Annotated in this window: 112 protein-coding genes and 1 pseudogene (2 of these 113 cut by a window edge); 64 read left to right on the top strand and 49 right to left on the bottom strand. The window is 67.4% G+C overall.

Annotated features, from left to right (window positions below):
• The 5 genes from SLQ31_RS11285 to SLQ31_RS11305 all read left to right on the top strand — a co-directional run.
• A protein-coding gene (locus tag SLQ31_RS11285; protein ID WP_319432300.1) for a pitrilysin family protein crosses the window boundary here: on the top strand, nt 1–650 show its 3' portion. Its footprint begins 697 nt before the window's first position; 650 of the gene's 1,347 nt are visible here — the last part of the coding sequence; its start codon lies beyond the left edge, outside the window; it ends in the stop codon at nt 648–650.
• A gap of 3 nt (nt 651–653) precedes the next feature.
• Complete coding sequence (locus tag SLQ31_RS11290; RefSeq protein ID WP_319432301.1) at nt 654–1,676, top strand: nitronate monooxygenase; 1,023 nt, start codon at nt 654–656, stop codon at nt 1,674–1,676.
• Nucleotides 1,673–2,587, top strand: a complete 915-nt coding sequence (bla, locus tag SLQ31_RS11295; RefSeq protein ID WP_319432302.1) for a class A beta-lactamase — start codon at nt 1,673–1,675, stop codon at nt 2,585–2,587. Before SLQ31_RS11290 ends, bla begins: the two co-directional genes overlap by 4 nt.
• A gap of 6 nt (nt 2,588–2,593) precedes the next feature.
• A complete protein-coding gene (locus SLQ31_RS11300) occupies nt 2,594–2,983 on the top strand; it encodes a YchJ family protein (protein WP_319432303.1) in 390 nt (129 codons plus the stop codon).
• An 80-nt stretch (nt 2,984–3,063) separates the two neighbouring features.
• The gene (locus SLQ31_RS11305; protein ID WP_319432304.1) at nt 3,064–3,861 is read left to right on the top strand and encodes a VOC family protein; all 798 of its coding nucleotides are present in this window, start codon (nt 3,064–3,066) and stop codon (nt 3,859–3,861) included.
• An 83-nt stretch (nt 3,862–3,944) separates the two neighbouring features.
• Here the strand turns inward: SLQ31_RS11305 and ald are convergent, their stop codons facing one another.
• Nucleotides 3,945–5,060: an alanine dehydrogenase gene (gene ald / locus SLQ31_RS11310; protein WP_319432305.1), complete on the bottom strand. Its 1,116-nt coding sequence runs from the start codon at nt 5,058–5,060 to the stop codon at nt 3,945–3,947.
• Nucleotides 5,061–5,154: 94 nt separating this feature from the next.
• Between ald and SLQ31_RS11315 the strand changes: the two genes are divergently transcribed.
• Nucleotides 5,155–5,670 (top strand): Lrp/AsnC family transcriptional regulator, encoded by a 516-nt coding sequence (locus tag SLQ31_RS11315; protein ID WP_319432306.1) that lies wholly within the window; start codon nt 5,155–5,157, stop codon nt 5,668–5,670.
• 67 nt (nt 5,671–5,737) lie between these two features.
• Here the strand turns inward: SLQ31_RS11315 and SLQ31_RS11320 are convergent, their stop codons facing one another.
• On the bottom strand, nt 5,738–6,667 hold the full coding sequence (locus SLQ31_RS11320) for a PE-PPE domain-containing protein (protein WP_319432307.1): 930 nt from the start codon (nt 6,665–6,667) through the stop codon (nt 5,738–5,740).
• Nucleotides 6,668–6,803: 136 nt separating this feature from the next.
• Here SLQ31_RS11320 and SLQ31_RS11325 point away from each other — a divergent pair, with 136 nt between their 5' ends.
• The 6 genes from SLQ31_RS11325 to SLQ31_RS11350 are packed head-to-tail and all read left to right on the top strand — an operon-like array spanning nt 6,804 to nt 10,504.
• Nucleotides 6,804–8,225 carry a hypothetical protein gene (locus SLQ31_RS11325; RefSeq protein WP_319432309.1) on the top strand — a complete coding sequence of 474 codons (1,422 nt, stop codon included), beginning with the start codon at nt 6,804–6,806 and terminating at the stop codon, nt 8,223–8,225.
• Nucleotides 8,226–8,241: 16 nt separating this feature from the next.
• Entirely contained in the window at nt 8,242–8,559 is a 318-nt protein-coding gene (locus tag SLQ31_RS11330) for a hypothetical protein (RefSeq protein ID WP_319432311.1), read from the top strand.
• The gene (locus tag SLQ31_RS11335; protein ID WP_319432313.1) at nt 8,547–8,852 is read left to right on the top strand and encodes a hypothetical protein; all 306 of its coding nucleotides are present in this window, start codon (nt 8,547–8,549) and stop codon (nt 8,850–8,852) included. Before SLQ31_RS11330 ends, SLQ31_RS11335 begins: the two co-directional genes overlap by 13 nt.
• A 10-nt stretch (nt 8,853–8,862) precedes the next feature.
• On the top strand, nt 8,863–9,597 hold the full coding sequence (dapB, locus tag SLQ31_RS11340; protein ID WP_319432315.1) for a 4-hydroxy-tetrahydrodipicolinate reductase: 735 nt from the start codon (nt 8,863–8,865) through the stop codon (nt 9,595–9,597).
• A 35-nt stretch (nt 9,598–9,632) separates the two neighbouring features.
• A complete protein-coding gene (locus SLQ31_RS11345; RefSeq protein ID WP_319433050.1) occupies nt 9,633–10,055 on the top strand; it encodes a hypothetical protein in 423 nt (140 codons plus the stop codon).
• Nucleotides 10,052–10,504, top strand: coding sequence for a flavodoxin family protein (locus SLQ31_RS11350; protein ID WP_319432317.1), 453 nt, complete (start codon nt 10,052–10,054; stop codon nt 10,502–10,504). The genes SLQ31_RS11345 and SLQ31_RS11350 overlap by 4 nt, the downstream gene beginning before the upstream one ends.
• 162 nt (nt 10,505–10,666) lie before the next feature.
• On the opposite strand, the gene SLQ31_RS11355 is transcribed toward SLQ31_RS11350, so the two are convergent.
• Both SLQ31_RS11355 and SLQ31_RS11360 read right to left on the bottom strand, forming a co-directional pair.
• Nucleotides 10,667–11,308, bottom strand: a complete 642-nt coding sequence (locus SLQ31_RS11355) for a carboxymuconolactone decarboxylase family protein (RefSeq protein ID WP_319432319.1) — start codon at nt 11,306–11,308, stop codon at nt 10,667–10,669.
• A 38-nt stretch (nt 11,309–11,346) separates the two neighbouring features.
• Nucleotides 11,347–11,889: a TetR/AcrR family transcriptional regulator gene (locus SLQ31_RS11360; RefSeq protein ID WP_319432321.1), complete on the bottom strand. Its 543-nt coding sequence runs from the start codon at nt 11,887–11,889 to the stop codon at nt 11,347–11,349.
• Nucleotides 11,890–12,134: 245 nt separating this feature from the next.
• Here SLQ31_RS11360 and SLQ31_RS11365 point away from each other — a divergent pair, with 245 nt between their 5' ends.
• Nucleotides 12,135–12,614: a hypothetical protein gene (locus SLQ31_RS11365; RefSeq protein WP_319432323.1), complete on the top strand. Its 480-nt coding sequence runs from the start codon at nt 12,135–12,137 to the stop codon at nt 12,612–12,614.
• On the opposite strand, the gene SLQ31_RS11370 is transcribed toward SLQ31_RS11365, so the two are convergent.
• Nucleotides 12,599–13,339 (bottom strand): dienelactone hydrolase family protein, encoded by a 741-nt coding sequence (locus SLQ31_RS11370; RefSeq protein ID WP_319432325.1) that lies wholly within the window; start codon nt 13,337–13,339, stop codon nt 12,599–12,601. The genes SLQ31_RS11365 and SLQ31_RS11370 overlap by 16 nt on opposite strands.
• Before the next feature lie 43 nt (nt 13,340–13,382).
• On the opposite strand from SLQ31_RS11370, the gene SLQ31_RS11375 reads away from it, so the two are divergent.
• Genes SLQ31_RS11375 through SLQ31_RS11385 form a run of 3 tightly spaced genes read left to right on the top strand, consistent with a single transcriptional unit; the run spans nt 13,383 to nt 15,864 of the window.
• Nucleotides 13,383–14,183 carry a thymidylate synthase gene (locus SLQ31_RS11375; protein WP_319433052.1) on the top strand — a complete coding sequence of 267 codons (801 nt, stop codon included), beginning with the start codon at nt 13,383–13,385 and terminating at the stop codon, nt 14,181–14,183.
• A complete protein-coding gene (locus tag SLQ31_RS11380; protein WP_319432327.1) occupies nt 14,180–14,659 on the top strand; it encodes a dihydrofolate reductase in 480 nt (159 codons plus the stop codon). The genes SLQ31_RS11375 and SLQ31_RS11380 overlap by 4 nt, the downstream gene beginning before the upstream one ends.
• Entirely contained in the window at nt 14,656–15,864 is a 1,209-nt protein-coding gene (locus tag SLQ31_RS11385; protein WP_319432329.1) for a winged helix-turn-helix domain-containing protein, read from the top strand. Before SLQ31_RS11380 ends, SLQ31_RS11385 begins: the two co-directional genes overlap by 4 nt.
• 7 nt (nt 15,865–15,871) lie before the next feature.
• On the opposite strand, the gene SLQ31_RS11390 is transcribed toward SLQ31_RS11385, so the two are convergent.
• A complete protein-coding gene (locus SLQ31_RS11390) occupies nt 15,872–17,527 on the bottom strand; it encodes a hypothetical protein (protein ID WP_413641761.1) in 1,656 nt (551 codons plus the stop codon).
• Between the two features lie 145 nt (nt 17,528–17,672).
• Entirely contained in the window at nt 17,673–19,235 is a 1,563-nt protein-coding gene (locus tag SLQ31_RS11395) for a class I adenylate-forming enzyme family protein (protein WP_319432330.1), read from the bottom strand.
• Between the two features lie 89 nt (nt 19,236–19,324).
• On the opposite strand from SLQ31_RS11395, the gene thyX reads away from it, so the two are divergent.
• The 3 genes from thyX to SLQ31_RS11410 are packed head-to-tail and all read left to right on the top strand — an operon-like array spanning nt 19,325 to nt 22,680.
• Entirely contained in the window at nt 19,325–20,077 is a 753-nt protein-coding gene (thyX, locus tag SLQ31_RS11400; protein ID WP_319432332.1) for an FAD-dependent thymidylate synthase, read from the top strand.
• A 24-nt stretch (nt 20,078–20,101) separates the two neighbouring features.
• A complete protein-coding gene (gene dapA / locus SLQ31_RS11405) occupies nt 20,102–21,004 on the top strand; it encodes a 4-hydroxy-tetrahydrodipicolinate synthase (protein ID WP_319432334.1) in 903 nt (300 codons plus the stop codon).
• Nucleotides 21,001–22,680, top strand: a complete 1,680-nt coding sequence (locus tag SLQ31_RS11410; RefSeq protein WP_319432336.1) for a ribonuclease J — start codon at nt 21,001–21,003, stop codon at nt 22,678–22,680. Before dapA ends, SLQ31_RS11410 begins: the two co-directional genes overlap by 4 nt.
• Here the strand turns inward: SLQ31_RS11410 and SLQ31_RS11415 are convergent.
• Genes SLQ31_RS11415 through SLQ31_RS11425 form a run of 3 tightly spaced genes read right to left on the bottom strand, consistent with a single transcriptional unit; the run spans nt 22,667 to nt 25,103 of the window.
• Complete coding sequence (locus tag SLQ31_RS11415) at nt 22,667–23,647, bottom strand: heme-dependent oxidative N-demethylase family protein (RefSeq protein ID WP_413641962.1); 981 nt, start codon at nt 23,645–23,647, stop codon at nt 22,667–22,669. The two genes, SLQ31_RS11410 and SLQ31_RS11415, sit on opposite strands and share 14 nt — an antisense overlap.
• Nucleotides 23,648–23,652: 5 nt before the next feature.
• A complete protein-coding gene (locus tag SLQ31_RS11420) occupies nt 23,653–24,576 on the bottom strand; it encodes a PDR/VanB family oxidoreductase (RefSeq protein WP_319432340.1) in 924 nt (307 codons plus the stop codon).
• Nucleotides 24,573–25,103, bottom strand: a complete 531-nt coding sequence (locus SLQ31_RS11425) for a dimethylamine monooxygenase subunit DmmA family protein (protein WP_319432341.1) — start codon at nt 25,101–25,103, stop codon at nt 24,573–24,575. Before SLQ31_RS11425 ends, SLQ31_RS11420 begins: the two co-directional genes overlap by 4 nt.
• Before the next feature lie 41 nt (nt 25,104–25,144).
• Here SLQ31_RS11425 and SLQ31_RS11430 point away from each other — a divergent pair, with 41 nt between their 5' ends.
• Nucleotides 25,145–26,635, top strand: a complete 1,491-nt coding sequence (locus SLQ31_RS11430; RefSeq protein WP_319432343.1) for a hypothetical protein — start codon at nt 25,145–25,147, stop codon at nt 26,633–26,635.
• A 2-nt stretch (nt 26,636–26,637) separates the two neighbouring features.
• Here SLQ31_RS11430 and SLQ31_RS11435 read toward each other — a convergent pair whose 3' ends face one another.
• Both SLQ31_RS11435 and SLQ31_RS11440 read right to left on the bottom strand, forming a co-directional pair.
• Nucleotides 26,638–27,453 carry a mycofactocin-coupled SDR family oxidoreductase gene (locus SLQ31_RS11435; protein WP_319432345.1) on the bottom strand — a complete coding sequence of 272 codons (816 nt, stop codon included), beginning with the start codon at nt 27,451–27,453 and terminating at the stop codon, nt 26,638–26,640.
• Nucleotides 27,454–27,457: 4 nt separating this feature from the next.
• On the bottom strand, nt 27,458–27,772 hold the full coding sequence (locus SLQ31_RS11440; RefSeq protein ID WP_319432346.1) for a putative quinol monooxygenase: 315 nt from the start codon (nt 27,770–27,772) through the stop codon (nt 27,458–27,460).
• A 186-nt stretch (nt 27,773–27,958) separates the two neighbouring features.
• On the opposite strand from SLQ31_RS11440, the gene SLQ31_RS11445 reads away from it, so the two are divergent.
• Nucleotides 27,959–30,475, top strand: a complete 2,517-nt coding sequence (locus tag SLQ31_RS11445; protein ID WP_319432348.1) for a DNA translocase FtsK — start codon at nt 27,959–27,961, stop codon at nt 30,473–30,475.
• A 72-nt stretch (nt 30,476–30,547) separates the two neighbouring features.
• On the opposite strand, the gene SLQ31_RS11450 is transcribed toward SLQ31_RS11445, so the two are convergent.
• On the bottom strand, nt 30,548–31,048 hold the full coding sequence (locus SLQ31_RS11450; RefSeq protein WP_319432350.1) for an amino-acid N-acetyltransferase: 501 nt from the start codon (nt 31,046–31,048) through the stop codon (nt 30,548–30,550).
• Between the two features lie 54 nt (nt 31,049–31,102).
• Between SLQ31_RS11450 and pgsA the strand changes: the two genes are divergently transcribed.
• The 5 genes from pgsA to pspM all read left to right on the top strand — a co-directional run bounded on the left by pgsA (nt 31,103) and on the right by pspM (nt 34,377).
• Nucleotides 31,103–31,708, top strand: coding sequence for a CDP-diacylglycerol--glycerol-3-phosphate 3-phosphatidyltransferase (pgsA, locus tag SLQ31_RS11455; RefSeq protein ID WP_319432351.1), 606 nt, complete (start codon nt 31,103–31,105; stop codon nt 31,706–31,708).
• Complete coding sequence (locus SLQ31_RS11460; protein ID WP_319432352.1) at nt 31,686–32,174, top strand: CinA family protein; 489 nt, start codon at nt 31,686–31,688, stop codon at nt 32,172–32,174. Before pgsA ends, SLQ31_RS11460 begins: the two co-directional genes overlap by 23 nt.
• 72 nt (nt 32,175–32,246) lie before the next feature.
• On the top strand, nt 32,247–32,582 hold the full coding sequence (gene clgR / locus SLQ31_RS11465; protein WP_319432354.1) for a transcriptional regulator ClgR: 336 nt from the start codon (nt 32,247–32,249) through the stop codon (nt 32,580–32,582).
• A gap of 139 nt (nt 32,583–32,721) precedes the next feature.
• Complete coding sequence (pspA, locus tag SLQ31_RS11470; RefSeq protein WP_319432356.1) at nt 32,722–33,531, top strand: phage shock protein PspA; 810 nt, start codon at nt 32,722–32,724, stop codon at nt 33,529–33,531.
• A gap of 15 nt (nt 33,532–33,546) precedes the next feature.
• Entirely contained in the window at nt 33,547–34,377 is an 831-nt protein-coding gene (gene pspM, locus SLQ31_RS11475) for a phage shock envelope stress response protein PspM (RefSeq protein ID WP_319432358.1), read from the top strand.
• Between the two features lie 27 nt (nt 34,378–34,404).
• Here the strand turns inward: pspM and SLQ31_RS11480 are convergent, their stop codons facing one another.
• A complete protein-coding gene (locus SLQ31_RS11480; protein ID WP_319432360.1) occupies nt 34,405–34,848 on the bottom strand; it encodes a limonene-1,2-epoxide hydrolase family protein in 444 nt (147 codons plus the stop codon).
• Between the two features lie 42 nt (nt 34,849–34,890).
• On the opposite strand from SLQ31_RS11480, the gene SLQ31_RS11485 reads away from it, so the two are divergent.
• The 6 genes from SLQ31_RS11485 (at nt 34,891) to SLQ31_RS11510 (ending at nt 40,246) form a co-directional block, all read left to right on the top strand.
• Nucleotides 34,891–36,063 carry a glycosyltransferase gene (locus tag SLQ31_RS11485; protein WP_319432362.1) on the top strand — a complete coding sequence of 391 codons (1,173 nt, stop codon included), beginning with the start codon at nt 34,891–34,893 and terminating at the stop codon, nt 36,061–36,063.
• Nucleotides 36,064–36,072: 9 nt separating this feature from the next.
• A complete protein-coding gene (locus SLQ31_RS11490) occupies nt 36,073–36,267 on the top strand; it encodes a DUF3046 domain-containing protein (protein WP_319432363.1) in 195 nt (64 codons plus the stop codon).
• A gap of 148 nt (nt 36,268–36,415) precedes the next feature.
• Nucleotides 36,416–37,468, top strand: coding sequence for a recombinase RecA (recA, locus tag SLQ31_RS11495; protein WP_319432365.1), 1,053 nt, complete (start codon nt 36,416–36,418; stop codon nt 37,466–37,468).
• A complete protein-coding gene (recX, locus tag SLQ31_RS11500) occupies nt 37,425–37,955 on the top strand; it encodes a recombination regulator RecX (RefSeq protein WP_319432367.1) in 531 nt (176 codons plus the stop codon). The genes recA and recX overlap by 44 nt, the downstream gene beginning before the upstream one ends.
• A gap of 19 nt (nt 37,956–37,974) precedes the next feature.
• Entirely contained in the window at nt 37,975–38,805 is an 831-nt protein-coding gene (locus SLQ31_RS11505) for a TIGR03560 family F420-dependent LLM class oxidoreductase (protein WP_319432369.1), read from the top strand.
• 100 nt (nt 38,806–38,905) lie between these two features.
• The gene (locus SLQ31_RS11510; RefSeq protein WP_319432370.1) at nt 38,906–40,246 is read left to right on the top strand and encodes an HNH endonuclease signature motif containing protein; all 1,341 of its coding nucleotides are present in this window, start codon (nt 38,906–38,908) and stop codon (nt 40,244–40,246) included.
• Here the strand turns inward: SLQ31_RS11510 and SLQ31_RS11515 are convergent.
• Genes SLQ31_RS11515 through SLQ31_RS11530 form a run of 4 tightly spaced genes read right to left on the bottom strand, consistent with a single transcriptional unit; the run spans nt 40,243 to nt 43,385 of the window.
• Nucleotides 40,243–41,106 carry an amino acid ABC transporter permease gene (locus tag SLQ31_RS11515; RefSeq protein WP_319432372.1) on the bottom strand — a complete coding sequence of 288 codons (864 nt, stop codon included), beginning with the start codon at nt 41,104–41,106 and terminating at the stop codon, nt 40,243–40,245. The two genes, SLQ31_RS11510 and SLQ31_RS11515, sit on opposite strands and share 4 nt — an antisense overlap.
• The gene (locus tag SLQ31_RS11520; RefSeq protein ID WP_319432374.1) at nt 41,103–41,783 is read right to left on the bottom strand and encodes an amino acid ABC transporter permease; all 681 of its coding nucleotides are present in this window, start codon (nt 41,781–41,783) and stop codon (nt 41,103–41,105) included. Before SLQ31_RS11520 ends, SLQ31_RS11515 begins: the two co-directional genes overlap by 4 nt.
• Before the next feature lie 12 nt (nt 41,784–41,795).
• Nucleotides 41,796–42,635, bottom strand: a complete 840-nt coding sequence (locus SLQ31_RS11525; RefSeq protein ID WP_319432376.1) for a glutamate ABC transporter substrate-binding protein — start codon at nt 42,633–42,635, stop codon at nt 41,796–41,798.
• Between the two features lie 21 nt (nt 42,636–42,656).
• A complete protein-coding gene (locus tag SLQ31_RS11530) occupies nt 42,657–43,385 on the bottom strand; it encodes an amino acid ABC transporter ATP-binding protein (RefSeq protein WP_319433056.1) in 729 nt (242 codons plus the stop codon).
• Between the two features lie 117 nt (nt 43,386–43,502).
• Here SLQ31_RS11530 and miaB point away from each other — a divergent pair, with 117 nt between their 5' ends.
• Together miaB and SLQ31_RS11540 are read left to right on the top strand one after the other, a co-directional pair.
• Nucleotides 43,503–45,029 carry a tRNA (N6-isopentenyl adenosine(37)-C2)-methylthiotransferase MiaB gene (gene miaB / locus SLQ31_RS11535; RefSeq protein ID WP_319432378.1) on the top strand — a complete coding sequence of 509 codons (1,527 nt, stop codon included), beginning with the start codon at nt 43,503–43,505 and terminating at the stop codon, nt 45,027–45,029.
• The gene (locus SLQ31_RS11540; RefSeq protein ID WP_413641773.1) at nt 45,017–45,661 is read left to right on the top strand and encodes a hypothetical protein; all 645 of its coding nucleotides are present in this window, start codon (nt 45,017–45,019) and stop codon (nt 45,659–45,661) included. Before miaB ends, SLQ31_RS11540 begins: the two co-directional genes overlap by 13 nt.
• Here SLQ31_RS11540 and SLQ31_RS11545 read toward each other — a convergent pair.
• On the bottom strand, nt 45,658–46,977 hold the full coding sequence (locus SLQ31_RS11545; RefSeq protein ID WP_319432381.1) for a DUF349 domain-containing protein: 1,320 nt from the start codon (nt 46,975–46,977) through the stop codon (nt 45,658–45,660). The two genes, SLQ31_RS11540 and SLQ31_RS11545, sit on opposite strands and share 4 nt — an antisense overlap.
• Nucleotides 46,978–47,197: 220 nt before the next feature.
• On the opposite strand from SLQ31_RS11545, the gene SLQ31_RS11550 reads away from it, so the two are divergent.
• The 5 genes from SLQ31_RS11550 to hflX all read left to right on the top strand — a co-directional run bounded on the left by SLQ31_RS11550 (nt 47,198) and on the right by hflX (nt 52,162).
• Nucleotides 47,198–48,121 carry a DMT family transporter gene (locus SLQ31_RS11550; protein WP_319432383.1) on the top strand — a complete coding sequence of 308 codons (924 nt, stop codon included), beginning with the start codon at nt 47,198–47,200 and terminating at the stop codon, nt 48,119–48,121.
• A gap of 20 nt (nt 48,122–48,141) precedes the next feature.
• Nucleotides 48,142–48,864, top strand: a complete 723-nt coding sequence (locus tag SLQ31_RS11555) for a hypothetical protein (RefSeq protein WP_319432385.1) — start codon at nt 48,142–48,144, stop codon at nt 48,862–48,864.
• Nucleotides 48,861–49,775, top strand: coding sequence for a tRNA (adenosine(37)-N6)-dimethylallyltransferase MiaA (gene miaA / locus SLQ31_RS11560; RefSeq protein WP_319432387.1), 915 nt, complete (start codon nt 48,861–48,863; stop codon nt 49,773–49,775). Before SLQ31_RS11555 ends, miaA begins: the two co-directional genes overlap by 4 nt.
• A 4-nt stretch (nt 49,776–49,779) precedes the next feature.
• Nucleotides 49,780–50,649 carry a diaminopimelate epimerase gene (dapF, locus tag SLQ31_RS11565; protein ID WP_319432389.1) on the top strand — a complete coding sequence of 290 codons (870 nt, stop codon included), beginning with the start codon at nt 49,780–49,782 and terminating at the stop codon, nt 50,647–50,649.
• A gap of 112 nt (nt 50,650–50,761) precedes the next feature.
• Nucleotides 50,762–52,162, top strand: coding sequence for a GTPase HflX (hflX, locus tag SLQ31_RS11570; protein WP_319432391.1), 1,401 nt, complete (start codon nt 50,762–50,764; stop codon nt 52,160–52,162).
• Here hflX and SLQ31_RS11575 read toward each other — a convergent pair.
• Both SLQ31_RS11575 and SLQ31_RS11580 read right to left on the bottom strand, forming a co-directional pair.
• Nucleotides 52,159–53,580, bottom strand: a complete 1,422-nt coding sequence (locus tag SLQ31_RS11575; protein WP_319432393.1) for a PE-PPE domain-containing protein — start codon at nt 53,578–53,580, stop codon at nt 52,159–52,161. The genes hflX and SLQ31_RS11575 overlap by 4 nt on opposite strands.
• Before the next feature lie 92 nt (nt 53,581–53,672).
• A complete protein-coding gene (locus tag SLQ31_RS11580) occupies nt 53,673–55,955 on the bottom strand; it encodes a molybdopterin guanine dinucleotide-containing S/N-oxide reductase (RefSeq protein ID WP_319432395.1) in 2,283 nt (760 codons plus the stop codon).
• A gap of 102 nt (nt 55,956–56,057) precedes the next feature.
• Between SLQ31_RS11580 and SLQ31_RS11585 the strand changes: the two genes are divergently transcribed.
• Together SLQ31_RS11585 and SLQ31_RS11590 are read left to right on the top strand one after the other, a co-directional pair.
• Nucleotides 56,058–57,230, top strand: coding sequence for an acyl-CoA dehydrogenase family protein (locus SLQ31_RS11585; protein WP_319432397.1), 1,173 nt, complete (start codon nt 56,058–56,060; stop codon nt 57,228–57,230).
• Nucleotides 57,231–57,478: 248 nt separating this feature from the next.
• The gene (locus tag SLQ31_RS11590; RefSeq protein ID WP_319432399.1) at nt 57,479–59,635 is read left to right on the top strand and encodes a hypothetical protein; all 2,157 of its coding nucleotides are present in this window, start codon (nt 57,479–57,481) and stop codon (nt 59,633–59,635) included.
• Between the two features lie 30 nt (nt 59,636–59,665).
• Here SLQ31_RS11590 and lexA read toward each other — a convergent pair whose 3' ends face one another.
• A complete protein-coding gene (gene lexA, locus SLQ31_RS11595; protein WP_319432401.1) occupies nt 59,666–60,355 on the bottom strand; it encodes a transcriptional repressor LexA in 690 nt (229 codons plus the stop codon).
• A gap of 231 nt (nt 60,356–60,586) precedes the next feature.
• On the opposite strand from lexA, the gene SLQ31_RS11600 reads away from it, so the two are divergent.
• Together SLQ31_RS11600 and nrdR are read left to right on the top strand one after the other, a co-directional pair.
• Nucleotides 60,587–61,081 carry a LysM peptidoglycan-binding domain-containing protein gene (locus tag SLQ31_RS11600; RefSeq protein WP_319432403.1) on the top strand — a complete coding sequence of 165 codons (495 nt, stop codon included), beginning with the start codon at nt 60,587–60,589 and terminating at the stop codon, nt 61,079–61,081.
• 164 nt (nt 61,082–61,245) lie between these two features.
• Complete coding sequence (gene nrdR, locus SLQ31_RS11605; RefSeq protein WP_319432405.1) at nt 61,246–61,710, top strand: transcriptional regulator NrdR; 465 nt, start codon at nt 61,246–61,248, stop codon at nt 61,708–61,710.
• A gap of 7 nt (nt 61,711–61,717) precedes the next feature.
• Here nrdR and SLQ31_RS11610 read toward each other — a convergent pair whose 3' ends face one another.
• Genes SLQ31_RS11610 through SLQ31_RS11620 form a run of 3 tightly spaced genes read right to left on the bottom strand, consistent with a single transcriptional unit; the run spans nt 61,718 to nt 64,480 of the window.
• Nucleotides 61,718–62,404, bottom strand: a complete 687-nt coding sequence (locus SLQ31_RS11610) for a PhzF family phenazine biosynthesis protein (RefSeq protein WP_319432406.1) — start codon at nt 62,402–62,404, stop codon at nt 61,718–61,720.
• 45 nt (nt 62,405–62,449) lie between these two features.
• Nucleotides 62,450–63,472, bottom strand: coding sequence for an alpha/beta hydrolase (locus SLQ31_RS11615; protein ID WP_319432408.1), 1,023 nt, complete (start codon nt 63,470–63,472; stop codon nt 62,450–62,452).
• Between the two features lie 33 nt (nt 63,473–63,505).
• Nucleotides 63,506–64,480, bottom strand: coding sequence for a PAC2 family protein (locus tag SLQ31_RS11620; protein WP_319432409.1), 975 nt, complete (start codon nt 64,478–64,480; stop codon nt 63,506–63,508).
• Between the two features lie 189 nt (nt 64,481–64,669).
• Here SLQ31_RS11620 and SLQ31_RS11625 point away from each other — a divergent pair, with 189 nt between their 5' ends.
• Nucleotides 64,670–65,455 (top strand): trypsin-like serine peptidase, encoded by a 786-nt coding sequence (locus SLQ31_RS11625; protein WP_319432410.1) that lies wholly within the window; start codon nt 64,670–64,672, stop codon nt 65,453–65,455.
• 1 nt (nt 65,456) lies between these two features.
• Here SLQ31_RS11625 and sthA read toward each other — a convergent pair whose 3' ends face one another.
• Nucleotides 65,457–66,869 (bottom strand): Si-specific NAD(P)(+) transhydrogenase, encoded by a 1,413-nt coding sequence (gene sthA, locus SLQ31_RS11630; protein WP_319432411.1) that lies wholly within the window; start codon nt 66,867–66,869, stop codon nt 65,457–65,459.
• Between the two features lie 179 nt (nt 66,870–67,048).
• On the opposite strand from sthA, the gene SLQ31_RS11635 reads away from it, so the two are divergent.
• The gene (locus SLQ31_RS11635; protein WP_319432412.1) at nt 67,049–68,107 is read left to right on the top strand and encodes a DUF4192 domain-containing protein; all 1,059 of its coding nucleotides are present in this window, start codon (nt 67,049–67,051) and stop codon (nt 68,105–68,107) included.
• 7 nt (nt 68,108–68,114) lie between these two features.
• Here SLQ31_RS11635 and SLQ31_RS11640 read toward each other — a convergent pair whose 3' ends face one another.
• From SLQ31_RS11640 to SLQ31_RS11650, 3 genes are all read right to left on the bottom strand, one after another.
• Complete coding sequence (locus SLQ31_RS11640; RefSeq protein ID WP_319432413.1) at nt 68,115–68,804, bottom strand: metal-dependent transcriptional regulator; 690 nt, start codon at nt 68,802–68,804, stop codon at nt 68,115–68,117.
• 123 nt (nt 68,805–68,927) lie between these two features.
• Complete coding sequence (locus SLQ31_RS11645; protein ID WP_319432414.1) at nt 68,928–69,917, bottom strand: sigma-70 family RNA polymerase sigma factor; 990 nt, start codon at nt 69,915–69,917, stop codon at nt 68,928–68,930.
• A gap of 117 nt (nt 69,918–70,034) precedes the next feature.
• A complete protein-coding gene (locus SLQ31_RS11650) occupies nt 70,035–70,448 on the bottom strand; it encodes a DUF3099 domain-containing protein (RefSeq protein ID WP_319432415.1) in 414 nt (137 codons plus the stop codon).
• A gap of 59 nt (nt 70,449–70,507) precedes the next feature.
• On the opposite strand from SLQ31_RS11650, the gene SLQ31_RS11655 reads away from it, so the two are divergent.
• Nucleotides 70,508–70,747, top strand: coding sequence for a DUF3039 domain-containing protein (locus SLQ31_RS11655; RefSeq protein ID WP_319432417.1), 240 nt, complete (start codon nt 70,508–70,510; stop codon nt 70,745–70,747).
• 4 nt (nt 70,748–70,751) lie between these two features.
• On the opposite strand, the gene SLQ31_RS11660 is transcribed toward SLQ31_RS11655, so the two are convergent.
• Both SLQ31_RS11660 and SLQ31_RS11665 read right to left on the bottom strand, forming a co-directional pair.
• Nucleotides 70,752–71,864: a YihY/virulence factor BrkB family protein gene (locus SLQ31_RS11660; protein WP_319432419.1), complete on the bottom strand. Its 1,113-nt coding sequence runs from the start codon at nt 71,862–71,864 to the stop codon at nt 70,752–70,754.
• A gap of 60 nt (nt 71,865–71,924) precedes the next feature.
• Nucleotides 71,925–72,119, bottom strand: a complete 195-nt coding sequence (locus SLQ31_RS11665; RefSeq protein ID WP_319432420.1) for a hypothetical protein — start codon at nt 72,117–72,119, stop codon at nt 71,925–71,927.
• A 161-nt stretch (nt 72,120–72,280) separates the two neighbouring features.
• Here SLQ31_RS11665 and SLQ31_RS11670 point away from each other — a divergent pair, with 161 nt between their 5' ends.
• On the top strand, nt 72,281–72,646 hold the full coding sequence (locus SLQ31_RS11670) for a DUF952 domain-containing protein (RefSeq protein ID WP_319432421.1): 366 nt from the start codon (nt 72,281–72,283) through the stop codon (nt 72,644–72,646).
• Here the strand turns inward: SLQ31_RS11670 and SLQ31_RS11675 are convergent.
• From SLQ31_RS11675 to ppgK, 3 genes are all read right to left on the bottom strand, one after another.
• Complete coding sequence (locus tag SLQ31_RS11675) at nt 72,622–73,002, bottom strand: RidA family protein (protein ID WP_319432423.1); 381 nt, start codon at nt 73,000–73,002, stop codon at nt 72,622–72,624. The two genes, SLQ31_RS11670 and SLQ31_RS11675, sit on opposite strands and share 25 nt — an antisense overlap.
• Before the next feature lie 7 nt (nt 73,003–73,009).
• Nucleotides 73,010–74,494, bottom strand: a complete 1,485-nt coding sequence (locus SLQ31_RS11680; RefSeq protein WP_319432425.1) for an RNA polymerase sigma factor — start codon at nt 74,492–74,494, stop codon at nt 73,010–73,012.
• A 178-nt stretch (nt 74,495–74,672) separates the two neighbouring features.
• The gene (gene ppgK, locus SLQ31_RS11685) at nt 74,673–75,452 is read right to left on the bottom strand and encodes a polyphosphate--glucose phosphotransferase (protein ID WP_319432427.1); all 780 of its coding nucleotides are present in this window, start codon (nt 75,450–75,452) and stop codon (nt 74,673–74,675) included.
• A gap of 84 nt (nt 75,453–75,536) precedes the next feature.
• Between ppgK and SLQ31_RS11690 the strand changes: the two genes are divergently transcribed.
• A complete protein-coding gene (locus tag SLQ31_RS11690) occupies nt 75,537–76,397 on the top strand; it encodes an inositol monophosphatase family protein (protein WP_319432429.1) in 861 nt (286 codons plus the stop codon).
• Between the two features lie 5 nt (nt 76,398–76,402).
• On the opposite strand, the gene cei is transcribed toward SLQ31_RS11690, so the two are convergent.
• The gene (gene cei / locus SLQ31_RS11695) at nt 76,403–77,053 is read right to left on the bottom strand and encodes an envelope integrity protein Cei (RefSeq protein WP_319432431.1); all 651 of its coding nucleotides are present in this window, start codon (nt 77,051–77,053) and stop codon (nt 76,403–76,405) included.
• Between the two features lie 168 nt (nt 77,054–77,221).
• Between cei and SLQ31_RS11700 the strand changes: the two genes are divergently transcribed.
• Nucleotides 77,222–77,524, top strand: coding sequence for a DUF4193 domain-containing protein (locus SLQ31_RS11700; protein ID WP_005145714.1), 303 nt, complete (start codon nt 77,222–77,224; stop codon nt 77,522–77,524).
• A gap of 9 nt (nt 77,525–77,533) precedes the next feature.
• Here the strand turns inward: SLQ31_RS11700 and SLQ31_RS11705 are convergent, their stop codons facing one another.
• Nucleotides 77,534–78,010 (bottom strand): DUF3093 domain-containing protein, encoded by a 477-nt coding sequence (locus SLQ31_RS11705; RefSeq protein ID WP_319432433.1) that lies wholly within the window; start codon nt 78,008–78,010, stop codon nt 77,534–77,536.
• A 25-nt stretch (nt 78,011–78,035) separates the two neighbouring features.
• On the opposite strand from SLQ31_RS11705, the gene dut reads away from it, so the two are divergent.
• Both dut and SLQ31_RS11715 read left to right on the top strand, forming a co-directional pair.
• On the top strand, nt 78,036–78,500 hold the full coding sequence (gene dut, locus SLQ31_RS11710) for a dUTP diphosphatase (RefSeq protein ID WP_319432434.1): 465 nt from the start codon (nt 78,036–78,038) through the stop codon (nt 78,498–78,500).
• Entirely contained in the window at nt 78,497–79,300 is an 804-nt protein-coding gene (locus tag SLQ31_RS11715) for a DUF3710 domain-containing protein (RefSeq protein WP_319432435.1), read from the top strand. Before dut ends, SLQ31_RS11715 begins: the two co-directional genes overlap by 4 nt.
• On the opposite strand, the gene SLQ31_RS11720 is transcribed toward SLQ31_RS11715, so the two are convergent.
• Entirely contained in the window at nt 79,297–80,040 is a 744-nt protein-coding gene (locus tag SLQ31_RS11720; RefSeq protein ID WP_319432436.1) for an alpha/beta hydrolase, read from the bottom strand. The two genes, SLQ31_RS11715 and SLQ31_RS11720, sit on opposite strands and share 4 nt — an antisense overlap.
• Nucleotides 80,041–80,160: 120 nt before the next feature.
• Between SLQ31_RS11720 and SLQ31_RS11725 the strand changes: the two genes are divergently transcribed.
• Both SLQ31_RS11725 and SLQ31_RS11730 read left to right on the top strand, forming a co-directional pair.
• Nucleotides 80,161–80,532, top strand: a complete 372-nt coding sequence (locus SLQ31_RS11725) for an OB-fold nucleic acid binding domain-containing protein (RefSeq protein WP_319432437.1) — start codon at nt 80,161–80,163, stop codon at nt 80,530–80,532.
• Nucleotides 80,529–81,236, top strand: a complete 708-nt coding sequence (locus SLQ31_RS11730) for a DUF3159 domain-containing protein (protein WP_413641786.1) — start codon at nt 80,529–80,531, stop codon at nt 81,234–81,236. Before SLQ31_RS11725 ends, SLQ31_RS11730 begins: the two co-directional genes overlap by 4 nt.
• A gap of 4 nt (nt 81,237–81,240) precedes the next feature.
• On the opposite strand, the gene SLQ31_RS11735 is transcribed toward SLQ31_RS11730, so the two are convergent.
• Together SLQ31_RS11735 and SLQ31_RS11740 are read right to left on the bottom strand one after the other, a co-directional pair.
• On the bottom strand, nt 81,241–81,915 hold the full coding sequence (locus SLQ31_RS11735; protein WP_319432438.1) for a TrkA family potassium uptake protein: 675 nt from the start codon (nt 81,913–81,915) through the stop codon (nt 81,241–81,243).
• A gap of 3 nt (nt 81,916–81,918) precedes the next feature.
• Nucleotides 81,919–82,596, bottom strand: coding sequence for a TrkA family potassium uptake protein (locus SLQ31_RS11740; protein ID WP_319432439.1), 678 nt, complete (start codon nt 82,594–82,596; stop codon nt 81,919–81,921).
• 87 nt (nt 82,597–82,683) lie between these two features.
• On the opposite strand from SLQ31_RS11740, the gene SLQ31_RS11745 reads away from it, so the two are divergent.
• The 4 genes from SLQ31_RS11745 to dxs are packed head-to-tail and all read left to right on the top strand — an operon-like array spanning nt 82,684 to nt 89,121.
• On the top strand, nt 82,684–84,678 hold the full coding sequence (locus SLQ31_RS11745) for an APC family permease (RefSeq protein ID WP_319432440.1): 1,995 nt from the start codon (nt 82,684–82,686) through the stop codon (nt 84,676–84,678).
• Nucleotides 84,623–85,873, top strand: a complete 1,251-nt coding sequence (locus tag SLQ31_RS11750) for a class I SAM-dependent RNA methyltransferase (RefSeq protein ID WP_413641789.1) — start codon at nt 84,623–84,625, stop codon at nt 85,871–85,873. Before SLQ31_RS11745 ends, SLQ31_RS11750 begins: the two co-directional genes overlap by 56 nt.
• 1 nt (nt 85,874) lies before the next feature.
• Complete coding sequence (gene nhaA, locus SLQ31_RS11755; RefSeq protein WP_319432442.1) at nt 85,875–87,176, top strand: Na+/H+ antiporter NhaA; 1,302 nt, start codon at nt 85,875–85,877, stop codon at nt 87,174–87,176.
• A 28-nt stretch (nt 87,177–87,204) separates the two neighbouring features.
• The gene (gene dxs, locus SLQ31_RS11760; RefSeq protein WP_319432444.1) at nt 87,205–89,121 is read left to right on the top strand and encodes a 1-deoxy-D-xylulose-5-phosphate synthase; all 1,917 of its coding nucleotides are present in this window, start codon (nt 87,205–87,207) and stop codon (nt 89,119–89,121) included.
• On the opposite strand, the gene SLQ31_RS11765 is transcribed toward dxs, so the two are convergent.
• Together SLQ31_RS11765 and SLQ31_RS11770 are read right to left on the bottom strand one after the other, a co-directional pair.
• Entirely contained in the window at nt 89,118–90,395 is a 1,278-nt protein-coding gene (locus tag SLQ31_RS11765) for a ribonuclease D (RefSeq protein ID WP_319432446.1), read from the bottom strand. The genes dxs and SLQ31_RS11765 overlap by 4 nt on opposite strands.
• Nucleotide 90,396: 1 nt before the next feature.
• On the bottom strand, nt 90,397–90,933 hold the full coding sequence (locus tag SLQ31_RS11770; RefSeq protein WP_319433063.1) for a DUF3000 domain-containing protein: 537 nt from the start codon (nt 90,931–90,933) through the stop codon (nt 90,397–90,399).
• A 162-nt stretch (nt 90,934–91,095) separates the two neighbouring features.
• Between SLQ31_RS11770 and hemE the strand changes: the two genes are divergently transcribed.
• The 6 genes and pseudogenes from hemE (at nt 91,096) to SLQ31_RS11800 (ending at nt 101,588) form a co-directional block, all read left to right on the top strand.
• A complete protein-coding gene (hemE, locus tag SLQ31_RS11775) occupies nt 91,096–92,145 on the top strand; it encodes a uroporphyrinogen decarboxylase (protein ID WP_319432448.1) in 1,050 nt (349 codons plus the stop codon).
• Nucleotides 92,142–93,531, top strand: a pseudogene (locus SLQ31_RS11780) (protoporphyrinogen oxidase). Before hemE ends, SLQ31_RS11780 begins: the two are co-directional and overlap by 4 nt.
• Nucleotides 93,532–93,560: 29 nt before the next feature.
• Complete coding sequence (hemQ, locus tag SLQ31_RS11785; protein WP_319432450.1) at nt 93,561–94,265, top strand: hydrogen peroxide-dependent heme synthase; 705 nt, start codon at nt 93,561–93,563, stop codon at nt 94,263–94,265.
• A 115-nt stretch (nt 94,266–94,380) separates the two neighbouring features.
• Nucleotides 94,381–96,774: a bifunctional diguanylate cyclase/phosphodiesterase gene (locus SLQ31_RS11790; RefSeq protein WP_319432452.1), complete on the top strand. Its 2,394-nt coding sequence runs from the start codon at nt 94,381–94,383 to the stop codon at nt 96,772–96,774.
• Nucleotides 96,775–96,807: 33 nt separating this feature from the next.
• Nucleotides 96,808–99,129, top strand: a complete 2,322-nt coding sequence (locus SLQ31_RS11795; protein ID WP_319432454.1) for a bifunctional diguanylate cyclase/phosphodiesterase — start codon at nt 96,808–96,810, stop codon at nt 99,127–99,129.
• Nucleotides 99,130–99,248: 119 nt separating this feature from the next.
• Nucleotides 99,249–101,588, top strand: a complete 2,340-nt coding sequence (locus SLQ31_RS11800) for a bifunctional diguanylate cyclase/phosphodiesterase (protein WP_319432455.1) — start codon at nt 99,249–99,251, stop codon at nt 101,586–101,588.
• Here SLQ31_RS11800 and msrB read toward each other — a convergent pair.
• From msrB to SLQ31_RS11820, 4 genes are read right to left on the bottom strand one after another with little or no spacing between them, the layout of a single operon-like run.
• Nucleotides 101,548–101,958 (bottom strand): peptide-methionine (R)-S-oxide reductase MsrB, encoded by a 411-nt coding sequence (gene msrB / locus SLQ31_RS11805; RefSeq protein ID WP_319433065.1) that lies wholly within the window; start codon nt 101,956–101,958, stop codon nt 101,548–101,550. The two genes, SLQ31_RS11800 and msrB, sit on opposite strands and share 41 nt — an antisense overlap.
• 13 nt (nt 101,959–101,971) lie before the next feature.
• Complete coding sequence (gene aftC, locus SLQ31_RS11810) at nt 101,972–103,252, bottom strand: arabinofuranan 3-O-arabinosyltransferase (RefSeq protein ID WP_319432457.1); 1,281 nt, start codon at nt 103,250–103,252, stop codon at nt 101,972–101,974.
• A 35-nt stretch (nt 103,253–103,287) separates the two neighbouring features.
• Nucleotides 103,288–104,862: an alpha/beta fold hydrolase gene (locus SLQ31_RS11815; RefSeq protein WP_319432459.1), complete on the bottom strand. Its 1,575-nt coding sequence runs from the start codon at nt 104,860–104,862 to the stop codon at nt 103,288–103,290.
• A gap of 36 nt (nt 104,863–104,898) precedes the next feature.
• Nucleotides 104,899–105,693, bottom strand: coding sequence for a pyrimidine reductase family protein (locus tag SLQ31_RS11820; protein ID WP_319432461.1), 795 nt, complete (start codon nt 105,691–105,693; stop codon nt 104,899–104,901).
• 35 nt (nt 105,694–105,728) lie between these two features.
• Here SLQ31_RS11820 and zapE point away from each other — a divergent pair, with 35 nt between their 5' ends.
• The gene (gene zapE / locus SLQ31_RS11825; protein ID WP_319432463.1) at nt 105,729–106,745 is read left to right on the top strand and encodes a cell division protein ZapE; all 1,017 of its coding nucleotides are present in this window, start codon (nt 105,729–105,731) and stop codon (nt 106,743–106,745) included.
• 3 nt (nt 106,746–106,748) lie between these two features.
• Here zapE and SLQ31_RS11830 read toward each other — a convergent pair whose 3' ends face one another.
• From SLQ31_RS11830 to SLQ31_RS11845, 4 genes are all read right to left on the bottom strand, one after another.
• Nucleotides 106,749–107,060 carry an STAS domain-containing protein gene (locus SLQ31_RS11830; RefSeq protein ID WP_319432465.1) on the bottom strand — a complete coding sequence of 104 codons (312 nt, stop codon included), beginning with the start codon at nt 107,058–107,060 and terminating at the stop codon, nt 106,749–106,751.
• Nucleotides 107,057–111,166, bottom strand: a complete 4,110-nt coding sequence (locus tag SLQ31_RS11835) for a SpoIIE family protein phosphatase (RefSeq protein WP_319432467.1) — start codon at nt 111,164–111,166, stop codon at nt 107,057–107,059. The genes SLQ31_RS11830 and SLQ31_RS11835 overlap by 4 nt, the downstream gene beginning before the upstream one ends.
• 115 nt (nt 111,167–111,281) lie before the next feature.
• Entirely contained in the window at nt 111,282–111,824 is a 543-nt protein-coding gene (locus tag SLQ31_RS11840) for a GNAT family N-acetyltransferase (protein ID WP_319432468.1), read from the bottom strand.
• A gap of 24 nt (nt 111,825–111,848) precedes the next feature.
• Nucleotides 111,849–112,327, bottom strand: partial view of a N(5)-(carboxyethyl)ornithine synthase gene (locus SLQ31_RS11845; protein ID WP_319432470.1) — the 3' end only. 766 nt of this gene lie beyond the right edge of the window; only the last 479 of its 1,245 coding nucleotides appear in the window; its start codon lies beyond the right edge, outside the window — the gene reads right to left on this strand; the stop codon is at nt 111,849–111,851.

Below are 112,327 nucleotides of genomic sequence, written 5' to 3' on the forward strand. Positions count from 1 at the left end.
TCAAGGGCCGCGTGCCGCAGCCGCCGCGCACGGGCACCAGCCGGCTGACCAGCCAGCCCAGCCTGGCTCTGATCAACCGCGACGCCGAACAGACCCATATGGCGCTGGGCGTGCGGGTGCCTGGCCGGCACTCGTCGCACCGCTGGGCGCTGTCGGTGCTCAACACGGCACTGGGCGGTGGCCTGAGTTCACGGCTTTTCCAACAGATTCGGGAAAGCCGTGGTCTGGCCTACACGGTGTTCTCCTCGGTTGACACGTTCTCCGATACCGGGGCATTGTCGGTGTATGCGGCTTGCCTACCGGAGCGCTTCGACGAGGTGGTGCGGTTGACTGTCGAGGTTCTCGCCGACGTGGCGCGCGACGGCATCACCGAGGCGGAATGCCGGATCGCCAAGGGGTCGATGCGGGGTGGCCTGGTCCTCGGACTTGAGGATTCCGCATCGCGGATGCATCGGCTGGGCCGCAGCGAGCTCAACTACGGCGAATACCGCAGCATCTCCACCACGCTGCAACGCATCGACGACGTGACCCTCGACGAGGTCAACGCAGTCGCCCGCCAGGTTCTGACCAAGCCGTTCGGTGCGGCCATCCTCGGCCCGCACAAATCCAAACGCTCACTGCCCAAGCCACTTCGGACCATCAGGAGCTAGCTCGTGACCTTCAGCCTGCAGGATTTGGCCGTACCCATTCTCGGTGCACCAATGGCAGGAGGTCCGAGTACGCCCGCCCTCGCGGCGGCGGTGTCCAATGCCGGCGGGTTGGGATTCGTGGCGGCCGGCTATCTGAGCGCCGACAAATTCGCCGATACCATCGCCGGCGCGCGGGCGCTGACCTCGGGACCGATCGGCGTGAATATCTTTGTGCCGCAGCCGTCTGCGGCAACCCCCGACGGACTGGACCGCTATCGCGACCTGCTGGCCCCGCTCGCCGAGCACTACGGCGCTGAGGTCGGCCAACCCAAGCCCGACGACGACGCGTGGCAGGCCAAGCTCGATGTGGTCGCCGACACCGCGCCGGAGCTGGCGTCGTTCACCTTCGGGTGCCCGGATGCGGAAATCCTTGGCCGCCTGCGTGACCGAGGTGTGTTGACCGCGGTGACCGTGACAAGCCTGGACGAGGCGGGTGCGGCGGTGGCCGCCGGTGCGGATGCGCTGGTGGTGCAGGGCCCGGAGGCGGGCGGACATCGCGGCACGTTCGATCCCGTCGCTCTGCCGGGCGAGCAGCCGCTTGACGCGCTGCTGGCTGCCATCGTCGCGGCCCACAGCCTGCCGATGATCGCGGCCGGCGGTCTTGCCCGTGCGGTGGACGTGCGGCGGGTCCTGGACGGGGGAGCGGTCGCGGCGCAGGCCGGCACCGCGTTCCTGCTGTGCGACGAGGCCGGGACCAACGGTGCCCACCGATCAGCGCTGACCGACGAGCGGTTCGCCGAAACCGTAGTGACGCGGGCATTTTCGGGCCGCTACGCCCGCGGCCTGGCCAACGACTTCACCGCACGCTATGACGATGTGGCCCCGCTGGGCTATCCGGAAGTCAACCAGATGACGGGCCCGCTGCGCCGCGCCGCGGTCGCCGCCGGCGACCCGCACGGCACCAATCTCTGGGCGGGCACCTCATGGCGCCGTACCAGCGGGGGCAGCGCCGCCGATATCGTCGCGGCACTGGCGGATGTCGGATGAGCCTGTCGCGTCGTCGATTGCTCGTCGTCGGTGCGGCGTTGACCGCGGTCGCGGCCTGCGGCGACAAAGTGTCCCGGGCACACCCGACGCTCAGCGATCCAGCCGAACCGGTGCCGCCGATCGAGCAGCGCATCACCGCACTGGAGAAGCGGCACAACGCATTTGTGGGTCTGTATGGGCAGAACCTGGATTCGACGCAGTCGGTGGCGCACCGCGACGGCGACCTGTTCGCGATGTGCTCGACGTTCAAGGCCTACGCCTCGGCGCGAGTGCTGCAGATGGCCCAGGCGGGGGAGCTGCGGCTCACCGACACCGTGGTGGTCGACCAGGCCTTGCTGAGGGCCAATTCGCCGCGTACCGAGCCGAATGTCGGTAAGCCGATGGCACTTTCGGACCTGTGCGCCGCCGCCCTTCAGGTCAGTGACAACACCGCGGGCAACCTCTTGCTGCGGGTCATCGGCGGTCCGCCGGCGATCACCGCATTCGCCCGGTCGATCGGTGACGACCGCACTCGGCTGGATCGCTGGGAGACCGAGCTGAATACGGCCCTGCCGGGCGATCCGCGCGACACCAGCACGCCGCAGGCCCTCGGCGGCGGCATTCTGTCGGTGCTCACCGGCACGGTGCTCGACGAGCCGCATCGCAAGCAGCTCGAAGACTGGATGCGCGCCAACACCACGTCGAGCGTGCGGGCCGGGTTGCCGCCGGGCTGGACCACCGCCGACAAGACCGGGTCTGGTGATTTCGCCAGCACCAACGATGTCGGCATCGCGTTCGGGCCGCACGGCGAGCGGGTGCTGTTGGCCATCATGACCCGCACGCAATCCAACGACGCGAATTCGCCTGCGCTGCGCGACCTCGTGGCAGAAGTGACCACGCTGGTGCTACCGGCGTTGCTCGGCCACGGTTAGACGAGGATGCGACCGACCGACGCGTGCCCCTGCGGGTCCGGTGAGCCGCTCGGCCGGTGTTGCCTGCCACTGCACCGGGGCGAAAGTCAGGCCGCCACCGCCGAACAGCTGATGCGGGCCCGCTACAGCGCCTATGCCGTCGGCGACCTCGACTACGTCTGGCAGACCTGGCATCCGCGCACCCGGCCCGGGGCGTTGACGCCGGACGGCGGCCTCGCCTGGACCGGTCTGCAGATCCTCGACGCGGTCGACGGCCTCGCGGGGGATCAGACCGGCGAGGTCGAATTCCGCGCGTCCTTCCGTGACGGGCGGCAAAGTGGGACGCTGCATGAGCGGTCCCGGTTCGCCGTGCGAGCCCGCCGCTGGTTTTACCTCGACGGGGATCTGTTCGACTGACCGTCGCCGACGCGGGCGCGATGAGTTTCCACATCCGCGGGAGTCAGTCTGTGAAGACGACATCACCGAAAGGATCAATCGTGACTGAGTACGCCGCCCCGATCGGGGCGCCCATCTGGTTCGACCTGATGAGCAGTGATCCCGCGCGCGCCGCGGAGTTCTATCACCAGATCTTCGGCTGGGACCTCGAGGGGCCTGCGCATCCGGAGTTCGGTGGCTACCAGAACTTCACCCGCAACGGTAAGCGCGTCGCCGGTCTGGTCCCGCAGATGCCCGACGCCGGTCCGGCGAATATCTGGTCGGTGTACCTGCACACCAGTGATGGCGACGCCACCGTCGCGGCAGCGCAGGCCGCGGGGGCGACGGTTATGGTGCCGCCGATGGCCGTCGGCGATCTGGGCTCGATGATGGTGGTCGTCGACCCCGCAGGCGCGGCCATCGGATTCTGGCAGCCCGGCACGCATCCCGGATTCACCGAATGGGGTGAGCACGGCACTCCCTACTGGTTCGAATGTCAGAGCAAGGACTACGACGCATCACTGGCGTTCTATCGAACGGTTCTCGGTGCCCGCATCGAGGAGATCGGAACCGGCGGCGACCCGGATGCTGTCGGACCGGACCGCTACGGGCAGGTCTTCGCCGGCGAGAGCGCCTATTCGGGAATCATGGATTCTGCCAAGCTATTTCCCGCCGAGGTGCCGTCGTTCTGGCAGGTGTACATCACCGTCGATGACGTCGCTGCGACGGTGAAGCAGAGCGAGACGCTGGGTGCGGAGATCCTGATGCCCGGCGAGGAGACGCCCTACGGCACCCTGGCGGCGATCAGGGATCCGCTGGGCGCACTCATCTGCCTTGGCCATCCGCCGGCCGGGATGTAAGGCCCAAACGCCAACGAACCGGGACGCTCAATGAGCTGTCCCGGTCCGCTGTGTGGGGGTGAGCCGTTGGCTCACATAAGGTCTCAGGCCAGCAAGCCGGCGGGATCGGTGAAGGGCAGGCCGAGGTCATGGGCGACCTCGCGGCTGAGCAGTTGGCCCTGATGGGTCGACAAACCCTTGGCCAGCGCCGGGTCGGACAGGCAGGCGTCCTGCCAGCCCTTCTCGGCCAGCTTGATCACGTAGGGCATGGTGGCGTTGGTCAACGCGTACGTCGACGTGCGCGGCACCGCGCCCGGCATGTTCGCGACGCAGTAGAACACCGCGTCATGCACATTGAAGGTCGGGTTGTCGTGTGTGGTGGGCTTCGAATCCTCGAAGCAGCCACCTTGGTCGATGGCGATGTCCACCAGGACCGCGCCCGGCTTCATCTGTGCCACAGTCGCATTGGTGACCAACTTGGGGGCCTTGGCGCCGGGCACCAGGACGGCGCCGATGACCAGGTCCGCCTGCTTGACCGCGTCCTCCAGGTCGAGCTGTGAGGAGTACCGGGTCTCGATGGCGCCGCAGTACTCGGCGTCGATCTTGCGCAGGATGTTGACGTTGAGGTCGAACACGGTGACGTGTGCGCCCATACCCCAGGCGACGGCGGCGGCGTTGTCGCCGGCCATTCCGCCGCCGATCACCACGACCTTGGCCGGTGCGACGCCGGGGACACCGCCCATCAGCACGCCGCGGCCACCCTGGGTACGCATCAGGTGATAGGCACCGACCTGAGCAGCGAGCCGGCCGGCGACCTCACTCATCGGGGCCAGCAGCGGAAGCGCGCCATCGGCCGTCTGGACGGTCTCGTAGGCGATCGACGTCGTGCCCGACGCCAGGAGGGCATCGGTGCACGGGCGCGAGGCGGCCAGGTGCAGGTAAGTGAACAGGGTCTGGCCCTTACGCATGCGGGCGTATTCGGCCTCGATGGGTTCCTTGACCTTCAGCAGCAGGTCGGCCTCGGCCCACACCTGCTCGGCGCTGTTGATGATCTGCGCGCCGGCGGCCTTGAAATCGGCGTCGTGGATGGCTGATCCCTCGCCGGCACCGGCCTGGACGATCACCTCGTGGCCGCGGCGGACCAGCTCGGACACGCCGGCCGGGGTGATGGCGACGCGGTACTCGTTGTTCTTGATCTCGGTCGGGATGCCGACACGCATGATCGCTCCTAGTTCGGGAATTGGCTTAGAAGAATTGTGAAGAACTATCGATATAAAGGCAATCGAGACGACAAAGATTCGTTAGAATCCACACATGCCCGAAGGATCAACGAAAACTGCTGCCCGTTCGGCGGGCGCGCCGAAGGATGTTCGGGCCGCCGAGCTCGACGAGGTCGACCGGCGGATTTTGGCGGCGTTGCACGCCGATGCGCGTATCTCCAACAGTGCGCTGGCCGACGCGGTCGGCATCGCTCCGTCGACCTGTCACGGGCGGGTACGCCGCCTGCAGGACGTCGGTGTGATCCGGGGTTTCTACACCGATATCGATCCCGCCGCGATCGGCCTGTCGCTGCAGGCGATGATCTCTGTGAGCCTGCAAGCCAACGCCCGCGGCAGGATCCGTAACTTCATCCAGCAGATCCGGCGCAAGCCGCAGGTGATGGACGTCTACTTCCTGGCGGGCGGCGACGATTTCATCCTGCACGTCGCGGCGCGCGACACCGAGGATCTGCGATCGTTCGTGGTGGAGAACCTCAACGCCGATGCCGACGTAGCGGGCACGCAGACGTCGCTGATCTTCGAACACCTTCGCGGTGCCGCGCCGCTCTAGGCAGCGGATTCGCTTGGCGCCCAACGTAACGCCATGGTGGGAAATCGTCCCGATCATCGCCGTGGCGTTACGGTCGCCGCGCCGAGGATGCGGCCGAGGCTTTCGCCTTGCGCTGGGCGGTCGGCTTCTTGGCCTGGGTGGCAGCACCTTTGGACGCCGACGCCGACGCCGACGCCGACGCCGATGTCCCCGCCGGTGGAGTGGGATCCGGGATGTCGACGGGCCGGTGGTAGGCCTTTTCGATGATCGGTCGCAGCGCGTTGTCCAACGCCGGCGCCAGCGGCCCGGCCCACGCGACCAGCGGCAGAGTCTTGGTGGGCACCCACACATAGGTGACCTTGCCCGGGTGCCCGGCCACCTCCGGTGTGAAGCGGACGTTGTTCGGGTCGTCGAGATCGACCTGGCGGTAGTCCGAGTGAATCGAGAACATCCCGACGACGGCATTGGCCACCGCGAGCAGATTGCGGGGATCGTCGGGCCAGTCGGCCCACCCGTCGTACTGCCGGATGACCTCGGTGCCCTGATAGGCCGTGTCGGGCGGTAGCCACGGCGCGGTAGCGGTTTCGGTCTTGGGCCGCCGACCGCCGTACGGGTTCTCGGTATTGCCGATCGACACCCAGGTCAGCCGCGATGGATCCGGAGCACTCGACGGGTCGGCGGCAAACCGGCGCAGATCGGCGTAGATGACCTGCCCGCCCTCGCTATGCCCGAACAGAACGATTTGCTCGTCGCTGGGCAGCGCATCGATCGCCTGCACGACCTTCGCCGCGCCCTCGTCGGTAAAGGCGCGACCCGGAAACGCGAAATAGTCGACCGGCTGACAGTGGTTGGGCGACTTGCATAGGTCGCCCTGCAGCTGCTGCGGCACGAAATGCCAGATGTGCTGCATTCCGACGAACCCGCCCTCGAGCGTCAGAACGGTTGCGGCATTACCGATGGGAGCCGTCGCGACGAGTGCGGCACTCATCAGCACGGCCAACCCGGCTCGTTTGATCATCCCCCGACCTCCCCAATCGAATCGTAGGACCCAGGAACCCTCGATGAACTGTGTTTGCGGCATTGATTCGGGGTGACTAGTGCGGCGCTGCCCTATCACCTAGCTTTCTCTCAACGCGGCAAAGGGAGGTGGACGAGTGAGTCTGTCGCTTGCGGACATCGAGAGATGGGATGTCTCGTCGATCAACGCGGTGGCCAGCGCGGCCGACGGGCAAGGCAAGGCCACCCGGGCGATCGCCGACCAACTCGGGATGATCGTCGACGGCATTCGATGGGATGGCAACGCCGCCGACGGCGCCCGTGCTGCGATGGGACGGACCCGTCAGGAGCTGTACTCCCACGCCGACAAATATCAGTCGGTCGCCCAAGCGGCATCGCGATCCGCACCGCAAGTAGCCGACCTCAAGCAGGAGTGGCACGCCATCCAGGACGAGGCGGCGGCCTGGGGCGTCACGATCGACACGGCGTCGGGTGAAGTGTCGTGGCACGTCTATGCGGGGCAGTCGGCGGCCGAGCAGGCGATTGTCGAGGATGTTGTCGAGGAGATCGTCGCGCACATTGTCGGGCTGAGGCGGCGCGCCGAGCAGATTGACGCCGAACTGGCCACTGCCATCGACAGCGCCGACGTTCAGGCCTTGGGGTTCGGGACGAATGGCGATGTGCCGCTGTCTCCGGGATTTGACGAGGTCCGCCGTCGCGGCAACCAGATCGAGGCCTTCCGAAAGGCTTTCGGCCGCGACCCGGTCAGTCCTGCCGACTGGGATACCGCCGCCGCACTCGACCCGACTAGCTACGACCCGAAGAATCACGATGTGCCGGCGAATGTCGTGGTCGGACGCATCAAGCCGGTGCCGGGCCAGGGTGTCGTGCGGACCAATCTGTTCATCCCGGGAGAGACAGCCGCTACCCCCTTTGGTGACAACCTCGGTGATGCACGGGGTTTCGATCCCACTGCGGCACCGGAGGAGTCTCGGGTGACCTTCTACGTGGACTACGAGAACGGCATCGTCGTCGCCAGGCAGAATCCGTCCGTCAAACCCGGCACTGGCGCGGAGGCCGGCACGCCGGACATCAGAGTCAGCCAGAACCCGAACGGTTCGGTGTTGATCGACTACAAGGCCGTCGACCCGTTCTCTCCTGGCGGCGAAGACCTTGGCAAATCCAGTCCATGGAACGTCAACGGCCGACTTGTGATCAAGCCGGCCGACGCCGGGCCGATCGCGGGTGGTGTCATATCCGATTTCCCCGCGATCGAGATCTACAACGACCGCGATGGAGCGACGCGGTTGGTCGACAGGATCATGCCGCTGAATGTCGGACCCTACGGACCATTCTTGGGGCTGCCGCTGTCCCAGCAGATTGGTCCGGGCCTGATGGGCGAATTCCCGGACGATGTCTACCTGCCCCCGCCCGGACTCCCGGTTCACCCACCGTCGGGCTTCCCGGCACCCCATGTGTCCCTGCCGCCCGCGACCCCCACACCGCCGCTTGTCATCCCGTACCCCTCGGTTGAGCTTGGGCCGGTCGATCAACAAGTCAAGGTGCCGGTCGGAAAATGAAAATTAGGGTGGTGTGATGTCGGGACAACAATCTGGAATCCGAGCCAGGCTGGCGGTTTTCTCCGGTGCGGCGCTAGGCGGCGTCTATTGGGGACTGCTGTCGATGCTTGCGGTAGCTCACCAGCGCGGCCAGGTCGACGCTGGCTGGATCACTCCGGGCGATCTCCTCATTGTCATAGCCACGAGCGTCTTGACCTTGCTCGCCGGTGTGGCACTACTTCGGGTTTCGCGGACGGCAGCTCGTACCGCCGGAGTTGCCTTGATCATCTGCGCGTTGTCCGGCTGGGTGCTGTTCGGCACCGTGGCGTTTCAGTCCTCGCTGTGGAGGGCGTGATGTCCTGGGAGTCTGAACGCGCGCGAGATCCCGGCGCGCAGCCGGCGCCCAGACTGGCCCCACTTGTGGTCGGATTTGTCCTCGGTTTGGTGGCAACGGGTGGCACGCCCTTCGTGTACTACTGGCTGTTCGCGCCGATATTTCCGATCATGGCGGGCATCGTCGTGGTCCTTCTAGCCATCAAATTCAAGCAACTCTGGCCCGTCGCCGAGGGCCTGTTCGCGGCGGCATTTTTTGGTGTCGCCTTCGTGCTGGTCGCCTTCGCCGGTCTAGGCACTTTGTTGTCTCGCTAGGCTTGCACCCATGCGAGTTGCGGTCCTGGGAGCCAGAGGCAAAGTCGGAACCACCATGTCCGAGGCGGTGCGGGCGGCTGACGACCTGACGCTGAGCGCCGAAGTCGACGCCGGTGACGCCCTGTCATTGTTGACCGACAGCGACACCGAAGTGGTCATCGACTTCACCCACCCCGATGTGGTGATGGACAACCTGAAGTTCCTCATCGACAACGGAATCCACGCCGTCGTCGGCACCACCGGTTTCACCGACGAGCGCATCGACACGGTTCGTTCGTGGCTGGCCGACAAACCCGGCTCGGCGGTGTTGATCGCCCCCAACTTTGCGATCGGTGCCGTGCTGTCGATGCACTTCGCGCAGAAGGCGGCCCCGTATTTCGAATCGGTGGAAGTCATCGAACTGCACCACCAGCACAAGGCCGACGCCCCGTCGGGCACGGCGACCCGCACGGCCCGGCTGATCGCGGAGGCGCGAAAAGGCTTGCCGCCCAATCCCGATGCCACCAGTACCGGACTAGAAGGGGCGCGCGGCGCCGACGTCGACGGCATTCCGGTCCACTCCATCCGGCTGACCGGCCTGGTCGCGCACCAGGAGGTGCTCTTCGGCACGCTCGGCGAGACGCTGACCATCCGGCACGACAGCCTGGACCGCACGTCGTTCGTTCCCGGCGTCCTGCTCGCCGTCCGCCAGGTCGCGACTCGGCCCGGACTCACCATCGGAATCGAACCGCTGCTCGACCTGTGAACCCCGCACTGCGCATCCAACTGCTGATCGGCTTCATGTGTGCGGCCCTGGTGGTCTACTTCGTGCTGCTGGGCCGCACCGGGATCACACTCATCGGAACGGGCACGCCGGTTGCGGTCGCGCTCGGTATCGGGGTGCTGATCCTGCCGGTCGTCGGGGCGTGGGCGATGGTCGCCACGCTGCGGGCTGGGTTCGCTCATCAGCGTTTGGCCCGACTCGCCGTTGAAAGCGGGATGGAACTCGACGTGAGCGACCTGCCGCGGAATCCGTCGGGACGTATCGACCGCGACGCCGCCGACGCCCTGTTCGATACCGTGCGGGCCGAACTGGAAGCCGACCCGGATAACTGGCAGCGCTGGTATCGGCTGGCCCGGGCTTACGACTATGCCGGCGATCGCGGGCGCGCACGCGAGACAATGCGCAAAGCTGTTGCCCTGCAATTGGAGCAGAAAAGATGAAGCGCTTGCTGATCGTGCATCACACACCGTCTCCGCACTGCCAGGAAATGTTCGAGGCGGTGCTCGCCGGAGCCACCGACCCCGACATCGAGGGTGTCGAGGTCGTGCGCCGCCCCGCACTCACCTGCTCGTCGACCGACATGCTCGAAGCCGACGGTTACCTGCTGGGCACTCCTGCCAACCTCGGCTACATCAGTGGCGCGCTCAAACATGCTTTCGACCAGTCGTACTACCAGCTGCTGGACTCCACCCGCGGCCGACCGTTCGGTGTCTACCTGCACGGCAACGAAGGCACCGAAGGAGCTGAGCGTGCCGTCGACGGCATCACTGCGGGGCTTGGCTGGGTGCGGGCCGCGGAGAACGTTGTGGTGATGGGTAAGCCGACCAAGGCGGACGTGGAGGCGTGTTGGAACCTCGGTGCCACCGTCGCGGCGACCCTAATGCGCTGACTGACAGTGACTGTCACTTACCAGGGGCTACTACGCGCCGGCGCTATCGATCGAGGACGTCCGGGACCACCTCGGTGAGATCCGCGATGAAAGCGACTACACAGTCCCGTCCGGGCCGGCCGATGAAATGGCCGAACTGTTCACAACCATCATGGGCTGACCTCACTCGCCGCCGGAGGTCGCCGCCCCGATGTCCAGGACGCCGCCGCCCTCGGCGTCTTCGACCTCGACCACCGGCTCGTCGCGGTCGTCGAATTCCAGCCGCAGCGCTCGCGACATGATCGCGTGCTGGACGTACATGGTGGTGGTGTAGGTGAACTCGAGGATGTCCTTGTCGCTGAACACTTCTCGAAGTTGGACCATCAACTGCTCGGGGACCCGGCCCTGCTGGCCCGCCAGGCAGTCGGCATACGCCAGCAACAGCCGCTCGGTGTGGTCGAAACAGTCGGCGGTCTGCCACGAGGGGATTGCCGCGATCTGCTCCTCGGACAGGCCCGCCGACCGGGATGCCTTGCAGTGCTGCGAGAACACGAACTGGCTGCCGACCACCCAGCCGGCCCGGATCTGTCCGAGTTCGCGATGGTCGGCACGGATGCCGACCTCCTCGCGGTAGAGCCGGAATCCGCGGACAGCATGCCGCAGCGCGGCGGGGGACTGGGCCATGATCGTCCACCAGTCGCCTGTGGTGCCGCCGACCGTGCCGGGGTCGGCGACCGGGTCGCGATCGCCGAACATGAAGTCGTACATCTTCCGGGTGAAGTCGTCGGTGACCTCGGCGCGAGACACCTGGTCGAGTCGTGGCATGGTCGAGTCCTCTCAGCCGGGTATCTCTCGGCAGGGTATTAGGGGCGCAATCCCGACAGGATCATCTCGGCGAAGACATCGCCGATCTCGGTCAGGGAGCGGCGGCCACCGGGCACGTACCACCGGTAGATCCAGTTGTGCATGCCCAGGACCCCGAGCATCACCATTCGTGGGTCGAGATCGCTGCGGAAGACCTCGGTGGTGATGCCCTCCTCGATGATCGCTAGCAGTGTTCGGCCGTAGTCATCGGCGTTGCTGACGATGCCCTCGGTGCCGGACATGGCGGCGATGTGGTGGCTTTCGCTGAACAGCAGGAACAGTTCGGGGCGGTTCTGAAGGTCCTCGACGTAATGGCGCAGCGCGCGACGCAGTTTGACGTCGGCCCGCCCGTCGGACTCCAACGCTTCACGGCAGTGGCGCGTCATCTCGAGTGCCGGGCCCTCGATGAGCGCGATCAGCAGCTCTTCTTTGGTTCCCACGTAGTAGTAGAGCGAGGCCCGGTTGATCCCCACCTCAGCGGCTACGTCCTCGAGCCGGGCGCGACCGAATCCCTCACGCCCGAAGACCGCCGCCGCTCCCACCAGAATGCTGCGCCAGCGCTCGTTGGACGCCCGCCGATCGGCACTGCGCCGCTGCTCGCGCCGCCGGGCGTTGTCACTCTGCGCGTGTGTGGCTGGGATCGGTCTCGCCCTCCGGTCGTGATCGGCTCGCCTAGCCAAAATACGTCATTTGTCGTGCGGCCTCGCCCATCGCAACGTCGGCGCTGAGCGTCACGATCTGGCGTCCATCCTGGACCGGCAGGTCGGCTGGGCCTACCGTCGGTGCCATGGGGATTGCTGATCTCGCGCTGGGGGCCGCTCCGATCGCCGGGGGTGCGCTGCTCGGTGTCGCCGCAGGCGGCCTGAAGGGGCCCGACGTCCGAGGTGCGATCAAGGCCGACATCGAGCTGCTCGACAAGATCCCGGAGGAGAACGTCGAACTGCGCGCGGCATTGCGCAAGAGCATCGACGAGCGCATCGCCGATCTCATCGCCGCCACCGAGAAGACCCGCGAACTGCGCGAGATCGCCGGTTCCTACAAGGGCAACTGGCGCGACATCGTGGTCTTCCTCTGCGCCGTGCTGTTCACCATCGTCTGGTGGAACGTGCCGCACAGCCGCACCAACTGGCTGATGATGTTCATCTTCCTGATCGTGCTGTCCGGCGTGGTCGCGCTGTATGCCTCACGCGGCATCATTCGCGGCCTGGCCAGCATCCGTAAGCACCGCAAGGAAGACGACGAGGACGACGCTCAAGCCGGCAAGTGAGCCCCGAAGAAGTCCTTCATCGCGTCCCAGTGCCGCTGTGCGGCGGCCTCGTCGTAAGGGGCGTTGTCGGGCACCGCGAAGCCGTGCCCGGCCGAGTACCACTCGATGGTGTGCTCGACGCCGGCAGCCGTCAGCGCCTTATCGAGCGTCTCGGCGGCTTCGGCGGTGAAGGACGCGTCATTCTCGGCGCCCCCGACGTAGACCGCGGCGCGCATCTGGTCGGCGAGCAGGTGTGGGCTGCCGGAGTCGTCGGTCGCCAGGCCGCCGCCGTGGAACGACATCGCGGCCGCAACACGCTCGGGCAGGCGGCCCGCGACGATCAGCGACGTGCGCCCGCCCATGCAATAACCGGTGGTGCCGAACGTCGTACCGCTGACCTCGGGCCGTGATTCCAGATAGTCAAAGAACGCCGTGGCGTCAGACGCCATCTTGTCCGGGGTGATGCCACCCATCATCGTCATCAGCCGCGTGCGCTCGTCGGCGTCGGTGAACGCCGTGTTCAAGTCGAACGGCGCCCAGTCACCGCTGCGGTAGTAGATGTCGGGCACCAGGACCGCGTAGCCATAGCCGGCCAATTGGGCGGCCATCTCGCGGAACACCGGCCGCGGGCCGCCGGCATCGGGGTACATCAGGACGGCGGGCCACGGGCCGGCGCCGTCGGGGGTCGTGAAGGTGACGGGACAGGCGCCATCGGGCGTGGTCACGGTGTCGGTGATGGTCGGCATGGCATCCGTTCTACTCCTCGGGCATGGACGTAAGCTGGGCGGCGTGCCGATCGCCACGCCGTACGAGGATCTGCTGCGACTTGTGCTCGAGCAGGGCACACCGAAATCCGATCGCACCGGCACTGGCACCCGCAGCCTGTTCGGCCATCAGCTGCGCTACGACCTTTCGGCCGGTTTTCCGCTGATCACCACCAAGAAAGTGCATCTGAAGTCGATCGTCTACGAGCTGCTGTGGTTTCTGCGCGGCGACTCGAACGTCGCCTGGCTGCAGCAGCACGGTGTCAGTATCTGGGACGAATGGGCTTCTCCCACTGGGGATCTCGGACCGGTCTACGGCGTTCAGTGGCGGTCCTGGCCGACGCCGTCGGGCGAGCACATCGACCAGATCAGCGCGTCGCTCGAACTGCTGAAGAGCGACCCTGACTCTCGGCGCAACATCGTGTCGGCCTGGAACGTCGGCGAGATCCCGCAGATGGCACTGCCGCCGTGCCACGCGTTCTTCCAGTTCTATGTCGCCGACGGGCGGCTCAGCTGCCAGCTCTACCAGCGCAGCGCCGACCTGTTCCTGGGTGTGCCGTTCAACATCGCCAGCTATGCACTGCTGACCCACATGATGGCCGCTCAGGCCGGGCTGGCCGTCGGGGAGTTCGTCTGGACCGGCGGCGACTGCCACATCTACGACAACCACGTCGACCAAGTTACCGAGCAGCTCAGTCGCGACCCGCGCCCCTACCCGGAACTTGTTCTTGCTCAGCGTGATTCGATCTTCGACTACGAATACTCCGACGTCGAGATCCGCAACTATGAGCCGCACCCGGCGATCAAAGCGCCGGTCGCCGTATGACCTTCGGCCTGATCTGGGCGCAGTCGACCTCCGGGGTCATCGGCCGCGACGGCGGTATCCCGTGGCGCCTGCCCGAGGACCTGGCTCGCTTCAAGGACCTCACGATGGGGCACACCGTCGTGATGGGCCGGCGTACCTGGGAATCGCTGCCCGCGTCGGTACGGCCGCTGCCGGGCCGCAAAAATGTCGTACTCACCCGGCAAGCTGACTACATGGCTGATGGAGCAACCGTGGTCAGCGGACTGGATGACGTGGTTACCGACAACTCGTGGGTCATCGGCGGGGCGGAGATCTATCACCTCGCCCTGCCCTTGGCGACGCACTGCGAGGTGACCGAGGTCGAGATCGACCTGCGACTCGAGGACGACGACGCCCTGGCCCCGCTTCTCGACGAATCCTGGGTCGGCACGTCGGGGGACTGGCAGACCAGCAGCTCTGGGTTGCGCTACCGGTTCCATCGATACCTGCGGGCATGACCCGGCTATCCACCGACCAAGCCCGCCGCGTTGCCGTTTCGGCGCAGGGCCTGGCTGAGCCCAAGCCGCGTGGGGCGGTGACCCGGGCGCACCTGCGCCGGCTGATCAGCCGCATCCAGGTGCTGCAACTCGACTCGGTGTCGGTCGCGGTGCGCGCCCACTACGCCCCGGTGTTCAGCAGGCTGGGACCCTACGACCGGGACGTGCTCGACGGTGCGGCATGGAGCCACAGCGCCCGTGCGCCGCGGCTGCTGGTCGAGTACTGGGCGCATGAGGCGGCACTGATGGCCGTCGAGGATTGGCCGCTGTTGCGTTGGCGGATGCGGGAATACACCCACGGCCGCTGGGGCACCGAGATCGTCAAGAGGAACCCGCAGCTGGCCGAGAACATTCTGGCCGCTGTCGCTGAACTGGGCCCCAGCACCGCGGGTCAGATCGAAGCCCACCTGGAATCCGAACCGCGCGGGCGCAAGGGACCGTGGTGGGACCGCAGCGACACCAAGTGGGCGGCCGAGGCGCTGTGGTCGTCGGGAGCGCTGACCACGGCCACCCGGGTTGGGTTCGCCCGGCACTATGACCTCAGCGAACGGGTGCTGCCGCCCGAGGTTTTCGCACGCGAGGTCGACGATGTCGAGGCCGTCCGGGAGCTGATGCTGCGCGCCGCCGGCGCGCTCGGGGTGGCTACCGAACCCGATCTGCGCGACTACTTCCGGCTGAATCCTAAGCAGAGCAAGCCCGCGGTCGCCGCGTTGGTCGCTGAGGGTGAGCTGGAGGAAGTCGAGGTTGACGGCTGGTCGGCGCCGGCGTACCTGCGCGCGGGGCAGACAGTGCCCCGGGTGGATCGCGGCACCGCGTTGTTGTGCCCGTTCGACCCGCTGATCTTCTTCCGTCCGCGGGTGGAGCGGCTGTTCGAATTCCATTACCGCATCGAGATTTACACGCCGCAGCCCAAGCGTCAGTTCGGGTACTACGTGTGGCCGTTCCTGCTCGACGGACGCCTGGTCGGGCGCGTCGACCTCAAGGCCGAGCGGGCAAGCGATGCGCTGAACGTGGTCGGCGCGTTCGTCGAGCCAGGGCAGGATCCGGCGGTGGTCGCACCGCGGCTGGCCACCGAACTTCAGACCATGGCGACCTGGCTGAGGCTCGGCAGTGTCACCGTCGGCAAGCGGGGGGACCTGGCACCGGCTCTGCGCAAAGCACTTTGAGTCTCGCTCAGTGCGCGGGCAGCACGCACTCTGCTGTCTTGTCAGTGCTCAGGCACAGCGAGCACACGTGCGAGTCGTGGGTGTCGCACGACATCATGTCGGGACGTTCGTACTCGGTGTCGCACACATGGCAGAGCAGGTGCTCGTCGGCCGGATTGCCGTGCTCGTCGTATATCGGCATATCGATACCGTCGTCGGTGCGGCGCAGGTAGTACTTGCCTTTGGTGGCGATCGCGAACACCGGCGGCAACACCAGACCCAACACGATTGCCACCAAAGGCGAGTAGGGCCGCAGCGCCTCGCCGAGACCGCCGAAGAACGCCAGAATCGACAGGCCGGCGGCGAGCAGCATCGAGCCGAAGCCCACCGGGTTGACGGCGTAGAGCATGCCGCGCCGGAATTCGGGCTTCTTGGGCGAGATCTTCAACCAGTACTTGTTGATCGCGATGTCGGATGCAACGACCACCACCCACGCCATGCCGCAGTTGGCGTAGAACCCCAGAATCGTGTTGAGGAAGTCGAACATGTTGGCTTCCATCAGAATCAGCGCGATCAATAGGTTCACGCCCAGGAACACCAACCGGCCCGGATAGTGCTTGGTGATCCGGGTGAACGAGTTGGTCCATGCCAGCGAGCCGGAGTAGGCGTTGGTCACGTTGATCTTGATCTGACTGATCACGACGAGCACCACAGCGAGCGTCATCGCCAGCCACCCCGGCATGAAGTTCTGGTAGATCTCCAGGAATTGGTGCACCGGCTGGTTGGCCACCGCCGCGCCGCCGGCGACGTTCGCGATCAGGTAGACGGCCAGGAACATGCCGACGATCTGTTTGATGGCACCGAAGATCACCCAGCCCGGACCGGCCAGCACCATCCACGTCCACCAGCTGCGGGCGTTGCCGGGGGTGCGCGGCGGCATGAAGCGCAGGTAGTCGATCTGTTCGGCGATCTGCGCGATCAGCGAGAGGCAGACGCCGGCGGCCAGCAGGATCGACCCGAAATTCGTTGTGCCGCTGCCATGTTCGCCTTGGTAGGCGAAGAACTGGCCGACTGATTCCGGATGACTGATCACCAGATAGGCGAACGGGAACACCATCAGGAACAGCCACAGTGGCGTCGTCCACACCTGCAATTTCGACAACACCTTCATGCCGTAGATCACCAGCGGGAAGATGATCAACGTCGACGCCGCATAACCCAACGGCAGCGGCACGCCCAGGCCGAGCTTGAGCCCCTGGGCCATGATCGAGCCTTCCAGGGCGAAGAAGATGAACGTGAAGGTCGCGAAGATGACGTTGGTGACCACCGACCCGTAGTAGCCGAACCCCGCGCCGCGGGTGATCAGATCGAGGTCGATGTTGTAGCGCGCGGCGTAATAGGCCAGCGGAAAGCCGGTGGCGAAGATGACGACGGCGAAGATCGCGATGCCCCACAACGCGTTGGTGGTCCCGTACGACATGCCGATGTTGGCGCCGATCGCGAAGTCGGCGAGATACGCGATGCCGCCGAGCGCCGAGATGCCGACGACACGCGTCGACCATTTGCGGTAGCTGCGGGGCGCGAAGCGCAGCGTGTAATCCTCCAAGGTTTCCTGTGTGGCGGTCATCGACGCCGAAGCAGGCGCAGCGGCGTCCACATCCAGGCGTTCTGCTTCTTGCGTCATGCCGAGCAAACCTAGGCGGCCCGCGTTACCGCGCCATCACACCGATGTTTCGCCGAGCTGTGTATTCGGTTGTGCAGCGCAAATGTCGCTGTCGCCCTGTCCTTTTGCGTCGTGCGCGGTTGACGCTGGAGTAAACGCCGTCGTGTCACGCGAAGCGGTCGGCGAGACTCTTCTTGTCGACCTTTTCGCCGGCGAGCGTCGGGAGAGCGGTAGTGCTGATATGCCAGCGGGTCGGAACGGCGAAGTACGCCAGCGCGTCGGTCACGTGAGCGCGGAGTTCCGCTGCGGTCGGGGCGACCTCGCCCTGGCGATGGACGATCACCGCGGCGAGTTCCTCGCCCAGGTCGGGATGTGGCAGCCCTATCGCGGCGACCTCGACGACTGCCGGATGGCTCGATAGGGCGGCTTCGACCTGTGGGCAACTGATGTTCTCGCCGCCTCGGATGACCATGTCTTTCGCGCGACCGTCGATGAACAGATAGCCGTCCGCGTTCAGATGGCCGAGATCACCCGTGCGGAGCCAGCCCTCGTCGTCGAGGGTTCCGTCATCGACGCCGACGTAGCCGTTCATCACGGTTGGACTGCGCGCCAGGATCTCTCCGACACCGTCGGCGTCGGGACGGTCGATGACCAGCTCCACGACGGGGTAGGGCCGGCCCACCGTGCCGGGATACTGCTGCAAGTCGCTGCCCATCGCGGCGGTCAGGAATCCGCCGGCTTCGGTCATGCCCCACGTGTTTCCGAGGCCCCGGGTGCCGAGTTGCGGAAGCCGGACCCGAAGCCGGTCGAACAGCGCGGTCGGCACGGCTGCTCCGCCGAGTGGGAACGACCGCAGCGTCGACAGATCGAACGTGTCGAATTCGGGATGCTCGAGCACCCTGATCGCCATGGTCGGGACACCGCCCCAGTTGTGCACACCTTCGCGTTCGATCAGTTCGAGTACCTGGCGCGCATCGAAGCGCCCTTCGGGGATCACCACTTTGCCGCCGGTGAGGTAGTTGCTCAACAGATTTGACAGCCCACCCACATGGAACATCGGGGTGCTTGCCAGGGCCACGGATTGCGGCGCATCGGGCTTCTGCTGATGCGGCAGTCTCTTCGTGCGCGCCAACACATTGTGCTGGTTGGCGATGATGGCCCGCCGGGACAGCGCAACCGCCTTCGGTAGGCCCGAACTTCCCGACGTGAAGAGGATGGCCGACGTCGCATCGGGATCCTCGATTTCATCCGATCTGACGGCCTCGGCCACGTGCCGATCCCCGGCGAATCCGCCCAGGTCCCGTGCCATCTGTCGTGCGACGCCGTCCATCGCGGTGTCGGTGAGGATCAGGCGCGGCTCAAGCAGACCCACCGCGTGCTCGAGTTCGGCCTGCCGCCACCAGCGATTGGCGAGCACCGGGATGGCGCCGCTGAGCCAGGTGGACCACAGGGCGACGACCCAGTCCGGGGTGTTGTACGCGTACAGCATGATCCGATCGCCGGCCTGGACACCCTCGTCGCGCAGCGCGGTGACCGCCGCGCTCACCGCGCCGGCGAACGCGGCGAAGGTCATGCGCCGTTCGCCGTGCACCAGAAAGGTGCGCTCGGCCCAGCACTGCGATTCGGCGAAGATGCTCGCGAATGTCGTTGGCCGAGGGGAGTACTGCAGCCCGCGGTGACCGGCATATTCCGAGGAGTCGACATCGATTCCCCACAGCGGGTCGGGCATAGGGCTCCTTGTCGGTGACGATCGGTGGGTTCAGGATCCCATCGTGCTCGGGACCGTTGACCGCCGAGGCGGGCGCTAAGGTGAGCCCCGTGGCCGAGACCGCGCCGCTGCGCGTGCAGCTGATCGCCAAGACCGAGTTCCTGGCGCCTGTCGACGTGCCATGGAGCACCGATGCCGACGGCGGGCAGGCACTTGTCGAGTTCGCCGGACGCGCGTGCTATCAGAGCTGGTCCAAGCCGAATCCCCGGACCGCCACGAACGCGGCGTACCTCAAACACATCATCGACGTGGGCCACTTCTCGGTGCTCGAGCATGCGTCGGTGTCGTTCTACATCACCGGCATCTCCCGGTCCTGCACGCACGAGCTGATCCGGCACCGGCATTTCTCGTACTCGCAGCTGTCCCAGCGCTACGTGCCCGAGAATGACGCCCAGGTCGTCGTGCCGCCCGGGTTGGAGGACGACCCGGAACTGCGCCAGATCCTGCTCGAGGCCGCCGACGCCAGCCGCGCCGCCTACCTGGAGCTGCTGGCCCGGCTGGAAGCCAAGTTCGCCGACCAGCCGAACGCCGTGCTGCGGCGCAAGCAGGCACGTCAGGCCGCGCGCGCCGTGCTGCCGAACGACACCGAGACCCGCATCGTGGTCAGCGGCAACTACCGGGCCTGGCGGCATTTCATCGCGATGCGGGCCAGTGAGCACGCCGACGTGGAGATCCGCCGGCTGGCGATCGCCTGCCTGCGTCAGCTCGCTGACGTCGCCCCCTCGGTCTTCGCCGACTTCGAGGTCAGCGAACTTGCCGACGGCACCGAGGTGGCGACGTCCCCGCTGGCTACGGAGGTCTGAGGCAAGCGGGTAATCTAGGTGTCCGTGAGCACCAGCGGATTCGACGTCAGCGCCCGATTGGGCACGGTTCTGACCGCGATGGTTGCTCCCTTCAAGCCCGACGGCACGCTGGACACCGCCACCGCGGCGCAGGTCGCCACCCATCTGGTCGACTCCGGCTGCGACGGGCTGGTGCTGTCCGGCACCACCGGTGAATCACCGACGACCACCGACGAGGAGAAGCTGGCGCTGCTGCGTGCGGTTCTGGAAGCCGTCGGTGACCGCGCCCGCATCATCGCCGGAGTCGGCACGTACGACACCGCGCACAGCGTGCACCTGGCCAAGACCGCCGCCGCCGAGGGCGCCCACGGCCTGCTGGTCGTGACGCCTTACTACTCGCGCCCGCCGCAAGCGGGCCTGGTCGCACACTTCACCGCGGTGGCGGACGCCACCGATCTGCCGGCGATCCTCTACGACATCCCGCCGCGCTCGGTCATCCCGATCGAGTGGGACACCATGCGCACGTTGTCGGCGCACCCCAACATCGTCGCGGTCAAGGACGCAAAGGCCGATCTGCACGGCGGTCTGGCGATCATGGCTGAGACGGGCCTGGCGTACTACTCCGGTGACGACGCCCTGAACCTGCCGTGGCTGACGATGGGCGCGGTCGGCTTCATCAGTGTGTGGGGGCATGTGGCCGCCAGCCAGCTTCGAGACATGTTGAGCGCCTTCAACTCCGGTGACGTCGCGACCGCGCGCAAGATCGGTGTGTCGCTCGCGCCGCTGAACGACGCGCAAACTCGCCTTGGCGGGGTGACCTTCGCCAAGGAAGGTCTGCGCCTGCAGGGCATCGACGTCGGTGCGCCGCGGTTGCCGCAGGTGCCGGCCACCGCCGAGCAGATCGACGAGTTGGCCGCCGACCTGCGTGCCGCGGGCGTCTTGAGGTGAACGAGGAACTGTCACCTCCCGGGCCACTGGCCCCGGGAGGTCTGCGTGTGACCGCGCTGGGCGGCATCAACGAAATCGGCCGCAACATGACCGTTTTCGAGCATCTCGGCCGATTGCTGATCATCGACTGCGGCGTGTTGTTCCCCAACCACGACGAACCCGGCGTCGACCTGGTCCTGCCGGATCTACGGCTGATCGAGGATCGTCTCGACGACATCGAAGCCCTGGTCCTCACGCACGCCCATGAGGACCACATCGGCGCGATCCCGTACCTGCTGAAGATGCGCGCCGACATCCCGGTGGTGGGCTCGAAGTTCACGCTCGCGCTGGTGGCCGCCAAATGCCGTGAGCACCGGGTCAATCCGGTGTTCATCGAAGTCGCCGAGGGCCAGCGCAGCACGCACGGGGTGTTCGAGTGCCAGTACTTCGCGGTCAACCACTCGATCCCGGACGCGCTGGCGATCGCCATCCACACCGGTGCCGGGACTGTTCTGCATACCGGTGACATCAAGCTCGACCAGCTGCCGCTCGACGGCCGCCCGACCGACCTGCCGGGCATGTCACGGCTCGGCGATGCCGGGGTCGACCTGTTCCTGTGCGACTCGACCAACTCCGAGATCCCCGGCGTGGGGCCCTCCGAGAGCGAAGTCGGGCCCAATCTGCACCGGCTGATGCGCGGCGCGGAGGGGCAGCGGGTCATCGTGGCGTGTTTCGCCTCCAACGTCGACCGGGTGCAGCAGATCGTCGACGCCGCACTCGCGCTGGGCCGGAAAGTGTCGTTCGTCGGCCGGTCCATGCTGCGCAATATGGCGATCGCCCGCGAGCTCGGCTTCCTGCATGTCGAGGATCGCGACGTCGTCGACATCTCAATGGCCGAGGAGATGCCCCCCGAGGGGGTGGTGTTGATCACCACCGGCACACAGGGCGAGCCGATGGCGGCACTGTCGCGGATGTCACGCGGTGAGCATCGCAGCATCACCGTCACCTCCGACGACCTGATCATCCTGTCCTCGTCGCTGATCCCGGGCAATGAAGAAGCGGTCTACGGCGTGATCGACGACCTGGCCAAGATCGGCGCCAGGGTGGTCACCAATCAACAAGTGCGGGTGCATGTTTCGGGTCACGCCTACTCCGGTGAGCTGCTCTTCCTCTACAACGGGGTGCGGCCGCGCAATGTGATGCCGGTGCACGGCACCTGGCGCATGCTGCGCGCCAACGCCAAACTGGCCGCCCGCAGCGGCGTGCCCGAGGAGAACATCGTGGTGGCCGAGAGCGGCGTCAGCGTCGACCTGGTGGGTGGCCGGATCAGCATCGCCGGTGGGGTGCCGGTCGGCAAGATGTTCGTTGACGGACTGATCACCGGCGACGTGGGCGAGGCGACGCTGGGCGAAAGGCTCATCCTGAGTTCGGGTTTCATCGCGGCGACGATCGTGGTGAAACGGGAAACGGGGCGGCTGGCCGCGCCGCCGCATCTGTACTCGCGTGGCTTCTCCGAGGACCCCAAAGCGCTGGAGCCCGCGGCGCGCAAAGTGCAGACCGAGCTGGAAGCCCTTGCCGCCAACAACGTCACCGATCCGGCCCGCATCGCGCAGGTGGTGCGGCGCACGGTTGGCAAATGGGTGGGGGAGACCTACCGGCGCCAGCCGATGATCGTGCCGACGGTCATCGAGATCTAGCCTGCAACCAGGTGACCGAACGGTCCCGGAAGGCGCTCAACCCCTTGTATTCGGCCATGTCGTCGGGCAATTCGGCCAGCACCGCCGCAGTGCGGGCACGCCATTCCTCGACGCTGGCGATGTCGGCCAGCGGCAGCATGTAGCTGCGGATCAGAAAGCAGATCGCACCGGAATCGGGCAGCCGGATCAAATGCTGGACCTCCACACGCAGGTGGATGAGCCGGCCGAACGCATCGTCGTCGAGCGCGTCGAGGTGATCGCGGTCGGGCAGCCACTCGGGAAAGGCCTCGGTGGACACATCCAACCTGCGCCCCACCGTCATCGACCAGTTGGTGCGCCGATAGATGTCGCCTGCGGCCAAGCGCATCAGGAACTCTCGTGCCCTGGTGATCACCCCGGTCGCACGCAGCCGGGGGACCGGGCCGTGGATCTCCAGGAACGTCATCCCGACGTCGAAGCCGAACGACCAGCCCGCGGCAAAGGTGACCACACCCGCGTCGGCGAACAGGTCGCCGTCACGCTGGTCGAGCAGGACGATGTCCTCCTGCACCTGGTCGGCGATGTAGGCGAGTGGATCGCAGGGCAGGCTGGACTCGTCACCGATGACGAAACTCTGGGCGATGCCCAATAATTCGTTGCACCAATGCCAGGTGTCGCCGTCGCGGGTCAACGACATGGTGGCGGGGTAGGCGGTGGCCATTTCGGTCATCAACGCCAGCATGGTGTCCCAGCAGGCGACGCGCATGTGCGGCAGCACCGCATGCCGGGACGGATCGGCCGCCAGGATGCGGCGCCGCTCGGCGAGTTCATCGGCGTACTCACTGTCGATGTGCACCACCCGCTGGCCCCACTGCCCGGTAGCGGTGGTGACGGCGACCGCGGCGGGAGCGATGTTGGTGCTGTAGCGGTACGAATCACCGGTGTAGGGAAAGGGGAAGGACGCCACCAGATCCGGGGCCGATACCAGGCCGGTCATAGGTCCAGCTCCACCCGGCCGGACCCGCGCGAGACGCAGGCCATCATCGAGTCGCGACGTTCGTCATCGGTCAGATAGAGGTCGCGGTGCACTACCGACCCGGACCGCACCGGCACGCGGCATTCCCCGCACACCCCCTGATGGCACAGGCTGGGCACCGCATGCCCGCGAGTCGTCAACGACTCCAGCAGTGAGACGCCCGACTTGACCGTGAAAACATCGCCGCTGCTTGTCAATTCGACCTCGAAGGGGTCGCCGGGCGCCAGGTCCCCGCCGAAGTGCTCGATGTGGATGCGGCTGGGTGGCCAGCCCAACGCGGTGGCGGTCGCGACGACGTCGTCGATGAATTGGCTTGGGCCGCAGACGTAGGCATGCGCGCCGAACGGTTGGCCGGCCAGTGCCGGCGACAGCTCGGACAGAAACGCCGCACGGTCGGTGAAGAACGACGCGGCTCCGGTCAGCGACCTGATCTCGTCGACGTAGGCGCCGCAGCCCTCGCGATGGATATACAGCAACCGCACGTCGCGGCCCCACCGCCGGGCGCCGCGCAGGTGCGTCACCATCGGCGTGATGCCGATGCCCGCGGCGATCAACAAGTGCCGGCTGGCGCGCAGCACCGGGGCGAATGCGCTGCGCGGTTGGTGGACCACGACACCGGTGCCGATCGCGAGTTCCCGGTGAATCCAGCGTGATCCGCCGCGGCCCTGCGGGCATTCCAGCACCGACACCACGTATTCGCGGGGCATGGTCGTCTCGCCGGTCAGCGAGTAGGCGTTGGCACCGCCGGCGCACTGGATGACGAGATGGCTGCCGGGGGTGAACGACGGCAGCACACCGCGGTCGTCGCGGGCCAGGGTCAGTGTCCTGATCCCCGGCACGCTGTCGTCGACACCGACGACCTCCAGCGTCAGCGTGCTCATGGCGGGGTGTCGGCTTTGGTCGCGAACCCGAGATGGGCGCCGAGCCGCCGGGAGACGTGGTAGTAGACGAATAGCCGGCGTTGGCAGCCGGGACAGGAGATTTCCTCGGTCAGCCCCACCGGTGCGGCGGTGGTGGTCCGGCAGTGCGCGCAATAGATCTCGCGGATGGCTACTTCGGTACTGGCGACGGTGATCTCGTCGTCGCCCGCGCCAAGTTCCAGCGCGCGGGCGCGGACTCGCAGGCACGCGTGGGCGGGGCCGGCCAACAGCAGCCGCCAGCCGACCACCGCGTCGGCGAGGTCGGCGTCCAATGCTCGGCATGCTGCGTCCGCATCGGCGACCAGGTGCACGCGCAGCTGAACCTCGGGCCGGGCAGCGGTGATCTCGGCGGCCCAGCGCGCGGCGATCTCGGCGGCGTCAGCACTGATGCCCAGGACCGTGTACTGGCGGCCCGTCAGATCGGCCGCCGGACAAGCAGGTTCGACGGCCCACGCCGGGACGCTGGTGAGGTCCAGATCGGGTTTCATCGTCACCCGATCGTAGTGCAGCGTGTGGTAGACAGCTTTTCGTGCCAGTCATCGACCCGTCGACCCCTGTTCTTGTCGGCTGGCATTCAGTGAGCCGCCGTGACGCCGACCCCCGCGACGGTCAGGAGGCCGCCGAACTGATGGCGAGCGCCGCGCGCGGGGCGTTGAAGGCCTCCGGCGTCAACGGCGTCGACGTGGACTGGATTGGTGCGACCGCAGGCTTGACCCGTTACGCGGACCCCGCGCGCCTGGTGGGCGAACGAATCGGCGCAGGTGCCGCACACACCGTGCTCGCCCACATCGGCGTCATGCAGCAGACGCTGGTCAGCCACGCATGCCGGGCCGTCCAAACCGGCACCCACCGGGTGGCGTTGGTGGCTGGTGGCGAGGCGCACTATCGCAAGGTCCGCGCGGCAGCACGCGGGCTGGAAGTGCACGTCACCACCCAGGCGGCGGGTGTGGTGCCCGACGAGTCCCTGACCTCGCCGGACTTCGACGCGACCATGTCGCACCCTGCGGAGGTGGCGGCGGGACTGTCGGCCACTCCCGCGTACTACGCCCTGATCGACAGTTTCTGGCGGAGCCAGAACGGGCAGAGCATCTCCGAGCACCGCGATGAGCTCGCTCGGGTGTACTCACGATTCTCCGCAGTCGCGCGGAACAACCCGGATGCGGTGCGGGCCAACGGCTATCGTCCCGACGAGCTGCGTGACCCGTCGGCGAACAACCCGATGCTGGCCTTTCCCTACACCAAGTTGTTGGCCACGACCTGGACCGTCGATCAAGGGTGTGCGCTGGTCATCACGACCCACCGGCACGCCGACGAACTGGGGATCCCCACCACGGCGCGGTGCTACCCGGCCGTGGCGGTCGAGTCCAATCACGTTGTGCCAGTGGCCGGCCGAACCCGGCTCAGTCAGCCGGCCGGGATGCGCATCATCGGCGAGACGATCTCGCAGCGGATGAGGCGGGATGTTTCCGAGATCGAACTGCTGGACCTCTATTCGGCGTTCCCCGCGCCGGTGTTCATCGGAGCTCAGGCGCTACGCGTGCCCGCAGGACGTGATCTGACCCTGACAGGTGGCATGTCCTTCGCCGGTGGTCCGCTCAACAGTTATGTCCTGCATGCGATTGCGGCAGCGGCGCAGCGATTGACCAGCTCGGACGCCGACGCGGCACTGGTCAGCAGTGTGAGTGGCCTCTACACCAAGCAGGGGGCGTTGGTGATCACCGCCGAGGCGCCGCCGGAGCCGTTCGAGACGATCGACGTCACGGACGCTGTCGCTGGCGAAGAACCGCCGCTGCCGGTCGTCGTCGACGCACAGGGTGCCGCCAGGGTTGTCGCGTATACCGTTGTGTTCGAGGGGGATCGACCCGAGCGTGCGATCGCGGTGGTCGATCTTGCCGACGGCGGCCGCGCCGTGGCGCGCAGCCACGATCAGGAACTGATGGCATCGGCTCTGATCGACGACCTCGTCGGCGCCGAGGTCGTCCTGCGCGACGGCATCTTCACCGCCGCCGCTCAGGCCTAGCCTCAGCGCTTGTTGGTGTACCCGGCGTCGACGGGCAGCGTGACCCCGGTGACGTAGCGGCCGGCATCGGACACCAGGTAGTACACCGCGTTGGCGATGTCTTCGGGTTCGAGCGTCTGCACCGGCAGCGCGTTGCTCATGTCCGGGCCGCCCTGCATCTGCTGGGCGAAACCCTCCAGCCAGGAGCGGGTGAATTCGTTGTCGATCATCGGGGTGTTCACCCCGGCCGGATGCACCGAGTTGACCCGAATATTGAACGCCGCAAGGAAATTCGCGTAGGCCCGCATGAGTCCGACGACACCGTGCTTGGCGACGGTGTATCCCAGCGATCCCGCGACAGGGGCGCCGATGCCCACCAGCCCGGCCACCGAACTGGTCAGCACGATCGCGCCGCCGTCGCCCTGCTTGATCATCGGCTTCATCGCGATGTCGACGGTGTGATAGACCCCGGTCAGGTTGACGTCGATGACGTCCTGCCAGGCGCCGTCGTCGGCCATCGGAGCGATACCGGCGTTGGCGATCACGATGTCGAGCCGGCCCAGTTCCTCGATGCCCTGCCACACGGCGCTCTTCAGCGCCGACCGGTCACGGACGTCGGCTTCCCGGGCGACGATGCGGGCCCCGAGGTCCTCGACGAGCTTGACCGTGGCGGCCATGTCCTCGGGCGTGGCCAGCGGGTAGGGCACGCTGGCGATCTGGGCGCACAGATCCACCGCGATGATGCTGGCGCCCTCCGAGGCCAGTTTCACCGCGTGTGCGCGGCCCTGGCCCCGGGCGGCGCCGGTGATCAGTGCGACCTTGCCGTCGAGTTCACCCATGGCTTTAGGGACGAACCTGGCCCTTGGCCGGGTCCCCGGCCGGGATGGGCTGCAGCAGCTTGATGTCGGGCGCGCCGTCGAGGTGCTCGCCGATCGCGCCGAACAGCGCCGTTACCCCGGGAGCGGAGCTGTGGGCCTGGAGGGCGTCGCCGTCGGCCCACTGCTCGACGAACACGAACGTCTTATCGCCCTCGTGCACCGCGTACAGGTCGCAACCAGGCTCTTCATGGACTGCCGCGACGGCCTTCTTGCAGGCCTCGCGCACAATGTCGACGGATTCGGGCTTGACGGCGAAGCTGGCAACGACGACGACGGGCATAAGCGAGCTCCTCGAAAGTAGGTGTGACGGCGCTTACGTTAGCCCCGCTTCATATCGCCACACGATGGGGTCCCGGTCACTGGTTCGAAGCTCATTTTCGGCCTTTGTCGCAGTCTGGCAACGACGCGCCGTGTTACGGGTGTTGTGAGTGGTGCTGATGGGGCATCTGCGACTAGGCTTGCCCGCATGGCGAACAAGACGGCCGCTCGCTCAAGCGCGCGAACGACCAGGTCAAAGGGTGCGTCACGGCCGGCGAAGCCGGCTCCACGGCGCAAGCCTGCCAAGAAGAAGAGTGCCTCACCGGTCGCCACGGCCGCAGCAGCCAGTGGGCGGGCTGCGCGTGCGACCTGGCTGATGTTGGCCAAGGGGGCCGGCTCGACCGCCCGTTCGGTCGGTCGAGCCGGTGACATCGAGCCCGGTCATCGCCGCGACGGGCTCGCGCTGGGTCTGCTGGCGGTCGCGGTCGTGATCGCCGCCAGTTCCTGGTTTGACGCCGCCCGCCCGGTGGGCGCCTGGATCGACTCGATGCTGCGCACCCTGGTCGGTGGCGCGGTGGTTCTGCTGCCTGTCCTCGTCGCCGTCATCGCCGTCCTTCTCATGCGCACCGAGCCCAACCCCGACGCCCGCCCGCGCCTGATCCTGGGCAGCGCCATGATCGCCCTGCCGGTGCTGGGTCTGTGGCACCTGTGGTCGGGTGCGCCGCAGGATCCGGCCGCCCGCCAGCGCGCCGCCGGCTTCATCGGTTTCGCGATCGGCGGCCCGCTGTCCGATGGGCTCACCTCATGGATCGCCACCCCGCTGCTCATCATCGCGGCATTGTTCGGCGTTCTGCTGCTGACCGGCACGACGATCCGCGAGGTGCCCGAGACGCTCTATGCGATGTTCAGCACCCGCGGCCGCTACGACGAGGAAGACGAATACGACGACGAGTACGACGACGAGCCCGAGGTAGCCGAACAGGCTGAGCCAGAGGACTTCTCCGACGGCTACTACGACGACCCGCGGTCCTACACCGACGAGGCGCCGGCGTGGCCGGGGGAGAAGGGGCCGGTGGGCACGCCGCTGGACAACTATCCGGTCGAGGAGGATGCGCCGACGGCTCCCGAGCCGGTCAAGGCGCGGCGCAAGAAGCCAACTCCCAAGCAGGACATGCCCACCGAGGACACTGCCACGCAGGTCACCAAAGTTCTCGATCGGGTAGTCGAAGGCCCCTACACCCTGCCGTCGCTGGATCTGCTGGTGGCCGGCGATCCGCCCAAGCGGCGTACTACGGCCAATGACCAAATGGCTGACCGGATTTCGTCGGTTCTGCAGCAGTTCAAGGTCGACGCCACGGTGACCGGCTGCACCAGAGGCCCGACCGTCACTCGCTACGAGGTCGAACTCGGCCCGGGCGTCAAGGTCGAGAAGATCACGGCGCTGCAACGCAACATCGCCTACGCGGTGGCGACCGAGAGCGTCCGGATCCTGGCGCCGATCCCCGGCAAGTCGGCCGTCGGCATCGAGGTGCCGAATACCGACCGCGAGACGGTCCGTCTCGCAGACGTTCTCACCGCGCCGTCCACCCGCGGCGATCACCGCCCGCTGGTGATCGGGTTGGGCAAGGACATCGAAGGCCATTTCGTCTCGGCCAACCTCGCTGATATGCCACACCTGCTGGTGGCCGGCTCGACCGGCTCGGGCAAGTCCAGCTTCGTCAACTCCATGCTGGTTTCATTGCTGGCCCGGGCCACCCCCGAAGAAGTGCGGATGATCCTCATCGACCCGAAGATGGTCGAGCTCACGCCGTATGAGGGCATCCCGCACTTGATCACGCCGATCATCACCCAACCCAAGAAGGCCGCCGCGGCGCTGGCCTGGCTGGTCGAGGAGATGGAGCAGCGCTACCAGGACATGCAGGCGTCACGGGTGCGCCACATCAAGGATTTCAACGCCAAGGTGCGCTCCGGGGAGATCACCGCCCCGCTGGGCAGCCAGCGTGTCTACAAGCCGTACCCGCTGATTCTGGCCGTCGTCGACGAGCTGGCCGACCTGATGATGACCGCACCGCGTGATGTGGAAGAGGCCATCGTGCGGATCACGCAGAAGGCCCGCGCGGCCGGTATCCACCTGGTGCTGGCCACCCAGCGGCCGTCGGTCGACGTGGTCACCGGCCTGATCAAGACCAACGTTCCGTCGCGGCTGTCGTTCGCGACCTCATCGCTGACCGACAGCCGGGTCATCCTCGACCAGCCGGGTGCCGAGAAGCTGATCGGCATGGGCGACGCCCTGTTCCTGCCGATGGGCGCGGGCAAGGCGGAGCGGCTGCAGGGCGCCTACGTCAGCGACGAGGAGATCCAAGCCGTCGTGCAGGCCTGCAAGGACCAGGCCGAGCCGGAGTACACCGAGGGTGTCACCGCGGCCAAGCCGTCCGGCGAACGCACCGACGCCGACCCCGACATCGGCGACGACATGGACGTCTTCCTGCAGGCCGTCGAGCTGGTGGTGTCCAGCCAGTTCGGCTCCACGTCGATGCTGCAGCGGAAACTGCGGGTCGGCTTCGCCAAGGCCGGCCGGTTGATGGACCTGATGGAGACCCGTCAGATCGTCGGGCCATCGGAGGGATCCAAGGCCCGCGAGGTGCTGGTCAAGCCCGACGAACTGGCCGGGACACTGATGCTGATCCGCGGTGGCAGCGCCGACGACGAAGAAGAAGATTTTTAGCGCCGAGATCGACGTAATGGTGCGATCTACTCGCACTTTTGCGCCCATTTGTCGGTTTGGGCGCTGGGGGGATCAGAGGATCAGCAGCATCCGGGTGTTGCCGAGGATGTTCGGCTTCACGTACGACAGGTCGAGGAATTCCGCGACACCGATGTCGTAGGAGCGGCACATCTCGTCGTACACCTCGGAGTTGACGGGCGTCCCCTCGATCTCGGCGAAGCCGTGCCGGGTGAAGAAATCCGTCTCGAACGTCAGCACGAACAGCCGCTGCAGTTGCAGCTCGCGGGCCACCTTCAGGAGCTGGTCGACGATGGTGTGCCCGATACCGCGACCCTTGACCTTCGGATCGACCGCGACGGTGCGCACCTCACCCAGATCCGCCCACAGGACGTGCAGCGCACCGCACCCGATGACCTCGCCGTCGAGCTCGGCCACCCAGAACTCCTGGACCGCCTCGTATAGCGTGACCAGGTTCTTCTCCAGCAGGATCCGGCCTGCGTAGGTGTCGACCAAACGCTTGATATCGGGGACATCCGAGGTACGGGCGCGGCGGACGACGACATCGGGGCTCACGGGTGCAGAGTATCGGGCGTGAGGCCCCGACCTGCCAACCGATATTCTGATGCGGTGTCGGGACAACCCCAAACTCCTCCAGTCGTCCCGCGTGTGCCGGTGGCCAATGTTGCCAACCTGCTGACGGGAATCCGGCTGGTCCTTGTCCCGATCTTCCTGTTGGCTCTCTTCGCCGGTGACGGTCACGAATCCGCCTACCGGCTAACCGCTTTCGCGATTTTCACGGTCGCGGTCATCACCGATCGATTCGATGGTGCGCTGGCGCGCACCTACGGAATGGTCACCGAATTCGGCAAGCTCGCCGACCCGATCGCCGACAAGATGCTCATCGGGGCGGCGCTGATCGGGCTCTCGATGCTCGGGGACCTGCCGTGGTGGGTGACGGTGGTGATCTTGATTCGCGAGCTGGGCATCACGGTGCTGCGGTTGGCGGTGCTGCGGCGCGGGGTGATCCCCGCCAGCCGCGGCGGCAAGGTCAAGACGCTGGTGCAGGCCGTCGCGATAGGCCTGTTCGTGCTGCCGTTGCACAACTGGCCGTCAGCCTGGCTGACCGTGGCGTGGGTGACCATGTGGGCCGCGATCGTGCTCACGGTGCTCACCGGCATCGACTACGTGGTGTCGGCGATCAGGGACTCCCGTGAGCGATCCGCTGGTCGATGACGCCGCCCGCGCGCTGGTCGCACTGCTGACCGCACGCGATCAGACCGTCGCCACCGCGGAATCGCTGACCGCCGGGCTGCTGGCGGCCACCCTGGCCGGGGTGCCCGGCGCCAGCGCCGTGCTGGTCGGCGGGCTGATCACCTACACCGTCGAGACCAAGATCGCGTTGGCCGGGGTGCCGCGTGCGCTGCTCGACGAGGTGGGCCCGGTTGCCGCGCCGACGGCCGCAGCGCTGGCAGAAGGGGCACGGGACCGCTGTGCGGCCACCTGGGGCGTCGGCCTGACCGGGGTGGCGGGCCCGGAACCGCACGGCGGCCATCCGGTCGGCACGGTCTACCTGGGGCTGGCCGGTCCCGGGCCGACGGAGGTCGCTGAACTGCGGCTGGACGGATCCCGCTGGGACATCCGGCTGGCGGCGGTGCACCAGGCGATCGGCCAGTTGTCCGGCCTGGTCGCGCGAACTTGAGGCTTCCTGGGAACCAAATCGGTTCTTCGCGGCGTTGCAGTAGTCAGTGCAACTCTGGGAGAGGACAGCTCGATGGCCGTACTGCTGCGTGAGGTGATCGGCGACGTACTTCGCGACGCCCGGACTTCGCAGGGACGCACCCTTCGCGAGGTGTCCGATTCGGCCCGTGTCAGCCTCGGCTATCTGTCCGAGGTGGAGCGCGGCCGCAAGGAAGCCTCCAGCGAATTGCTCAGCGCGATCTGCACCGCACTCGAGTATCCGCTGTCGCGGGTACTGACCGATGCCGGGGAAAAGATGGCCGACCGGGAGCGTATCGCCCGGTTGACGGCCGTGCCGGCTGGCGACAACGTGATCGACGTTGCCACCAAGGTGGTCATCCCGCAGCCCGTCGCAATGGCAGTCGCCTGACCCCTGGACCTGGTCAGGACCGGGTTGAGGCGTGCCCACATGCGCACAGGGGTGTGGCCGGGCGTCGGGAACCGATAAATTGGGCAGCGCGACCTAACTGCGACCTAACTGCGGCACTCGATATGAAGGCGGGCAACTGATGGCGAATCCGTTCACCAAGGCGTGGAAGTACCTGATGGCGCTTTTCAACTCCAAGGTCGACGAATATGCCGACCCGAAGATCCAGATCCAGCAGGCGATCGAAGAAGCTCAGCGTCAGCATCAGGCGCTGACCCAGCAGGCCGCCCAGGTGATCGGAAACCAGCGCCAGCTCGAGATGCGCCTGAACCGTCAGCTCGCCGATATCGAGAAGCTGCAGGTCAATGTCCGCCAGGCGCTCACACTCGCCGATCAGGCCACCGCTGCCGGTGATGGCGCCAAGGCCACCGAGTACAACAACGCCGCCGAGGCATTCGCCGCGCAGCTGGTCACCGGCGAGCAGAGTGTCGAGGATCTCAAGGGCCTGCACGATCAGGCCCTGCAGGCCGCGGGTCAGGCCAAGAAGGCCGTCGAACAGAACGCCATGATGCTGCAGACCAAGATCGCCGAGCGCACCAAGCTGCTCAGCCAGCTCGAGCAGGCAAAGATGCAGGAGCAGGTCAGCGCGTCGCTGCGGTCGATGAGCGAGCTCGCCGCCCCCGGCAACACCCCCAGCCTCGACGAGGTGCGCGACAAGATCGAGCGCCGTTACGCCAACGCGATCGGTTCAGCGGAGCTGGCCCAGAACTCGGTGCAGGGCCGGATGCTCGAAGTCCAGCAGGCCAGTGTCCAGATGGCCGGACACTCCCGGCTCGAGCAGATCCGTGCGTCGATGCGCGGGGACGCACTGCCGGCCGGTGGCGCCGCCGCCCCGGCCACCCCAGCCACTTCTGCCAGCACACCCGAGCCCGAGCAGCCGCTCGGACAGTAGGAGGCGAACACTTCGATGGCGGTGACACCGGACAAACCGGGTTTCGTATCGCGCCAATGGCGTTCGGCCATGCGGCGCGGTATCGACACCGTCAGCGAGTACGCCGACGTGGCGGCCCAAAAGCTCAGTGCTGCTGCCGATCCGCGCGCCCGGCTGCTGCGCAAGCGGCGCTGGGCGTTGCGGCTGGGCCTGTTCTTCGGTTTCGCGACGGTGTTCTGGGTGGCGGTCACCGGGCTGCTCGCGACCTGGAGCACACCGGTATGGGGGCTGATCATCACGGGTGTGATCGCCGCGGGTGCCGCAGTGCCCGCGACGCTGTTCTTGTTGCGCTACCGCTGGCTTCGGGGCGAGCCGCTGCCACCGCAGCGTCAGGTCAGCGGCCGACGGCTGCCCCCGCACGGTTCGGTTGCCCGCCCGTCGATGTCGGCGCTGGGGGCTTCCGAGCGGGGGTTTCATTCACTGCTGGGCGTGATGACGCGCGGGAACATGCTGCCGCCGGAGGAGATTCGCGAGCTGACCCAGGCCGCGGACCGCACTGCGGCGACCATGGCGGCGACCGCGGCTGAGGTGGTCTCGATGGAACGTGCCGCGACCGAGACGCCGCATTCGCAGTCGTATCTGGCGCCGACGATCAACGCGTTCACCGCTCAGCTCAACGCCGGTGTGCGCCAGTACAACGAAATGGTCACCGCCGCAGCGCAACTGGTGTCAGCGGCCAATGCCGGCTCGATGTCGAGTTCGCCGATGTCCCAGCAGCGTTATCGCAATGAGCTGACCGGCGCGACCGACCGGCTGATGGGCTGGGCGCAGGCCTTTGACGAGCTGGGTCAGCTCCGCAGGGCCTAGAGCGTCGAGGCCCTAAAGCGTGGGACGCTAAAGCGTGGGACGAAGGGCAGGCACGACGGCGCCGATGAGGCCGCGGACAGTTCCCTTGATCATGTCCATCGTGTCGAAGTAGTCCCGCCACAGAGTGATTCGGCCGTTGTGCACCTCGAAGACACCGCACACCCAGAACTGCAGCCGCACCGGGCCGACCGCCAGGACGTCGGTCCGTTCGGTCAGCACCACCGGCCCGTTGACCGCGATCCGGTGGATCTTGGCCTCGAAGCCGAAGCTGGGCCGCTGCAGTTTGCGGAACATCTTGATGGCCCGCGCGCGGCCGCGAATGGTGGGGTAGCCGACGTTCTCGTAGACCAGGTTGTCGTCCAGCTGGGCGTCAGCGGTGGCCAGGTCTTGGTCTTGGAGTGCGGCGAGGAAGACCTCGACGGTGTGCGCGTTGTCGATGTCGGAGCTCACGTTGGTGGTCTGCTCGGTCATGCTCGCCAGCCTAGGCGCGAACCGCTGTGGCAGGGTAGGCCCGTGCGCGTCGCGGTGGTGGCCGGTCCCGATCCGGGCCATGCGTTTCCCGCGATCGCGTTGTGCCTGCGCCTGGCTGCCGCCGGGGACGATCCCGTCCTGCTGACGGGCACCGAAAGGCTGGACATCGCGCGGGCGGCCGGCATCGAGTCCGTCGAACTCGCCGGGCTCGACGCGACCGACGCCGACGACGACACCGACGCGGGCGAGAAGATCCACCAGCGCGCGGCCCGGATGGCCGTGATCAACGCGCCGATACTGCGCGAGCTGGCACCCGATCTGATCGTTTCCGACGTGATCACCGTCTGCGGCGGGATGGCGGCCGAACTGCTGGGCATTCCGTGGGTCGAGCTGAATCCGCAGCCGTTGTATCTGCCGTCGCGGGGCCTGCCGCCGCTGGGCAGCGGGCTGGCCCCCGGCACCGGTATCCGGGGCCGGCTGCGGGACTCGATCCTGCGGGCCATGACCGCTCGGTCGGTGAAGGAAGGGCAGCGGCAGCGCTCGGCGGCGCGGGTCGAGATCGGATTGCCCGCCAACGAACCGGGACCGGCACGCCGGCTGATCGCCACCCTGCCCGCGCTGGAGGTGCCGCGCCCGGACTGGCCCGCTGAAGCCGTCGTCGTCGGGCCACTGCACTTCGAGCCGACGGCCGCGGTGCTGCCGATCCCGCCGGGCGAGGGCCCGGTGATCGTGGTGGCGCCGTCGACCGCCACGATCGGAGCCGCCGGCGTGGCCGAGCTGGTGTTGGCGCACCTGATCCCGGGCCGCACCCTGCCCGCGGGCTCGCGGGTGGTGATCTCTCGCCTTGGTGGCCACGACCTGGAGGTTCCGCCATGGGCGAGTGTCGGTCTCGGCCGCCAGGACGAGCTGCTGGTTCATGCCGACCTGGTGATCTGCGGCGGTGGGCACGGCATGCTGGCCAAGGCCCTGCTCGCCGGTGTGCCGCTGGTGGTGACCCCGGGCGGTGGTGACCAATGGGAGTTGGCGAATCGTGTTGTGCGGCAAGGTAGTGCACGCCTGATCCGACCGCTGACCGCCGAGGCGCTGGTGGCTGAGGTGGGTGCCGTGCTGTCGTCGCCGGGGTATCGGGACGCGGCCCGCCGCGCCGGAGAGAGTATCGGGCAGGTCACCGATCCGGTACAGGTGTGCCATGAGGCGACGCAGGCGGCTGGGTAAGTTGGTGTCGTGCGGCTGACGGAATTCCGGGAACTGGTCGATGCGCAGTTCGGCCGGGTTCGCGGGGGCTCACTGCTGGTCGATCACGTGCTGACCCAGCTGGGTGGACGCACCTCCGTGCAGGCCATCGAGGACGGTGTGGACCCCCGCGATGTATGGCGGGCGCTGTGCGCGGACTTCGACGTACCGCGCGATCGCTGGTAGTCGACACGCGCGGCGCGCCTTGCTTGCCATCGAACACATGTTCGCTATCGTGGTCAATGTTCGACCGTCTTGTCAGAGGCCTCCTCTAGCGTCACGGCCAACTGACCAACACCGGTCAACCGAATACCGGAAGAGATACGGAGACCTCATGGCGCCACAAGCCCTCGACCGCGAGAAAGCCCTCGAACTCGCGCTCGCACAGATCGAGAAGAGTCACGGCAAAGGTTCGGTAATGCGTCTCGGTGACGAGATACGCCAACCGATCTCGGTTATCCCGACCGGATCCATCGCCCTGGACGTGGCGCTGGGCATCGGTGGCCTGCCGCGCGGCCGCATTGTCGAGATCTACGGCCCGGAGTCCTCGGGTAAGACCACCGTCGCGCTGCACGCGGTGGCCAATGCCCAGGCTGCCGGCGGTATCGCGGCCTTCATCGACGCCGAGCACGCACTGGACCCCGACTACGCCAAGAAGCTCGGTGTCGACACCGACGCACTGCTGGTCAGCCAGCCCGACACCGGTGAACAGGCGCTCGAGATCGCCGACATGCTGATCCGCTCCGGCGCACTGGACATCCTGGTCATCGACTCGGTGGCAGCCCTGGTGCCGCGCGCCGAGATCGAGGGCGAGATGGGCGACAGCCACGTGGGCCTGCAGGCCCGGCTGATGAGCCAGGCGTTGCGCAAGATCACCGGCGCCCTGAGTAACTCGAACACCACCGCGATCTTCATCAACCAGCTGCGTGAAAAGATCGGCGTGATGTTCGGCTCGCCCGAAACCACCACGGGCGGTAAGGCGTTGAAGTTCTACTCCTCCATCCGGCTGGATGTGCGTCGCATCGAGACGCTCAAGGACGGCACCGACGCGGTCGGCAACCGCACCCGCTGCAAGGTCGTCAAGAACAAGATGGCCCCGCCGTTCAAGCAGGCCGAGTTCGATATCCTCTACGGCAAGGGGATCAGCCGTGAGGGCTCGCTCATCGACATGGGCGTCGACCATGGCTTCATCCGCAAGTCCGGATCGTGGTTCACCTACGAGGGTGAGCAGCTCGGGCAGGGCAAGGAGAACGCCCGCAACTTCCTGATCGAGAACCCCGACATCGGCAACGAGGTCGAGAAGAAGATCAAGGAGAAGCTCGGTATCGGCGCGGTGGTAACCGATGAACTCATCGACGACGTCCTGCCCACCCCAGTCGACTTCTGAGACCCGCGAAGAGCAGGCGCACGCGTTGTGCCTGCGCCTGCTCACCGCGCGGTCGCGGACTCGATCTGAACTGGCCGGACAGATGGCCAAGCGAGGATTTCCCGACGAGGTCGCCGCGACGGTACTGAATCGGCTGGCCGCTGTCGGCCTGATCGACGATGCGGACTTTGCCGAGCAATGGGTTCGGTCGCGGCGGGGTAGGGCTGGAAAAGGCAAGCGCGCCTTGGCCGCTGAGCTACGGACCAAGGGTGTCGACGACGAGCTGATCGCTGCGGCCCTCGACGGCATCGACGCAGGCGCCGAACGGCTGCGGGCCGAGCAATTGGTGGAGCAGAAGCTGCGCCGCGAGGCGCTGGCCGACGCCGATGACACCAAGGTGATGCGCAGGCTGGTCGGCATGCTGGCCCGGCGCGGTTACAACCAGAGCATGGCCGTAGCCGTGGTCAACGAGGGGTTGGCGGCCGAACGGGAACGCCGGCGGGTCTAGTCGTCGCTAAGCTTCGACCATGCGAATTTCGGCCAAGCTCGCGCCCACGTTCGACTATCCCGAGCTCGAACAGTTCTGGCGCGCCGCTGACGAACTCGGTTTCGAAGCGATCTGGAACTACGACCACTTCTACGGCCTCGTCGAGAACACCACACCGACCCATGAGGGGTGGACGACTCTCGCCGCGATGGGCGTCGTGATCCGGCAGGCCCGGATCGGCTGCATGGTCACCGGCGTGACCTATCGCAATCCGGCGATCCTGGCGAAGATGGCCGTGACGGTGGACCACATCAGCGGCGGACGGCTCGACTTCGGCATCGGCGCCGGCTGGCACGAGGCCGAGCATCGTGGTTACGGGCTCGAATTCCCCAGCCCCGGAACACGAGTCGCGATGCTCGACGAGGCGCTCACCGTCATCCGCCGGCTCTGGACCGAGGAGTCCGTCACCTTCGAAGGCAAGTTCTACACGCTGCACGACGCACTGTGTGAACCCAAGCCGGTGCAGCGCCCGCACCCGCCGATCGTCGTCGGTGGTACACAACCCAAGATGCTGCGCGTCATCGCACGCCATGCCGACGAATGGAACATGCCCAATCACGAGGGTCCGGAGCACTGGAGCAAGGTCAGCGCCCGGCTCGACGAAGCCTGTGCCGAGGTCGGCCGCGATCCGGCCGAGATCCGCCGCTCCGTTCAGCTCTTCCTGTATCCGCTCCAGCCCGAGCAGGTCGCAGCCCAGCTGGATTTGTTGCCGCAGTTCGCCGAATTAGGTTGCAAGCACGCGGTTTTGAGCTTTTATCAGCCGCCGTCGGTTGAGCTGCTCGCGCAGTGCGCGGCGCTGCGCTGGAAGTAGGTGAACCCGAAGGCGCGCAGGCTTTTCCACAGTCTCGGGTTCATCCACAGATTGATCGCTGGGTCAGTTTTTTGTCGGCGAGTCGGCATAGTATTAGAACATGTGTTCGATCGGTGCGGTGCGTGAGGCGCTTACCGCTGCGGTCGACACTTTGGCCGCTCTGGACTTTGACACCCTCGATCCGCCCGAACGGTTCGCGGTCTTGGAGTTGATCGAGACCCAGCAGCGGCGCCTGACGGCGATCTCACATGCCGGGGTGGCCCGGTTGGAGCAGTTCGAGGGGTGCCCGCCGGTCGGGATTGCATTGGCTGATGTGTTGCGGGTCAGTCCGCCGGAGGCCAAGCGTCGGATCCGCAACGCTGAGCAGTTAGCGCCGCGGACCACGTTGACCGGGGAACCGTTGCCACCGCTGTTGCCGGAAACATCTCAGGCGTGGCACGCCGGGCAGCTCGATGGTGAGCACCTGCGGGTGATCCAGAAGTTCTTCCACGACCTGCCCGACCACGTGCCGGCGGTGGAGGTCGAGAAGGCCGAGAAATCGTTGGCGGGGCATGCGGTGAATCTGCGTCCGGATCAGTTGGCGAAGGTCGCCTACCGGTTGGCGCTGCATCTCAATCCCGACGGGACGTTCTCCGATGAAGACCGCGCCCGCAAGCGCGGATTCGTATGGTGTGGCGGCCAACAGGTCGACGGCATGAGCGTCGGGAAATTGATCGCCGACCCCGAGCTGCGCTCAGAGCTCGACGCCTGGATGGCCAAATTCGCCGCCCCCGGCACGTGCAACCCAGCCGACGACAACCCCACCGTCAACCCCTCCGATGAGATCGTCGAGCGGGATGCGCGCAGTCATGGCCAACGTCAGCATGACGCCCTCAAAGCCCTGGTGCGCGGACAACTCGGGGACCCGAAATTCGGACAACACAACGGCTTACCCGTCACGGTGATCGTGACCGCCACCCTGCAAGACATCCAAAACAAAACCGGCTACGGCATCACCGCCAGCGGCGCCGTGGTCCCGATCTCAGACGTGATCCGGGTGAGCGCCCACGCCTACCACTACCTCGCCCTGTTCGACGGAGTCACCGGCAGAGCGTTGTGGCTCGGGCGCACCAAACGCATCGCTTCTGCCGACCAACGAATCATCCTGCACGCCAAGGACCGTGGCTGCACCCGACCCGGCTGCGACGCCCCCGGCTACCACTCCGTTGTCCACCACGCCGCAAAAGACTGGAAAAACGGCGGCAACACCGACATCAACGACCTCACCCTGGCCTGCCCGCCCGACAACCAACTCGTCGAAACCGGCGGCTGGGACACCCAAATACTTCCCAACTGCCAAACCCAATGGATCCCACCACCAGGACTCCCCATGCTCAAAGGCGGCATCAACGACTACCACCACCCCGAACGACTGCTCCCCAAAGACGACGACGCGGCCTAGTCGCCGGGCTCCAGTGCGGCCTGCGCGTGCATCGGGGCAGGAGTGCGTTTGGAGCGGCGCAGCCGTTTCTCCAGCTTTGTGGCCGCCACCGACAGCGCGAAGTTCACGCTGATCATCAACACGGCGATCACGATCAGCGCGGGAACGTAATTGCCGTAGGACGATCCGACGACCGTGCCCTGGCGGACCATCTCGACGAAGGTGATCTGGTAGCCGATCGCGGTGTCCTTAAGCACGACCACCAACTGCGACACCAGCACCGGCAGCATCGAGGTAATGGCCTGCGGCAACAGGATTGACCGCATCGTCTGCCCCGAGCGCAGGCCCAGCGCGGACGCCGCTTCGCCCTGGCCCCTGGGCAGTGAATTGACACCGGCGCGGACGATCTCGGCGATCACCGCGCCGTTGTAGAGCGTCAGGCCCGTCACCACGCCGGCCAGCGCCAGATACTTCGACGGGAAGGTGTCGTACAGCGCGAACAGGAAGTACGCGAAGATCATCATGATCAGCACGGGCACGGAGCGGAAGAACTCCACGATCACCGCCGACGGCCAACGGATGAAGCCGTTGTGCGACAGCCGTCCGACCCCGAGCAGGAACCCAAGGACCAGAGCGAGCACGATCGACAGCGCCGCGGCCGTCAAGGTGCCCTCGACGCCCGGCAGCACGTAGGTCGTCCACAGGTTGCCGGTCACGAACGGGTGCCATTTGGCTTCGGTCAGCTGCCCCTTGCTGGCCAACTTGGCGACCACCGCCCAGATCACCAGTGCGGCAACGACAATGGTGATGCCGCTGATGACACGGTTGCGGACCCGGGCCCGAGGCCCTGGCGCATCGAACAGAACTGACGCTGTACTCACCTGGCCACCGCCAGCCGCTTACCCAGCCACCCGAATAACAGGCCCAACGGCAGAGTCAGTATCACGAAGCCCAGCGCGAAGATCGTGCCCACCGTCACCAGCGCCGCGGTGTTCTCGGTCATCTCCTTCATCAGCAGCGCCGCCTCGGCCACCCCGATCGCCGAGGCGATCGTCGTGTTCTTGGTCAACGCGATCAGCACCGAGCCGAGCGGGATGAGCACCGACCGAAACGCTTGTGGCAACAGGATCATTCGCAGGTTCTGGCTGAACGTGAAACCCAGCGAGCGGGCCGCCTCGACTTGACCCAGCGGCACGGTGTTCACTCCGGAGCGCACCGTCTCGCAGACGAATGACGCCGTGTAAACCGTCAACCCGAGCACCGCCAGCCGAAAGTTACTGTCCTCAATGGACGATGCGGACTTCGGGTCCACCAGCGTGATACCCAGTGTCTGCGCCAACCCGAACGAGCAGAACAAGATGATCAGCGTCAGTGGGGTATTGCGCACCACGTTGACATACGCCGTGCCAAGCCAATTGAGCATCGGCACCGGCGCCAGCCGCATCGCGGCCAGCGCCGTGCCGAGTATCAGCGCTCCGATCGCGGAGAACACCGTGAGTTGAATCGTCGTCCAGAACGCCTCGAAGATCTGGCCGCGAAACTCGCTGAAGAGCTCCACGTCGGTATGGCCTCAGCAGCCGTCGAGTCCGGGCGGCGCCGGGGTCGCGATGCCGGCGGGGCCGAGGTTCTTGTCGAACGCGGCCTTCCAGGACCCGTCGGCTTCCATCTTCTTCAGCGCATCAGTGATCTTGGTGCACGTCGCCGTGTCACCCTTCTTCAGCCCGATGCCGTAGCGCTCCTCGGAGAACGGCTGGCCGACGATCTTGAATGCGCCGGGGGACTGCGCGGCGTACCCGGCCAGGATCACCTCATCGGTGGTCACCGCGTCGACCGCACCGTTCTTGAGCGCTTCCACGCAGGCCGAGTAGGTGTCGTACTGCTGCAGCTGGACACCGGGGTACTTGTCCTTGATCCGCTGCGCCGGCGTGGATCCACTGACCGAACACAGCTTCTTGTTGTTCTGCAGCGATTCCGCACCGGTGATGTCGGAGTTATCGGCCCGCACCAGCAGGCTCTGGCCGGTCACCAGATACGGTCCGGCGAAGCTGACCTTCTCCTTGCGGGCATCGGTGATCGAGTACGTCGCGACGATGTACTTCACCTGGTCGTTCTGGATCAGGGTCTCGCGCTGCCCGGACGGCGATTCTTTCCATTCGATCTTGTCCTCGGGGTAACCGAGTTCCTTGGCGACGTACTTGGCCACATCCACGTCGAAACCGCTCATCGTTCCGTCGGGTTTCTTCAACGCCAGACCGGGCTGGTCGAACTTGGTCCCGATCACCAGCTTGTCGCCGCTGCTGCCACCACCACCGCACCCGGTCGCGGTGAACGGCAACGCGGCAGCGAGCACAGCGGCACCGACGACCCGCCAGGAAAGACGGGAGCGGGAAAGACAGGAAGGTAAAGGCATGGTTCGGGTGTTCCTTTCGCCCTAGTGGTTGAGGATCTTGCCGAGAAAGTCTTTGGCGCGCTCGGAACGCGGATTGTCGAAGAACTCTCCTGGCACGGCGTCTTCGACGATCGCGCCATCGGCCATGAACACCACCCGGTTGGCGGCTTTACGGGCGAAGCCCATCTCGTGGGTCACCACCACCATCGTCATGCCTTCGGTTGCCAGCGAGGTCATCACCGCCAGCACCTCGTTGATCATCTCCGGGTCCAGCGCGCTGGTCGGCTCGTCGAACAGCATCACTTTCGGGTTCATCGCCAGCGAGCGGGCGATCGCGACCCGCTGCTGCTGACCGCCGGACAGCTGTGTGGGGTACTTGTCGGCCTGATTGGCCACCCCGACGCGTTCCAGCAACGCCAACGCGTTCTCGCGCGCCTTGTCCTTGCCGACCTTGCGCACCTTGACCGGTCCCAGAGCAACGTTTTCCAGGATCGTCTTGTGCGCAAAAAGGTTGAACGACTGGAAGACCATGCCCACGTCGGCGCGCAGTTGCGCGAGTTTGCGCCCCTCCGAAGGCAATTGCTCACCGTCGATGGTGATGGTGCCGGAATCGACGGTCTCAAGCCGGTTGATGGTGCGGCACAACGTCGATTTGCCCGAACCCGACGGGCCCAGCACTACGACCACCTGGCCGCGGTCGACCTCGAGGTCGATGTCCTTGAGCACGTGTAGCTCGCCGAAGTGCTTGTTGACGCCCTTAACCGAGATCATCGGCTCGTCGCCGCTGCGTCCCATACGTTCAGACCCTACCCAGGTAACCCCCAGATTGCCGAGCGTTGGCCGATCCGCGATTTCTCCACCACGCCAACCGCTCCGTACGATGAGCGTGTGACATCGGTGCTGACCAACGACCACCCGACGGGCGAAGTGCCCAGCTCGGGGGCTGGGCGCACCTACCAGGTCCGCACCTACGGCTGTCAGATGAACGTGCACGACTCCGAGCGGTTGGCCGGACTGCTCGAGGCCGCCGGCTATCAGCGCGCGCTCGAGGGCGCCGATGCCGACGTGGTGGTGTTCAACACCTGCGCCGTGCGCGAAAACGCTGACAACAAGCTGTACGGCAACATCAGCCACCTGGCGCCGCGCAAGCAGGCCGACCCGAATATGCAGATCGCGGTCGGCGGCTGCCTGGCGCAGAAGGATCGCGACGGCCTGCTGAAGAAGGCGCCGTGGGTCGACGTCGTCTTCGGCACCCACAACATGGGCTCGCTGCCGGCACTGCTCGAACGCGCGCGGCACAACCAGCAGGCTCAGGTCGAAATCGAAGAGTCCCTGCGGGAATTCCCATCCACGCTGCCGGCGGCCCGCGAATCCGCTTACGCGGCATGGGTTTCCATCTCGGTGGGCTGCAACAACACCTGTACGTTCTGCATCGTGCCGTCGCTGCGCGGCAAAGAGGTCGACCGCCGCCCCGGCGATATCCTCGCCGAGGTGCAGTCGCTGGTCGACCAGGGCGTCCTGGAGATCACCCTGCTCGGCCAGAATGTCAACGCCTACGGCGTCTCGTTCCAAGACGCGGACACCCTGCGTGATCGCGGCGCGTTCGCCGCACTGCTGCGCGACTGCGGGCGCATCGATGGACTGGAGCGGGTCCGGTTCACCTCGCCGCACCCGGCCGAATTCACCGACGACGTCATCGAAGCCATGGCGCAGACCGCGAATGTCTGCCCGGCCCTGCATATGCCGCTGCAATCCGGATCCGACCGCATGCTGCGGGCGATGCGACGGTCCTATCGCGCTGACAAATACCTCGGCATCATCGAGCGGGTGCGATCGGCGATGCCGGACGCGGCGATCACTACCGACATCATCGTCGGTTTTCCCGGCGAGACCGAAGACGACTTCGCGGCCACCCTCGACGTGGTGCGACAGGCCCGCTTCTCGACCGCGTTCACCTTCCAGTACTCGAAGCGTCCCGGCACCCCCGCCGCGGAGCTCGACGGCCAACTGTCCAAAGCTGTTGTGCAGGAACGTTATCAACGCCTGATCGAGCTGCAGGAGCAGATCTCCTTCGAGGAGAACACCGCCCAGATCGGCACGCAGGTCGAGCTTCTGGTGGCCACCGGAGAGGGTCGCAAGGACGCCAGCACCGCCCGGATGAGCGGGCGCGCCCGCGACGGCCGCCTGGTCCACTTCACGCCCGGCGAGACCGAGCCGCGGCCCGGTGACATCGTCACCACGACGGTGACCGGCGCGGCCCCGCACCACCTGATCGCCGACGCCCCGCTGTTCAGCCACCGTCGCACCCGGGCAGGCGACGCCCACGCCGCAGGCACGCGGCCCCGCACGATCGGGTTGGGGTTGCCCCCGGTGGGGCAGCCCCGCATCGAAGAATCGACGGGATGTTCGCGATGAGTCGCCCAGAAGACGATCGCCCACAAGATGATCGCCCACACGACGATGGAAGTGAGGCCTACCGATCTGATATCGAGGCCGCCGAACGCAAGGTGGCCGGCGAGATTCAGCCTGGCGCTCGTGCCATGGTCGTGGCCATCCTGGTATTCGTCCTGATGGTGTCGCTGATCCTGCCGCACACCGGCGGTGCGCGCGGACTCGATGTGCTGATCGGGGACAGCAAGGCGATCAGCGTCGGTATCGCACTGCCGTCCCGAATTTTTGTCTGGCTGGCCCTGGTGTTCGGTGTCGGCTTCTCGATGCTGGCGCTGTTGACCCGGCGCTGGGTGCTGGCCTGGTTCGCGCTGGCCGGTTCGGCCCTGTCCAGCGCGATCGGGCTGCTGGCCATCTGGTCGCGCCAGACCGCCGCGCACGGTCATCCCGGTCCGGGCCTCGGACTGCTGCTGGGCTGGTTCGCGGTGATCCTGCTGACTTTCCACTGGGCGCGCGTGGTGTGGACCCGCACCGCCGTGCAGCTGGCCGCCGAGGAGCAGCGGCGTAACGCGTCCGCCAAGAGTCAGTCGCGCACCCTGCTAGAGGATGTGGACCGCCGCGAGGGCAAGCAACCGCCGCCCGTGCCGGGTCCCAGCTAGCGCTTACCCAGCGACTCGACCGCCGCGTCGGCCCATTGCCGCCACTGCTCGGCATTGGCCCTGGCCGCTTCGGCATCCTTGGTGCGGCCCGCCGCGGTCGCCTTCTCCGCCTGTCGTTCGTATTGTTCGACGCGGGCCTGGAACTGCTCGGCGCGGGCCCTGGCCTCCGGATCGATCCGGCCGGCGTCGGCAGCGTCGCGCACCTTCTTCTCCACCGCGCGCAACCGGCGCTCCAGGTCGGCGGAGCGTTCCCGGGGCACCTTGCCGATCGCGTCCCACTTGTCGGTGAGGTGCCGCAACGCCGAGCGGGCCGAGTCGACGTTGGACGTGTCGAGTCTCTCGGCCTCGGCCAGCAACGCCTCCTTGGCGGTGGCGTTGGCCTGGAACTCACCGTCGCGCTCGGCGTTCACCGCATTGCGCGCGGCGAAGAACGTGTCCTGCGCGGCCTTGAACCGATGCCACAGGGTGTCGTCGACGTCCTTGGCCGCCCGCCCGGCCGCCTTCCACTCGGTCAGCAGATCGCGAAACGCCGTCGCGGTCGTCGACCAGTCGGTGGATCCGGAGAGCGCCTCGGCGCGCACGCAGAGTTCTTCCTTGGCCTGCCGGGCCCCGGCGCGTTCCCGGTCCAGATCGGCGAAGTGCGAGCCGCGCCGACGGTTGAACGTTTCGCGGGCCGCCGAATACCGCTTCCACAGCGCGTCGTCGGTCTTGCGGTCCAGGCCGGTGACGGTGCGCCACTCGTCGAGGATCGTGCGCAGCCGATCGCCGGCGGCCTTCCACTGCGTCGAGGTGTTGGCCAGTTCCTCGGCCTCCACGGCCAGCGCCTCTTTGCGGGCGGTCTGCTCGGCGCGGTGCTCGTCGCGGCGCGCGCGGTCGGCGGCGGCGGTTTCTTCGGCATGGTCGCGGATCGCAGCGAGCCGGTGGGTCAGGGCGTCGAGATCACCGAGAACGCTTGCGGTCGGCAGGGTTTCGGCCAGTGCGGCCGCCGCCGCCTTGATCTTGCGGGCATCGCCGGTGCCCGAGGCCAGCCGGGTTTCCATCAGCGTGATCTCGGTGGCCAGATCCTCGAAGCGCCGGCCGAAGTGGGCGAACGCGGCCTCGGTGTCGCCGGCCTGCCAGGAGCCGATGGAGCGCTCGCCGGTCGAGGTGATCAGCCATACCGTGCCGTCGTCGTCGACCCGGCCGAACCGGTGCGGGTCACTGGACGGCGGCACCGACAGTGGGGCAGTGGGAGGGTGGGCTTTGGGTACCGGCCGTGGTCCCGGACGCGGTCCCGGCCTCGGGGGTCCGCCGGCGTTGGGTTCGTCGATGGTCATGGACTCGCCTCCCTGCCCTCCGCGCGGTGATCCCGCGCATCTGCCGCGCAACGCGGCGCCACTGGTGCATGACTGACGCCCCCTGCGATTGCGGGTGGCCGTCCTCGTTGGTATTGAACCAGGTCGATGCCACATATGCGCCCGGGTTGGCAGGTCTGAGGTTGCGGACCGCGGTGATCGCCGGGCAGGCTGGCGGCTTTGAGGGCGGAGGAGATCGGTCATGGCAAAGGCGGATATCGCAGTCCTGCTTGCGTTGTGCGCCGCGTTCTTCATCGCGATCGGTGATGTGATTCAGCAGCGCTCGACGCATGAAGTCACCGACGAACAGCTGAGCCCGATCGAGTTGTTCACCCGACTGCTGCGCGACAAGACCTGGTGGGTGGGCAGTCTGGTCGGTGGTTTGGGGTTCGGATTCCAGGCCGCCGCGCTCGGTTTCGGGTCCGTACTGCTGGTCCAGGCCCTGCTGGTCACCTCGCTGCTGTTCGCGCTGCCGTTGAGCGCCTACTTCGCGCACCGGCGGGTCAGCCGCTCCCAGTGGCTGTGGGCAGTGCTGCTGGCCGCGTCGGTGGCGGTGATCGTGACCGTCGGCAACCCCACCGAGGGGCATTCCCGCGCCGGCCTGGAATTGTGGATCTGGGTGGCCGCGATCATGGGCCCGGCGTGGGCGCTCTGCGTGATCGGGGCCCGCGTGTGGGGCGGAGGGCAGGAGCGAAGCGACCCGGGAAATGGCCGGGGTAAGCCCGTCGCTGCGGTGCTGCTGGCGCTGGTCTCCGGCTCGCTGTGGGGGTTGTTCGCGGTCCTCACCAAGGGCGTCGTCGGCCGATTCGAGCACGGTATCGAGGCGGTGCTGGTCAGCCCGGAGCTGTACGCGTGGGCGTTGGTGGCGGTCGCCGCCACCATGTGGCAACAGTCGTCGTTCCGGGCGGGCTCGATGGCGGCCTCGTTGCCGACGATGACAGTCGCCGAACCGATCGTCGGCTCGGTCCTTGGCATCTTCGTACTCGGCGAGACATTGCGGCCCGGCGACGCCGGCTGGTTCGTGCTGATCGTCGCGGTGGCGGCCATGGTGGTCGCGACGGCGGCGCTGGCGCGTGGCGAGGTCACGTCGACAGACGCGCCCGCCGCTGAGAAAGTCCCCGGCTGACGGCCACTACCGTGTGTGGCGTGTTGTCCGCGATCGCCCTGACGCCATCGGCGCCCGTCCTGGTGCCCGAACTGGCCGGCGCCGCGGCGGCCGAGGTGGCCGAATTCCGCGCCGCGGCACTGGCGGCCGCCGCCGAGCTGCCGGATCGGTGGATCGCCGTCGGCGTCGGCCCGGACGATCAGGTCATCGGCCCCGATGCCAGGGGAACGTTCGCCGGCTACGGCGTGGACGTCCCCGTCACGCTGTCACCGGACGCGGGCCCCGCGGTGAGTGCGCTGCCGTTGTGCGCGCTGTTCACCGGCTGGCTGCGCGGGCAGATCAACCCGTCGGCCCGCGCGCAGGTCCGGGTGTACCGCGCCGATCACGACGCCGACACCGCGGTCGCATTGGGCCGGGCCCTGCGCGCCGAGATCGACGCCGCCACCGATCCGGTCGGGGTGCTCGTGGTGGCCGACGGTGCCAACACGCTGACACCGTCCGCGCCCGGCGGATACGACCCGGACGCCGAGCCGGTCCAGGGGGCGCTCGACGACGCGCTGGCCCGCGGCGATGCCGCCGCCCTGACTCGGCTGCCCCGGGGCATCGTCGGGCGGGTCGGCTATCAGGTGCTGGCCGGGCTGACCGAACCCGGGCTGCGGGAGGCCAAGGAGCTGGTGCGGGGCGCGCCGTACGGGGTGGGGTACTTCGTCGGCGTCTGGGCTCCGGAGGGCAGGAGCGAAGCGACCCGGGAATTGACCGAGTGAGACCTGTAGCGGTGATCGGGCCGACCGGCACCGGCAAGTCCCAGCTGGCTCTGGACGTCGCCGAGCGCTTGGGCGGCGAGATCGTGAACGCCGATGCCATGCAGCAGTACCGCGGGATGGACATCGGCACCGCGAAGCTCACCGTCGCCGAACGCGGCGGCATCCCGCACCACCAGCTCGACGTGCTCGACGTCGCCCAGACTGCGACCGTCGCGCGCTACCAGGAGGCCGCAGGCGCCGACGTCGAGGCCATCGCGGCCCGCGGTGTGCCGCCGGTCATCGTGGGCGGCTCGATGCTCTACATCCAGTCGCTGCTCGACGAATGGGCCTTCCCGGCCACCGACCCCGAGGTGCGCGCCCGGTGGGAAGCGCAACTCGCCGAGATCGGCGTCGCCGCGTTGCACGCCGAGCTGGGCCGCCGCGACCCGGCCGCCGCGGCCGCGATCCTGGCCACCGACGGCCGGCGGATCGTGCGGGCGCTGGAGGTGGTCGAGCTGACCGGCCAGCCGTTCGCCGCGTCGGCACCCCGCATCGGGGCACCCCGCTGGGACACGCTGATCATCGGATTGGACTGGCCGACAAGCGTTCTCGATGAACGTCTGGCGCAGCGCACCGACGCGATGTTCGACACCGGTCTGGTCGACGAGGTGCGCAGGCTGCTGGACTGCGGGCTCCGCCAGGGCGTGACGGCCGCCCGCGCACTCGGCTACGCACAGGTGATCGACGCGCTGGACGCCGGTGGCACCGATGAGCAGCTGGCGCAGGCCCGGGAGCTCACGTTCATCGGGACCCGCCGCTATGTGCGACGGCAGCGGTCGTGGTTTCGCCGTGACCATCGCATCCACTGGCTCGACGGCGCGGCCGCCGGTCTCGCCGACGAGGTGATCGCCCGGTGGCGGCACGTATCCTGATCAGGTGATCTTCACCAAGGGGCACGGCACGGAGAACGACTTTGTGCTGCTGCCCGACCTGGACGCACAGCTTGAGCTGGCACCCGCCGCGGTGACGGCGCTCTGCGACCGGCGCCAGGGCCTGGGCGCCGATGGCGTCCTGCGAGTCACCACCGCAGGCGCGGTCGTCGCCGCGGGCGTGCTGGACCGGCTGCCCGAGGGCGTCGACGCCGGTGACTGGTACATGGACTATCGCAACGCCGACGGCTCGATCGCCCAGATGTGCGGCAACGGCGTGCGGGTGTTCGCGCACTACCTGCGGGCCAGCGGCCTGGAGCCGCGTGACGAGTTCGTGGTCGGCTCGCTGGCCGGGCCGCGACCGGTCATCGTGCACCACGCCGACTCGCTCGACGCCGAGGTCACCGTCGACATGGGCAAGGTCAACCTGCTCGGAACCGGCACCGCGACCGTCGGTGGCCGGCACTTCAGCGGGGTCGGCGTCGACGTCGGCAACCCGCACCTGGCCTGCCTGGATCCCGGTCTGTCCGAGGCGGCGCTGGCCGCCCTCGACGTGGCCGCGCCGGTGCAGTTCGACCGCGGGCAGTTCCCCGACGGCGTCAACGTCGAGGTCCTGACCATCGCCCGTGACGGCGCGGTCAGCATGCGGGTGCACGAACGCGGTGTCGGCGAGACCCGGTCATGCGGCACCGGGACGGTGGCCGCCGCGGTCGCCGCCCTGGCACACCTCAACATGACGACCGGCACCCTGCGGGTGCGCGTCCCCGGCGGGGAGGTCACCGTCGAAGTCAGCCACACCAGCAGCTCGCTGCGCGGACCGTCGTGCCTGGTGGCGCATGGCGAGGTGGCCGACACGTGGTGGGCGGCACAGAGCTGACGGCGGTTTATTGGTCTGACGGCTCGTTCTTGGAACTGACGGCACGTTATTCGGATGCGCGACGTTGGACGGGCGTGACACCATCGATGACAACTCATGACACTGAAGGCCTATGACAAAACCTGACTTTCCCGACCCCAGCGTCGGCGAACTCGCGCTCGAAGACCGTGCTGCGCTCAAGCGTGTCGCCGGGCTATCCACCGAACTCACCGACATCTCCGAGGTCGAGTACCGCCAGCTGCGGCTGGAGCGGGTCGTCCTGGTGGGGGTGTGGACACAAGGCACTGCCGCCGACTCCGAGGCCAGCATGACCGAGTTGGCCGCGCTGGCCGAGACCGCCGGCTCCGAGGTGCTCGAAGGACTGATCCAGCGCCGCGACAAACCCGATCCCTCCACCTACATCGGCTCGGGCAAGGCCCAGGAGCTGCGTGAGGTCGTGATCGCCACCGGCGCCGACACCGTGATCTGCGACGGCGAGCTCAGCCCCGCCCAGCTCAATTCGCTGGAAAAGGTGGTGAAGGTCAAGGTCATCGACCGGACCGCACTGATCCTGGACATCTTCGCCCAGCACGCCACCAGTGCCGAAGGCAAGGCGCAGGTGGCCTACGCGCAGATGGAGTACATGCTGCCCCGGCTGCGCGGCTGGGGTGAATCGATGTCGCGGCAGGGCGGCGGCGCGGGCGGCAGCGGCGGCGGGGTCGGCACCCGCGGGCCGGGTGAGACCAAGATCGAGACCGACCGGCGTCGCATTCGCGAACGAATGTCCAAGCTGCGCCGCGAGATCAAGGACATGAAGCAGATCCGCGACACTCAGCGCAGCCGCCGGTTGCACAGTGACGTGGCGTCCGTCGCGATCGTCGGCTACACCAACGCCGGCAAGTCCAGCCTGCTCAACGCCCTGACCGGCGCCGGTGTTCTGGTGCAGAACGCGCTGTTCGCCACGCTCGAACCGACCACTCGCCGTGGCGAATTCGACGACGGCCGGCCGTTCGTCCTCACCGACACCGTCGGGTTCGTCCGGCACTTGCCGACCCAGCTGGTCGAGGCATTCCGCTCCACCCTGGAAGAGGTGCTCGACGCCGATCTACTGGTGCATGTCGTCGACGGATCCGACAGCAATCCGCTGGCGCAGATCGAGGCGGTGCGTCAGGTCATCCGCGATGTGCAGAACGACCACCACGCGCCGCCGCCGTCGGAGTTGTTGGTGGTCAACAAGATTGACGCCGCCAACGAGCTGATGCTGGCCCAGCTGCGAAAGGCGCTGCCGGGTGCGGTGTTCGTCTCCGCACACACCGGCGAGGGTCTGCCGCGCCTGCGTGCCCGACTCGGCGAGCTCGTCGAACCGCGGGAGATCGCCGTCGACGTGACGATCCCGTACGACCGGGGCGATCTGGTGGCCCGGCTGCACAGCGACGGGCACGTCGATGCCGTCGAGCACACCGAGGCGGGCACCCGCCTCAAGGCACGCGTGCCCGCGGCGCTGGCGGCGAGCCTGCGCCAGTACAGCGGCTAGGCGGCGTTCGCCGCTTCGCCGTGCCCGGAATTGCTTGCCGCCGCGGGCTTTCCGCTCTTGGCGGTGCTGGCTTTGGCGGCCTTGGGGGACCGGCTGCTGATCGTGTTCTTCTCATCGTCGCCGATCGTGGCCCGGCCCGGCTTGACCGCCGCGCTGCCACGGGTCGACGGCGCGGCCTTGTGCTGCACCGGCTTCGACACAGGTGTGGCGACCGGCTGGCTGGGGCTGGCCGCCGCCAACGTCGTTGCGGGGGCAGGGGCGGCCGGCGCCCCTGGCACTGCGACGCCCACATCGCCGAGTGCGTCGTGGATGCCCTGGACGACCGCCTTGGCGAGGTCGACGGTCAACTTCACCGGGTTGATCGGCGTGAAGATGTTGAACGGTGTCGGCTGGCCGTAATTGCTTCGGTCATAACCGGTTTCGATCAGAACCCGGGTGACCGGCGAGATCAGATCCACGAGGGGCTTCATGATTGCGCTGGTGCCGGTCGCCACGCCGGTGTCCAGCAGTGCCTGCATGAGCGGCAGGGTCTTGGCCGGGATCGTGATGTACAGCGTGTCGTTGAACGTCTGGCAGTTCTTCGGGCTCTGCGAGCAGTCCATCGCTGCCTCGAGTTCGGGAATCGTGTACCCGTAGGGGAGTGCGGTCGACGGCTCGGTGCCCCGCGGCGACAGGTACGTCCCGTGGACGTACCAGAATCCGAAGAGTGCGTTCAGGTCGGCCAGCACGTTGAGCGGGTTGGCCGGGAAATCGGCCACTCCGTCGTACTGGAACGCGATATCGGTGGTGTTCACGCCGGGCTGCACCGTGGTGTCAGTGGGTGTCGGCTGGCCGAAGGTGGCGTCCAGGATCGGGACGGTGCCCAGCGCCGCCAGCCGCTCGAACAGGCCGCCGTTGGGGCGGTTGGGGTCACCGATCAGGACGAAGGAGTACTTGGCGGGGATGAACCCGCCGTTCGCGTCGGCGAGCTGTCGCTTGACGATGCTCGAGACTGTCGCGCCTTGCGAATAGCCGAAGATGACGACGTCCTCGCTGGGATCGACGGCGTCGATCTGGGTATTGAGGCTCTGCACCCCGCTGGCCACCGACACGTTCCACTTCGCCCCGTTCAAACCGCCCCAGCCCGCGAAGGGGAACGGCCAGAACTGCGCGATGTAGGGGACCGGCTCGGGCGTACACACCGTCGCGCACGCGGGATCCAGCGGCTGGATGTAGTAATTCACCGCGTTCTGCATGTAGTTGGTGCCCAGCGGCGGCACGGCCGGGTTCGGGGTGCCGGTGCCGGGGACGATCAGCGCCACTGCGGCGAGACTGACGGCAGCGGTGATCGTGCTGGTCACCGCGAGGACGACCGCGGCGATCATCGCCAGGGCGGCCACCGCCGTCGAGCGGATGGCGGAACGGAGGGTACGGCGCATCAGCAAACCTTCTTCGTCAATAGCGAGATTGCCGAAATCGTCCCATTAGCGGACTTATGCCCGCAGTCGAACGTGCGAACCTGGGAAAACCGCTATCGGATGACCGGGGGCTCGTGCGCCCGCACCGGTGGCAGCGGACCGTCGAACTTCTCGACCTGAACCAGCACGGCGGCACCGGTGCAGCCACGAGCGAGCGACGAGGTGCCGATGTCGTCGGTCAGGACGTTCGGATTGCCGTGCACGCACATCGAATCCGGATCTGCCGGGTCCAGCGGGTCGTACCAGGCTCCGGTCGATAACTGCACCACCCGGGGCCGTAGCGCCTCGTCGATGACGACCCCGGCCAGGCAGGATCCGCGGTCGTTGAACACCCGCACTACGTCGCCGCCGGCCAGCTCGCGCTCCGCGGCATCGCTGGGATGGATCCGGAGTGGTTCGCGCCCTTGAATTTTCGCGTCCTGGCTCACCGCGCCGCCGTCGAGCTGGCCGTGCAACCGGGTGGCGGGCTGGTTGGCGATGAGATGCAGGGGGAAGCTGTCGGCGCGCCGCCCGCCGAGCCACTCGGAGGGCTCGTACCAGCGCGGGTGTCCGGCGCAGTCGGCATAGCCGAAGCTGTCGATGTCCTGGGAGAAGATCTCGATCCTGCCGCTCGGGGTGGCCAGCCGATGCGCCAGCGGATCGGCCCGGTAGTCGGCCAGCAGGGTCAGGCCCGACTCGATCGGAAGTCGGAGGAAGCCGTCGGCCCAGAACTGGTCGAAGTCGGGGACAGTGAAATCGATTTCCGCCGACCACTTTTCATACATGTGTTCCAGCCACTGCCGCGCAGTCCGGCCTTCGGTGAACTGCTCGCCGAATCCCAAGCGGTCGGCCAGCGCGGCAAAGGTCGCGTAGTCGTCGCGGGACTCCGCATAGGGCGGCGCCAGCGCCGGCATCGCCACCAGCAGCGGGTCATTGCGTGAGCCGGAGTAGTCGTCCCGTTCGAACGCGGTGGTGGAGGGGACGACGATGTCGGCGTGCCGGGCCATCGGCGTCCAGTACGGATCGTGCACCACGACGGTGTCGACACGCGCCAGCGCGCGACGCAGCCGGGGCAGATTCTGGTGGTGGTGAAAGGGATTGCCGCCCGCCCAGTACACGCATTTGATATCGGGGTAGGTCAGGGTGCGCCCGTCGTAGGTGAACGACTCGCCGGGATGCAGCAACATGTCGCTGATCGCCGCGACCGGGATGAACGTCCGCACCGGATTGTGGCCCTGCGGTAGCGAGGGCAGCCGAACCCGCACCGGCGGCAGCCCCGGCTCGTTCATCGAGCCGTAGCCGTGGCCGAAACCGCCTCCCGGAAGGCCGATTTGGCCCAGCATGGCGGCCAGGGTCAGCCCCATCCACGGGGCCTGCTCGCCGTGGCGCAGGCGTTGCAGCGACCAGCTGACGGTGACGATCGTGCGCTGTGCGGCCATCGTCGTCGCCAATTCGGTCAGTACCGCCGCGTCGATGCCGCAGATATTCGCGGCCCACTCCGGAGATTTCGGCTGGCCGTCGTCGGCACCGAGCAGATAGCGCTCGAAGCGCTCGTAGCCGGTGCAGTAGGTATCGAGGAACGCACGGTCGGCGAGGTCCGCGGTGGCCAGCACATAGGCCAGGCCCAACATGATCGCCACGTCGGTGCCGGGAACGGCGGGCAGCCACCGGCAGTCGCCCTCGACATCGCTGCGCAGCGGACTGATCGAGACGATGCTCCCGCCCTTGTCGCGAAACCGCTGCAACGCCCCTCGTGCTGGGTGTCCGGTGGTGCCGCCGTGATTGATCCCGGTGTTCTTCAGGTTCACCCCGCCGAAGCACACCAGCAGGTCGGTGTGTTCGACGATGACGTTCCACTCCGTGGATCGCTTGAACAGGTCGTCGTGCGTGCCGACCACCCGCGGCATGATCACCCCGGTCGCGCCCAGGCTGTAGGAGTGCCGCGAAAAGGTGTAGCCGCCAAGAAGTTTCAGGAATCGATGCACCTGGCTCTGGGCGTGGTGGAAGCGGCCCGCGCTGGCCCAGCCGTAGGAGCCGCCGTAGATGGCCTCGTTGCCGTGAGTGTCGACCACGCGGCGCAGCTCGGTGGCGAGCAGGTCGGCGAGCTCGTCCCAGCCCACGGCGACGAATTCGTCTGCTCCGCGCGCGGTGCTGGGCCCTGGCCCGTCGCGCAGCCACCCGCGGCGGACGGCGGGCGTGGCGATCCGGGACGGGTGCCGCAGGGAGCCCGGGATGTTGCCGAGCAGGGGAGAGGGGTCGGCATCGCCGGGGATAGGTGTTACCGCGGTGATCTCGCCGTCGGCCAACGTCGCGCTGAAGGCACCCCAGTGCGTCAGGCTGGTGGGGTTTTCCCGCATGTCAGGAGTTTATGTGCCGGCAGGCGGAACAGGCCGCCAGGCGACCAACCATCCGGTTGGTCTATTCTCGTCAGGAACCCCAGTGCCGTCCGGAGGGAAGAAATGGCTGTCGAGAAGAACGCAACCGTCAAGTACGAGCGGACCCTGTTCGAGCCCGAACATGACCTGTTCCGCGAGTCTTACCGGGCCTTCCTCGACCGCCACGTCGCGCCCTTCCACGAGGAGTGGGAGAAGGACAAGATCGTCGACCGCGGGGTCTGGCTCGAGGCCGGTAAGCAGGGCTTTCTGGGCATGGCCGTGCCGGAGGAGTACGGCGGCGGCGGCAACGCGGACTTCCGCTACAACGTGATCCTGACCGAGGAGACCGCAGCCGGGCGGTACAGCGGGCTCGGATTCGGCCTGCACAACGACATCATCGCGCCGTATCTGCTGGAGTTGACCACCGAGGAGCAGAAGCAGCGCTGGCTGCCCAAGTTCTGCAGCGGCGAATACATCACCGCGATCGCGATGACCGAACCCGGCACCGGTAGCGACCTGCAGGGCATCAAGACCCGGGCGGTCAAAGACGGCGATCACTACATCCTCAACGGCTCCAAGACGTTCATCACCAACGGCATCAACGCCGACCTGGTGATCGTGGTGGCCCAGACCGACCCCGAGAAGGGTGCGCAAGGCTTCTCACTGCTGGTCGTCGAGCGCGGCATGGAGGGCTTCGAGCGCGGCCGGCATCTCGACAAGATCGGCCTGGACGCACAGGACACCGCTGAGCTGTCGTTCACCGACGTCAAGGTGCCCGCCGAGAATCTGCTCGGGGAGCAGGGCCTTGGATTCATCTACCTGATGCAGAACCTGCCGCAGGAGCGCCTCAACATCGCGGTGATGGCGGCCGCGGCAATGGAGAGCGTGCTCGAGGAGACCCTGAAGTACACCAAGGAGCGCAAGGCTTTCGGCAAGCCGATCGGCAGCCAGCAGAACAGTCGCTTCCTGTTGGCCGAATTGTCCACCGAGGCCACCGCCGTGCGCATCATGGTCGACGAGTTCATTCGGTTGCACCTGGACGGAAAGCTCTCCGCCGAGCAGGCGTCGATGGCGAAGTGGTACGCCACCGAGAAGCAGGTTTACCTCGTCGATCGCTGCCTGCAATTACACGGCGGCTATGGCTATATGCGCGAATATCCGGTTGCGCGGTCCTTCCTGGACGCCCGGGTTCAGACGATTTATGGCGGGACGACCGAAATCATGAAGGAGATCATCGGTCGCAGCCTGGGCGTGTAGTCCAGGCCATTGGAATTGTCTGGGCATCTGACTCAGGCCGCAGGGCTGACCTGGGAGTTCCGCTCCCCGAAAGCCGCTATTGAGGACCCGGTGACGCGAATTTCGCGGCTTTGTGCTCGACTTTCTCCAGCATTACCGCTTTCCACGTGTGGCATATCTAGGGAAACGCCGCGTGTCGTGAAGTGCTGACGCACAGTTGGCACGGAGGATAAGGGGAAGCATCTTGACCGAAACCGCGGGGAGAGTGCATGACCTGGCTTGGAAGTCGTCTCAGTAGAGGCGTCGGGAAGATGGCGCTCGCCGCCGTCGCAACGGCTACAGCGGCTCTGCTGTTCGCGCCCGGGGCGATCGCTACCCCCGACACCGATGCAAGTGACGCGATCGACCAGGCCTGGCAGGCCGCCGGCGGCGACGGCTCTCCGGTAGGTACCAAGGACGGCGACGCCTACGCGGTCGGCGACGGGTTCGCCCAGAACTTCAGTGGCGGCAAGATCTTCTTCACCCCGGCGACCGGCGCGCACCTTCTGTTCGGTCCGATCCTGGACACGTACCAGGCTCAGGGCGGTCCCGCTGACAGCGACCTCGGTTTCCCGACCATCGACGAGGTCGCGGGCCTGGTGGGTCCGGACAGCCGGGTCAGCACGTTCAGCGCCACCGACAAACCGGCGATCTTCTGGACGCCGGACACCGGCGCGTGGGTGGTGCGCGGCGCGATCAACGCGGCATGGGACAAGCTCGGCGGCTCAGCCGGCACCATGGGCGTACCCACCGGCGCTGAGACCTTCGACGGCAACGTGGTGAACCAGAAGTTCACCGGCGGTGAGATCTCCTACGACAACAGCTCCAAGACGTTCACCACGGTGCCCGCCGAGCTGGCCAACAACCTCGCCGGTGTCGAGGTCCCGACCGACGCGACGACGGCGATCAACGAGGCGTGGCGCGCCGCGGGCGGGCTCTCGGGGTCGCTCGGTGCCCGGCAGGGCGCCCAAAGTCCCGTCGGCACCGACGGCGCCGTGCAGGACTACACCGGCGGCAAGATCTTCTACTCACCGGCGACGGGCGCACACGCGGTGACGGGCGCGATCCTGTCGAAGTACGAGGCGCAGGGTGGACCGACCGGCGATCTCGGCCTGCCGGCCGGCACCGAGGCCGACGGGGGCGCCCCGAACAGTCGTGTCAGCGCGTTCAGCGCCGCCGACAAGCCGGTGATCTTCTGGACGCCCGACAACGGCGCCATCGTGGTGCGCGGTGCGATCAACGCCGCGTGGGCGAAGCTGGGCGGGGCGGGCGGCAAGCTCGGCGTGCCGACCGGCGAGCAGAGCGCCAACGGCGACACCGTGACGCAGAAGTTCAGCGGTGGCGAGATCTCCTTCAACAAGTCCGGCAACAAGTTCACCACCAAACCGCCGGAGCTGGCCGGGCAGTTGGCTGGGGTGCAAGTGCCCAACGCGACCGGGCCGCAGGCGGGTTCGGCGGCGCCGAAGTCCGGCAACGGCTTCACCTGGCACTGGTGGTGGCTGCTGATCATCATTCCGGCGCTGTTGCTGGTCGCGGTGATCGCCCTGGGTCTGCTCTGGCTGCAGCGGCGGCGTAGCACCGAAATCGAGGTCGACGACGACTTCCACGATTCGGAATACGACGACGATGACGATCACTGGCCGGGAGAGCACGAGGATTCCACGGGTGTTTTGGCGCCTGACCGCTTTTCGACGTATCCCGATGGCGGCCGCGTGCAGGTCGCCCAGGCGCCCGGGTTCTCCTGGGCGCAGCCGGGTGGCGACGAGAAGTCGCAGCCTGGGCCCGAGGACGTGTTCGATGGGGATCAGGACTCGATCGACACCACGCCGACGCTCATTCCCGCCGAGCCCGTGGATTCCGACGAGACGGACGCAGCCGAGGCCGCCGAGGTACCCGTCGAGCATGAATATGCCGAGATCGAGGAGATCGAGGACGACGACGAGGCCGCTGATTCGGGGCGCCATGCAGTGGTGAACCTTGGTGAGTCACAGTCGATGTGGCGACTCGACATGGGCGACCTCGGTAAGCCGCGCGGGCGCCGTCGCGCCGCCGAGCCAGAAGCCGAGCCGGAGCCAGAGGAGTTCGCCGAGGCGGAGTTCGTCGACGAGCAGGTCCCCGAGGATCTCGACGACGACGATCAATCGGTCACTGCGCCGGCAGAGATTCTGCAGTCCGATGTCTCGGCTGGGGCTGCCTCGTCGCGTCCGGCGATCCACCTTCCGCTCTCTGATCCGTATCAGGCACCCGAGGGTTACGTGATCAAGGCCAACACCCATTCGGGGCTCTACTACACCCCGGATTCGGCCCTCTACGACCACACCGTGCCCGAAGTATGGTTCGCCAGTGAGGAACTCGCTCAGGCGAACGGGTTCCTCAAGGCGGAGTGAGCTGCGCCCCTGATCGAGGCGGAGTGTCCGCTAGATCTTGCGGATGACGGTGACGACCTTGCCGAGGATCGCGGCCTCGTTACCGGGAATCGGGTCGAACGCCGGGTTGTGGGGCATCAACCAGACCTGACCGCTGGTGCGTTTGAACGTCTTCACGGTGGCTTCGCCGTCGATCATCGCCGCGACGATATCGCCGTTGTCGGCCACGTTCTGCTGGCGGATGACCACCCAGTCGCCGTCGCAGATCGCGGCGTCGATCATGGATTCGCCGACGACCTTGAGCAGGAAGAGCGAGCCCTCACCGACGAGCTCCTTCGGTAGCGGGAAGACGTCCTCGACGGCCTCCTCGGCCAGGATCGGGCCGCCGGCGGCGATCCGGCCCAGCACCGGCACGAACGTCGGCTCGGGAAGTGCGTCCGAGCCGTCGACGTCGGTGCGCACCGCTGTCACCTCGTCGGTGCCGCGCACGTCCACGGCGCGCGGGCGGTTGGCGTCGCGGCGCAGGTAGCCCTTGCGCTCGAGGGTGCGCAGCTGGTGCGCCACCGACGACGTCGAGGTGAGGCCGACGGCATCGCCGATCTCGCGGATGCTCGGGGGATAGCCGCGGGTGGTGACCGAGGAGCGGATCACGTTGAGGATGGTTCGCTGCCGCTCGGTCAGCCCGGGATCGGTGCTTGATCTCGGTGTGTCGGTGCCTGATAGCTCAGTGCGGTCGCTCATGCGCCCGAATGTAGTCGTGCTGGCATCGATAATCAAACACTTGTTCGACGCCTGCGTGTCGCGCCCGATGATCGTGCAGGTGGCCACCCGAATCTAGGCACATCAAAACTTGTCGGTGGCCGGATTTATTCTTCAGACACGCTCGCTCACATGTTCGGTTTTCGAACGCATGATCGAGTACAGTTCGAACACAAGAGCGAACAGTGGGCGTCTTGGAGGAAGGAAGCAGACGTGACCGTTATCGACGATCGGCAGGTTTTCCCATCAGCACCGGTGCGGCCGATGCGCCCCCGGGCGGCGGTCAGGTCCGCCGCGCCGGTTCGGGGTCGCCCGGTCCGTCCGCGCGCCCACCGGCCGTACCCGGCGCACCCGGCCATCGCGCCGATGCGCTACCCCGGCACCGGCGTCGCATTCTCGCGGGCGCCGCACGCGCGCCGGCCGGTGAGTACCGCCGTCACCATCGCGCTGGCCGCGGTGGCCGCGCTCATCACCCTCTGGCTGGGGCTGGTGGGTCATCTCAGTGGCACGCCGACGGCCGCCACCGATCAGTTGCCGGATCAGCTCGCCGTGGTTCAGGTGCAGGCGGGGGAGACCCTGCAACACCTCGCCGGCCGGGTGGCGCCCGACGCGCCCGCCGGGCAGGTCATGCAGCGCATCCGCGACCTGAACAAGCTCGATTCGGCTTCGCTGGACGCCGGACAGACCCTCATCGCGCCCATCGGGTGACCACCCGGCGCGGCATGGCTGTCCAAAACGTGTGCCGGACAAGCGGCCTCGATGGCCGCGGGCTCGTTGGTCCCAGTTTCCGGGACGTGGCCGCTCGACGGACGGCGCAGGTAGGCTCTGGGTGGCTCGAAGCATCGAGCTGCGGCGGAGGCGAAGGAGCGGTCATGCATTGTCCGTTCTGTCGCCATCCCGACTCCCGGGTGGTCGACTCCCGAGAAGCCGATGAGGGCCAGGCCATTCGGCGGCGCCGATCCTGCCCGGAGTGCGGGCGGCGGTTCACCACCGTCGAGACCGCGGTGCTGGCGGTCGTCAAACGCAGTGGCGTCACCGAGCCATTCAGCCGGGAGAAGGTCATCAGCGGGGTGCGCCGGGCATGCCAGGGCCGCGACGTCGACGACGACGCGCTGAACCTGCTGGCTCAGCAGGTCGAGGACAGTGTGCGGGCCGCCGGTTCCCCCGAAATCCCCAGCAACGAGGTCGGCCTGGCCATTCTCGGCCCGCTGCGCGAACTCGACGAGGTCGCCTACCTGCGATTCGCCTCGGTGTACCGCTCATTCAGCTCCGCCGAGGACTTCGAGCGCGAGATCGAAGCGCTGCGCGCGCATCGCGCCGTCGGCACCTCCGGCTGAACCGCCGTCAGCCCAGCTGCCGCACGCCGTCGCTGACCACCCGGCCGGCCACCAAGACCCATCCTTCGGAGTTCCACGTCGTATAGATCTGCGATCCCTTGCCCTGGGTGATCGTCAGGTCCCGGCTCAGGTAGTCGGTGATCCGCGCCGCCGCGGAGCCGGTCGCCTCGTCCTCCGCCACACCGAGGTCGGTGGCGAACATCCGCGATCGGATGTGCCCGCCGTCGCGATCGAGCCAAGCCCACAGGTAGTGCTCGACATCGTCGGGGTAGTCGTCCGGGTCGCTGGCCAGCAGGTCGTCCACCGAATCCAGTTCCTGAATGGCGAACTCCGGTGACCATTCCGCCCGCGCCCGCACGACAGTGAGGGTGTCGTCGTGGCTGATCTGCACGATGCCGGCCGGCACTTGCAGGGTATTGACCGGCGTGCCGCGTTCTCGCAGCCACCACGCCGCGCCCACGGTCGGGTGCCCGGCGAACGGCAACTCGATGGCCGGAGTGAAGATGTGTGCCTGCGCGGTCGTCGACCCGTTGTTCGGCAGGTCGATGAATATTGTTTCGCTATAACCCAATTCGGTGGCTATGCGCTGGCGCTCAGCGGCGGGCACCGTCGACGCGTCGACCACGCCGAGCGGATTGCCGAAGTTGCCACGCGCATCGGTGAACACCCGCAACACGGTCACGTCGACGGTCATATTTCGACTTTACGACGCCCGTGGCGGACGGTGGCGGGTAGAGCGTCAGGTAGCGCTGCGCTCGTCGGTGCCCATGGCGTCGAGCACCGCCACCCGGGTGTCGAGGGTGCCGGTGACCAAACGTTCGGACAGGCCGGTGCGTAACAGTTCGCGCAGCACATCCTGGTCGTAGTCGGCGGGCTCGGTGGAGTCGATGAACCGCTCGACGACCTCCACGAAACGGTCGGGGTCGTCATGGAACGGGAAGTGCCCGGAGCGGGCGAAGATCTCGAGCCGGGAACCCGGCATAGCAGAGTGGGCCATCCGGGCGTGGCTGACCGGGATCATCGCGTCCTGGTCACCCCAAATGAGTTGCACTGGAACGGATTCGGTCAAATAACATCGGTCGAGCATGGTCACTACCTGCCCACGCCAATCCACCACAGAGCGCAAGGTGCGGGTGAACGCCGACGACGCGGTCGGTTCAGGCAGATCGGTCAGGATGCGCAGCGCATCGGGCAGGTCGCGGCCCAGTCCTGTCGAGCCGAAGACCGTGCCCAGCGCTCGCCCGGCGATCTGCAGCGCGGGCAGCACCAGCGGCAGCCGCAGCAGCGCCAATGCCTCCCCGCCCAGCGGTAGTGAGGCGGCACGCAGCGCGATGTTGACGTCCTTGGTCACTCCGCCGGCGCCGATCAGGATCAGCCGTTCCACCAATTGCGGGTATTGGTAGACGAATTGCATCGCCACACCGCCGCCCAGTGAATGCCCGACCACGGTGACCTTGTCGACCTCGAGGACACCGAGCAGATCGCGCATGCCGTTGGCGTAGGCCGCCACCGAATAATCGGCGCGCGGTTTGTCCGACTGGCCGTGCCCCAGCAGATCCGGGGCGATGACGGTGAAGCGTTGAGCGAGCTTGCTGTGCACCGAATGCCACGTCGTCGAGTTGTCGCCGATCCCGTGGATCAGCAGCAGCGTGGGACCCGACCCGGCCACCCGGAACGCCCGCCGATACCCGTGGATGGTCCGGAAATGCAGCGTGGGCGTCACATCCCGCACGGGCTGCAGATTGGGCTTTCGCTGCGTCATGTGCAACCCCGTCGTCGGTGCGGTGGGACTTCGCTAGGTATCCCCGTTGTCGGTGAAACCATCTTTGAACTCGTCGGCGTGCTGGGCCAGGAATCGCTCGAATTCCGCACCCAATTCGTCACCGCTGGGCAGATCCTCATCGCGAGCCAGAAGCGATCGGTTGTCTTGAGCGGCAACGAAAGCATCGTACTGGCGCTCCAGCGCGCTCACCACTTGAGAGACCTCGGGCGAGGCCTCTACCTGCTCGTCGATCTTGGTGCGGATGCCCGCGCCGGCGTCGGTCAGCGCACGCAGCGGCACCTGCAGCGAAGTCAGCTTGGCCACCTGCTCCAGCAGTGCCTCGGCCGCCGCCGGGAAGTCGGTCTGGGCCAGATAGTGCGGCACGTGGACGGTGAACCCGACGACTTCGTGGCCGTGCTGGCCCATCCGGTATTCGAGCAGGTTGGACACGCTGCCGGGGACCTGCACCTCGCCGACCCACGGGGTGAACTCGGTGATCAGCTCGCGATTGTTGGAGTGCGCGGTGAGCGTCACCGGACGGGTGTGGGGGACAGCCATCGGGATCGTGCCCAGCCCGATGGTCTGGCGCACCCCGAGCCGCTCGGCAAGCAGCCGCACGGCGGTCACGAACCGCTCCCACTTCAGGTCCGGCTCCATGCCTGCGAGCAGCAGAAACGGCGTGCCAAGGCTGTCGCGCAGGGCGTACAGGTTCAGCTGCGGATCGTCGTAGTCGGTGAAGTGGTCGGTCTTGAACGTCATCAGGGGGCGACGGGACCGGTAATCCAGCAGATCGTCGATCGCGAACGAGGCCACCAACTCCGTGTCGAGCTTGCTCTTCAGATGCTCGGCGGCCAGGTGAATGGCGTGGCCGGCGTCGGAGAACCCTTCGAGAGCATGGATCATCACGGGTCCACGCCCGTCGGCAGCGGACAGTTGGGGCGCCGGAAACTCGAGTTCGTACAGTCCGGTCTGCTCGGGTTGGTACTGCTGTCCTTGCTCGTCAGTCATCGTCTCCGCCTCCTCGCGGTGCCCGGGCGCGGTGCCGCGCCCTTGTACCGTGACACCCAGTGTCTCTTAGATTCGGGCCTGCGCCATCGATAGCGCCTGTGTTGCACAACGCAGGTGCGGTGCCCGTCGTTCCCCGATGGCTGTGAACGCGGCGGGTCCCCAACCCCCGCATCAGGCATGATCGTGCAGATGCGGACGGTTTCGGCGGCACTGAACCTGGCGGTAGCCACGGTGCTGGTGGCCGGCTGCCACACATCGGCAGGGCCCCCGGTCAGGGCTGCCGAGGCCGCCGTCGCACGGTCCCTGACCAAGAGTGCTCAGCCGGTGACGCCCCGACCGGCGGTGGGGGCGCTGTTCCTCGGCGGCACCGATGCCCACACCTGCACCGCGTCCGTGGTCCGTTCTGCGCCCCAGAATCTGATCCTGACCGCGGCGCACTGCCTGACCGCGGGCGTCCCTGTCACCTTTGTGCCGGCGTTCGACGACAAGGCCGCCCCCGATGACGTGTGGACCGTCGACGCCGTCTACCTCGATCCCCGCTGGCTCGCCTCCCAGGATCCCAAGGCCGACTACGCGTTCGCGCGGGTCAGCCGCTCGGCGGGCGGGGCTGTCGAATCGGTCGCCGGCCAGGCTCTGACGCTGGGTGTGGCACCGGGTGATCCCGCGCCGGTGACGGTGGTCGGGTACCCGTTGGGGGTCGGTGGATCGCCGCTGGCCTGCGACACCAGCGCGGTCATGGCCTCCGGCGGATACCCGTCCCTGCGCTGCGGCGGGCTGGTCGACGGCACGAGCGGAGGCCCGTGGATCACGGGCTCGACGGTGGTCGGGGTGATCGGCGGCCGCGACGGTGGCGGCTGCCAGGACAACATCTCCTATTCGCCGCCGTTCGACGCGGCGACGGCCGCCCTGTTGACCCGGGCTGAGGCAGGCGGTCCGGGAGACGACGCGCCTGCGGCGTTCGACGGCGACTGCTGAGTTACTTGCGGAACTGGTTCAGCGCCCGCAGCTTGTTCATCACGTCCAGCGCGGCGGTCTTGTAGGCCTCCGAGAACGTCGGGTAGTTGAAGACGGCGTCGACGAGGTATTCGATCGTTCCGCCGCAGCCCATCACCGCCTGGCCGATGTGCACCAGCTCGGTGGCGGCAGTGCCGAAGATGTGGACGCCCAGCACCTTCAGGTCCTCGGTGGACACCAGCAGCTTCAACATGCCGTACGAGTCGCCGGCGATCTGGCCGCGGGCCAGCTCGCGGTAGCGGGACACCCCGACCTCGTAGGGGATGGAATCCTTGGTCAGCTCCTGCTCGGTGGCGCCGACGTAGGACACCTCGGGGATCGAGTAGATGCCGATCGGCTGCAGCTTGGTCATGCCGGCTGTCGGCTCACCGAAGGCGTGGTACGCGGCGAGCCGGCCCTGCTCCATCGACGTGGCGGCCAGGGCCGGGAAGCCGATGACGTCGCCGACGGCGTAGATGTGGTCGACCTTGGTCTGGAACGTCCTGTCGTCGACAAAGATCCGGCCGCGGTTGTCGGCCTCCAGGCCGGCGTTCTCCAGGTCGAGGTGATCGGTCTGGCCCTGCCGCCCGGCGGAGTACATGACGGTCTCGGCCGGAATCTGCTTGCCACTGGCCAGTGTTGTCACGGTGCCGGCCGAACCGACGTCGACGGCGGTCACCGCCTCACCGAACCGGAACGTCACCGCCAGATCGCGCAGGTGGAAGCGCAGCGCCTCGACAATCTCGGGGTCGCAGAAGTCGAGCATCGTGTCGCGCTTCTCCACGACGGTGACCTTGGTGCCCAGCGCGGCGAACATGGAGGCGTACTCGATGCCGATGACTCCGGCGCCGACCACCACCATCGAGGTCGGGATGTTTTTCAGGTCGAGGATGCCGTCGGAGTCCAGCACCCGGTTCTCGTCGAATTCGATCCCGGCGGGCCGCGCCGGTTTGGTGCCGGTCGCGATGACGACATAGCGGCCGCTGATGGTGAAGTGTTCGGCCCGGGTGGGGTCCTCGATGATCAGGTTGTGCTCGTCGAGGAACCGGCCACGGCCCATGTAGAGCTCGACACCGTTGCGCATCAACTGGTTTCGGATGACGTCGACTTCTTTGCCGATCACATGCTGGGTGCGGGCGAGCAGATCGGCCGGCGTGATCTTGTCCTTGACCCGGTAGCTGGCTCCGTAGAGCTCGCGCTGACTCATGCCGGTCAGGTACAGGACGGCCTCGCGCAGCGTCTTGGAGGGGATCGTGCCGGTCTGGACGCAGACACCGCCGATCATGTGGCCCCGCTCGATAACGGCCACCGACTTGCCCAGCTTGGCCGCGGCGATGGCGGCTTTCTGGCCGCCGGGACCCGAGCCGATGACGACGAGATCGTATTCCAAACCCATGAGGACAAGATGTACGCCGGTTTGCCGAATCTCGCATGCCGACGATGTCAATACGACATGAACGATCGGCGTTTTCGCCGCATCGTCGCTGATCCCCAGCCCCGACTTCATCCACAGGGCCGGGCCGCCGCGGGCGGGGCGGCGCGGTTTCGACGGTGCTGATTGACAGCGTCACACCCATGACCACACACGAACCTGGCTATCGCTTCACTCGACCGGGCGCGCTGATCGCCGCCTTGCCCGCCGTTCTCGGCTTCGCGCCGGAACGGTCACTGGTGCTGGTGTCCCTCGAGCACGGCGAGATGGGTGCGGTGATGCGCCTGGACTTGGCCAAGGCGCTCGACGGCGACCTCAGCCACCTGGCCGAGCTCGCGTCCAATTCGGGCGCGGACACGGTGGTCGCGGTGATCGTGGACGCCGACGGCGCCCAATGTCCCATGTGCAACCAGGATTACCGCGACCTGTGCGCCGAGCTGACGTCGGCGCTGTCCGCACGAGACGTAGATCTCGATGCGGCCCATGTCGTCGACCGGGTCGAAGCAGGCGGGCGCTGGCATTGCGTCGACGGGTGTGGGGCATCCGGTGCGGTGGACGATCCGATGGCGTCCCCGTTGGCGGCTGCCGCCGTGCTCGACGGGCGCCGGCTCTACCGGCGCAGGGCCGATCTGCAGGCGGTGGTCGCGGTGGCCGACGAAAAACGCAGTGCGGCATTGGTACCGGTGATCTCCGAACGTGGCGAGGCGCGCGAGGCGGACTGGCGCACCGATCCCGACGGCTGCGGCCGTCGCGATGTGGAGGCGGCGATGGCTCTCGGCGTCCGGGTGTGCGACGGCGGAGAGTTGGACGATGCCGAGCTGGCGCGCCTGGCCTGCGCGCTGACCGACATCGCGGTCCGCGACACGCTGTATGCATTGGCCGTCGGCGCCGACGCCGCGCGGGCCGAGGCATTGTGGGCGCTGCTGGCGCGCACGCTTCCCGAGCCGTGGCGAATCGAAGCGCTTGTGCTGCTGGCCTTTTCGGCCTACGCCCGCGGTGACGGTCCGCTGGCCGGGCTCTCGCTGGAGGCGGCGCTACGCAGCGACCCTGAACACCGGATGGCCGACATGCTCGACACCGCGCTGCAATCCGGCATGCGACCCCAGCAGATTCGTGAGCTGGCAAGCACCGGGTATCGGCTCGCCAAGCAGCTCGGGGTACGGCTTCCGCCGCGACGGTCGTACGGCCGCCGCGCGGTCTAACGCCGAGCTAGACCTTCTCGACCTTGACCGCGTGGGCCATTTCGTGGGGGAGTTGCACGTTCTCGTGGCCGGCGATGACGATCGTCACGCTGCCGGACGGGCTGTTCTCGACCTGCACCCGCGCATTGGGCACCACGCCGGCGTCCTTGAGCATGCCGATCAGCTCCACGTCGCCCTGGACGTGTTCGGTCAGCTGGCGGACCACCACGGCGACGGGGGTGCCGGGCGGCAGCTCGGTCAGTCGCACCAGATGGGCGTCCTCGCGCTGGAGCATTTCCAGCCCCAGCAGGGACAGGCCCGGAATGGGGTTGCCGAAGGGGGACACCGTGGGGTCGTCGAGAACCTGAACCAGGCGGCGCTCGACGTCCTCGCTCATCACGTGCTCCCACTTGCAGGCCTCGGCGTGCACCTCTTCCCACGGCAGCCCGATCACGTCGACCAGCAGCCGCTCGGCGAGCCGGTGCTTGCGCATCACCGACACGGCCAGCCCGCGGCCCTTGTCGGTCAGTTCGAGGTGCCGGTCGCCGGCCACGTGCAGCAGGCCGTCGCGCTCCATGCGCGCCACCGTCTGGCTCACCGTCGGGCCGCTCTGGTCGAGCCGCTCTGCAATGCGCGCGCGCAGTGGGATCACGCCCTCTTCCTCGAGGTCGTAGATCGTGCGGAGATACATCTCGGTGGTATCGACCAGGTCGTTCATCAGGCACCCTTCGTCGGTCCCGAGTCTACTTGGCTAGCTGGGGAAATGGTTGTGCAACACCACCGCGCGAAAGCAGTGTGCCCGCCGGCATCGCCGACGGGCACACTAAGGGGGTTGCTTAATTTAGCTGGCGTAGGACCGCAGCCGGTCAGCCCGATCGCCGTTACGCAACTTCGACATCACTTCGCGCTCGATCTGGCGCACGCGCTCGCGGGACAGACCGAACAGCTTGCCGATCTGGTCGAGAGTGCGCGGCTGGCCGTCGTCGAGGCCGAACCGCAGCCGGATCACCTGCTGCTCACGCTCATCGAGCGTGGCCAGCACGTGGCGGATGTCGGTGTGCAGCAACTCGGCGATGACGGCGTTCTCGGCCGACATGGCCTCGGAGTCCTCGATGAAGTCGCCCAGCGGGGCCTCTTCGTCGCTGCCGACCGGCATGTCGAGGCTCACCGGGTCGCGGCTGTGAGCCAGCAGATCGGCGATCTTCTCCTCCGGGATGCCCGACTCCTCGGCCAGTTCCTCATCAGTGGCCTCGCGGCCGAGGTTCTGATGCATCTCGCGCTTGATGCGCGCCAGCTTGTTGACCTGCTCGACAAGGTGCACCGGCAGCCGGATGGTGCGGCTCTGGTCGGCCATACCGCGGGTGATGGCCTGCCGGATCCACCAGGTTGCGTAGGTCGAGAACTTGAAACCCTTGGTGTAGTCGAACTTCTCCATCGCCCGGATCAAGCCCAGGTTGCCCTCTTGGATGAGGTCCAGCAGCGGCATGCCACGCCCGGTGTAGCGCTTGGCCAGCGAGACCACCAGGCGCAGGTTCGCCTCGAGGAGGTGGCTTCGGGCGGCTTGCCCGTCGCGAACCACGGTCGCCAGGTCGCGCTTGCGGTTATCGCTGAGCCTCTTGCGGGTGGCCAGCAGATGAGCGGCGAACAGGCCGGCCTCGATGCGCTTCGCCAGCTCGACCTCGTCCTCCGCGGTGAGCAGGGCGGTCTTGCCGATGCCGTTCAGATATACGCGCACCAGGTCGGCGGCAGGACTCTGGGCGTCCAGATCACTGTCGAATCGGCTAGTGGTGGCATTTGCCATGGTGGCCTCCTGATCGGCTGCAACTGTCAAACGGTTCAACGTTCGATCGGAGCAAAGAGTTCCCACCGGGCCGGCTTCTCACACCCTCTGAAGTGCGCGAATGCGGCGAAGCCCTGAGAATGTGCTGAGAAAGGACTGCTCAGGCGGTCAGCGGGAACCGTGGTCGGCGCCGCCGGCCGAGTGCGGTTGCGCCGCGGAGATCCCGGTATTGAGAGCGGGCGGTTCGGGGCGTGGGAAGAGCTGGGTCCGCCGCGGGTTGTCATTGAACCGGCGCGGTTCCTCAGCACTGCGCGGCGGGCGGTCGTTGGCGATCAACACCGCGATCCACGGCAACGGCAGCGACACCGCGATGATCGCCAGCGAAACCAGCCCGTTGTGCCACAACCCGTAGGCCCCGGCCGCCAGGATCAGTGCCGGGATCCGAAAAGACATGATCGTCAAGTACTTTCGCACCCGCCGGCGGTGCTGCTCCTCATAGGCCGGAGCGGCTGCGGTGATGAGCACGGGCCGACCTTCGTCGTCGAACCCCAGCTCACGCTTCATACACTCACTGTTCCACATTCCGAGGTCGATGGGCAGGGCAGTTTCTTACGGCCGCTCGACCGGGCACAATGTCTTCTATGCAGACTCAGACGATCGAGCGCACCGACACCGACGAACAGGTCGACGACGGCACCGATGGCGACGCGCCGAAGTTCTTCCACTACGTCAAGAAGGAAAAGATCACCGAGAGTGCCGTGATGGGCACGCACGTCGTCGCGCTGTGCGGTGAGGTGTTCCCGGTGACCAAGGCGGCCAAGCCGGGGTCGCCGGTCTGCCCGGATTGCAAGCGCGTCTACGAGAGCCTCAAGAAGGGCTGACCCCTCACGACGGGCTGACCGGGGCCTTCGCTTCGGGCTCTTCGGGCTGCGGCGCTGCCTCGTCGGGGACATCCTTGTCTGGGACATCCCCGTCTGGGACATCCCCGTCTGGGACATCCCCGTCTGGGACATCCCCGTCTGGGACATCCCCGTCTGGGACATCCTTGTCTGGGACATCCCCGTCTGGGACATCCTTGTCGCCCAACGACTTCGCCTTGCGCTGCAACCACATCCGCACCTGGTCGGCGTGCGGGGTCGGGGCCGGCCACTCCTCTTCGATGGCGGCATTGAGCTCGGCGCCGATCATGATCGCGAAGCCGAGGAAGAACGCGAACAGCAGGAACGCGATCGGCGTCGCCAGCGCCCCGTAGGTGTAGCCAGTGCTGGTGATCCAGGTCAGGTAGAACCGCAGGACCATGGTGGCGACCACGAACACCGTCGTGGCCAGGATCGCTCCCCACACCAGACGATGCGTCGGCAGCGGCTTGGGCAGCGACACCCGGTAGAGGATCGTCACCGCCAGCACCAGGGCCAGAACCAGGGCGGGGTAGTAGCCGTATTGCAGGACGTTGTCCCAGCTGTCCGGCAGGTACGACGAAATCTTGCGCGGACCGAGCGCGACCAAGGGCGCCGCGGCGATGACGAACACCAGCATCACCACGTAGAGACCCAGCGCGAAGAACCGCTGCCGCACCGGATGGCGCAGCGGGGTCTGATCGTGGGCTTCCACCACCGAATCCACGAACGCCGAGATAGCCGACGAGCCGGCCCACAGGCTGATCACGAAGCCCACCGAGACCACCTCGCCGCGCGCGCCCTGGATGATGTCGCGGACCGTCGGCTGGATGATCTCGTTCACCACGTTCTTGGAGAAGAAGCTGTTGGCGAAGTTGATCAGCTGGTTCTCGATCATCGGCAGGGTGTCCGGCCCGAACAGCGGTGCGATGTAGGCCAGGCTGCCGAGCACGCCCAGCAGTAGCGGGGGCAGCGACAGCACCGACCAGAATCCGGCCTGGGCCGACTCGGAGAAAATCGAGTCGTCCCAACTCTTGGACAATGTCCGTTTCGAGATCCGCCATACGTGATGGCGAGAGGGCTTGGCGGGTTGGTCACTCATGACCAGACCAGCATTCCTGACGACGGCAGTCCTGCCCAGCGACGCGGCCGTGAGTTGCTGTTATGCCTCCGACGCAGCGGCGACTTCGAGCACCGCGGCCAGCTCGACGAGCTTGGCCTGGTGCTCGTTGGCGTGGTGCTGGCAGAACAGGAGCTCGGCACCGGAAGGAAGCTTGGCGCGGACCCGGGCAGCCGCACCGCAGCGGTCGCAGCGATCAGCCTTGGTCAATTCCGGACTGGTCAGGGTCGCGTTCATTTGGGCTCCTCCGTAAGGTGCTCAGCGCTTCGGTGATTCGGTGCCACCGTCACGTATCTCCACTGTCTCAGACGTTCTGTGTTTCGGCCTTGTTCCCCGGGGGTTTAGCGCTGTGTCGTGTCTCACGCCCTGTCCTGTTGCGGGTGGTGCAGTGTGGTCGTATGTACCCGAATCCGGAATTCTTACTCCACCTGTGCGGACAGCGGGACTGGGAAGCGGCCAAGGCCGTCGGTGAACTTTGCCCCGCATCGCTCGCCGACGTCGGATTCGTCCACCTCTCGACGCGGGAGCAGGTGCACCTTCCGGCCAACCGGCTCTACGCCGACCGGACCGATCTGGTGCTCCTGCACATCGACCCGCACATGCTGGCCGCGCCGGTGCGGTGGGAACCCGGAGTGTCAACGGATCCCGAGTCCATGCGGTTCCCGCACCTGTTCGGTGCGTTGCCCACCACCGCCGTGACGAACGTCACTCCGTACCTGCCCGGGCCCGACGGCCGGTTTCAGCCGTTCGAGGCCTCGGCGTAGGCGTCGGCCTCGATCTCCACCAGCAGCCCGGGTTCGATGAGTGCCGAAACCTCGACCATGGTCGAGGCCGGGCGAACCGTGCCGAAGAACTCCGCATGCACGGCGCCGACCTCCCGCCACCGGGATATGTCGGTGACGTAGATTCGGGTGCGGATCACGTCGGACAGGCCGGCGCCCAGATCTGATAGCGCTTTCTCTATGCGCTGCAACGCATTTCGGGTCTGCTCGACGATATCGTCCCCGGCGCCGGTGGTGCCGGAGACCGCGATGAACGGCCCGGTGCGCACCGCGCGTGAGTAACCGACCAGCGCCTCGAACTCGCTTCCGGATCCGAGGTTGACCCGCTGTGTCGACATGCGGGTCTTAGTCGAGGTAGTCGCGCAGCACCTGAGACCGGCTGGGGTGGCGCAGCTTGCTCATGGTCTTCGACTCGATCTGGCGGATCCGCTCGCGGGTGACCCCGTAGACCTGCCCGATCTCGTCGAGGGTGCGGGGCTGACCATCGGTCAGGCCGAACCGCAGCCGGACCACACCGGCCTCGCGCTCGGAGAGCGTCTCGAGGACCGACTGCAGCTGATCCTGCAGCAGGGTGAACGAAACAGCGTCGACGGCCACGACGGCCTCGCTGTCCTCGATGAAGTCACCCAGCTGGCTGTCGCCCTCGTCGCCGATGGTCTGGTCCAGCGAGATCGGTTCACGCGCGTACTGCTGGATCTCCAGCACCTTCTCCGGCGTGATGTCCATCTCCTTGGCCAGCTCTTCGGGAGTGGGCTCGCGGCCCAGGTCCTGAAGCAGCTCGCGCTGGATACGGCCGAGCTTGTTGATGACCTCGACCATGTGCACCGGGATACGGATGGTGCGGGCCTGGTCGGCCATCGCGCGGGTGATCGCCTGGCGGATCCACCACGTGGCGTACGTGGAGAACTTGTAGCCCTTGGTGTAGTCGAACTTCTCCACCGCGCGGATCAGGCCCAGGTTGCCCTCCTGGATGAGGTCCAGGAAGGCCATGCCGCGGCCGGTGTAGCGCTTGGCCAGCGACACCACCAGGCGCAAGTTGGCTTCCAGCAGATGGTTTTTCGCGCGGTCGCCGTCGCGGCAGATCCACTGCATGTCGCGGCGCTGTTGCACGGGCAACTTTTCGCCCTTGTCGGTCTTCTCGGCCATCAGCTGCGTGGCGTAGAGGCCGGCCTCGATCCGCTTGGCGAGCTCGACCTCTTCCTCGGCGTTGAGCAGAGCGACCTTGCCGATCTGCTTGAGGTAGGCGCGAACAGAGTCGGCCGACGCGGTCAGCTCGGCGTCTTTGCGGGCCTGCCGCAGCGCCTCGGACTCCTCTTCGTCCCACACGAAGTCACCGGAGGCTTTGTCCTTCTCGGACGGCTCGGAGATGTCCTCCTCGTCGCTGGTCTCGCCCTCGGCGGCCGCGGTCTTGCCGGCGGCGGGGGCCTCTTCGGTGTCGTCGTCGGCGACCACTTCGAGATCGTCGAGTTCGATCTCCTCGTCGACGATCTCGGGTTCGCCGTCGAGCTCGGTGTCGGCGTCTTCGTCGGTGCCGGCTGCGGCATCGCCGTCGGCCCCGGTGGCGTCCTTCTTGCCACGGCCGCGAGCCGCGGCCTTCTTCGCAGGAGCCTTGGTGGCGCGCGCCTTGGCCGGGGTGGCCGCCGAGTCGTCAGCGTCGATGGGCTCGGAATCGCCGGCTTCCGCAGTGGCGGCGCGGGGCGCGGCCTTGGTGACGCGCTTGGCTGGCGCGGAACCGTTGGCGGCCTTGACCGCAGGCTTCTTTGCGGGAGTCTTGGTGGCGGTGCGCTTCACCGGCTCGTCGGTTGCCGGGCTTGCTTTGGTCGCTGCCACGTACACCCTTTCGGTCGTGCTGGCTTTCTGGGGGCGCGGGGGCTCCACCGAAAGCGTCGGCTATCTATGAGGACTGTTGGCGTGGATCTCGTTGCGGATTCTCGCCGCTATCCGGTAGGCGGCCGCCGTCAACCATTGTAACGACAGTGGGAGCATGTACCGCGCCAGCGGCGAAAAATCAGCGTGTGACGTCGGCTTGAGCGGCCATCGCCGCGCCGACGATGCCCGCCTCGTTGAGCAGTTCCGCGGCGACCACCGGGGTCCGGTTCTTCAACAGGGGGATCCACTTCTCGGCCTTGCGGCTGATCCCGCCGCCCGCGATGAACAGGTCAGGCCAGATCGCATTCTCGATGCTGACCAGCACTTTTGTCACTTCTTCTGACCAGCGGTCGTAGCTCCACTCCTTGCGCTCCTTCACCGAGGACGCGGCGCGGTGCTCGGCTTCCTTGCCGCCCACCTCCAGGTGGCCGAACTCGGTGTTGGGCAGCAGCTGGCCGTTGTGAATCACGGCCGAACCGATTCCGGTGCCGAACGTGAGCAGCACGATGACGCCGTTTTTGTTGCGTCCGGCGCCGTGTCGCTGCTCGGCGAGACCGGCCGCGTCGGCATCGTTGAGCACGGTGACGTGCTGGCCGCCCAGCGCTTCGCTGATGATCTGGGCGGCGTTGGTGCCGATCCAGCCCTTGTCGACGTTGGCCGCGGTCTGCACCACGCCGTTGACCACCACGCCGGGATAGGTGACGCCCAGCGGGCCGGTCCAGTCGAAGTGCCGAACCACCTCGGCGACCGTCGCGGCGACCGCGGCCGGGGTCGACGGCTGCGGGGTGAGCAACTTGAACCGGTCCCCGATGAGTTGGCCGGTGTCGAGATCGACGACGCCGCCCTTGACCCCGCTGCCGCCAACGTCGACGCCGAAGCCGCGATTGTCTCCGGGGGTGGGCGATTCGGTCTCGGGCATGGGGGCTGCTCCTCAGCGAGGCGGGCGGGTCTGCGCGATTGCCCACACTAGTGGCTATGCGCCCGTCTGTGCTGCGATAAGGCGGTGACCGACAACCGGCCTGAGCAATTACGGGCAGTGGCCGAGCAGCTGGCCGCCGAAGCCGCCGCATTCGTCCGCAGGCGCCGGGCGGAGATCTTCGGCGACGGCGACGGTGTCGCCTCGGATTCGCTGCAGGCCGGGCTCGTCCACACCAAGAGCACGCCGACCGATCCGGTGACCGTCGTCGACACCGAAACCGAACTGCTGCTGCGGGATCGGCTGGCTGCACTGCGGCCGGGTGAGGCGATCCTCGGCGAGGAGGGCGGCGGGCCGGCGCCCGGTGCCGACGGCGCGATCCGCTGGGTGATCGACCCGATCGACGGCACGGTCAACTTCATGTATGGCATTCCGGCGTACGGGATTTCGATCGCCGCGCAGAGCGAGGGCGTGTCGGTGGCGGGTGCGGTCGCCGATGTGGTCAGCGGCGACATCTACTCGGCTGCGGTGGGGCATGGTGCGCACGTGCTCCGCGGCGGAGAGCGCAGGGAACTTCGCTGCAGCGCGGTGACTGAGCTGTCGATGGCGTTGGTGGGCACCGGATTCGGCTATGCGCCGCAGCGGCGCGCTGCGCAGGCAGCGGTGTTGGCCCGGCTGCTGCCGCAGGTGCGTGATGTGCGGCGGATCGGGTCGGCCGCCCTGGATCTGTGCCTGGTCGCCGCCGGGCGCCTGGACGCGTACTACGAGCACGGCCTGCACGTCTGGGACTGGGCGGCGGGTGCATTGATCGCCGCCGAGGTCGGCGCCCTGGTGGTGCTGCCGCCAGTCGACGAAGAGGGGGGATTGGTGGTGGCCGCCGCGCCCGGCGTCGCGGCTGCGCTCATCGACGCAGTGGAGGGGGCCGGGGGACTGCGGCCGCTCGGGTAGTCGGCTCAGCAGGTGCCGTTGTGGATCTTGGTGATCAGCGCCGAGTCGGCGGGCTCGGTGGCGTCCGGGCGCAGGCCGGCCAGGACGGCGTCGATGTCGTCGCTGTGGGCCAGCGTGGTGAAGTCGGTGCCGATCGACAGGTCCACCGAATCGTCCTTGCGGTCGTCCTGGAACAGCTCGACGCAGGGCGCCACCAGCCACACGGCCGCTGCGCTCGCCCGGCCGCTGGATCCGAAGCGGATCTGGCCCTGGCAGGTCAGCCGCGTGGCGGCGTAGATCGGATCGTTGGCCGCGGTCGGCTGAGCGAAGCCGACGTCCCGCAGTGCGCCGGCGACCTCACCGGCTTGGCCGCCCTGGCCGCTGGCGTTGAAGACCCGGATCTTGGTGTCGACAAGCTTGGCCGGTGCGACGTCGAGCATCGAGGCGTGCGACACCTGCTCACCGAGCTTGGGGGCGCCCGGATCGGCGGCCGGTGGCGGCGGGTTGCAGGCCGCGGCCTCCCGCACATCGACGGGGCGGGTCAGCACGAAACCCCACACCACGGCGGTGATCGCGAGCATGACGCCGAGGGCGATGAGTCCGGGCACGTAGTTGCGCCGACGGAACGGACGACCGTTCTTGTCGAAGGCCGTGCCCTCCGTGATGTGAGCGACCACGGATGCACTCTAGAGGCACCGGGTGGGTGCCTGCGGAACACGCCCGTTGCACCAGATCAATCCATGTGACGTAAATCACACCCGGATATGGGTGATCTGGGCATGAATCGTTTGGTGGATCCGTTCGACGCTGGTACAAAGCCATGCTGAGGTTTGGAGGGGACAAGAATGGCTACCGACTACGACGCTCCGCGGCGCACTGAGACCGATGAGGTGTCCGAGGACTCGCTCGAAGAGCTGAAGGCTCGCCGCAATGAAGCACAGTCGGCGGTGGTCGATGTCGACGAAACCGATTCCGCCGAGAATTTCGAGCTGCCCGGCGCGGATCTGTCCGGCGAGGAGTTGTCGGTGCGGGTCGTCCCGAAGCAGGCCGACGAGTTCACCTGCTCGAGCTGCTTTTTGGTGCACCACCGCAGCCGGCTGGCCAGCGACAAGAACGGCGTGATGATCTGCACGGACTGCGCGGCCTAGCCGCGCGAGTCAGCTCCGCAGCGCGGACAGCACCCGATCCGGGTGGCGCACGCTGACCAGCCAGTACGGCGTCGGATCGTCGGGATCGTCGAGAACGACCAGGACCAGCGGGCCTACCCAACCTCGGTGCAGGACGTAGGCGGCCGGATCCAGCTGGCGGCCCAGTGCCGCCGACTTCGCCGTGCGCGGGATCTCGGCCGACCGGGACACCACCGACATCGGTAAATGGGCCTGAGCGGCCCATAGCTCGACCTCGGCACCGTCGGTCACCACTCGAACTTCGGTACGGCTCAGCCACAGCAACACGCCCGCTGCGACGGCACCGAGCAGCGTGTAGGGCAGCCAGGTGGGCAAGGTGCGCACCCCCATGGTGACTTCCTTGGCGATCAGTGCCGCCAACGCCAGACCGAGCGGCCACCACCACCACGGCACCCAGAGCCGTTCGCGGTACCGCACGGTTTGCGAGGTCACACGCGAACCAGACACGCGGCCAAGGGTAGTCTGTGGCATCGTGCCAACCAGTCTCGCGGTGGTTCGCCTAGACCGCGATCTCCCAATGCCCAGCCGCGCCCACGACGGCGACGCGGGTGTGGATTTGTTCAGTGCGGAAGACGTCGATCTGGCGCCCGGCCACCGTGCCCTTGTCTGCACCGGGATCGCCGTGGCGATCCCGCACGGCATGGTCGGTCTGGTCCATCCGCGCTCCGGTTTGGCTGCGCGCGTGGGGCTTTCGATCGTCAACAGTCCCGGCACGATCGACGCCGGGTATCGCGGCGAAGTCAAAGTGTCGTTGATCAACCTCGACCCCGCCACGCCGATCACGATCCGGCGCGGCGACCGCATTGCCCAGCTGTTGGTCCAGCGGGTCGAACTTCCAGAGCTGGTCGAGGTGGCCTCGTTCGACGAGGCCGGACTGGCTGACACCACCCGTGGCGCAGGCGGCCACGGATCCTCCGGCGGACATGCGAGTTTGTGATGGCATTCGGCAGACGTAAGAACGAACCCGAGACCCGCGAGGCTGCGGACAAGACACCGGAAGACGCTGAGGCTTCCGAGGTCACCGAAGCCTCTGAGCCCGACGACGTCGACGACGGTGTCGCCGACTACGACGGCGGCCCTTTCGATGTCGAGGACTTCGACAACCCCGACGAGGCCGCCGAGGCTCGGCTCGACCTCGGCTCGGTGCTGGTCCCGATGCCCGCCGGCGGCCAGATTCAGGTGGAGTTGAACGAGGTCGGCGTGCCGAGCGCGGTGTGGGTGGTGACGCCCAACGGGCGGTTCACCATCGCCGGCTACGCGGCACCCAAGTCGCCCGGCCTGTGGCGGGAAGTGGCCAAGGAACTGGCCGACTCGCTGCGCAAGGACAACGCTGCGGTGTCCATCGAGACCGGTCCCTGGGGTCGTGAGGTGGTCGGTACCGGTGCCGGTGTGGTGCGTTTCATCGGGGTCGACGGCTACCGCTGGATGATCCGCTGCGTGGTCAACGGCGCCCCGGAAGCCATGTCGAACCTCGTCGCCGAAGCGAGAGAGGCGTTGGCCGACACCGTTGTACGGCGCGGTGACACGCCGCTGCCGGTGCGCACCCCGCTGCCCGTCCAGCTGCCTGAGCCGATGCTCGAGCAGTTGCGTCAGGCCGCCGCCCAGCAGGCTCAGATGGTGGAGGCCCAACAAGCGCTGGTGCAGGAGCAGCAGGCGCAGGGCCAGCTGCCGACCGAGCGGCGCAGCGCGTCGGGCTCGGCCATGCAGCAGCTACGCAGCTCCAGCACCGGCGGCTAGCCCGCCGCTGAGCTAGTTCCCCCGGTCGCTTCGCTCCTGCCCGCCGCCTCCTCCAGCGCAGCCAGGCACGCTGCCCCCAGCACTGTCGGGTCGGGGCCGAAGTCGTCGAGGCTGACCGTCCGCAGCGCCGCGTGCGGCGCGGCCGACACCCACTCGAGCGCCACCTCCAGCGGATGGATCGGATCGTCGGTTGCCCCGACCACACCCATGGGCACGCTCAACCGCTCCAACTCGGCGATGCTCGGTGCGACGTAGCCGGCGGCTTCTTCCATCGCGTCGGGCAGCTCGGGCCACTGGCCCAGCCAGCTGCGGGTGAGCTCGTCGGCCAGCCACGCCGGGCTCGACGCCCGCATCTGCGCGGTCGTGGCGACCAGACCGGCGGTCCGCAACTGGTGGGCCGTGTGCCGGGCCGACAGCGCGGCGGGAGCCGATGGCGCCGACCCGGTCCACGCCGGCAGCGCGGCCAGCACCGCCACCGCGCGGCTCGGGTGCGCCAGCGCCCAGGCGACCGTCACCGCGGCCCCGATGGACACGCCTCCGACGATGATCGGGCCCTGACGGGCGGCGTTGTCGAGCGCTTCGAGATAGCTGGCGACCAGCCGGGCCGGCTGCGGCGGGGGCGTCGTCACCACCGCGCCGACCCCGTGCAGCGGCCCAGCGAAGGCTCGGTAGACGTAGTCGTCGTCGGAGCCGGTGCCGGCCAGCAGCACCGCGGTGGCGCCCCGGAATGTGATCGTCATCTCACGATCCTGCCTGTGACGCATTAGCAACCGTCGCCGCGGGTATGCCACATGGCATTCGGGAACCAACAGGTCTAGCGTTGCGTTGGCATGTGATCCGCTGAAGTATCAGGAGAGGCCATGGCTACGGCCGAAAGTTTTGTCCGCCGTCTCACCCGTCGGTTGACGGAGGACCCTGAGCAGCGAGATGTCGAAGAACTCACCGACGATGCCGCACACACCGGCGCGCAGCGAGCAATCGATTGCCAGCGCGGCCAAGAGGTCACCATGGTGGGCACCCTGCGCAGCGTGGACATGAATGCCAAGGGCTGCGCAGGCGGGGTACGCGCCGAGCTGTTCGACGGCACTGACACCGTGACGCTGGTCTGGCTCGGGCAGCGCCGCATCCCCGGAATCGAATCGGGTCGCGCCCTGCGCGTCCGCGGCCGGTTGGGCACGTTGGAGAACGGCACCAAGGCCATCTACAACCCGCACTACGAGATCCAGACTTGAGCCGTCCCGTCGAAGATAGCGACCGCTCCCAAGAATCCATCGAGACGCCGCCTGCCGAGAAGACTCCGGGCCAGGCGCTCTTGGCCCAGATGGGCGGCGTCAGCGGGCTGATCTACTCGGCACTGCCCGTCGCGGTGCTGGTCCCGGTGAACACCGCGTTCGGCCTGATACCTGCGATCGCCGCGGCGCTCGGCGTCGCCGCCCTGATTCTGGTGTGGCGCCTTTACCGCCGCGACTCCGTGCAGCCCGCCGTCTCCGGCTTCATCGGCGTCGGGATCAGCGCGCTGATCGCGTGGCTCGTCGGGGCGTCGAAAGGCTACTTCCTGCTCGGCATCTGGACGTCCCTGATCTGGGCGGGGGTCTTCGCCGTTTCGGTGCTGATTCGCCGGCCCATCGTGGGCTACGCCTGGAGCTGGATCCAAAGCCACGATCGCAGCTGGCGCAGCAGCCGGCGCGCGGTGGTCGCCTTCGACATTGCGACGCTGACGTGGGTGCTGGTGTTCGCGTCGCGATTCGTGGTGCAGCGGCATCTCTACGACCTTGATCAGACCGGCTGGCTGGGGGTGGCCCGCATCGCGATGGGCTGGCCGCTGACCGGGGTGGCTGCGTTGGTCACCTACCTGGCGATCCGCGTCGCCCAGCGGGCGGTCCACGCCGCGCACGCGGACAGCGACGCCACCGACGGCGCACCGGCTGCCGACTGACCGGCTAGGTCGACAGCACCGTCTTCCGCAGCTCGTCTTCCACCTCGGGGGCCGCGACGAACAACAGTTCGTCGCCGCCTTCCAGCGGTTCGTCGGCTTCCGGCACGATCACCCTCGGGCCGCGCAGGATGGTCACCAGCGTGGCGTCGCGCGGCAGGATCAGCTTGCGCACCGGCCGCCCGCCCCACGGTGTGTCGTCGGGCAGGGTGATTTCGACGAGGTTGGCGTGGCCCTGGCGGAACTGCATGAGCCGCACCAGGTCGCCCACGGCGACGGCCTCTTCCACCAGCGAGGCCAGCATCCGCGGCGTGGACACCGCGACGTCGACGCCCCACGAGTCGTCGAACAGCCACTCGTTGCGGGGATCGTTGACCCGGGCCACCACGCGTGACACCGCGAACTCCGTCTTGGCCAGCAGGGAGAGCACCACATTCGCCTTGTCGTCGCCGGTGGCGGCAACGACGACGTCGAAGTCATGCAGGTGTACCGACTCCAGCAGGCTGATCTCGCAGGCGTCGCCGAGCCGCCAGTGCGCGGCCGGGATCGCGTCGACGTCAAGATGTTCGGCGTTGCGCTCGATGAGCGTCACCTCGTGCTCGCTCTCGAGCAGTTCGCGGGCAATCGAGCGGCCGACCGCACCCGCTCCGGCGATCGCCACCTTGAGCCGTTTGTCACCCATCTGTCAGTGCCCCTCTCCGACGTCCGGGCCAGGCGGTAGCGCGGCCATCGCCAGCGCTTCGGCGGCGCGCCCCGAGATCGCCGCGATGTAGACCTGATCGCCGGCCTGGACGACCGTTTTGGGCTCGGGCAGGATGCCGGTGCCGAACCGGATCACGAAGGCGACCCGCGCGCCGGTGGCCTCCTCGAGGGAAGTCAGCCGATGCCCGACCCAGTCTTCGTGCAGTGTCACCTCCGCGACGGCCATCGTGCCGGTGGGATCACGCCACTTGGCGGTCTCGGTGTCGCGCACGAGCGCGTTCAGCAGGCGGTCGGTGGTCCAGGGCACCGTCGCCACCGTCGGGATGCCCAGCCGCTCGTAGACCGCGGCACGCTTGGCGTCATAGATCCGCGCGACGACCCGTTGCACGCCGAACGTCTCGCGGGCCACCCGCGCGGAGATGATGTTGGAGTTGTCGCCGGAGGAGACCGCGGCGAACGCGTCGGCGTCCTCGATTCCCGCGCGCAGCAGCACTTCTCGGTCGAATCCCATGCCCAGCACCCGCTCGCCGGAGAAATCCGGAGACAGCCGGTGAAAGGCCGTCGCATCCCGGTCGATGACGGCCACCTCATGGCCGATCCGGGACAAAGCGTCGGCCAGCGACGCGCCGACGCGGCCGCATCCCATCACCACAACCCGCACCTGGCGTCCTCTCGACTTCGTCGTGCGCCGACCCGACCGTATGGGGAACGCTACAGCCAAACCGCCATGGGCCTAGTCTTGGCACTCGTGTCTAAGCTTTCGACCGCCGCCCGTCGGCTGGTCCTGGGGCAGCCGTTCCGCAGCGACAAGCTGAGCCACACGCTGCTGCCCAAGCGCATTGCCTTGCCGGTCTTCGCCTCCGACGCCATGTCATCGGTTGCCTACGCACCCGAGGAAATCTTTCTGGTGCTCTCGGTGGCGGGCCTGTCGGCCTACACGATGGCGCCGTGGATCGGCGTCATGGTCGCGCTGGTGATGCTCGTGGTGGTGGCCTCCTACCGGCAGAACGTGCACGCCTATCCGTCCGGCGGCGGCGACTACGAGGTGGTGACCACCAACCTGGGGCCGACGGCGGGCCTGACGGTGGCCAGCGCCCTGCTGGTCGACTACGTGCTGACGGTCGCGGTGTCGATGGCCTCGGCGATGTCGAACATCGGCTCGGCCGTCCCGTTCATCGCCCAGCACAAGGTGGCGTTCGCGGTCGCTGCCATCGTGCTCCTGACCGCAGCCAACCTGCGCGGTATCCGCGAGTCGGGCACCGCGTTCGCCATCCCGACCTACGCCTTCATCGTCGGCATGTTCATCATGCTGATCTGGGGCTTCTTCCAGATCTATGTGCTTGGGGATCATCTGGAGGCCGAGTCGGCCAAGTTCTCGATGCACTCCGAGCACGGCGACGTCATGGGTTTCGCGATGGTGTTCCTTGTGGCGCGTGCATTTTCGTCGGGGTGTGCGGCGCTGACCGGTGTGGAGGCGATCAGCAACGGGGTGCCCGCGTTCCGTAAGCCCAAGTCCAAGAACGCCGCCAGCACGCTGCTGCTGCTGGGGACGATCTCGGTCGGCCTGCTGATCGGGATCATCGTGCTCGCGACCAAGATCGGGGTGAAGATCGCCGAACGGCCGGACGAGCAGTTGGGCGGGGCGCCGGCGAACTATCACCAGAAGACTCTGGTAGCCCAGCTGGCAGACACGGTGTTCGCCGGGTTCCCCTTGGGCCTGTGGCTGATCACCGGCGCCACCGCGCTGATCCTGGTGCTGGCCGCCAACACCGCGTTCAACGGATTTCCGGTGCTGGGCTCCATTCTGGCGCAGGACCGCTACCTGCCGCGCCAGCTGCACACCCGCGGCGATCGGCTGGCCTTCTCCAACGGCATCCTGTTCCTGGCGGCGGCCGCGATCGCGTTCGTCGTCGCGTTCAACGCCGAAGTCACCGCGCTGATCCAGCTGTACATCGTCGGGGTGTTCGTGTCGTTCACGCTCAGCCAGATCGGCATGGTTCGGCATTGGACACGGCACCTGCGCACCGAAACCGATCCCCGGGCCCGCCGGCACATGATGCGCTCGCGGGTGATCAACACGATCGGCTTCATCGCCACCGGCGCCGTCCTGATCGTCGTTCTGGTCACCAAATTCGTCGCCGGCGCCTGGATCGCAATCCTCGCCATGACAAGCCTTTTCATCGTGATGAAGGCCATCCACAAGCATTACGACACGGTGGCCCGCGAGCTGGCCGAGCAGGAAGCCGAGCAAGGCGAGGTGGTCTTGCCCAGCCGTAACCACGCCGTCGTGCTGGTCTCCAAACTGCACATGCCGACGCTGCGGGCGTTGTCCTACGCCAGGGCCACCCGGCCCGACGTGCTGGAGGCAATCACTGTCAACGTCGACGACTCCGAGACTCGCCAGCTGGTGCACAAGTGGGAGGACAGTGACATCACTGTCCCGCTCAAAGTCGTTGCCTCCCCGTACCGGGAGGTCACCCGACCGGTCCTGGACTACGTCACGCGGATCAGCAAGGAAGCCCCGCGCACGGTGGTGACGGTGTTCATCCCCGAATACGTGGTCGGTCACTGGTGGGAGCAGGTGCTGCACAACCAAAGTGCATTGCGACTCAAGGGCCGGTTGCTGTTCATGCCCAACGTGATGGTGACTTCGGTTCCCTGGCAACTTAATTCGTCGGAACGGGTGAATGATTTGCCGGTGCAGAACGCACCCGGTGACGTGCGCAGAGGATTCCTGGAGTGAATCGATAGTGACTGAGGGGGATGCGGTCGAGCTGGTGCTCACAACCGGTGCGGCCGCCAACGGGGGCAGCTGTGTGGCACGCCATGACGGGCGGGTCGTATTCGTCCGCTACGCGCTGCCGGGCGAGGTGGTGCGCGTGCGCGTGACCGGCGACCGCGGATCCTATTGGCACGCTGAGGCAATCGAGATTCTCGAAGCATCGCCAGACCGGGTGGAGTCGCTCTGTGAGATCGCCGGGGTGGGCAAGGCCGGCTGTTGCGACCTGGCCTTTGCCAGTCCCGAGGCGGCCCGGGTTCTCAAGGGTCAGGTGGTGGCCAACCAGCTGGCCCGGCTCGGAGACTTCGCTTGGGACGGGGTGGCCGAACCCTTGGGCGACGGTGCGCCCCGTGGCTGGCGAACCCGGGTCCGACTGGCCGTGGATAGCAACGGCCACGCGGGATTTCACCGGTACCACAGCTCTGAGCTGGTCACCGACCTACGCTGCGGCCAGTTGCGTGACGGCTTGGTCGACGGGCTGGACGGATCGCGCTGGAAACCGGGCGATCAGGTGCACGTGGTCGCCGACGATGAGGGCACCCGGCACATCGTGTGCAACAACAAACAGCAGCGCCGTGGTCACCGGGCCGAGGGCGAGTTCGACTCGGTACAACGCGTCGGGGAGCGAGCCTGGCGCGTGCCGGTCACCGGGTTCTGGCAGTCGCACCGCGACGCCGCGACGACGTACAGCGCGCTGGTGGCCGGCTGGGCGCAGGACATCAGGGGAGCCAAGGCGTGGGACCTGTACGGCGGCGCGGGGTTGTTCGCCGCCGTACTCGCCGACGCGGTCGGCGACGGCGGACGGGTGCTGACAGTGGACACCTCACGCGCCGCCTCGGGGGCCGCGCGTGCCGGACTGGCCGATCTGCCCGGGGTAGAGGTGCTCACCGATTCGGTGCGCCGGGCGCTGTCTGCCCAGCGCGAGGGTGCCGACATCGCCGTGCTGGACCCGCCGCGCTCGGGGGCCGGGCGCGAGATCATCGATCTGCTCGCGGCGGCCGCGGTGCCGCGGGTCATCCACATCGGTTGCGAGGCGGCGTCGTTCTCCCGCGACATCGGCCTGTACCGCGGGCACGGCTACGCCGTCGAGCAGATCCGGGTGTTCGACTCGTTCCCGCTGACCCACCACGTCGAGTGTGTGGCACTGCTGGTGAAGTGAGATGCGTCACGCCTTATTCGCGCGGGGGTCGTGGTCGGAGACCTCGCGGATCTCCTCGATCCTGCGCAAGGAGACCGTCGGTGGGGCGTTGCTGCTTCTGGCCGCCGCCACCGCCTTGGTCTGGGCCAACTCGCCGTGGTCGGCGGCCTATGACCGACTGGGCGACCTGCATCTCGGTACCGACCGGCTCGGCCTGCACCTCGATCTGAGTCTGGGCGGCTGGGCGGCCGATGGGCTGCTGGCGATCTTCTTCTTCGTCGTCGGCCTCGAGCTCAAGCGCGAGTTCGTCGCCGGTGACCTGCGTGATCCCGGTCGCGCCGCGCTGCCGATCGCCGCCGCGGTGGGCGGCATGGTGGCACCGGCGGCCATTTTCGTGGCCTTCACGCTGCCCGAGGGCGCCGGCGCGAGCCGTGGCTGGGCCATCCCGACGGCCACCGACATCGCGTTCGCGGTCGCCGTGCTCGCCGTCCTGTCCACCCACCTGCCAGGCGCCCTGCGGACGTTTCTGCTGACGCTGGCCGTCGTCGACGATCTGCTCGCGATCACCGTGATCGCGGTTTTCTACACCGACAAGATCAACGTCGTCGCGCTCCTGGTCGCGCTGATCCCGCTGACGGTGTTCGCGGTCCTCGTGCAGCGCCGGATCAGCTCCTGGTGGCTACTGATCCCACTGGCGGTGCTCACCTGGGCGTTCGTCCACGAATCCGGGGTGCACGCGACGGTGGCCGGGGTGCTCCTGGGCTTCACGGTGCCAGTACTGCGCAGCGCAGCGGCCGGCGGACCCGACGCCGGACCCGGGCTGGCCGAGCACTTCGAGCACCGGATGCGGCCGCTGTCGGCGGGCTTCGCGGTGCCGGTCTTCGCGTTCTTCGCCGCCGGTGTGACGTTCGGCGGTTATCACGGTTTGATCACAGCTCTGCGCGATCCGATTGCAATGGGCATCGTCTTCGGCCTGGTCGCAGGCAAGACAATCGGGGTGTTCGGCACCACCTGGACACTGGCCAAGCTGACCCGCGCCAGCCTCGACTCGGCACTGCGCTGGGTCGACGTGTTCGGCATCTCCATGTTGGCCGGGATCGGCTTCACGGTATCCCTGCTGATCGGCGAATTGGCCTACGAACCGGGCTCCGAACGCCACGACGTCGTCAAGGTCGCCGTGCTCGCGGGAAGTTTGCTGGCGGCCGTGCTCGCGGCGGTCGTACTGCGGCTGCGCAACCGGCATTACCGCACGGTGTGGGAGCTGGAGAACCAAGATGACGACCACGACGGGGTGCCCGACATCTACGAGTCTCATCAGGACTGATCTACGCACGGGTGCGTAGACTGGCCAGATGCTTGAACAGGTTCGCGGCCCCGCCGATCTGCAACACCTGTCCCAAGCGCAGCTCACCGAACTGGCTGCCGAGATTCGCCAGTTCCTGATCCACAAGGTCGCTGCCACGGGTGGACACCTCGGGCCGAACCTCGGAGTCGTCGAGCTGACGCTGGCGTTGCACCGGGTCTTCGACTCTCCGCACGACCCTATCCTTTTCGACACCGGACACCAGGCCTACGTGCACAAGATGCTCACTGGTCGCGCGGCCGACTTCGACACGTTGCGCACGCGCGACGGCCTGTCGGGTTATCCGTCCCGCGCCGAAAGTGAGCACGACTGGGTCGAGTCCAGCCACGCCTCGGCCGCGCTGTCGTATGCCGACGGGTTGGCCAAAGCCTTCGAGCTGACCGGCCACCGCAACCGCCACGTCGTGGCGGTGGTCGGCGACGGCGCCCTGACCGGCGGTATGTGCTGGGAAGCCCTGAACAACATCGCGGCCTCCCGCCGGCCGGTGGTGATCGTCGTGAACGACAACGGCCGCTCGTACGCCCCGACCATCGGTGGGCTGGCCGATCATCTGGCCGGGCTGCGCCTGCAACCGGGCTACGAGCGGTTCTTGGAGCGCGGCCGAGTCGCGGTACGCGGTGTGCCGGTCGTCGGCGAAGCCTGCTACCAGGCCATGCACAGCGTGAAGGCCGGTATCAAGGACGCGTTGTCCCCGCAGGTGATGTTCACCGACCTCGGCCTGAAGTACGTCGGCCCGATCGACGGGCACGACGAGAACGCGGTCGAGACCGCCCTGCGGCACGCCCGCGGTTTCAATGCACCGGTGATCGTGCACGTGGTGACGCGCAAGGGCATGGGCTATGCGCCGGCCGAGAACGACGAGGCCGACCAGATGCACTCCTGCGGGGTCATCGATCCCGACACCGGGCTGGCGACGAAGTCCTCGGCGCCGGGCTGGACGTCGGTGTTCGCCGAGTCGTTGATCTCCTATGCCGCCAAACGGCGCGACATCGTGGCGATCACCGCGGCGATGCCGGGCCCGACCGGCCTTTCGGCATTCGGGGATCGTTTCCCGGACCGGCTGTTCGACGTCGGGATCGCCGAGCAGCACGCGATGACCTCGGCAGCCGGGCTGGCGATGGGTGGGCTGCACCCGGTGGTGGCTATCTACTCGACGTTCCTCAACCGGGCGTTCGACCAGATCATGATGGACGTCGCCCTGCACAAGTTGCCAGTGACGATGGTGCTCGACCGGGCCGGGATCACCGGCAGCGACGGCGCCAGCCACAACGGCATGTGGGACATGTCGCTGCTCAATATCGTTCCCGGCATCCGGGTGGCCGCGCCGCGCGACGGCGCCCGCCTTCGCGAGGAGCTGGGCGAGGCGCTGGAGATCAACGACGGCCCGACCGCCATCCGCTTCCCCAAAGGTGAAGTGGGCGAGGACATTCCCGCGCTCGAGCGGCTCTCGGGTATGGACATCCTGGCGCGCCCGACCGACGGCCTCGGCAACGACGTCCTGCTCGTCGCGGTGGGATCGTTCGCGCGGATGGCGCTCAAGGTCGCTCAGCGGCTGCGCAATCAGGGGATCGGGGTCACCGTCGTGGATCCCCGCTGGGTGATCCCGGTGCCGAATGCGATTGCGCCCCTTGCTACGTCGCACAAGCTCGTGGTCACGATGGAGGACAACGGCGTGCGCGGCGGGGTGGGTTCGGCAGTCTCCGCGACGCTGCGTGCCGCCGAGATCGACGTCCCGTGCCGGGATCTTGCTGTGCCGCAACAGTTCTTGGATCATGCCAGCCGCAGCGAGGTGCTCGAGGCGGTAGGCCTGACCGAGCAGAACATCGCCCGCCAGGTCACCGGCTGGGTGGCCGCGCTGGGTGCGCTCGACGCTGACGAGCGTCACCCCAGCGAGCGCCTCGACTAGTCCTGAGCCGGCCCCAACTTCGCGGCCAGCACCGGAACCACCAGTGTGCGTTGCCATTCCCTGGCGCCGTTGTCGCGCAGAAAATTGTCGATCGCGGCGCTGACGTCGCCGCTGTCCTGCCAGTCCCAGCACAGCCTGCGGACGAGTTCGGGGGAGGCCAGGTTCTCGGCGGGGACGTGCACCTGTTCGGAGAGTTCGGCCAATCCCGCGCGGGCGGCGTCGAGTCGGGCGGAGGCCTCCGGCTTGCGCTTAGCCCAGCGCACCGCCGGCGGCGGACCGTTCTGCGGCTCGGCGGTGTCCGGCGGCTCCGGGTTGGTGCGGGCCGACTCCAGCGCGGCCAGCCAGACATTCGCGCTGCGGCGCTGCTTGTGCCCGCCGAAGATCGGCAGCTTCGTCAGGTCGTCGACGGTCTTGGGGTCGGCCACCGCGGCGGCGATGATCGCCGAGTCCGGCAGGATCCGCCCCGGCGCGATATCGCGGCGCCGGGCGATCTGATCGCGGACCGTCCACAGCTCCCGGACCGCGGCCAGCGTCTGTCGGTCGCGGACCTTGTGGATCCCGGACGTGCGCCGCCACCGATCGCGCCGCGTCGGTGTCGCATCGGCGTGCCGCAGGTGCTCGAATTCCTCTGCGGCCCAGCTGGTTTTGTCTTGCTCGGCCAGCACGCCGGCGATCGCCTCCCGTAGCTCGACGAGCACCTCGACATCCAGGGCGGCGTAGTTCAGCCATGCGTCGGGCAGCGGGCGTTTGGACCAATCCGCGGCGCCGTGTCCTTTGGCCAGACCCAGCCCCAGCAGGCGCTGCACCATGGCCGCCAGATTCACCCGTTCGAAGCCGGCCAGCCGGCCGGCCAGTTCGGTGTCGTACAGGGCCGGCGGGTGCATCCCGACCTCGGCCAGGCACGGCAGATCCTGGTCGGCGGCGTGCAGGATCCACTCGTCGGTGGACAGCACATCGGCCACCGGCCGCAGCACGTCGATCGGACTGTTGCCGTGGTTGACCGGATCGATGAGCACCGTGCCTGCGCCGGTGCGGCGAATCTGGATCAGGTAGGCGCGGTTGGAGTAACGGAAGCCCGACGCCCGCTCCGCGTCGACCGCGAACGGGCCGGTGCCTTTCGCCAGCTGCTCTGCCGCGCGGGCGATCTCGTCGACGCTGATCGACAGCGGTGGCACGCCGTCGGCCGGGCACAGCAGGGGAGTCGCCTCGGGGGCGTCATCGGCTGGGGTATCGGGCGCCGCGACTGCAGCGTCGTCATCATCTGGTTCTGGCATGTCAGGCGCGTGAGCGGGAACCCAGATCTGTCACTCCGACCGGCGGCAGGCCCGCGGCGTGCTCGAGCACTTCGCAGAACGCCTGCACATGGGTGTCGAGTGCCATGGTGGTGGCCGTCCAGGACGCGCGCAGCTCGAGTTGATGCGCGCGCGGTGGCCCGGAGATATCGCCGTAGCGCACCGAGGTGGTGGCCGTGACGGTGCCGCCAAGGGCGGTGACGTGCTCGGAGCGGCTCTCCAGGGCGTCGACAAGCCAGCTCCAGGCCACCTCGGGCAAAAGCGGGTCGACGGCCTCGCTGGAGTCCAGATCGGCCTGGATGTAGGCGACCAGGCGCATGGTGCCGTCCCAGGCCTCCGAGCCGTCCGGATCGTGCAGCAGGATCAGCCGGCCGAACGCATCACCCTCGGAGGTTTCCGGGACGATTTCGGTCTCGACGTGCTTGACCTCGGCGCCCAGCGCATAGCTGTACGGCGCGAGACGTTGAGGTGGGCGGATCGGACCGAGCTCGATCTCCGGCCGTACCTCGGCGGTACTCATCGCCGCCACCGCCTCGCGGAATTCCGCTGGTTCCGCAGTGGTCACGGCAATTGACGCTAGCCCTATCGTCGAGGTCGAGGGGGCAGGCGCGCCGATTTGATGCCGTCGGGCGCCTAAGGGCTTCGTGGGCTGGGCTCCCGGGCGCATGGGACCATGGACGCGATGAGTACCCGTCGCCAGCTGCCCGAGGCGCCCTACCTGGCCGCCGCCACTGGCCGCAAGCCCAGTCGTGTCCCGGTGTGGTTCATGCGCCAGGCCGGCCGGTCGCTTCCCGAGTACCGCGAACTGCGGGCCAAGAACACGATGATGCAGGCCTGCTTCGACGCCGAGATGGTCTGCGAGATCACCCTGCAGCCGATCCGCCGGCATGGCGTCGACGCGGCGATCTTGTTCTCCGACATCGTCGTCCCGCTGCGCGGCGCGGGCATCGAACTGGACATCGTTCCCGACGTCGGCCCGGTGATCGACCACCCGGTGCGCACTGCCGCCGACGTGGATGCCATGAAAAGCCTAGAGCTGCAGCGGGTCAGCGCGATCTCCGACGCGGTGGGCCTGCTGGTGACCGAGCTCGGCGACGTTCCGCTGATCGGTTTCGCCGGTGCCCCGTTCACGCTGGCGTCCTATCTGATCGAGGGCGGGCCCAGCAAGCAGCACGAGCGGACCAAGGCGATGATGCTGGCCGACCCCTCGACCTGGCATGCGCTGATGGAGTATTTGGCCGACCTGACGATCGCCTTCCTGAAGGTGCAGCTCGACGCCGGGGTGGACGCCATCCAGCTGTTCGACTCCTGGGCGGGCACGCTGTCGCTCGCGGATTACCGCAGCCATGTGCTGCCGCACAGTTCGCGGGTGTTCGCCGCGCTGGCCGACTACGGCGTGCCGATGACCCATTTCGGGGTCGGGACCGCGGAACTGCTCGGCGCGATGGGCGAGGCGGGTGCCAGCGTCGTCGGCGTCGACTGGCGGACCTCACTGGCCGACGCCGCGCTGCGCGTCGGTCCGAACGTTGCCCTGCAGGGCAACCTCGACCCGGTCGTACTGCTGGCCGGCTGGCCGGCGGTCGAGCGTGCCGCGCGCTCGGTGGTCGACGACGGCCGACGGGCGGTCGACGCCGGCGCTGCCGGGCACATCTTCAACCTCGGCCACGGCGTGCTGCCGGGCACCGATCCGGGCGTGCTGACAGATCTGGTCGGCTTAGTGCACTCGCTGTGAGCAACCGCTATTGCGTTGTGGGGGGCGGCATTTCAGGTCTGGTCGCGGCCTACCGGCTACGCGTGCTGGTCGGGGACGACGCCGACATCACGGTGTTCGACCCGGCCGACCGGCTCGGCGGGATCCTGCGCACCGAACGCCTCGGGGGCCAGCCGATCGACATCGGCGCGGAAGCCTTCGTGGTGCGCCGCCCCGAGGTGCCCGCACTGCTGGCCGAACTGGGCCTGGGCGGCCGCCAGATCAGCACGACCGGCGTGCGGCCCACGATCTACAGCCAGGGCCGCATCCACCCGCTGCCGGCCGACACCGTCAACGGCATCCCGACCTCGGCGGCCTCGGTGACCGGCCTGGTCGACGACGCGACGATCGCGCAGATGGCCGCCGAACCCAGCCGCCCGCTGAGCTGGCGACCGGGCGCCGACCCGGCCGTCGGCGCCGTCGTCGCCGACCGGTTCGGCGCCCAGGTGGTCGCCCGCTCGGTGGACCCGATGCTGTCCGGCGTCTACGCCGGCTCGGCGGCCACCATCGGCATCCGCTCCGCGGCGCCGACGCTGGCCGCCGCCCTGGACGCCGGGGCCGCCAGCCTCACCGACGCCGGTCGGGGGGGGGGGGGCCGGCCCCGCCCCGCGGGGGGGGGGGGGGCGCCGGCCCCCCCCCCGCGGCCCGGTGTTCGGCGCCATCGCGGGCGGCTACCAGGTGCTGCTGGACGAACTGGTGGCCCGCAGCCGGCTGCGGTGGATACCGACCTCGGTACAGCACATCGCGCCCGACGCACAGGGCTGGAGCCTGCGCGACGATGAGGGCAACTACCACCGTGCCGACGCGGTGATCGTGGCCGTACCGGCGCCGCGGCTGGCGCCGCTGCTGGCTGACACCGCGCCGAACGCCGCCGCGGCGGCCGCCCGGATCCCGGTCGCCTCCGCGGCGGTACTGGCGCTGGCGGTCCCCGGTGGAACCCCCCTGCCGCAGCAGTCCGGTGTGCTGGTGGCCAGCGGAGAACGCTTGCACACCAAGGCAATTACGCTGTCGACCCGCAAGTGGGGGGCGCGCGGCAACGCCGAATTGCTGCGGCTGTCGTTCGGCCGGTTCGGTGATGGCGTGGCCCGCAACACCTCCGATGCCGACCTGCAGGCCTGGGCGGTGGCCGACCTGGAAACGGTGTTCGGCATCGCGGTGGATCCCATCGACGTCCTGGTGCACCGCTGGCTCGACGCGATGCCGCAGTACGGTCCCGGCCACCGCGACCTGACCGCCGGGCTGCGCACGGACCTCCCGCCCACGTTGGCGATCGCGGGCAACTACCTCGACGGCATCGGCGTGCCCGCGTGTGTGGCGGTGGCGGGCCGGGCGGCCGAACGTGTGGTGGCCGCCACCATCCGCAGATAGGCGTGACCGCGCGTGGCACCATGGGTGCCATGGCCAAACTGGACTACGACGAGCTCAACGCCACAATCCGCTACGTGATGTTCTCGGTGTTCGCGGTGGAACCGGGGGAGCTGGGTTACGACGAAGAATCCCGCGCCGCCGTCGTGGACGAGACCGCCACGTTCCTCAAGCAACAGGAGGACAACGGTGTCGTGGTGCGCGGTCTCTACGACGTCGCGGGGCTGCGGGCCGATGCCGATTTCATGATCTGGACGCATGCCGAGCGGATCGAGACGCTCCAGGCCACCTACAGCGACTTCCGCCGCACCACCACGCTGGGGCGGGCCGTCACGCCGGTGTGGAGCGCCGTCGCGCTGCACCGGCCTGCCGAATTCAACAAGAGCCACGTCCCGGCGTTCCTGGCCGGCGAGGAGCCGGGCAATTACGTCTGCGTGTACCCCTTCGTGCGTTCGCTGGATTGGTATTTGCTGCCCGATGACGAGCGCCGCAAGATGCTGGCCGACCACGGGATGGCCGCCCGCAGCTACAAGGACGTCCGCGCCAACACCGTGCCGGCCTTCGCGCTGGGCGACTACGAGTGGATCCTGGCATTCGAGGCGTCTGAGCTGTACCGCATCGTCGACCTGATGCGGGACCTGCGGGCCACCGAAGCCCGCCGCCACGTGCGCGAAGAGATCCCGTTCTTCACCGGTCCCCGGGTCGGTGTCGAGGAGCTGGTCGCGAAGCTGCCCTAGCTGGGCAATCGCGCCGACGAGTCCGTAAAAGTTCGCTACGATTGCCTGGCCGTGATTTCTGCGCGGCCGGGACGATCGGGAGGCCCGCGTGACAGGGCTTAGGACGATGCAGACGATGGCCGTGGTCATTGGTCTGGGTGCGTCCGTTCTGATCATCGACGCTTTGCTGGTGCTCGGCGGATGGTCGAATGGCTCAGTGGTTCGACTGGTCACCAACACCGACAACCTGCTGATCGAACTGAGCGTCGTCGCGACGGTGGCTGCGATCTTGACCGCCCGATCCGCCCGCGGACGGGTGCGCGCCGCGTGGGTCACGCTGGCGGTCGGGCTTGCCTGTTTCACCCTCGGCGCCATTCTCTGGCGCGCCTACAAGCTCATCGGCTACCACCACCCGTACCCGTCGCTGGCCGATGCCGCGTACCTGGTGCTCCCGATCGCCACCGCGATCGCGCTGTTGTTGCTGTCCTCCGGACTCAGCCGGACATCGCGGACCCGGCTGATTCTCGACGGCTTGATCGTGGCCGGGTCGTTCACCATCGTCGGCTGGGCCATGGTGCTCGACGAGCTGTGGAATTCGGCGCCCAAGGATCAGCTGCACATGGCGGTCTCGGTCAGCTATCCGGTGTTGGACGCCGCCGTTCTCACCATCGGAGTGCTGGTGGTGGCGCGTGCCCAACGCGGTCAGCGCCTGACGCTGATCCTGCTCACACTGGGCATGTTGGGTATCGCGATCTCCGACGGCGCCTTCGTCTACCTGACCGCGACACACAAGCCAACGGGCACACAGTTTCTCGATGTCGGCTGGCTCGTCGGCTTGGCGCTGTTCATTGCCGCGGCCATCACCGGCCGGGGCTTCGCACATCGGGACGCGGTTGCGGCTCAACCCGTTTCGCTGACGTCCGTGTGGCTGCCGTTCGTCCCGGTCATGTTGGCCAGCTTGGCGGTGTTCACGCAGTCGCCCGATGAGATCAAGTCCGGGCCGATACCGATGATCGGGATTGTGCTGCTGTTAGCCTTCAGTGGCCGCCAGCTGTTGGTGATGTTCGAGAACCGCATCCTGCTGGCGACGGTGGCCGAGCAGGCGCTGCGTGATCCGTTGACCGGCGTCGGCAACCGGATCGTCTTTCGCGACCGGCTCAACCACGCCATGGAAATGCGTCAGCGGGACGGCATCTCGGTCGGTGTTCTGGTCATGGACCTCGACGACTTCAAGGTGGTCAACGACACCCTCGGTCACCCGGTCGGTGACGAACTGCTCAGCCTGGTCGCCGATCGGATCGCCGCGTGTCTGCGGGCCGGTGACACGGTGGCGCGGCTGGGCGGCGACGAGTTCGCCGTCCTCATCGAGGGCCGGGTGGACAATTCGCAGTTGGTCGCCCACCGGGTGGTGGAGGCCTTCGATGAGCCGTTCATCGTCGACGGTCAGGACTTGCTGATCCGGCCCAGCGTCGGGCTTGCTGTCGCCGAACCTGACGAACCCGATCTGACGGCCGAAGATCTACTCAAGCGCGCTGATATCGCGATGTATTCGGCCAAGCGGTCCCGCACCGGGGGGGTGCACCCGTTCAACTCGGAGATGCTGCTGGTCGAATCGCCCGACAGTGATCTGTTCTCCACCGGCCCGTTGCCGGTTGCCCGCGGAGGCGCGAGCACGATTCGGTTGTTGGGCGAGCTGCGCCAGGCCATCGACCAGTTCGAGCTCACGCTGGTGTATCAGCCGAAGTTCGACCTGCGCACGGCGGCGATCGTGGGTGTGGAGGCGCTGGTGCGCTGGCCGCACCCGACGCGGGGCCTGCTGGCGCCCGACGAGTTCCTTCCGTTGGTCCGCCGCTACGGGCTGATGGGCTCGATCACCGACCTCGTGGTCAATCAGGCACTCGACGATGTATTGCGCTGGCGCGCAGAGGGACTCACGGTGCCGATCGCGGTGAACATGTTCGCGCCGTCGATGGCCGACCTGCGGTTGCCCGGCAAGTTCGCCAAGTCACTCGCCAGCCGGAACATCAGTCCGTCCCAGCTGACCGTCGAGATCACCGAAGACCTGTTCCTGGACAACATGGATCGCACTAAGACCGTGCTGAGTCAGTTGCAGGGCAACGGTATTCGGATCGCGATCGACGATTTCGGCAGCGGATACTCGGCGCTGTCCTACATGCGCGACCTGACCGTCGACGAGGTCAAACTGGACCGCAACTTCATCGCACCGATTCCGGCCGATCAGCGGGCGGCCGCCGTGGTGCGCGCCGTGGTCAATCTGGCCGACGAGCTGGGTCTGACCACCGTCGCCGAAGGCATCGAGACCGCAGGAACGGCGGATTGGCTGCGCCAGCACGGCTGTCACGTCGGACAGGGCTACTACTTCAGTCCGCCGCTGGCGTCCGACAAGCTGGTCGAGGTCTTGAAGAAGTGTCAAAGTGACGGCACCTGCCAGACATTGGGCTGTTCGGTCAGCGAGGGCTCCTGTCGATGGGCTGACTCCGACGTTCCCCAGATCGAGTTAATGCGCTAGGTGTACCTGCGGGGCCGACGAGAAGGGGCCGAGATGCTGAAGACTTCTCGCGTCGCGATCGGCGCCGCCACCGTGTTCGTCGCCTATGTGGTGCTGATTCTGGGTGGCTGGTCGCACGGCCCGGCGTTGACCGTCATCTACGATTTCGGATTCGTCGCGCTGACGATCCCTGCCATTGCGTTCTCCGCCCTGACGGCCCGGGCGCTCAGCGGCCGGCTGCGGCTGGCCTGGGTGTCGATGACCATCGGACTGCTCGGCTGGGCGGTTGGCGAGACGATCTGGATGTACTACGAGATACACCTGCGGCAGGCTCCGTTCCCTTCGGTCGCCGCTGCCGCATACCTGGTCATGCCGCTGGGCGCGTGTACGGCGCTGCTCTTGTTTCCCGTCGACCACAGCACCCAGTCTCGCTGGCGGGTGTTCCTCGACGGATTCATCGTGGCGGCATCGCTGTTCCTGGTGAGCTGGGTGACGATCCTGCACCCGTTGTATCTGTCGGATACCTCCAATCGGTGGGGATTCGCCATTGCACTGGCTTATCCGCTCTCGGACATCGTGATCCTGACGGTCGCCGGGGTGGTGTTGGTCAGGGCGACCGGAAATCGCCGGTTGTCGTTGATTCTGTTGACCGCCGGTTTGACATGTTTCGCCTTGGCGGACAGCGCTTTTGCGTATCTGACTGCCAAAGGTGACTACGGGCCCGGCAGTGTCATCGGCATCGCATGGGCGGCTGGTCTGCTACTCATCAGCGTGGCCGCGGTCGCGGGCCGCGACGGCATGCTCGAGCAGCGCAGTTCGCCCACGCTGCCCGGATGGGCCTCGGTGTGGTTGCCGTACACGCCGTTACTGCTGGCGGCGATAGTCGCGGCCGCCCAACCCGTGCCGCAACTGCACTCGCGGCCGGTCATGGTCGCGGCTGGCCTCCTGATGATCGCCGTTCCAGCCCGCCAATTCCTCGCGGTGCGCGAGAACCGGCGGCTGGTGGCCACACTCGCGGACCAGGCGCTGCGCGATTCTCTGACCGGTCTGGCCAATCGCGCACTGTTCAAACAACGTCTCGACCGCGCAATGCAACGTCATCAACTCGAGGGCCATCCGCTTGCCGTTGTGGCCGTGGACCTCAACGACTTCAAGCTCGTGAATGACGATCTGGGCCATCTGGTGGGGGACGATCTGCTGGTCGGAGTGGCCCGTCGCCTGCTCGCCAGTGCTCGCGTTGTCGACACGGTGGCCCGGCTCGGCGGCGACGAGTTCGCGGTGCTGGTCAACGGTGACGCCGCCTCTGCTGAACGCTTGGGCCACAGCGTCGTTGAGGCCTTCGAAGAGCCATTCGTGCTCAGCGGCCACGAGCTTCTGATACGCCCAAGCGTCGGGCTGGCGGTAGCTGAGTCGGGCGAAGCGGACCTCTCGGCTGACGAGCTACTCAGGCGTGCGTACGCGGCGATGTTGATGGCGAAACGGTCGCGGGTCCGCGCGGTGCAGGTCTACAACCCGGAAATGCCGTTGGCGAACGAGGTGGCCGACAAACAGTTGTTCGGAGCCCCCGCACCCCAGCCTGATGCGGGAGGCGCTTCGGCGATCCAGCTCCTGGGCAGGCTTCGACAAGCCATCGACCGATCCGAGCTCACTCTCGTCTACCAGCCGAAGCTTGATTTACACACCGGCGACATCGTCGGTGTGGAGTCGTTGCTGCGGTGGCCTCAGCCGGACGGGACGGGCGTGACCCCGGAAACCTTCCTGCCGCTGGTTCGCCGCCACGGTCTGATGGGCCTGGTCACTCAGTTCGTGATCACCAGAGCCCTCGACGACGCGTTGGCCTGGCATCGGGCCGGGATCGACGTGCCGGTGGCGGTGAACCTGTTCGCCCCGTCGATGGCCAACGTCGGGCTGCCGGCAGCGATCGCGCAGATGGTGGCCGATCGCGGGCTGAGCCCGGCGGCGTTGATGGTCGAGATCACCGAAGACCTGTTCCTGGATAGCACCGAGCGAACGCGCTCGGTATTGGAGCAATTGCGGCACAACGGTATTCGGATCGCGATCGACGATTTCGGCAGTGGCTACTCGGCGTTGTCCTATCTGCGCGATCTGCCGATCGACGAGGTGAAACTGGATCGCAGTTTCATCGCGCCGATCTTGGTCGATGCGCGGGCGGCGGCCGTCGTGCGGGCCGTGGTCGACCTCGCACACGTGCTGGACCTGATGGTCGTGGTGGAGGGTGTCGAGGACGCCGAGACCGCTGCGCTGGTACGTGAACTGGGCTGCGACATCGGGCAGGGCTTCTACTATGGCCCTCCGGTGCCGCCCGCGGATTTGCTGCGCCTTGTCCAGAGAAGGGCGGACAGCGCGACCACCTAGGGGCTACGCCGAGATTGCCGTTCCGCCAATGTGTTGCGGCGGCGTTGCTAACCTTGCGCTGTCGTCATCGCCGTCGGCCCCACCGTTCGTGGCCGTCTGCCTTGCGGTGAGGGGGTGGGATGCGAACCGGACGTGCGGTCGCGTTGATTGCCGCCGCTGGAGCCGCAATTGCCATGTGGCTCATCGCCGATTGGGTGCCTGCGGTTGTGCTCTCGCGGATCGACTCTGCCCTCTACGTGGCCGCGCCGTGCATCGCTGCGGGCAGTGCCGCGTGGGCGGCCCGGTCGTCATCGGGTCGGCAACGGCTCGCCTGGCTGTGCATGTGTTTCGGGCTCGTCGGCTGGGCGGTCGGCGCGGCGTCCGTCGTTCGCTTCGAGGCGTTCCTGAGCGGACACACGTTGTCCCCTGGCGCAACGTGGCCCTTTGTCCTGTTCCCGATCGGGTTCGGTGCCGCGCTGCTGCTCTTTCCGACCGGGTTGACCAGGCGATACTTGGGCCGATTCCTGCTCGACGCGGCCATCGTCGCGGGATCGTTCTTCCTGGTGTTCTGGCTTGTCGTGATGGACGAGGTGTACAAGGCCGCCGGCCCAGGCCGCGGGATGACGGCGCTGTTGCCTGCGGTGTACGCGGCCATGGAGATCGCCGTCGTGACCCTCGCGCTGCTCCTAGTGGTGCGCGGCCCATCAAATCAGCGTGCGACGTTGGCGCTGTTGACTGCAGGCCTGCTCGGGGTGGTGTTGTCGGACAGCGTCTACACCTACATCTCGGTGCACCGCGCGTACTTGCACGGGTCCCTTGTCGACACTGGCTGGATCGCCGGGATGCTACTGATCGCGATCGCCGCGCTCGCCGCACGTCAACCGACGGCGCCTGCCCCCGAGGTGCGAACGGAGTCTGCCTGGGCGTCGGTGTGGCTCCCAGGACTGACCGCGGTCCTGGTCTTGGTGGCGGCGACGACGGAGCCGATGGTGGATTTGACCTCCCGGCCGGTGCTGGTGCTCGGAGCATGCCTGGCCTTGGCCGTCTTCGCCCGCCAGTTCCTGGCGATCAGCGACAATCAACGGCTGCTTGCGGAGGCGGCCGATCAGGCGCTGCGGGATCCGCTGACCGGGGTGGCGAACTACACCCGATTCAACGACCGGCTGACCGAAGTGATGCGACTGCGCGACCGCGACCGGGTCCCGATCGCGGTAATGGTGTTGGACCTCAACGACTTCAAGCTCGTCAACGACAGCTACGGTCATCCCGCGGGGGACCGGCTGCTCATGTTGGTCAGCGACCGGATCAGGCGGGCGGTCCGACCTGACGATACGGTCGCGAGGCTCGGCGGTGACGAGTTCGGGATCGTCATGACCGGCCCGATCGGCGATTCGGAGCGGGTCGCAGGGCGGGTGGTCGGTGCGTTCGACGCGCCGTTTGTGGTCGACGGGCACGACCTCTCGATGCGGCCCAGTGCCGGAATGGCTTTCGCCGATGCCGACGGTTCCGCGGTCTCCACTGAAGTGCTGCTCAAGCAGGCGGACACCGCGATGTATTCGGCGAAGTGGGCGGGTTCCGGTGGCGTGCACGTCTTCACCGCTGAGATGGATTCCGTTCGTGTCGACCGGACGCTGTTCCGCACCACGGATGTTCCGGTGCGCAACAGCTCTGCGGTCCTGACTCTGTTGGGTGAGCTCCGTCAGGCCGTCGAGCACGCCGAGCTGACTTTGGTGTATCAACCGCAATTCCGTTTGCGGACAGGCTGTCTGGTTGGTTTCGAAGCCCTGCTGCGCTGGCCCCAGCGAGATGGCAGCGTGCTCACGCCCGATGAATTCCTGCCGATGGTCTCCCGGCACGGACTGATGGACGCAGTGACCGACCTGGTGCTCGGCAGGGCTTGCGAGGATGCGGCGCGGTGGCGAGCCGCTGGAATCGATGCATCGGTTTCCGTCAATTTGTTCGCGCCGTCACTGGCTGACGCGACCCTGCCCGGCAGGATTGCCGCCGCCCTCGACGATAGTGGCCTGCCGCCGTCGTGCCTGACGGTCGAGATCACCGAGCATCTGGTTCTGGGCGATCTCGAACAGACCCGGGAGGTTCTGAGTCGGTTGCGGCAGCAACAGATCAGGGTGGCCATCGACGATTTCGGCACCGGCTATTCGACGCTGTCCTATTTGACGAAACTGCCCAGTGACGAATTGAAACTGGATCCGCAGTTCGTCGCTCCGGTGCTCGTCGACCCGACGGCGGCCGCCGTCGTGCGTGCCGTGGTCGGCCTGGCGCAGGAGCTCGGAATCACCACGGTGGCAGAGGGTGTCGAGAACGCCCACACCGCGGCGTGGCTCCGGCAGCACGGATGCGATATCGCGCAGGGCTACTTCTATGGCATGCCTGTCGATATCGACAGGGTGCTCGCACGCTTCACCCCGCGGCCGCGGGCTACTCCTCGGACGGCACCAGCTTCAGCGAAATCGAATTGATGCAGTACCGCTGATCGGTCGGCGTGGGGTAGCCCTCACCGCTGAACACGTGGCCGAGGTGGCTGTGGCAGTTCGCGCACAGCACCTCCACCCGGTGCATGCCGCCGGCGTCGTCCGGCCGCAGGATCACCGCATCGGAGTGCGACGGGTCGAAGAACGACGGCCAGCCGCAATGCGATTCGAATTTCTCTGTGCTGCGGAACAATTCGGTACCGCAGGCGCGGCAGGCGTAGATGCCCTCGGTCTTGGTGTCGGTGTACTCGCCAGTGAAGGGACGCTCGGTGCCGGCTTCGCGCAGTACCGCATACTCGGCCGGGTTGAGCCGCGTGCGCCACTCGTCGTTGGTCAGTTCGAGCTTGGGGGCTGGAATCGAACTCATGCGTTCACGTTACCGTGGCGTCGGACCGCGGTTTGCGCAGCCACGACGGATCGATCCCGTCGGCCAGCCGGCCCTCGGCCTTGGCGTCGGCGTAGCGGTAGTACAGCACGCAGAACACCACGACCAGCATCAGCGACCAGCCGTAGGTGATCTTCATGTACTCCAGGAACCGGCCGGTCGTGGGCCACCGCCACAGCAGCCAGCGGTCCATCGTCAGGAACCCGTAGGTGGCCAGCCAGGCCGGCCAGTTGCGCACCACCGAGTTGGGCAGCACCACCGTCATCAGGAACGGGAACAGCATCATCGAGTAGTAGCCCTGGGCCAGCGACAGCACCAGCCACGACGCGATCAGCAGGACTCCGGATGAGGTCAGCATCCAGAACAGCGGGTCGCGGTCCTTGTAGTACCGGTGCAGCAGCCACAGGCTGGCCACGGCCAGGGCCAGGAACGCCACCCGCAGTGCCAGGATCAGCCACATCGGCAGCCCGTAGTACACGCCGTTGCCCAGCACCGAGCTGTTGAAGTAGTCGCGGGTGGAGAAGATGTACGGCAGGGTGCGTTCGACGAAGTTCATCGGGTCGGCCACCAGCGGCCACGCGGCCAGGTTGAACACCACGGGCACAACGATGGCGGCGACCACGGCCCGCCATTGGCCCTTGAGCAGCGGCAGCAGCAACAGCACCCCGAGCACCGGTTTGACGACCAGCGACAGCCCGATCACCACACCGGCCCACCACTGGTGGCTGACCTTGCCGTCGAGCAGCCAGCGGAAGAACAGCACCTCGCACAGCAGGATGCAGCCGTTGATGTTGGTGAACACCAGGGTGTTGGTCACCGACTCGGTGCTGTACATCGCCAACAGCAGGGCGGGCAGCGCCACCGAGGTCAGCGAGAACTTGAACAGCTTCACCAGCAGGCAGGCGGCCAGGATCATGGCCACGGTGTTGAAGAACACGAACCAGTTGTGCGAGGCGAACACCGGCATATAGCCGAACGGCGCCATCAGCAGGGTGCCGCCCGGTGGATACAGGTAGTGCGGGTCGACGTGGTCGAAGTGCTCGTTGTAGATGTCCAGACCGCGCCGGAAGTTCGACACCGCACGGTAGACCGGCCCGAAGTCGTCGGTGATGTAGCCGTTGGCGGCCAGCACGTAGCTGCGGTGAATGATCGACATGATCGCGATCGGCCACAGGACTGAACGCAGGACCGCCGCGGCGGTGGGTGGGCTGGTCCGGGGGCGAAATGCGGCCAGCAGGCCGGATCGCGATGAGTCAGCTAGCGCCACGTCCGCAACTTACACCGACGCGATGCGTCAGACGCTCAGGCGGGGCAGTAGGTGTCGGTGGCCGGCATGTTGCCGCTGTCGAGATACCCCATCATCGGCGGCAGGGCGCACGCGGAGTAGATGCTGGCGCCGTGGCCGATGCCCTGCCACATCACCCGCTTGCTGGCCGCGCCGGCATTGATGATGGTGGCCGCCGACGCGGGCACCCCCTGGTTGCCTGCGATCGGGTCGTTCAGCACGCCGAGCAGCAGCACGTTGACCTTGAGATCTTTGGGTTCCTTGGGGGCCGAACCGCTGGGCCAGTTCAGGCATTTGACCAGGCCGAGCGCGCCGATCGTGCCGAATTGGGGGTAGAGCTTGCCCCACTGGACGACGAGTTCACGTACCCGGTCGGGGGTCGGCCGGTTCAGCGCATCGCTGCAGGAGTTGATGAACTGCCCGTCGCTGTCGCGCATCGCCTCGGCCCGGTTGATCAGGCTGTTCAGCTGGTTGGCGTCACCGCTGCGCGCGGCGGCCAGGGTGTTGGCCAGGCTGACGGTGCTGCCGATCCGGTCGCCGCTGGGGAAGCCCATGCCTGTGACGATCGCGTTGGCCAGCACCGCCGCCGACACGCCACCGGGGCCGCGGCCCGCGCGGGCGGCGGCCAGCAGCGAGTCGACGGCGCCCTTCGGGTCAGGCCCGAGCGCGCAGTTGACCGCGACGCATTGCGCGGCGAACGCGTCGAGCGCACCCTGCTGGCCCTTCACCTGCTCCTCGGCCGCTGATTCGGCGTTGACGCCGGGCGGGACGGGGGAGTCCAGCACCAGGCGGGCCACCTTGTCGGGATGCGAACCGGCGTAGGCCAGCGCGATCTGCGCACCGTTGCCGACCCCGATCAGCGCCAGCGACGGCACGTCCCAGGTGCTACGCAGCCGCTCGAGATCCTCGGCGGCGCGGGCATTGTCGTAGGCCGAGTCACCGGGGGAGATGGTGTCGGTGCAGCTCGTCGTCGCAGTCATGGTGATCGCGCCCAGGTTGGCCACCGGGTCGTCACCCGACTCGAACTGGGCCAGATCGCGCATCTCCTGGCGGTCGAATGCGTCCCGGCAGTCCACGGGGCTGGACATCCCGAGTCCGCGGCGATCGACCGAGACGATCGGGTGGCTCTTAAGCACATCGGCGCCCGAGCGGGACAGCCACACCGGCAGCTGCATCGACGACGGGATGTCGGTGCCGGTGGTGAAGACCAACGGGCCGGCGTCGGGCGGGGTCTGCACCGACCGGGCGCGCACCACGCCGATGCTCACCGTGCCGGTTGCACCGGCGATGGGGTCGAGGTCGGCGTCGTAGTTGGCGCACTCCAGGGTCACGCCCGGGGCGGGCGGTGTTCCGGCGTCACCGAATACCTTCGAGGTGCAGTCTTTCCAACCCAGCTCGTTCTTGGGCACCGCGATGGCGGGCGGGCCGCCGGCCGGTGCAGTGGTGGCGGGGCCGGACGGGTTGTGTGCCTTGTCGCTGGCGAACTGCGGATTCGCGGCCAGCCACGGGGCACATCCGGTCAGCAAAGCGGTCAGTGCCGCGGTGCCGAGGCTGACTATCGCCTGGGAGGCCCAGACCCGACGATCGCGCATGCCCACCACAGTAGCGACCCCGCCGGCCGGTTCCGCTCAGCCGACGCGCGTGTAGCGCGCGTACAGATAGCCGTCGGCGTCGGAGATCAGGTGCTCGCGCCGCATCGCTGTCAGCACGTGCCCGGAGCCGGTTGCGATCCGCGGTGCCGATCCGCCGACGAGCTTGGGTGCGGTGGTCAGGCACAGTTCGTCGATCAGGTTGTGCTCGACGAACGTGCCCGTCAGGGTCGGTCCGCCTTCGCACAGCACCCGGAACAGCCCATGGTCGGCCAGCGCGGCCAGCATCGCCGTCGGGTCGACTTCGGCGGGATCGGCGGCCGAGCAGGCGATCACGTCGGCCGCGCCGGCCAGCCGGGCACGGGTGTCGGCGACGGCACCGTCGCAGGTGAGCACCAGCGGCGCGACCTCGGTGCGGGTGAACACCGGTAAGTCCCGCTCGATGTGCCCGGAGCGGGTGACCAACGCGATCGGCGGGACCTCGCTCTGGCCGCGGCGCTGCCGGTCCTGTCGTCCCGGGACCGACATCTGGGCCCCGGAGTAGTTCTCGGCGCGCGCGGTGCCGGCGCCGACGATGATGACGTCGGCGAGCTCGCGCAACACCCGGAAGAGCCGACGGTCGCCCAGACCGCCGAGTCCACCGGAGGTGCCGTCGGTCGCGGCGCCGCCGTCGAGACTGGTGATCGCGTTGCCGCGGACCACGCAGCGGCTCAGGTCGGCGGGATAGGCGTAGAGCTCGGCGAGGCGGTCGTCGCTGAGGGCACCGCCGGGACTATCGCCGCCCAGCAGGGTGAACTGCGTCCCATCGGGGTCATTCGCGCTTGGGCTGGACATACTCACGATTCCAACACGTCGCTACAGTGCCTGTCATGGACCGCCTCGTCGATCGGCATCCGACGGTCTCCCCGGAGCGGCTGGTGGCTCAGCTCATCCCGCCACCCACGTTCGCCGACGTCCGCTTCGACACCTATCGGCCCGATCCCGCCGAGCCCAGCCAGACCGCCGCCGTGGCGGCCTGCCGCGCGTTCTGTGCGGAGGCGCAGCAACGGCGGGCCGGCAAGAAGAAGCTGTTCGGCAAGCGGGAAACCCTGCCCGGGGTGGGGATCTACCTCGACGGTGGGTTCGGGGTCGGCAAGACGCACCTGCTGGCGTCGGCGTATCGAGAGCTGCCCGAGTCGGCCGAACATCCCAGGGCGTTCGCGACGTTCGGCGAGCTGACCCAGCTGGCCGGGGTCTTCGGCTTCGTCGAGTGCATCGACCTGCTGGCCGAGTATGTCGTGGTGTGCATCGACGAGTTCGAGCTCGACGATCCGGGCAACACCACGCTGATCTCGCGGCTGCTGTCCCAGCTCGTGGAGCGCGGGGTGTCGATCGCGGCGACGTCCAACACGCTGCCTGAGCAGCTTGGCGAAGGGCGCTTCGCCGCCCAAGATTTCCTGCGTGAAATCAACACGCTGGCAAGCATTTTCACCACGGTGCGGATCGAGGGCCCGGACTACCGGCACCGCGGCTTGCCGCCGGCGCCGGATCCGCTGTCCGAGGACGCCGTCGTGGCACGGGCGGCCGAGGTCGCCGGCGCCACCCTCGACGACTTCGACGCGTTGTGTGCTCACTTGGCGACGATGCATCCCTCGCGCTACCTCACCCTGATTGAGGGGGTGTCGGCGGTCTTCATCACCGGCGTCCACGCAATCGACGACCAGAATGTGGCGCTGCGGCTGGTCGCGCTGACCGACCGGCTCTACGACGCCGGCATTCCGGTGGTGGCGTCGGGCGCCAAACTGGACACCATCTTCTCCGAAGAGATGCTGGCCGGCGGCTACCGCAAGAAGTACCTGCGGGCGACGTCGCGGCTGTTGGCGCTGACCAGTCCCGGGGGACTGTAGGTCTCAGGTATCCGATGTGGCGGGCCGGATCTTCGCCAGCTCGGTCAGGCCGCTGACCACAAGTACGCGCATCAGCACGGGGTTGGCGATGATCTGAAGTGATTCGGCATGGGGGGCAAGGGCATTGATCGCCGCGCTGTCCAGATACTCGACCGCACTGAGGTCGACGGTCAGGGTGTCAGTGTCGCCGCCGGTGCCGGCGTTGAGGGCCTGGGCGAAGTCGGCCACGTTGCTGGCATCGATCTCGCCGCTGGCGAACAGCACCAGTTGGCCGTCGGCCGCTCGGTCGATGCGAACTGTCAGTGGTGTGCTCATCGGCGGATCCTGGTCGCCATTTGCACGATCGTGCCGGTGGTGTCTTGCAGGATCGAGACATCTTCCATCAGCGCCTGCATGATCTGAATGCCCTTGCCGCGGTGGCTATAACCCGTCTGCTTGGGTTTCCACGAGCCGGTGTCGACGATGGTCAGCCGCAGCTGGTCCACTTCCGAGATGGCCTGCAGGGTGATCGTGCCGCCCTCGGTGTGGCGGTAGCCGTGTTCGATGGAGTTGGTGACGGCTTCACCGGCGGCGACCAGTACGTCCTGCGCCTGGTCCTGGTCGATGCCGGCGGAGATCAGCCACTCCCGCAGCGCGGCGCGCGCCGGAGCCAGATGCAGTGGGTCGGCTGGGATCGTCACTTCCAGTGGAGCGGGATGCCGGTAGAGCAGCAAGGCGACGTCGTCCTGGTATCCGCCCGGCGGTGCCAGGCGTTGCATGATCTGGTCGGCCAGCGGGTCGAGATCGAGCACGCTGTCGTCGCGAATGAGGTTGACCGCCCGGTCGATTCCGTCGTCGAGCGAACGCCGCCGGCGTTCGACCAGCCCGTCGGTGTAGAGGAGCAGGGTGGCCTGCGCCGGTATGGTCACCTGAGCCTGGGGACGCTCCCGGTCCGGCCGGATGCCCAGCGCGATGGAGTGCCCACCTTCGAGTAGCTGGGTGGTGCCGTTGGCGTAGACCAGGATCGCCGGCGGATGGCCGGCACTGGAATAGGTCAGCTCGCCGGTGTCGGGATCGAGGATCGCGCAGAACGCGGTGGTGGACTGGGCGCCTGGCAGGCGTGCGGCGAACCGGTCCAGGCCCGCCAATGCCGCTGCGGGACTTGAGTTTTCGAGCAGTAGCGCACGGCATGCACTGCGCAACTGTCCCATCACGGTCGCCGCGCTCAGGTCGTGGCCGACGCAATCGCCGACGACCAGAGCGATCCGGCCGTCATCGAGGGCGATCACGTCATACCAGTCACCGCCGACCTGCAGCGGATGGGATGCTGGCTGATAGCGGACCGCAAAACCGGCGGGCAGAGAGGCCGGCCCCAGGATTGAATGCTGAAGTGCCAGAGCGGTTTCCCGCTGCTGATCCACCTGGTGGACGCGCTGCAGGCCCTGCCCTAGTCGGCCGGCCAGCACGGTCAGCAAGGTCTGGTCTTCGGAGGTGAAGGGCCGTTCGGCGGGCAGGTCGATCCAGATCACCAGGATGCCGAGCGGGTGTTGCAGCGCGATGCCCGCCGAGCCGGTGATCGCGGTGTCTGCGGTCAGCAGGTCCCCGCCGCCGCCCAGCGAGGTGATCCGCTCTCGGACCGCGTCCGGCAGCGCGGCCCACTGTCCTTCGCCGACGTCGCCGAGGAATTCCGGGGTCTCGCCTCCCGTGAAGACCGCGGCCAACACGCGCTGGGCCGACCACTGATCGTGTATTTGCTGGACCGCTCCGCGTAGGGCGTCGTCGACGGTATCTGCCTGCACGAGTTGCTGATTCAGTGTGGCAAGGGCGGTCTGGCGTTGCCCGCTGTAATGCTCGGTGGTGACGTCGCGGAAGGTTCCGACCATCACGCCTCGGCCGGTGTCGGGGTCCTCGGCGTGAGCGATGTTTGTGGTGATCCAGACCCGGTGGCCGTCGCGGTGATTCACCGGAACGGTGAAGCTGCCATGGGGGTGAGCGGGAATGCCGGCGAACGCCTCGACGATCTGCTGATGAGCTTCGGGCTGGGTCTGGGCATCCGGCCACCACGGATGCTCCGGGGCGTAGGGCAGATCCTCGGGGCCGAAGCCGAGGATCTCGGTGAAGGCGTTGTTGATCTCGATGACGGCACCGACCTCGTCGCAGACGAAGAACGCCTCCTGCAGCGACTCCACCAGGGCCGCGCGCCAACGGGTGTGGTGGGTGCGCAGCCGCGCCAGCTCGATGTTGGCCCGCACCCGGGCCAGGAGATCTGCCGCGGCAAAGGGTTTCACCAGATAGTCGTCGGCGCCGGCACGCAGTCCTTCGCTGGACGCCTCCTGGCCGGCCCGGGCCGACAGCAACAGCACGGGAACACCGACGGTGCGCGTGTTGGTCCGCAGTGCGGCCACCAGCGCCAGCCCGTCGAGGCGCGGCATCATCACATCGCTGACCACGAGGTCCGGCAGCTCGGCCCGGATCCGGGTCAGTGCCTGCTGGCCGTCGGCTACCGCGTCCACCCGGTAGCCGGCGCCGCGAAGCAGCCGGACCAGGTATTCGCGCATGTCGGCGTTGTCGTCGGCGACCAAAACGTGCCGCGGCGCCGTCGCCCCTGGCAGTGGGTCCGGCACCTCCGACATATCGTCGGCATCGTTATCGGGCAGCCAGCGAAGAGCTTCCTGCACATAGGGTTCGGCGATACCGGAGGGCCCGCGAATTTCCCCCGGCGAGGTGAGTGCGTCGGCGGGCAGATGGGCCGCCCCGATCGGCAACCGAACGGTGAAGGTCGTGCCCTCACCCGCCACGCTCTCGGCGGCGATGGTCCCGCCGTGCAGGCCGACGAGTTCCTTCACCAGCGCGAGCCCGATGCCGCTGCCCTCGGTGGAGCGGGCACGAGCATTCTCGATCCGGTGAAAGCGCTCGAACAGCCGGGGCATCTCGGCGTCGGCGACGCCGATCCCGGTATCGGCGACGCTCACTACGGCCTCGCCGCCATCGCGGAACACGCGCACGGTGATCGTGCCGTCGAAGGTGTACTTCAGCGCGTTGGACAACAGGTTGAGGATCACCTTCTCCCACATGTCGTGGTCCAGGTACACCGGCTCGTCCAGGGGCTGACAGTCCACGATCAGCTGCAGTCCCGCGCGGTCGATGGCCGAGCGGAACACGCTCGCCAGTTCCGCGGTCACGTCGGCCACATTCACCGGCTCGTAGCGGGCCTGCACCCGGTTGGCCTCGATCCGGGAGAAGTCCAGCAACGTGTTGACCAGCTTGGCCAGGCGCAGCCCGTTGCGCTCGATGACGTCCAGTTCCTTCTGGGCGTGCTCGTCGAGCCCCGGGGTGCGGGTGCGTAGCTCGGCCACCGGGCCCAGGATGAGGGTGATCGGAGTGCGGAATTCGTGGCTGATGTTGGAGAAGAACGCCGTCTTGGCGCGGTCCAGCTCGGCCAGCTCCTCGACCTGGCGCTGCTGTTCGCGGTAACTGCGGGCGTTGGAAATTCCGGTCGCGATGTGGCCCGCGACCAGGTTGATGAAGCCGCGGTACTCGTCGTCGAATAGGCGGAAGCGATTGAGCGCGGCGACCAGGAATCCGGATGGCGTGCCGCCCTGCGCCAGCAGGGGTGTCACGACCGCCTGGCGGGGCGGATCCGGCCATTCGCCGGCCGGCAGGTCGGTGAATGGTTTGCCGTCGAGGTCGACCACCACCGAGCGGCCGTGGCCGGCCTCGTCGACGGGCCAGACCCCGGCGCTGCCTGCGGGCAGCACTGCCGGCGCGGCCGGGTGGCCGGCCGTGATTCCGGTCGATCCCGCCAGGCGCGCGGTGCCGTCGTCGTCGAACAGGTAGGTCAGCGTGAACGGCAGGTCGCGCGAGTTGCGCTCGAGCTGGCGGGCCGCAAAGGTCAGCATTTCCCGCTCGGTACGCACCGCTGACAAATCAGAGCCCAGGTCGCGCAGCGTGGCCAGCCGCCGCGCACCGATCACCCGGTCGGTGTCTTCACTGACGACGCAGAGCATGCCGACGACGTCCCCGGCGTCGTCGCGCAGGGGACTGTAGGAGAAGGTGTGGTACGTCTCTTCGGGGTAGCCGGATCGCTCCAGGAACAGCAGCAGCGCCTCGTCCCAGGTCGCCTCGGCGGTGGCCAGCACCCGGTCGATGCGGGGGCCGATGTCATCCCAGATCTCGGCCCACACCTCTGTGGCCGGCCGGCCCAATGCCCAGGGGTACTTGCGGCCGAGCGTGTCGCGCCGGTAGGCGTTGTTGCAGAAAAACGTCAGCTCGGGTCCCCACGCCATCCACATGGGGAAGCGGGAGGACAGCAGAATGCTGACCGCGGTGCGCAGGCTTTGTGGCCAGTCGGCCGACGGCCCCAGTGGCGTCGCCGCCCAGTCCACCTGGGCCAGATCGTGACCGACATGATCGTCGGGGCCCGAAGCCGAACCAACGTCCACCAAGCGTCCTTTCGGCCAGATCCGGCGCCGTATCCAGCGTTGTGCGATCGGGCAACGGAGTTCACATTACGGGCAGTTTTCTAAACCAGGGGCCTAGTCAGCGCAGTGTGTGGGACTAGAGCGGCCGGACCATCACGAAGTCATGCTCGGTGTGCGCGCCGAGTGTGAACGTCTTGGTGCCGGCGATCGTGAAGCCGTTCTTGATGTAGAACCGTTGTGCCCGTTCGTTGTTTTGGTTCACCCCCAGCCAGAGGCAGTGGGCTCCGCTAGCTACGGCGCGGTCGACCGCGGCGGCCATGAGCGCCGCGGCGACACCCGAACCGTGACTGTCGGCCAGCACGTAGAGCTTGGACAGCTCGACCGCGGGCCGGATGGTCACCGCCGCAGCGACGTCGGTGTCGTCGCCGACGCCGTCGACGAGGATGGCGTAGCCCACGATTCGGCCTCCGTCGCGGGCGGCCAGCACGGTGCGCGACGGATCGGACAGGAAGTCGCCGAACCGCTCGGGGGACAGGTGGGCGGCGATGAAGGCCGCGACGTCGTCGGGTGGCACCGAGGGCGGACAGGCGAGCGGGAACGTGGCGGCGGCCAGTTCAGCGATCTCGTCGACGTCGCCAACGGCGGCGACGCCAACCACCTGCCGGTCGAATGAGTCCACCATCCCATCCTGCGGTGAGCCCCGCTATTTCACGGCCAACCCGCCCGAGGACTTTGACCCGAGGGTGCGGTGCCGGCCGACGCGAACAGCATGCGGATAGGACTCGTCGCGATGCTGGAACGACAGGATCTTGGGATTGAGCACGATCCCGTCGCGGATCTCGACGGCCCGAGAGATCGTCGGGCTCGTTTTCCACGCCTGCGGCCCGGCCAGCAGAACCTCGAGGTGTGGCAACAGCGCCTCGCTGTTCTCCCACGTCGCCGAGTTCCACAGGTAGGAGGGGCTGTGGTCGACGGCGTAGTAGTGCACGCCGTCGGCGACCTCGACGATCGGATGGGTGAATGAGGTCGGGCGCGCCCAACTGAAGCCCATGTCCACGTCGCACGAGACGTCGACGATCAGGCTGCCCGCAGCGAACTCGCCCAGTTCTTCTTCGGTGATGAAGATCAGCGGTGCGGTGGGATCCTGAAGTACGCAGTTGACGACGATGTCGTTGTCCGCGA

It is taken from the genome of Mycobacterium sp. RTGN5 (genome assembly GCF_033804465.1).
In the GTDB taxonomy this organism is placed as follows: domain Bacteria; phylum Actinomycetota; class Actinomycetes; order Mycobacteriales; family Mycobacteriaceae; genus Mycobacterium.

Excerpts from the sequence above, each read along its gene's own strand:
- SLQ31_RS11395 (WP_319432330.1), bottom strand. The coding sequence starts at position 19,235 with ATGCCCGACCCGCTGTGGGGAATCGATGTCGACTCCTCGGAATATGCC.
- SLQ31_RS11385 (WP_319432329.1), top strand. The coding sequence starts at position 14,656 with ATGACCCGGCTATCCACCGACCAAGCCCGCCGCGTTGCCGTTTCGGCG.
- SLQ31_RS11670 (WP_319432421.1), top strand. The coding sequence starts at position 72,281 with ATGTACCCGAATCCGGAATTCTTACTCCACCTGTGCGGACAGCGGGAC.
- SLQ31_RS11545 (WP_319432381.1), bottom strand. The coding sequence starts at position 46,977 with ATGACCATCGACGAACCCAACGCCGGCGGACCCCCGAGGCCGGGACCG.
- SLQ31_RS11420 (WP_319432340.1), bottom strand. The coding sequence starts at position 24,576 with ATGAGCACGCTGACGCTGGAGGTCGTCGGTGTCGACGACAGCGTGCCG.
- SLQ31_RS11660 (WP_319432419.1), bottom strand. The coding sequence starts at position 71,864 with ATGAGTGACCAACCCGCCAAGCCCTCTCGCCATCACGTATGGCGGATC.
- ppgK (WP_319432427.1), bottom strand. The coding sequence starts at position 75,452 with ATGCCCGAGACCGAATCGCCCACCCCCGGAGACAATCGCGGCTTCGGC.
- recX (WP_319432367.1), top strand. The coding sequence starts at position 37,425 with ATGAACTCATCGACGACGTCCTGCCCACCCCAGTCGACTTCTGAGACC.
- SLQ31_RS11330 (WP_319432311.1), top strand. The coding sequence starts at position 8,242 with ATGTCGGGACAACAATCTGGAATCCGAGCCAGGCTGGCGGTTTTCTCC.
- SLQ31_RS11365 (WP_319432323.1), top strand. The coding sequence starts at position 12,135 with ATGGGGATTGCTGATCTCGCGCTGGGGGCCGCTCCGATCGCCGGGGGT.
- SLQ31_RS11435 (WP_319432345.1), bottom strand. The coding sequence starts at position 27,453 with ATGGGTGAACTCGACGGCAAGGTCGCACTGATCACCGGCGCCGCCCGG.
- SLQ31_RS11640 (WP_319432413.1), bottom strand. The coding sequence starts at position 68,804 with ATGAACGACCTGGTCGATACCACCGAGATGTATCTCCGCACGATCTAC.
- nrdR (WP_319432405.1), top strand. The coding sequence starts at position 61,246 with ATGCATTGTCCGTTCTGTCGCCATCCCGACTCCCGGGTGGTCGACTCC.
- dapB (WP_319432315.1), top strand. The coding sequence starts at position 8,863 with ATGCGAGTTGCGGTCCTGGGAGCCAGAGGCAAAGTCGGAACCACCATG.
- SLQ31_RS11575 (WP_319432393.1), bottom strand. The coding sequence starts at position 53,580 with ATGCGCCGTACCCTCCGTTCCGCCATCCGCTCGACGGCGGTGGCCGCC.
- SLQ31_RS11620 (WP_319432409.1), bottom strand. The coding sequence starts at position 64,480 with ATGACTGACGAGCAAGGACAGCAGTACCAACCCGAGCAGACCGGACTG.
- nhaA (WP_319432442.1), top strand. The coding sequence starts at position 85,875 with ATGCGTCACGCCTTATTCGCGCGGGGGTCGTGGTCGGAGACCTCGCGG.
- SLQ31_RS11315 (WP_319432306.1), top strand. The coding sequence starts at position 5,155 with ATGCCCGAAGGATCAACGAAAACTGCTGCCCGTTCGGCGGGCGCGCCG.
- SLQ31_RS11370 (WP_319432325.1), bottom strand. The coding sequence starts at position 13,339 with ATGCCGACCATCACCGACACCGTGACCACGCCCGATGGCGCCTGTCCC.
- SLQ31_RS11665 (WP_319432420.1), bottom strand. The coding sequence starts at position 72,119 with ATGAACGCGACCCTGACCAGTCCGGAATTGACCAAGGCTGATCGCTGC.
- hemE (WP_319432448.1), top strand. The coding sequence starts at position 91,096 with ATGAGTACCCGTCGCCAGCTGCCCGAGGCGCCCTACCTGGCCGCCGCC.
- bla (WP_319432302.1), top strand. The coding sequence starts at position 1,673 with ATGAGCCTGTCGCGTCGTCGATTGCTCGTCGTCGGTGCGGCGTTGACC.
- SLQ31_RS11580 (WP_319432395.1), bottom strand. The coding sequence starts at position 55,955 with ATGCGGGAAAACCCCACCAGCCTGACGCACTGGGGTGCCTTCAGCGCG.
- SLQ31_RS11300 (WP_319432303.1), top strand. The coding sequence starts at position 2,594 with ATGCGACCGACCGACGCGTGCCCCTGCGGGTCCGGTGAGCCGCTCGGC.
- clgR (WP_319432354.1), top strand. The coding sequence starts at position 32,247 with ATGGCCGTACTGCTGCGTGAGGTGATCGGCGACGTACTTCGCGACGCC.
- hemQ (WP_319432450.1), top strand. The coding sequence starts at position 93,561 with ATGGCCAAACTGGACTACGACGAGCTCAACGCCACAATCCGCTACGTG.
- SLQ31_RS11540 (WP_413641773.1), top strand. The coding sequence starts at position 45,017 with ATGTTCGCGATGAGTCGCCCAGAAGACGATCGCCCACAAGATGATCGC.
- SLQ31_RS11830 (WP_319432465.1), bottom strand. The coding sequence starts at position 107,060 with ATGAGCACACCACTGACAGTTCGCATCGACCGAGCGGCCGACGGCCAA.
- SLQ31_RS11585 (WP_319432397.1), top strand. The coding sequence starts at position 56,058 with ATGGCTGTCGAGAAGAACGCAACCGTCAAGTACGAGCGGACCCTGTTC.
- SLQ31_RS11610 (WP_319432406.1), bottom strand. The coding sequence starts at position 62,404 with ATGACCGTCGACGTGACCGTGTTGCGGGTGTTCACCGATGCGCGTGGC.
- SLQ31_RS11820 (WP_319432461.1), bottom strand. The coding sequence starts at position 105,693 with ATGTCCAGCCCAAGCGCGAATGACCCCGATGGGACGCAGTTCACCCTG.
- SLQ31_RS11800 (WP_319432455.1), top strand. The coding sequence starts at position 99,249 with ATGCGAACCGGACGTGCGGTCGCGTTGATTGCCGCCGCTGGAGCCGCA.
- SLQ31_RS11720 (WP_319432436.1), bottom strand. The coding sequence starts at position 80,040 with ATGACGATCACATTCCGGGGCGCCACCGCGGTGCTGCTGGCCGGCACC.
- lexA (WP_319432401.1), bottom strand. The coding sequence starts at position 60,355 with ATGAGCGACCGCACTGAGCTATCAGGCACCGACACACCGAGATCAAGC.
- SLQ31_RS11550 (WP_319432383.1), top strand. The coding sequence starts at position 47,198 with ATGGCAAAGGCGGATATCGCAGTCCTGCTTGCGTTGTGCGCCGCGTTC.
- SLQ31_RS11320 (WP_319432307.1), bottom strand. The coding sequence starts at position 6,667 with ATGATCAAACGAGCCGGGTTGGCCGTGCTGATGAGTGCCGCACTCGTC.
- SLQ31_RS11765 (WP_319432446.1), bottom strand. The coding sequence starts at position 90,395 with ATGCCAGAACCAGATGATGACGACGCTGCAGTCGCGGCGCCCGATACC.
- SLQ31_RS11735 (WP_319432438.1), bottom strand. The coding sequence starts at position 81,915 with ATGGGTGACAAACGGCTCAAGGTGGCGATCGCCGGAGCGGGTGCGGTC.
- SLQ31_RS11525 (WP_319432376.1), bottom strand. The coding sequence starts at position 42,635 with ATGCCTTTACCTTCCTGTCTTTCCCGCTCCCGTCTTTCCTGGCGGGTC.
- SLQ31_RS11615 (WP_319432408.1), bottom strand. The coding sequence starts at position 63,472 with ATGACGCAGCGAAAGCCCAATCTGCAGCCCGTGCGGGATGTGACGCCC.
- pspM (WP_319432358.1), top strand. The coding sequence starts at position 33,547 with ATGGCGGTGACACCGGACAAACCGGGTTTCGTATCGCGCCAATGGCGT.
- SLQ31_RS11750 (WP_413641789.1), top strand. The coding sequence starts at position 84,623 with ATGATTTGCCGGTGCAGAACGCACCCGGTGACGTGCGCAGAGGATTCC.
- SLQ31_RS11815 (WP_319432459.1), bottom strand. The coding sequence starts at position 104,862 with ATGCGCGATCGTCGGGTCTGGGCCTCCCAGGCGATAGTCAGCCTCGGC.
- SLQ31_RS11380 (WP_319432327.1), top strand. The coding sequence starts at position 14,180 with ATGACCTTCGGCCTGATCTGGGCGCAGTCGACCTCCGGGGTCATCGGC.
- SLQ31_RS11445 (WP_319432348.1), top strand. The coding sequence starts at position 27,959 with ATGGCGAACAAGACGGCCGCTCGCTCAAGCGCGCGAACGACCAGGTCA.
- SLQ31_RS11650 (WP_319432415.1), bottom strand. The coding sequence starts at position 70,448 with ATGTGGAACAGTGAGTGTATGAAGCGTGAGCTGGGGTTCGACGACGAA.
- SLQ31_RS11635 (WP_319432412.1), top strand. The coding sequence starts at position 67,049 with ATGACCACACACGAACCTGGCTATCGCTTCACTCGACCGGGCGCGCTG.
- SLQ31_RS11590 (WP_319432399.1), top strand. The coding sequence starts at position 57,479 with ATGACCTGGCTTGGAAGTCGTCTCAGTAGAGGCGTCGGGAAGATGGCG.
- SLQ31_RS11505 (WP_319432369.1), top strand. The coding sequence starts at position 37,975 with ATGCGAATTTCGGCCAAGCTCGCGCCCACGTTCGACTATCCCGAGCTC.
- SLQ31_RS11355 (WP_319432319.1), bottom strand. The coding sequence starts at position 11,308 with ATGCCACGACTCGACCAGGTGTCTCGCGCCGAGGTCACCGACGACTTC.
- SLQ31_RS11350 (WP_319432317.1), top strand. The coding sequence starts at position 10,052 with ATGAAGCGCTTGCTGATCGTGCATCACACACCGTCTCCGCACTGCCAG.
- ald (WP_319432305.1), bottom strand. The coding sequence starts at position 5,060 with ATGCGTGTCGGCATCCCGACCGAGATCAAGAACAACGAGTACCGCGTC.
- SLQ31_RS11625 (WP_319432410.1), top strand. The coding sequence starts at position 64,670 with ATGCGGACGGTTTCGGCGGCACTGAACCTGGCGGTAGCCACGGTGCTG.
- sthA (WP_319432411.1), bottom strand. The coding sequence starts at position 66,869 with ATGGGTTTGGAATACGATCTCGTCGTCATCGGCTCGGGTCCCGGCGGC.
- SLQ31_RS11480 (WP_319432360.1), bottom strand. The coding sequence starts at position 34,848 with ATGACCGAGCAGACCACCAACGTGAGCTCCGACATCGACAACGCGCAC.
- SLQ31_RS11440 (WP_319432346.1), bottom strand. The coding sequence starts at position 27,772 with ATGCCCGTCGTCGTCGTTGCCAGCTTCGCCGTCAAGCCCGAATCCGTC.
- SLQ31_RS11795 (WP_319432454.1), top strand. The coding sequence starts at position 96,808 with ATGCTGAAGACTTCTCGCGTCGCGATCGGCGCCGCCACCGTGTTCGTC.
- SLQ31_RS11675 (WP_319432423.1), bottom strand. The coding sequence starts at position 73,002 with ATGTCGACACAGCGGGTCAACCTCGGATCCGGAAGCGAGTTCGAGGCG.
- hflX (WP_319432391.1), top strand. The coding sequence starts at position 50,762 with ATGACAAAACCTGACTTTCCCGACCCCAGCGTCGGCGAACTCGCGCTC.
- SLQ31_RS11530 (WP_319433056.1), bottom strand. The coding sequence starts at position 43,385 with ATGATCTCGGTTAAGGGCGTCAACAAGCACTTCGGCGAGCTACACGTG.
- SLQ31_RS11425 (WP_319432341.1), bottom strand. The coding sequence starts at position 25,103 with ATGAAACCCGATCTGGACCTCACCAGCGTCCCGGCGTGGGCCGTCGAA.
- dxs (WP_319432444.1), top strand. The coding sequence starts at position 87,205 with ATGCTTGAACAGGTTCGCGGCCCCGCCGATCTGCAACACCTGTCCCAA.
- SLQ31_RS11510 (WP_319432370.1), top strand. The coding sequence starts at position 38,906 with ATGTGTTCGATCGGTGCGGTGCGTGAGGCGCTTACCGCTGCGGTCGAC.
- zapE (WP_319432463.1), top strand. The coding sequence starts at position 105,729 with ATGGACCGCCTCGTCGATCGGCATCCGACGGTCTCCCCGGAGCGGCTG.
- SLQ31_RS11700 (WP_005145714.1), top strand. The coding sequence starts at position 77,222 with ATGGCTACCGACTACGACGCTCCGCGGCGCACTGAGACCGATGAGGTG.
- SLQ31_RS11790 (WP_319432452.1), top strand. The coding sequence starts at position 94,381 with ATGGCCGTGGTCATTGGTCTGGGTGCGTCCGTTCTGATCATCGACGCT.
- SLQ31_RS11655 (WP_319432417.1), top strand. The coding sequence starts at position 70,508 with ATGCAGACTCAGACGATCGAGCGCACCGACACCGACGAACAGGTCGAC.
- SLQ31_RS11725 (WP_319432437.1), top strand. The coding sequence starts at position 80,161 with ATGGCTACGGCCGAAAGTTTTGTCCGCCGTCTCACCCGTCGGTTGACG.
- recA (WP_319432365.1), top strand. The coding sequence starts at position 36,416 with ATGGCGCCACAAGCCCTCGACCGCGAGAAAGCCCTCGAACTCGCGCTC.
- pspA (WP_319432356.1), top strand. The coding sequence starts at position 32,722 with ATGGCGAATCCGTTCACCAAGGCGTGGAAGTACCTGATGGCGCTTTTC.
- SLQ31_RS11345 (WP_319433050.1), top strand. The coding sequence starts at position 9,633 with ATGTGTGCGGCCCTGGTGGTCTACTTCGTGCTGCTGGGCCGCACCGGG.
- SLQ31_RS11770 (WP_319433063.1), bottom strand. The coding sequence starts at position 90,933 with ATGAGTACCGCCGAGGTACGGCCGGAGATCGAGCTCGGTCCGATCCGC.
- SLQ31_RS11390 (WP_413641761.1), bottom strand. The coding sequence starts at position 17,527 with ATGACGCAAGAAGCAGAACGCCTGGATGTGGACGCCGCTGCGCCTGCT.